This window comes from Devosia sp. 1635 (assembly GCF_013185955.1).
Classification (GTDB): domain Bacteria; phylum Pseudomonadota; class Alphaproteobacteria; order Rhizobiales; family Devosiaceae; genus Devosia.
In genome coordinates this window covers 53,821-135,352 of the sequence record NZ_JABAOM010000007.1, presented here as the reverse complement: position 1 = coordinate 135,352, position 81,532 = coordinate 53,821, and the positions used below count along the sequence as shown (strand labels likewise).

Here is an 81,532-nt window from a genome sequence, read left to right as displayed (position 1 = left end):
ATCAAGCGCGCCATCGCTGTCGCCGGCGTGGTGCCAATCCTCCAAGCTTTAAGGGGATGAAGCGGTCCCGCTGGTGCCAACGCATCACGCTCAGGCCAGACGCCGCCGCGAGTTCTCACACAGCCTCGACCCCATTTCTGCCGTTCGAGCCCACTTTGCAGCTACCGATAAGCGGACGGCATTCGGCATCAGCCTAGCAGCACTGTAGTTGCTGCTGAACGTATTGCTGGAGAGCAGCATGGTCACAGCAGTCGACATACAAATACGTCAGCTAGCCACCGGGTCGTCTTTCATTGCAGAGGCGTGGAGGTCGGCTGGGCCAATCGATTCCGTACAGCATCGCGGTCTCACCTTCAGACACTGATGTCACACTAGTCAACGTGTCGCTTTTACCGGCAAGCCGTAAAGGCGAGGACGCCTAGAGACATGGACCACTGCCACTAAATCTGCGCCAATCCACCATCGACAAACAGGTCCGCGCCGTTCACGAAGCTCGCCTCGTCTGAGGCGAGGAACAACACGGCCCTGGCAATTTCCTCGGGCTCACCAATGCGACCGAGCGGGATTTGGCTGGCCAGATGATCGAGCATGCTCTGCTGGGCCGTCGCATCAGGACCAGCAAGATCGACTAGGCCAGGCGTCCGGACTGGGCCGGGGCTTACGACATTAATGCGAATGCCGCGGTCCTTGACGTCGAGGATCCAGCTGCGAGCAAAATTGCGAATGGCGGCTTTGGATGCGCTGTAAACGCTGAAAGCCGCGGTGCCCATGATGCTGGTAGTCGAACTAGTCAGAACGATAGAGGCGTTATCGGCCAGAAGCGGAAGAGCTTTTTGCACCGTGAAGAGCACGCCCTTAACATTCCGGTTAAACGTATCGTCGAAGTCCCCTTCATTAATTTCGCCAAGAGACTGCATCGCGCCACCACCGGCGTTAGCGAACAATATGTCGATCCGGCCTTTATGCGCTTTTATACTATCGAAAAGCTGATCAAGGTCTTTCATGTTGGAAGAGTCCGCCTGAATGCCAACAGCGTTGTCGCCGATCGCGGCTACTGCGGCGTCGAGTTCTGCCTGTCGACGGCCGGTAATAAATACGAACGCGCCTTCCTGTGCTAAGGCCTTTGCGGTCGCGAAGCCTATGCCAGATGTGCCGCCTGTTATGACAGCGATTTTTGCGTCAAATCTCTGGTGCATGATAGATCCAGTCCTTAGGGTAAGTTCTGGGCAGGATTTAGAGCCGCCATCCTATTGCTTAAAGATCGTAGTTTTGATTTCATTATGCACGGTCATGCATAGTCAGAATTAACTTGGACTCATGGATCAGCTTCTGGCACTTCGAACTTTCGTGCGCATCGTCGAGGCCGGCACATTCGCCAAAGCTGCCGACCAACTCAACCTACCGCGGTCAACGGCAAGCAAGCTGATCGCTGACCTTGAGGCCTCTCTCGGCACGAAGCTGATCCAGCGGACAACCCGCAAAGTCGCCGTGACTCCAGAGGGCGCCGCATATTATGAACGCTCCAATCGGCTGATCGCCGAACTGGAGGACATGAATGCGGCGGTGAGGCTAAACCAGGCGCAGCCGAAGGGTCGACTGAGGATCGATATCGTATCGCAGTTGGCAAATTGCGTACTGATCCCCGCATTGCCGCAGTTCCGCGACCTTTATCCCGATATCGAACTCTATTTGGGTATCAGTGATCGCCCAGTTGACCTAATTGGCGAAGGCGTGGATTGCGTCATCCGTGGCGGTGAATTGGGTGACACCTCACTGATCGCTCGCAAGATCGGCGAGCTTGATTATGTGACCTGCGCCAGCGCCCGCTATATTGAACGCCATGGCATCCCCAAGCACCCGTCCGATCTTGATCGGGGGCATGTCAGCCTGAACTATTTCTCGTCGCTAACGTCTAAGCCTTTTCCGATGCTCTTTCACCGGAGCGGCGAGGAAATCGAAACAGGCGGCGACGCACAGGTGGCCGTCAATGAAATCACTGCCCATTTGACGGCAATCAAGGCTGGCCTCGGCATCGGCCAGACGTTCGGTGTTATGGCGCAACCTTTTATCGAGGACGGAAGCTTGATACCGCTTCTCACAGATTGGACGCGGCCGCTGCATCCTCTCCATGTCGTTTATCCGCCCAACCGGCACCTGAATGCTAAATTGAGAATATTCGTGGACTGGGTGTCCGAAGTGTTCAAGGCTCGCGGTTCCAAGTTAGTTATGACCGAAGAAGAATAGCGCACGCCGGCATAGGCAGTGTACACTTTTGAACGCGAGCCCAGTCTTAATTACCAAAAGCAGGCATAAAAATGCCGGAACGTAGCGATCCCATTTCTATCGTTCCAGGCTAACTTGTGGTTTCCCGAGAAGCCGCCGTTCGTATGAATGGGAGCCATACAACGTACATCTCTGTTCCGTGAAGCTTTGTTGCGGAGAGCAGGCGAGCGTACGCCCCACGTCACGTTGTGGCAATGAAACCTGACGCAAGAAAAGGGCATTGTGACGCACCCCTGACTTAGCCAACGACGTCCGGGGCCGTTTGCAGATCGAGCGCCGTCGTCGGGCAGCTAACACCTAACTGTTCAACGATGCCGCCGGCGACCTACTCTATTGGCGCCTTCTCATCACCAGTGAACGCTCTGACAGCCGCTTTATCGATGGCTTAGTCAATGTTATTATTGCCGGGCTTCTCTCTGCAATCGTTAGATAGCACAGGATTCTTCAAGCCATGGGCAACTGGATCTCAGCTTTTCCACTCGGGAAAACTAAAGCAGACCTTCCGCAACCCACCCCTTCCTGCACATAGGGGCAGTGGCCGACACCGACCCCATTTCAGACGTCATAGTCGACAATAGCACGCTCGAAAGCTGCCGCTTCCATGCGAGAGAGCAGTTGGAGCCGCTCTGCGCATGGGTTAGCTTTTACAGGGCACCCCATGACACTGGACGCCCATGCAGATCACCACAGCGCGCTTAGTTCTCCGGCCATTCCGTCTCGGAGATCGTCGTGCCAATGCCGAGATTTTCGCCGACAGCGATGTTCGGCGGTTCTCGCTCGGCATATTGGGCGCTCAGGCAGCCAACGAACGCGTCGAGCGATCAATCTCCGAGTATAAAAGGTTGGGCTATGGAATGCTTGCAGTCGAAGACAAGCGCGATGGCACCTTCATAGGAACTCTGGGGTTGACGGGCTTGGGCCCCTCCTTGAGGGATGCCATTCCATCACGACCTGAACTTCAAATCGCCTGGCAGTTGGCGAAACGTGTGTGGGGGAAAGGCTTGGCAACCGAGGGCGCTCAGGCAGTGCTGGAATATGCGTTTCATGTCCTGCGAAAACCCGATGTCGTCGCCATAACTGCGCAGATCAACATGCCGAGCCGACGAGTTATGGAGAAAATAGGTATGGTGCACCAGCCGACCGAGGACTTCTTACATCCAGAGATGCCGAGCGGTCATCGGCTCAGGCCCCATGTACTGTACAGGGTCGCTCGTTGTTGAGGACATCGAAGCGAACAGTTGATCCATGTGGTAGCCGGTTGGCGCACTATGTCCATGCCGATCCACGCCCTTTATCCTTTGTGACATATGATGCCACGCCGAGTGACTGCCGTCGTCCATTTCCTAGCCCGCCGCATGCAATTGCTGGATCGCTGATCGGGCGTTCAGAACGACCATCGGATCGCCCTAACGAGCCCAAGCTGGAATGGCGCCAAATCGTTCCGCGAGAAAGCCGAACACCACTCTGGTGTGCCGTCTCAGGCAGAGCGCCAGTGATTAGCTAGTTCAGAGTGGCGCGAACTGAAGGAAGGTACGACCGGGAGATGGGCAGCAGGTTCCCTGCCGTAGTTTCAACCATTGTCTTGCCGTTTACCCGCCGAATGGCTCTGACCGCGTCTTTAGCCACCCAGTGGGAGCGGTGTATCTGCAACCCTGGCACCCCGTCAGTTTCCCTGATCGCATCGGCCAACCGCATCAGCAGCAGCGCTTTGCCCCGGGCGGTGAAGACCTCGACATAATGATCCGCCATTGACAGGTGCAGGATTGGACCTCGCAGTTCATGGGGGAGTCGTTCGATGAGCAAGGGACCAGCCGAGACGGTGGGATCCACTTCGGCGGTTGTTGTATTCGTTGAACGGACGACCTGCATCAATGCTAGCAAGGCGGTGCATATCGCAAGGCAATATGGATACAGCCACAGGGCGTCCGAAAGCGGAGAACGCTGGTCCGGAAGCAACTCGAGATTAAGCAAGACTACTACCAAGGTCACCGGTACAGACGCGCCGAGCCCCTGCACGACAATGCTCCACCCGTACGGTTTGCGCGCTGGGAGGACAGCATGGGACAGTGCGATCGCACCAAGCAAGCCCGCGCCATAGGTGCAGTACGCGATAGCTAACCAATAGATTAGCCGCAGCGGTAGATTGAGGACCTCGAAAGTGCTGAACGGGCCCGCAAAACCGGCAACCATTCCGACCGCGCCCATGATGCTTAGAGCTGCCCGATCAGTGTAGGTCATGCGCAGTTCACGAAGCGCGAATTGCAGTGGCGTGTACTTCACGAAATATTTGCGCCCCTCGCGCAGGTCCGGTTGGCTCTCCTGCCAAACCGCAGCTTCTAAAAGGCACTTGATAGCTCTCTTGAGAAGAAAAAGCCATTTATGGACACCACACCCATCATCGCCTCGAGCCTGGCCATACAGATCCATGCGCTTAGTGCACTCGCCGCGGTGCTGCTCGGCACAATCGTTTTGTTTGCGCGCAAAGGTACTCGGCTTCACATGCGACTTGGACGCATGTGGGTCGGGGTCATGGTAGTGGTAGCCCTAAGTTCATTCCTTATTTCCGAGATGCGCATGTTTGGCCCCTATAGCCTGATCCATGCGCTTTCGGTCTTGACGCTGGTCTCGTTGATAGTCGGGATAGTTGCGATAAGGCGGGGTAACCTCAAGGCACACCGCTTCATTATGATTAGTTTGTACGTATTCGCCCTGGTGCTTACTGGCGCCTTCACACTTCTGCCGGGCCGCCGCATGCATGCTGTCATCTTTGCAGACGGTGGACAAACGGCCGCGGTGCTAGCCACTCTCATTGCAACGTTGATTGGCGTCCTGCTGCTTGTCCGGCGCAGGTATTCTAGAGCCTAGAAGGTCGCCGCTCCATCAACAACGCAAGCTGGCGGCAAACTAGCGAGCTGGGGCTGTCCCCCATGCTGACCTTGGGGGCTCCCAGGGCAGACCAGCTGCAATGCCCTTGGCACCTTTCATCAACGAGCTTCTGACCAACGCTGCCAAGCTTGCGGGCGGCAGGATAGGCGGCAAAGTGAGCATGGAGCTTCGCCACTGCCACCAGGCTGGGAACTCGTTATTCACGCCAACGGCCCTAGCCACGCCAGCGGCATATTGACAACGACCTGACACAAACGTCACTCTCGACCCATGGGGATCGCGATCTCCCCACGAGGCGTCAGCCGAAGTATCGCGTCCACGCCATGACCTCTTGCAAGGACGCGCCATGTCTTCGACCACGACGATATCCGTCGACAAGCTCTCACGCCTGATCGGCACGCCAAAGTCCCCACGCATCATCGATGTCCGAACCGACGCCGCTTTCGCGGACGACCCCCGCCTTATACCGAGCGCCATCCGCCGCGACGCCGACACCATCACCACCTGGGTGGAGAGCTTCCGGAACGGAAGCGCCATCGTGATCTGCCGGCACGGACATGACCTGAGCCATGGCGTCGCCGCCTGGTTGCGTCAGGAGGGTATTCCCGCCGAAGTTCTGGAAGGCGGGCACGCCGCGTGGGCCACCGCCGGCAAGTCGATGGTCCCGGAGACGGTGTTGCCGCCCCGCAACCCAAATGGGCGAACGGTCTGGGTCACGCGCACGCGCCCCAAGATCGACCGCATAGCTTGTCCCTGGCTGATCCGTCGCTTCGTCGATCCGGACGCGATGTTCCTGTTCGTCACTTCATCGGAAGTCTCTGCGGTCGCGGAGCGGTTCGGAGGTGTGCCCTTCGATATCGAGGGCGTCTTCTGGAGCCATCGAGGCGAGCTCTGCACGTTCGATGTCATGATAAAAGAACTCGCACTGACCTTCGAGCCCTTGAACAGGCTCGCGACCATCGTGCGGGCGGCTGACACGTCCCGTCACGAGCTGGCGCCAGAGGCCGCCGGCCTGGTCGCCGCCTCTCTTGGATTGTCGCGCATGTATACAGACGACCTCGAACAGCTCGATGCTGGGATGCTGCTTTACGACGCCTTTTATCGGTGGGCGCGGGACGCGAGCGAAGAAACGCACAACTGGCCCGCTGGCAAGTCGAGGTCCTGATCATGGCTGGCATCCAGACCAATTCGCCCGCAGGAGAAAGCTACCGTCCCGGCGTCTCCATTCCATTTGGTGAGGCCGTGAAGGTTTGGGCGCGGATCGCCGCTTTGAGCTTTGGTGGACCGGCCGGCCAGATCGCCTTGATGCACCGTATCCTAGTCGAGGAGAAGCGCTGGATCGGAGAGCACCGGTTCCTGAATGCGCTCAACTATTGCATGCTGCTGCCGGGACCGGAGGCGCAGCAGCTCGCGGTCTATATCGGCTGGCTCCTGCACAAGACCAAGGGCGGGCTCGTTGCAGGTCTGCTGTTCATCCTGCCGGGCTTTGTGGCTATCTTGGCCTTGAGCTATGTCTACGTGGCGTTGGGCCACCTCGATGCCATCGAAGGGTTGTTCTTCGGGCTCAAGGCTGCGGTACTCGCCATTGTGTTGCAAGCCATGGCAAGGATCGGCAAGCGAGCCCTCAAGAACAGGGTTATGGTCGGTATTGCTGTCGCCGCTTTCGTGGCGATCTTCGCTTTCGACATTCCCTTTCCCATCATTATCATCGCTGCCGGAGCGATCGGGTATTTAGGCGGTCGATCTGGGTCCCCGTTGTTTCGGGTCGGTGGGGGGCATGGATCAGGCAAGGGCCCGGTCTTCGAGGACGCCAATTCTTTGCTGGGCGAAGCAACGCCTGCGCATGCCCAGCCGAACCTGAAGTGGTCGCTGTCCATTTCGGCAACGCTGCTCGCGCTCTGGCTGGTGCCGGTACTGGCGCTCGTTGTTACCCTGGGCCCGCAGAACGTCTTCAGCCAGATCGCGGTGTTCTTCAGCCAGATGGCGGTCGTTACCTTTGGTGGCGCCTATGCAGTGCTGGCCTACGTAGCCCAGGAGGCGGTCCAGAACTACGGATGGCTGAGGCCAGGCGAAATGTTGGACGGGCTCGGCATGGCCGAAACGACGCCGGGGCCGCTGATCATGGTCGTCCAGTTCGTCGGCTTCCTCGGCGCATTCCGCGATCCGGGCGCGCTTCCGCCCATTGTTGCTGCAACCCTTGGCGCGATCCTCACCACCTGGGTCACATTCGTCCCGTGCTTCCTTTGGATATTCCTTGGCGCTCCGTTTATCGAGCAGTTGCGGGGTAACACCGCCCTAACCGGCGCCCTGTCCGCCGTAACTGCAGCGGTGGTCGGCGTCATCGTCAACCTTGCAGTCTGGTTTGCTTTACACACTCTCTTTGCCGACCTCGAGATTTGGCGCGGATTGGGAGTAACCCTGGAGCTTCCTGCCCTCAATACAGTGAGTGTGCCGGCGCTGATCCTGACGGTTGCGGCAGTCCTAGCCGTATTCCAATTCAACGTCGGGACACTGTGGGTGCTTGGAGCCTGCGCGGTCGCAGGTGTCGGATGGCAGATGTTCGCCGTTTAGCTCTCGACACGTGGATCAACTATTCCTGTGTCTGCTTCCCGAACGATCCCTCCCCACAGCAGACTGTCAGCAATCCACCCCAAATTGGGCGTCCGCGGGCGCTAACCCGGATGTCGGCTTTCAGAAAAAGCCGAAGCTGATGCGATCGGCCGAAATGAGGCGCACACCCGCCTCAACGAGTCGTCTGATTGCGAAAGATGCTCGAGAAGGAACGTCCGGATACCTGTAAGAACACCGCTCCAGCGTGATAGGGCCGGCGCTAGGGCAGCAAGCCACAGCCCCCCGTAAACGGCTGAGGCAAATGGTTGTTATGAAAGTTAGTGGCGGAGAGGAAGGGATTCGAACCCTCGAGACAGTTCATCACCATCTGCGCCCTTAGCAGGGGCGTGCCTTCGACCACTCGGCCACCTCTCCGGCAGGGCTCGTCTAGCTTGAGGGAGCGGTGCTGGCAAGGGGTTTCTGGCGAACTGGCGTGTTCTTCCCACAACATCGGCGCCACCGCGTGCTCTGCCGCTTGAGATCGCCGCTGGTTTGGCTTGGTGAAGCCGCAAATACGGGTTATTTCTTCGCCCTGCCATACAACCAATTTGTTGTTGGCGGCAGCAGTGGAGGGGGCATGATGCGCGGCAGCGTCTTACCGAGGTTAGCAACCGTCCTTGTTGGCGCGGCCCTTCTTGGGGCGACAGCCAGCGCGGCCCAGGCTCAAGCCATGCTGGAAGGCACCTGGCGCACGGTGCTGGAATCGGAGATCACCATCACCCCATGCCCCGAGGGTTATTGCGGCGTATTGAGCAAGATCGTGGTGCCTGAGGGCAAGCTCAGCGCCGAAGAGACGCGGGCGGCCGCGGCGATTGGGCCGGAGGACTTCGTGGATGCGCGCAACAAGGAGCCAGAACTGCGCAACCGCCCGATGCTGGGGCTGCAGATCCTCACCTTGCGACCCAGCGACAAGCCTGCCGTTTTTGACGGCAGCATCTATAACCCCGAGGACGGCAACACCTATTCGGGCTATGTGCAGGTCACCGGGCCGGACGCGCTGCGCCTCAATGGCTGCGTGCTGTTCAACGTTATCTGCCGCGGCGAGGAGTGGGTCCGCGTTCCCTCCGAGGAGTTGGCCGGGGGGGCACCGCCTCCCGAGGCGGTGCCGTAAGCGAGCCTAGCGCGCCCGCTGGTTGAACAGCATGGCCTGGGCGGCCTTGTCATTGCTGAGATCGGCACTGGGCAGGTCCTTGCCCACTTCGAGGCCCCGCTTGACCGCGGGCCGGGCATTGCAGCGCTCGATCCAGGCTTTGACATTGGGGAACTCGTTGATGTCCATGCCCTGCCGCTCCCAGAGCTGCGCCCAGCCGATGCAGGCGATATCAGCGATGGAATACTCGCCGGCTATATAGTCCTGACCTTCGAGCTGCTTGTTGAGCACGCCATAAAGGCGGTGCGTCTCATCAACATAGCGCTTGGTGGCATAGGGGATGCGCTCGGGCGCATAAAGGGCGAAGTGGTGGTTCTGCCCCAGCATCGGGCCAAAGCCGCCGACCTGCCAGAACAGCCATTCATCCACCTTGACCTGGGCGCGCATGTCCTGGGGATAGAACTGCCCGAATTTGAGGCCGAGATATTTGAGGATCGCCCCCGATTCAAAGATCGAGATCGGCTCACCCCCGGGCCCTTCGGGATCGATGATGGCCGGGATTTTGTTGTTGGGCGAGATCGCCAGGAACTCGGGCTTGAACTGATCGCCCTTGCCGATATCGATGCGATGATAGGTATAGGGGACGCCCAGTTCTTCCAGCATGATGGCGGCCTTCTGGCCGTTGGGGGTCGGCAGCGAATAAAGCTCGATCGGCTTGGTCTGGGTGGTCATGGCGCGTTCCGCTATATTTGGGATGCAGTAGTTTATCGGCATTTGCCGATGAATCGCAAGGCGAGGCGGCTGCGCGAGCCGCCTCCTTTCAGAGTGGCTGGATGCGCAGCTGGGGCTCGCCATTGCCGAGCCGCGCCGGCGACACCCCCCGGATATCGATCGTCGCATTGACCCGCTGCCGGAACGCCGAGAACAGTTCGGAGCTCACCACATCCACCGGCTGGTCGAACTTCACCGTGATGTCGTAGTGGCTCATGTCGGCACGGATCCTGACGCCCAGCACCAGCCCGGTGAAGCTTTGCCCCAGATAGGTGCCGCGCACGCGCTGGCCCACTTGGAGTGGGCTTGCGACCGGTTCGGGCAGCATGGCGCTGGCCGTGTTCCAATCGCGAAAGCCATGGGTCCGGGCGACCGCTTCCAGGGCCGCGCCGTGGGTTAAGCTCTCGCCCGCGGCCTGCCGGCTGGTGCGCAACTCTCGTGCTTCGGCCTTGAGCGTCTGGATCGAAGGGGTATCAAGGGAATAAGTCATGGTGCTTCTCACATCCGTGAGGCTTAGTTCCATGGGGCTCGCCTTGCCATGAAGCGCCTCGCTGGGGAGAGACAACATGGGGGATATCAAAGGCTGTCTTCACCATCGGGCGGACCCGGCGAGCGGCAGGCGACAGCAACCATTGCCTGCATGCGCGCTTCCCCATGGAAAGTCAAGCGGAGCTAGGTTTTCGCGCCTTGGTGGCAACAATAGGTTTGGCCTTCGCGCGCCCAATTGGTTAGCTGAGGCAGTTCCTCTGCTTCACTTTGCGCCCAGAAAGCCCCTCGACATGACTGAAATGCTGCTGCTGATCGCCGGTTTGCTCGGCGGTGCAGTGAACTCGCTTGCGGGAGGAGGCTCGTTTATCGTGTTTCCGGCGCTGTTGTTTGCCGGCGTGCCGCCGGTGATCGCCAATGCTTCCAACACCTATGCCGCCCTGCCCGGTTACCTGAGCGGCGCCTTTGGCTATCGCCACGCCATGGCGCGCTATCGCAACAAGCTGGTGTTCTATACCGTCGTGGCACTGGTGTTCGGCTATGTCGGGGCCGAGCTGCTGCTGGTGGTGTCCGACGAGCAGTTTGCGCTGGTCGTGCCCTGGCTGATGCTGTTTGCGGTGCTGTTGTTTGCCTTTGGCAACCAGCTCAATGCGCTGGTGTCGGCGCGGGGCGGCAGCGGGCGCGGGATGCGGCTGGTCGGCAGCGTGCTGCTGACGGCCTTTCTTGGCGCCGTGTGCGTTTATGGCGGCTTTTTCAATGCCGGCCTCGGCATCCTGCTGCTGGCGTTCCTCGCCGTGGCGGGGCTCGACGACATCCATGCCATGAATGGGCTCAAGCTCTGGATCTCGGCCGTGGTGGCGCTGGTCGCCGTGGTGCGTTTTGCCTTCAACGGCTCAATCGACTGGTATCATGGCTCCATTGCGCTGGTGGGCGTCACCATTGGCGGCTACCTGGCGGCCCGCAATGCCCATCGGGTGCCCCGGGCGGCCTTGCGCCTCGCGATCATCCTTTATGGGGTGACGATGACCGCTTACTTCTTCTGGGGCGCCTATGCCTGATCGGCGCGACGTACCCAAACGGCGGCATCGTGAAAGGCGGCGCCGCCAAAGGGAGGCGCCGGCCGTGCATCGGTCAGGGTATTGATGCCCCTGCCCTCGCGGTGCGCCTTGTTGGGATGCAGCCCTTCGGCGATCACCACGCCACTGGGCAGGCCCAGGCGCAGGCGGGCGGTCAGATGCACTTCGCCCCGGCGATTGCCGACCAGAACCGCATCACCCTCGCCAATGCCGAGCGGAGCGGCGTCAGCGGGATGGATAAACAGCGATGGCGGGCCTTCACGGCGCTGGCTGCCGGGCGTTTCGTTGAAGGTCGAATTAAGAAAGGTGCGCGCCGGGCTCGTGGCCAGTCGGAACGGATGCGCGCTGTCGGTGCGCTCGGTGATGTCCCAATGGTCGGCAAAGCGGGGCATTGCGGCGGGATCGCAGGTCCAGAGATACCCCTTCTTGTCGGCTACGGCCTGCCAGTCCGGTGCAAAGCGGAAGCGCTTGTCGGGCCAGGCAAAGCCTTGGGCATAGCGCGCCTCGGCATCGGGGCGTTCGCGATCCACAAAGCCGAGGTGCTCGATGGCATCGAGTTCGCCATAGCCTGAGCGGCGGAATGTTTCGGCCACGACCTCGCGGTCGGTGCTGGTGAACGAGGGGTCGTCGAGCCCGAGGCGCAGCGCCAGGGCATTGATCACCTCGTGGTTGGACCAGCATTCGCCCGGCCGCTCGACCAGCGCGGGTCCATAGAGCACGCGGGTATGCCCGCCGCGGGTGTAATAATCATTGTGCTCGAGAAACATGGTCGCAGGCAGAACGATATCGGCCAGTTCAGCCGTTTCGGTCATGAACTGCTCGTGCACGACGAGGAACAGGTCTTCGCGCGCGAGACCCGCCCGGGCTAGGGTCTGATTGGGCGCGACCGAGGCCGGATTGGTGTTCTGCACGATCATGGCCTTGACCGGCCCGCCGCCCTTGAGCGCGGTTGCGTCACCCGTGAGGATCGGCCCGATCTCGCTCATGTCGAGCCAGCGCGGATCGCCCTTTTGCAAATGGCTGCCGACCAGGCGCGATTTATCAAGCTGCCATGTGCCCGAATTGGAATGGAACGCCCCACCGCCGCGATGCTGCCAGGCGCCGGTCATGGCCGGGATGCAAAGGGCGGCATGCATGGCGGTGGCGCCATTGCGCTGGCGGGTAAAACCGTAACCCAGGCGGAAATAGGACCGCTTGGTCGTCCCCACGAGATGGGCGAAGCGCTCGATCTCGTCGACCGACAGCCCAGTGATCTCGGCGGCCCATTGCGGGGTCTTGGTGGAGAGATGCGCTTCGAATTCGGCGCTGAAATCGGTATACTGAGCCATATAGGCCCGGTCGGCGAGCCCATCGCGCAGCAGCACATGCATGACGCCGAGGGCCAGCGCGCCATCGGTGCCGGGGCGCAGCATCAGGCCCAGATCGGCCTTGTCCATGGTCGCCGTCTGGTAGATGTCGACCACGACAATGGTGGCACCCCGCTCCTTGCGGGCGCGCATGGCATGGGTCATCACATTGACCTGGGTATGCACCGCATTGGTGCCCCAGATCACGACGCAATCGCTTTCTGCCATCTGTTCGGGATTGACGCCACCCAGCATGCCAGTGCCGGCGATATAGCCGGGCCAGGCCGTGCCGGTGCAGATCGTGTCATACTGGCGCGAATAGCCCTTGGCGGCGCGCAGGCGGTCGATGCCGTCGCGCTGCACATGGCCCATCGTGCCGGCATAATAATAGGGCCAGATGCTTTCGGCGCCCCATTCGGCCTCGATGGCGCTGAAGCGGGCGGCAGTTTCGTCGAGGGCCTCGTCCCAGCTGATCGGCGCCCATTGCCCCCCGCCCTTGGGCCCGACCCGCCGCAGCGGCTGGGTCAGGCGATCTGGGTGGTGGACCCGCTCGCTATAGCGGCTGACCTTTTCGCAGATGACGCCGGCGGTATAGGGGTCGTCCTGGGCGCCGCGCACGCGCCCGATCCGGCCAGGGCCCAGCAATTCCACGTCGAGCGCGCAGGCCGATGGGCAATCATGGGGGCAGACGGTGCGGGCAATGCGCGGCAGAAAGGGCTGGTTCATGGCTGGCTCGGCGTTCACGGCAAACTAGCCGAGCCGATGGGGCCTGACCAGCGCTGACATCGCCTACTTCGGCCGCTTAAAGGGTGGCGAAGGCCTTGGTTGCGGTTTCGCTATTGCGGCGGGCGCGATTGCTGGCATGGCGGGCCAATTGCGCGGCACCCGAGTGGAACTGCGAAAAGGTGATGCTCTGCCGATCGGCGGTGGCGATGGTGATGCCGCGCCAATTGGGCTGCACCGAGCGCACATCGGACCAGGCGATGGTGGTTTCCCGGCCGAAAGCCGAGCGATGCTCGAGGCGCGAATTGTTCCAGCGCAGCTTGGTGAAGAGCCCGCCAATGCCGATGCCAAAGGCCCCTGCCCCCAGCAATACCGAGGCCGAAAAGGCTGCGATCATCTGGGTGGGGTTAACGGCCTTGGTGCTGCCGATCACGATCACGGCCGACATCAGAACGACCGAAAGGGCAGCCGCGCCATAGCAGGCAAAATATTCCACCATGGCCGGGCGCAACTCGGACCAGCCATCGACCTCGATCGCTTCCTCGTCCTGCAACAGGCGCAGGGCCAGGAACGCAGCATAGCCGAAAGCCACGACGCCGGCGGCGCGGGCCAGCGGCAGGGCGGCAGTAGCTGGAATGTGCTTGAGCACCAGAAGGAAAATAATAACGACAAGCGGCACAGCCACTTCCTGCCAGCGCAAGGGCACGATTGCTCTCCAAAAGCTGCGTCGCCAAACAGCGGCGGCGAACGAGTCTGAAACTAGCAAGTCACGCGCGCAAGACCATTAACAAAGTCGCGATTCTAAAAGGTTCCATCGCGACAAAGATATTTTTACCACAATGGAAATAGCCCGTTACGCGCGCCAAGCAGGCGAGAACAGCCCAGAATTGCGCGTCACGTCAATAGCTTAAGACCGGCGATGCCCGCGATGATGAGCCCGATGCAGCCCAGCCGCGCGGCAGTGGCGGGGTCACCGAACAGCACCATGCCAAGGATCACCGTGCCAACCGTGCCGATTCCGGTCCAGATAGCATAACCTGTACCCACTGGCAGATCACGCAGCGCGAGGCCCAAGAGCAGAACACTCGCGACCATGGCCGCGACGGTGAGGGTGGTAGGGACAAGGCGGGTGAAGCCTTCCGAGTACTTAAGGCCAACGGCCCAGCCAACTTCCAAAAGACCAGCGATAAACAGATAAAACCAGGCCAAGGATTACTCCTGCGCTTGGCGGGTCGTCCCGGCCAGAAAATGGGAAAGGCGCGAGGGTCGTCCCTCACGCCGTCTATTTAGTTCACACGCGCGCCGGTGGGAAGCCCCTGGTCGGTCGGTGTAGATGGCGCACCCACCGCTGCACTGCTTGCGTCGCCCTCGGCCTTGAGTTCTGCCTCCCCTTCTCGCCGCAGCGTACTGGCAAGCGGAAGCTCCTCAAGCAGGAAATTGAGCGCAAAAGCGAGCAAGGAAGCACCTGCGGCCGTAAAGAACACCGGATGGAGTGCACTGGCGAATCCCTCAAGCACCTGCTGGCGCACCTCAGGCGGCAGTGCTGCCACAGCCTGGGCATTGAAGGCTGAAGTGCCGCCGCCTTCGGGCAAGGCGTCACCCAACTCACGCGCAAGATTGCTCGCAAAGATGGCCCCGAAGACAGAAACCCCGATGGAGCCCCCGATCTGGCGGAACAGGGTGGCGCCGGCCGTCGCCACGCCCACTAGGTGCTGGGGCGAGGCGTTCTGGATTGCGGTGACGGCAACGCTGTTCACGGGACCGATGCCCACGCCAACGATGAGCATGAAAACGGCGATCTGCCAGTCGGGCGTGTCGAGGCTCATGCCGGCCAGCAGCAGCAGGCCCAAGGTCAGGAGGGCGGTCGAGATCATGGGCAGGATCTTGTAGCGACCGGTTCGGCTCATGAAAAAACCGGCGAGCGTCGAGGCGCTGATCAGGCCAATCATCATCGGTACCAACTGCATGGCGGAGGCAGTGGGGCTGGTGCCGCGGGCCGTCTGGAGGAACAGCGGCAGGAAAGTGATGGAGCCGAACATCGCCATGCCGACAAGGAACGACACGCTGTTGGAGACCAGAAAGGTGTTGTTGCGGAACAGGCTGAGCGGCAGCACCGGTTCGGCGGCTCGCTTTTCATTGATAACGAAAGCGGCGAGCAGCACCAGCGCTGCGACAACAAGGCCAATGATCTGGGCCGAGAACCAAGGGAAGGTCGTGCCGCCCAGGCTGGTGGCCAACACAAAAGAGGATAGCCCGGCACTCAGGAGAATAAAGCCAGCAAAATCAATCTTGTGGGACACACGGTCCGGGCGCGGCTTGAGAGCGGCGGCAATGACGCCAAGGGCGAGGAGGCCCAGCGGCAGGTTGATGAGGAAGATCCAGCGCCAGCTCAGATGCTCGACGATGAAGCCGCCCAGGAGCGGGCCGAGCACGGTGGACACCCCGAAAACCGCGCCGAAAATGCCCTGAATCTTGCCGCGCTGCCGGGGCGGGATGACGTCGGCGACCACCGCCATGGCGACGACCATGAGGCCGCCGCCGCCCAATCCCTGGATGGCGCGGGCGATGATGAGGAAGGTCATGGAGGAGGCCATGGCCGAGAGCGCGGCGCCGCCAAGGAAGATAAGTATCGCAATCTGCAGGACTATTTTACGGCCGAAGAGATCGCCGAGCTTGCCATAGATGGGGGCAACGACGGTGGAGGAGAGGAGATAGGCGATTACCACCCAAGTGAGGTGATCAAGCCCGCCAAGCTCGCCCACAATGGTGGGAAGAGCTGTGGAAACAATGGTTTGGCCCAAAGAAGCCAGCAGGAGCGTAACGGCCACTGCGCCGATAATCACGCGAACCGACTGTGGTTCCGGCTCGCCGGGGGCTGAAGAAGTGGGAAACATGAACGCATCCTGAACGGATTCTGAACGGGCAGAGCACCGCCCTTGCGAGGGGGCGCCGGCCACGTTATATCTGCTTCTGGCATATGCATGTCAACAGCACGCAATTGCGACACATGCAGTTATGAGGCGTAAGTTGGCCCCCGAGACTCCCAATGATCAGGTCGATCTTTTGTTGCAGAAAGCAGGGCTCTCGCACGAAACTGTCACTGCGGCGCTGAGCATCGATGCGGTGCTGCAGAACTGGCGGCGGCGGGTGGCCAAGCGCGAACTGGGACACCGGGCGCTGGCCGATCTCAAGATTGGGCTCGATCTCGCTCAACTCGATGTGCTGGTCGCCATCGATGCGCCGGTCAGCGAGTTCGGAGCGGTGACGGCGGGCGAAACCATGGTGGCAACCGTGGCCGAACGGCTGGGGATCGACCCCTCACGCGCTAGCAGGATCGTGGGGGACATGGTGGACAAGGGCTATGCAAGGCGGGCGGTAAGCCAGGCCGATGCGCGGCGCTCGATCATCGAGCTGACCGATGCGGGCCGTGCCGTGCTCGACGCGGTGCGGGCCTATAAATTCCTGATCTTGGGGGATTTCCTCAGCGGCTGGTCGAGCGAGGAGCTCGAAACTTTCCTCCCCCTGCTGCAGCGCTTTGGGCGCTGGTCCGAACACACCGAGTTGGGGGCCGAGAAGTTTCGCAGCGAAATCGAAGCGCTGGCGGCAGGATTGCCCCGGACGTAAGCCGCCCGGGCGCAATCAGTTCAGTTACAAAGGATCAAACCTGCGGCTTGCGCTTGGGCTTGTGGTCCTTGGTCTTGGGCGCCTTGGGCTTGTCGGCCCGGGCAGCGGGGGCATCGCCCTTGGCGGCCCATTTCGGCTTGCCCTTGTCCTTGGCCGGAGGGGCCTTGGGACGCGGGGCGCGGGGCTTGTCGGCCGCAGGAGCAGCCGGAGCACCCGCCGGGTCCCAGGCGCCGGTCGGGGCAGCAGCGAAATCGTCGGGCTGCAACTCGGAGGAGCCATAACGAGCCTGGCGATCAGCGCGGCCGGGGCGTGGCGCATCGGGGTCAAAGCGCTCGATTGGACCGGCGGGACGGCGCTGCGACGGCGGGGGACCCGCGCGGCGTTCGCCCGGACCATCGACCGGGGCAATGGTGACGCCGCGTTCGCCCGAGCCATTCTTTTCGATGCTGCGGGCAAAGGCGTCCGCCTTTTGCGCAGCGACCTCAAAGATGGATTCGGTATCAAAAATGCGGATCGAGCCAATGGCAGTCTTGGTGACATTGCCGGCCTTGCACAGCATGGGCAGCAGCCAGCGCGGCTCGGCCTTGTGCTTGCGCCCGACTGTGACCTTGAACCAGGTGCCGCCTTCGAATTTTTCGCGGGTACGGGGGTCCTTGTCGCCGGGCTTGTCGAACACGGGAATGTCGCTGACATCCTCGGGTGCCGGACGTGCGGCCAGCTGCTGGCGCAGATAGGCGGCGGCAATGGCTTCGGGCGCATGGCGCTCGAGGAGTTGGGCCACAAAGGCGGTTTCTTCCTCGGCGACGGGCTTGCTCAGCATCTCGTTGGAAAGAATGCTTTCGCGGTAGCGCGCCTCAATCTCCTCGGCCGATGGCGGGGCCATCATGGACACGTCGAGCTTGGCGGTCTTGAGAATGCGTTGGGCGACATTGCGCCGATGCGTCGGGGAAATGATGACGCAGGTGCCCTTGCGACCTGCCCGGCCGGTGCGGCCCGAACGGTGTAGCAGGGTGTCTGAATTGGTGGGCAGATCGGCGTGGATCACGAGATCCAGATTAGGCAGGTCGATGCCGCGGGCCGCGACGTCGGTCGCGACGCAGATATGGGCGCGGCCATCGCGCATGGCCTGCAGCGCATTGGTCCGCTCGGCCTGCGAGAGTTCGCCCGAAAGGGTCACGACATCAAAGCCGCGATTATGCAGGCGCGCGGACAGGTGCTTGACGCCTTCGCGGGTGGAGGCAAAGACGATGGTGTTGACCGCCTCAAAGTAGAGGAGTGTGTTGATGATGGCGTTTTCGCGCTCCGCGGCGGGCACCAGCATCAGCTTGTAGTCGATATCGGCATGCTGCTCGGTGGCCGAGGTGGCCGAAATGCGCAGCGCGTCGCGCTGGAAGGTCTTGGCCAGCTGCGCGATGGGCTTGGGCACTGTGGCCGAGAACAGCAGGGTCCGGCGCTCTTCGGGCGCGGCATCAAGAATGAATTCGAGATCTTCGCGGAAGCCCAGATCCAGCATCTCGTCGGCTTCATCGAGCACGACGGCGCGCAGCGCCGACATGTCGAGAGCGCCACGGGTGATGTGGTCGCGCAGACGCCCCGGCGTGCCGACAACGATATGGGCGCCCCGCTCCAGCGCCCGGCGCTCGGTGCGCGCATCCATGCCGCCAACGCAAGACGCGGTCTTTGCGCCAGTTTCGGCGTAAAGCCATTCGAGTTCGCGCTGCACCTGCAGGGCCAATTCGCGGGTCGGGGCAATCAACAGCGCCAGCGGCGCGCCGACAGAGGTAAAATGGTCTTCATCGCCCAGGAGGGTTGGCGCAATGGCCATACCAAAGGCGACGGTCTTGCCCGAACCGGTCTGGGCGGAAACCAGCAGGTCGCGCCCCGCGGTTTCCTCTTCGACCATCGCCGACTGGACGGGGGTCAGCGTGTCATAGCCCTTGGCCACAAGGGCGCGGGCGAGCGGGGCAAGGATAGTTTCAGGCAAGGACATTTCTGGCTTTCTGGACGCCGCCAATCATTGGCGTCATGGCCCGCGCGGCAGTGAGCCGTTGGTCGCGGATAGGGTAAAGGAGGCTCCTGCATTGGCAGGAACAAACGCCGTGGTGGTTGGAGGCACAGCACACAGCAAAGCAAAAGGCCGCCCCGAGGGCGGCCCGAAGGCTGTCTAAGCGCATTAAGCACAAAACCGGCGCCTTGTCACCCCGGCCAGCAGCCGGGAGGACATTGCGCACAAGGCTTTTGGCTTAGCCGACGATCTCGTCTTCGGTGAAGAAGAACTTGATTTCTTCAGCAGCGGTTTCGGGAGCGTCCGAACCGTGTACCGAGTTTTCGCCGATCGAAAGGGCAAATTCCTTGCGGATGGTGCCGGGAGCGGCATTTTCCGGATTGGTCGCGCCCATCACTTCACGGTTCTTGAGGATGGCGCCTTCGCCTTCCAGAACCTGGACCACAACGGGCGACGCGATCATCTGCTCGACCAGTTCGCCAAAGAAGGGGCGTTCCTTGTGCACGGCGTAAAAGCCTTCGGCCTGTTCGCGCGTCATGTGGATCTTCTTGAGGGCGATCGGACGCAGGCCCGCTTCCTCGAACTTGGCAATGATCTTGCCGATCAGGTTGCGGCGGACGGCATCTGGCTTGATGATGGAAAAGGTGCGTTCGAGCGCCATGGCGGGCTGATCCCTTGATTGTTGTTGTTGGAAGGTGGCGCGCTTTTAGCTGCACTCTGTGTCCGACACAAGACGGCCGCGCTCAAAGGAACGCGGCCGCTGGGGATTGGCAAAAAGGATCAATCGTCGACGGTGGTGGTTCCGGTGGCAAGGGTTGCCCCATCAGGGCCGATCAGGGTGATGTTGACCGTGTTGACGGTGCCATCGACGGGCACGGTCTGGTCCACTTCCTGCTCGGTCTGCATGGCGGTGCAATTATCCCCTGTCCGAGTGACCGGGAAAGTGATGTCGAGCACGCCATCGATGGCATCGTTGAGTTCGGCCATGCCCACCTGGTCGCAGGAGCTGCCCATATACTCGAATTCGATCTCCATCTGCGTCTGGTCAATGCGGTCAGCATCCAGATCATCGATGGACGCAGCGTCCTGGGCGAAAGCCGCTCCAGTGGTCGCCAGAACGAGGCCGGCGGCAAGGTTCAGGGCAAAGTGCTTCATGCTGAGTTCCTTTCGAGTGAAGAGCTTGTCAGGACACCAACGCATGGGCCGCGCAGGTGGATGCGCGACAATGGGGCACGGCCATGCAGGGCTGGCGGTTGCCATAACGGACACTTAACTCTATCCAACATTCCAAAGACAGTTTTGCCGCGGCGTTTGACCCGCCCGCCTTGTTCCGCAGCGCTTTGTGCTGCCTTCTCGATTCAGAAATTGCTTGCGCCATGCTCACCATCAACAATCTCACCTACCGCATCCAGGGCCGCGAGCTGTTCGAGGACGCATCGGTGGTGCTGCCGACCGGCTCCAAGACCGGCTTTGTGGGCAAGAACGGCACGGGCAAGACCACGCTGTTTCACCTGATCCAGGGCCATATCCACCTCGATGCCGGCTCGATCGAGCTCAACAAGAAGGCGCGGATCGGCGCCGTTGCGCAGGAAGCGCCGGCGGGTGATGAAAGCGTGCTCGAAGTCGTGCTGGCCGCCGATACCGAGCGCACCGCGCTGATGGCGGAAGCGGAAACCGCTGATGATCCCGACCGGATCGGCGAGATCTATATTCGCCTGGCCGATATCGACGCCCACACCGCCGAAGCACGCGCTTCTTCCATTCTCAAGGGCTTGGGCTTCGAGCAGGACCGGCAGAACGCGCCGACCCGCGAGCTGTCGGGCGGCTGGCGCATGCGCGTGGCGCTGGCGGGCGTGCTGTTCAGCCAGCCCGATCTGCTGCTGCTCGACGAGCCCACCAACTATCTCGATCTCGAGGGCACGCTGTGGCTCGAGAAATATCTCGCCACCTATCCCTACACCGTCTTCATGATCAGCCACGATCGCGACCTGCTCAACAAGTCGGTGAGCTCGATCATCCATCTCGAGCACAAGAAGCTGACCTTCTACAAAGGCAATTACGACACCTTTGAGAATACGCGCCGCATGCAGATGGAGCTCAACAACAAGAGCCGCGACAAGACGCTCGACCAGATCGCGCATATGCAAAAGTTCGTGGATCGCTTCAAGGCCAAGGCCACCAAGGCCAAGCAGGCCCAGGCGCGCGTCAAGATGATCGAAAAGCTGCGGCCGCCCGCCGCGATGTTCGACGAATATGCGGCGCCCTTCACTTTCCAGCAGCCCAAGATCGAGCCCCCTACCCCCATGATCACGCTGGATGGCGTTTCGGCGGGCTATGGCAACAAGACGATTTTGCGCAACATCAATATGCGCATCGATCCCGAGGACCGGATCGCGCTGGTCGGCGTCAACGGCAATGGTAAATCCACCTTCGCCAAGCTGCTGGCCGGCGACATTCCGGTGATGGGCGGCTCGTTCAACAAGGGCAAGAAGCTCGAGATCGCCCACTTCGCCCAGCACCAGATGGACAAGCTCAAGCCCGAATGGACCCCATTCGAGCATGTGATCGAGCTGATGCCCACCGACAGTGAGGCCAAGCGCCGCTCGCGGCTGAGCCAGATGGGCCTGACCAAATCGCGCATGGATACGCCAGCCAAGAACCTCTCGGGTGGCGAGCGCGCGCGTTTGCTCATGGGCCTCATCACCTTTGGAGGGCCGGGGATGATGATCCTTGACGAGCCCACCAACCACCTCGATATCGACAGCCGCGATGCGCTGGTGCATGCGCTCAACGAATATGAAGGGGCCGTGCTGATCATTTCGCACGACCGCCATCTGGTGGAAGCCACCTGCGACACGCTCTGGATCGCCGAAGGCGGCACGATCAAGCAGCTCGACGAGGATCTCGACAGCTATCAGCGCTCCATCACCGGGGCCAAGGAAAGCCGGGGCGGCACCAAGGAAGACCGCAAGGCGGCCAAGGCGCAGGCCGCGGCCCGGCGCGCCGAGATCGCGCCGATCAAGGCCTCGATCAAGGACGTGGAAGCCAAGATCAGCCGGCTCAAGAGCGAGATCGGCAAGATCGACGCCCAACTCGAGGACCCCAAGGTTTATAACGGCCCCGCCGACAAGGTGGTGACCCTGGGCAAGGACAAGGCACGCTTGAATGCCCAGCTCGAGGAGGCCGAGGAAAGCTGGCTGACCCTGAGCGCCGACCTCGAAAGCATGGAGGGCGCATGATCGGCCGCACTGCCGCCGAGGTGATTGCCCTTTTGGGGCTCGAGCGGCACCCCGAGGGTGGCTGGTATGTGCAAAGCTTTGCCGATGCGGCAGCGCCGGATGGTCGGGTCCATTCCACGGCGATCTATTTCCTGCTCGAAGGCGGGGAGCGTTCGCACTGGCACCGGGTGGATGCGGCCGAAGTCTGGCACTGGTATGCCGGCGCGCCCCTGACGCTCGAGATTGCCGACGACACCGGGGCCTGGGCGCTGACGCTGGGGGGCGACCTCTTCGCCGGTGAGCGGCCGCAGGCCGTGGTGCCGCCCGGGGCCTGGCAGGCGGCGAGCAGCAGCGGGGACTGGACGCTGGTGGGCTGCACGGTGGCGCCGGGCTTTGAGTTCGCCCGGTTCGAGCTCGCGGCGCCCGGCTGGAGCCCTACGGAGCGTTAAGCCTGCCGCCCGGCCGGCGTTGACTCCACTCCGCTCGCCCCCGACAATCCCCAAGAGGGATCAACGACCGGAAAGAACCGCTATGCGCTTTTGGGGCCCGGGCCTTGCCGTTGTCATGTCCCTGTTGCTGATGCTGGGCGGCGCGGCGCAGGCGCAGCCGTTGAGCGAGGCCGAGCGGCGGGCGCGGGTGATCCAATTTGCCGCCAACAACAGCCTGTTCGTGCTGTACCATGAAATGGCGCATCTGCTGGTGCATCAGCTGGGGCTGCCGGTGCTTGGGCGCGAGGAAGACGCGGCCGACAACATGGCGACCTGGACGCTGCTCAACCAGGGCACGCCCCATGCCGAAGCCGTGCTGGCCGATGCGGCGCGCGGCTGGCTGTTGTCGGGGCTGGTCTATGGTGCCGAGCTTGATGACACCGATTACTACGACAATCACAGCCTGGATCGGCAGCGCGCGTTCGGGATCGTGTGTCTGATGGTGGGCAGCGACGCGCGCGCCTTTGCTCCCATCGCCAATGCCTATGCTATCGACGAGGGGCGGCAAGGCACCTGTCCGGATGACTACCGGCTGGTGCACCGCAGTTTGGCGAAGCTCCTGGCGGGGCGGGACCGCAAGAAAAGCAAGACCCGGGTCGAGGTGTCCTACCAGAGCGTGAGCGGACGGCTCAAAGGGGCGGCGGACGCCTTCAAGGCCAGCGGCGTGTTCGAGCAGGTGGCGGATGAATTGCGCGGGCATTACAGCCTGCACAAACCGGTGCAGCTCAACGCCAAGCGTTGTGGGGAAGCCAACGCCTTTTATGATCCGCAAACGCGCGAGATCATCTTTTGCTACGAGATGATGCAGGACTATATGCAGCTTTATACCAGCCAAAAGCCCGGCAAGGCCGTCCCTGCGCTCTAGTCAGCTAAAGCCGACATATCGGCCGGCGCGATGATTGGTGGCAATGATGAGATTGAGCACCAGCGCGCCCAGCAGGGAATACAGCACCCGGTCGAGCGGCAGGATGAAGAAGGCGGCGAGCAGGATCACCGCGTCGATCCCCAGCTGCACATAGCCGGCGCGAATGCCGAAATTTTCCTGCAGATACAGCGCGAGTATATTGATGCCGCCCACGCTCGCCTTGTGCCGGAACAGCGACAAAATCCCCAGCCCCATCATGCCGCCACCCATGAGCGCGGCGTAGAGCGGCTCGATGCGCCTGATATCGAGCCAGGTGGGGATGGCGGAAGAGAAGAACGACACCAGCAAAACGCAGCAAAAGGTCTTAAGCGCAAAGGGCCAGCCCATGCGCAGCACCGCCAGCACGTAGAATGGCAGGTTGATGACGAAGAACAGCAGGCCAAAGCTCAAGCCAGTGCCGTATTGCAAAAGGAGGGCAAGACCCGCCGTGCTGCCGGTGATGAGGGTGGCTTCGGCGTAGAATACGATGCCCAGCCCCACCAGCATGGTGCCGATGAGCATGGCGAAGATGTCTTCGGCAAGGCTGTGGCGGCTGGGAGCGGCGAGGTCGGGGGTCAAGCGCGTTTGCTCCAGCGTCCGTCCTGGTTTTGCTGCCAGTAGGTCACGGTATTGCCCGGCGTCAGCGCCCGCCAGGCGAGGCGCGCTTCGGCCACGGCATCGGGATCGTGCCCGGAAAACAGATAAACCAGCCGCTGATAGCCCTCGGCCGATTGGGGCACGGCGCGCTCAACGAAAAAGCGCACCTCAGCCCCGTTCGGGTTTTCAGTGCCGGTGGTCAACAGCACGGGCTGGAGCGGATCGGTGTCCTCCCCAGCCAAGCCGTGGGGCAGGAAACTGTCGTCGCGATAGGCCCAGAGATGGGCTTCGAGCGCTTCGGCGCGCTCGGAGCTGCCGATTTCCACCACCGCTCGCCAGCCGCGCTCGAGGGTTTTTTCCAGCAATTGGGGCAGCACCGCTTCCAGCGGGCGCTGCTCCAGATGGTAAAACAGAACTTCGGCCATGCCAGCTCCGATGCGCGGCTCAGTTCTCGTAGAAGTCCCGGACCAGCCGGTCCAGCAGCGCCACGCCAAAGCCCGGCGCCCAGGACGCGTTGATCTCGCTATTGCCGGCGCCAAAGGCCATGCCGGCAATATCGAGATGGGCCCAAGGCACATCATTGACGAAATGCTGCAGGAAATGGGCCGCCGTGATCGAGCCGGCCGGGCGGCCGCCGGTGTTCTTGATATCGGCAAAGCGCGATTCGATGAGCTTTTCATAGGCCGGCGACAGCGGCAGGCGCCAAAGCTTTTCATTGGCGGCAAGCCCGGCATTGAGCAGCTGGATCGAGAGCTCGTCATTGTTGGAGAACAGACCCGCATGATCATGGCCGAGCGCCACGATGATCGCCCCGGTCAGGGTCGCCAGATTGATCATGAAGCGCGGCTTGAAGCGCTGCTGGGTGTACCAGAGCGCATCGGCCAGCACGAGCCGGCCTTCGGCATCGGTATTGATCACTTCGATCGTGGTGCCCGACATCGCCTTGACGATATCGCCCGGGCGCACCGCAGTGGCCGAGGGCATGTTTTCAACGAGGCCAATCACGCCCACGGCGTTGACCGGCGCCTTGCGCTTGGCCAGCGCCAGCATCAATCCGGTAACGGCCGCAGCGCCGCCCATATCGCCCTTCATGTCTTCCATGCTGGCAGCGGGCTTGATGGAAATGCCGCCGCTGTCGAAGACGACGCCCTTGCCCACAAAGGCGAGTGGGGCGGCATCTACATCGCCGCCACGCCACTGCATGATGGCAAGGCGAGCCGGACGGGCCGAGCCTTGGGCCACGCAGAGCAGCGATTCCATGCCCAGCCGCTTCATGTCCTCGGGCAGGAGGATCTCGACATTGATGCCGTATTCGCTCAGTTCGGAAACACGGTCGGCAAACTCCACCGGGCCCAGCACATTGGCCGGCTCGTTGACCAGTTCACGCGCCAGCAGCGTGCCGTCCACCACCGCGCCGCGATCGGCAATCGCGGCATCGACGGCCGCGGGATCGGCCACATGGAGGGTGACGGCAAGATCGGCCGGTGCATCCTCGCGTACCGCCTTGTATTTATCGAACTTGTATTGACGCAGCCGTAGCCCGGCCGCGAGTTCGGCGATGGCGGCGGGGGTAGCGCCGGCCTCATCGACGACGACTGCAACCGTGGGCACGCGGCTGGCCAGAATCTTGGCCATCAGCGAGCCGCCTCGGTCGGTCCAGGCATTGAGCGGGATTTCGCTCGTCCCATTGCCCGCGCCCAGCACAAGGAGGCGCCCCGCAGCCGTCACCACATCGAGTCCCTGCCCCTGCTTGCCCGTAAAGGTGGCAGCCTTGCTCACCTGGCTCCAGTCCAGCCCCGTCTGCGCCCACAAACCAGCGGCAGCGCCGGCGGGGGCTTGCCCTTCATGGGCGTAAACGATGACGAGAGGCGCAGCAGCGCCAGCCAGCGCTGCGGTGTGGAGATCAAACTGTTGGGGCATGGAATGGCCTTGTTGGCGAAATAGGCTCGCAGTGTGCGCAAAGGTTGAGGGGGACTTTCACGGGGTTTTCGGCCCGCGTCAATCCCGCAACAGCGGCGCGGCAAAGGGCCCCTGCGGCCGGGCCCGCGCTTGAACCGGGCAGGGAAAGGTCTCAAGGTCGTTCCGACAGTCCAAGAGTAGTGCGAGTTTCTGCCAGCCCATGAAGCGATTGACGAGATATGTGGCGGGCCTGTTCGTGCGCGATGCCGTAATCCTGTTTGGTGTGGTGTGCGTGCTGCTTTGGCTGGTCAACTGCCTGCGATCCTTTGACGTGGTGGCGGTCAAGGGACAGGATCTGCTGACGCTGGCGCTGCAGGCGCTGCTCACCATGCCGCCGCTAGCCTTGACCTTTGCTTATGTGTGCATCGGCATCGGCGTTGCCCGGGCCCTGCAGGCACTGCAGAACAATCGCGAACTCCATATCATCCACACCAGCCATGGACTGGGATCGCTGTGGCGGGCGGCCGCCATCGTGGCAGCGGGCGGGATGATCTTCGTGCTGCTGCTGAGCAATTTTGTCGAGCCAATGGCCAATCGGCGGGTCAACCTGCTGCAAACCAGTATCGCGGCGGACCTCGTCAGCTCCACCCTCAAGCCCAAGCGCTTCACCCAGGTAACGCCTGGCGTTGTGCTGTTGATCGGTGGCCGCTCCGGCAATGGAGAAATCACCGATTTCTTTGCCGATGACCGGCGCGATCCGCGCACCGAGCGCACCTATATCGCCAGTTCGGCCCGGGTGGCACGGGACGGCGACAATTACATGCTCGAGCTGCGCGATGGCTCACTGCAATATACCGAAAGTACGGGGCAGTTCTCGCAGATCTCGTTTGCCCGCTATGACCTCAGCGTCGAGCGGCTAACCCAAACCCCCGAGGACAATTTCCGCTTCCGCGAGCAGGACAGCCTTTCCGCAGTCAATGAAGCACTGCAGAGCGGGCAATGGACGCCCGAGCTGCGCGCCGACCTGCTGGAGCGGCAAGCACCCGCGCTCAGCGTTCTGGGCATTTGTCTGCTGATGGTCGCGGTGCTGGGCTTTCCCAATGGCAGGCGCAGCAGGTTCACCGTGCCCATGGAAGCCTTGGTGATGCTGCTGGCTTTTGCCGAGCGGGGCGTGAGCTCCTATAGCCCATGGGGTCCGGCCACCGGAGGGATCGTGCTCATTGTCGCCGCCCTCCTGATCATCCTGATGCGCGCGCGGCCCCGGGCGCCGGGCAAGGTGGTGCCCGCATGAGCCGGATCGACCTCCTCGTGCTCACCCGGCTGGGCGGGCGCATCGCCACCATCGTTTTTGTGTTTTACGGGCTGATCGCCCTGGTGGAATCGCTCGACACCTGGCGCTTCAACTATGTGGCCGAAAACCAGGGGGTGCCGCTGGCCATCCTGATGGTGGCGATGAGCGCGGTGCGCTGGACCATCAAGACCCTGCCCGTGACCGTGCTGCTGGGCGCAATCCTGGGCTTCCTCGATCTCAAGGCGCGCCATGAGCTGACCGTGATTGCCGCCAGCGGTATCTCCATCTGGCGCATCGTGCGCGCCCCCACCGTGGCGCTGATCTTGGTGAGCTTTGTCATTGCCCTGGGCGCCGAAACGATGAGCACCCAGATCAACCGTCAGCTTTATCCAACCTCCCCGGGCAAATCCTCCATGCTCACCGATGGGGACGATATCTGGCTCGAGCAGCGCAGCGGGGAGTTCCGCTATGTGCTGCTCGCCCGTGCCATGCAGCCGGGCGGCTCGGTGCTGGGGGATGTGACGGTCTATGCCCTCGGAGGCGAAATGCCCCCGCGCATCGAGGCACCCGAAGCGCAGCTGCGCGACGGACATTGGCTGATGCCGGAAGCGACCGTGCGCACGGCCGATGCCCCGGCACGGTTGGTACGCGACTTCGCCCTGCCTACCACATCGAGCCCGGCCGAAATCAGCCTCAAGCTGGCCTCCACCGAAGACATGACCTTTTTCGAGCTGTCGCGCCTTGTGAGCGCGGGGATTGCCGATGAGGGCATCCGGGCGGCAGCGACAATGCGGCTGATCAAGCTGCTCTCCTTGCCGCTTGTGCTTACCGGATCGCTGTTCATTGCATTTGCATTTACTGCGGGTTATCGAAGGTCGGCTAACTATGGCCCCGCGGTTCTTTCGGGGATCGTTCTTGGGTTCGTTGTGTTCGTGATTACCGAGATGGCTGACCGCGCAGGGTCGACCGGCGTTCTCGACCCCACGTTTGCGGCAGTTGGACCGGCATTGGTGGCGATCGTTATTGGTGTAACGGTGCTGCTGTATAAGGAAGACGGGCGCGCGTGAGTAACAGGGGCTGGAACACAGGTTTGGTGTCGCCGCTCCGCAAGGCGGGTGCGGGTGCCCTGCTGGCGCTGGCCTTGTCTACGGGCGCCATGGCGCAAGGGCTGGTGCCGGCGCAATTCTTCAATGCTCCCGTCGATTCCGAAGCCGCTGCAGCGGTGGAAGCCGATAATCTGCAATTTGATGCCCGCACCGGGATCATCACCGCTTCAGGCGATGTGGTGCTGAATTATAGCGGTTACACCGTAACCGGGCACAATCTCGTCTTCAACCGCAACAGCAATGATGTGCAGTTCACGGGGCCCGTGAGCGTGCGCGACCCCTCGGGCAATGTGGCACAGACTACCGATCTGCGCGTGACGGGTGGCATGAAGCAGGCCTTCATCAACGCCCTGACGATCACCACCTATGACGGCGCCCGGATCACGGCGGACAGCGTCGAATATGACGCGGCGCTGCGAACCCTTTTGAATGATGCCACCTATTCGCCTTGCGGCGATTGTATCGACGCCAAGGGACGGCGAATCGGCTGGTCGATGCGCGCGGCGCGCATCATCTCCAATGAGGAAGATGGCTCTCTGACGCTCGAGCAGCCCTCGCTGGCGTTGCTGGGATTTCCTGTGGCGTGGCTGCCTTACCTTTGGCTGCCCGATACCAGCGACAGCGCGCTGGCCAATGTCCGCATGCCATCGATCGACTCCAGCGAGGAAATCGGGCTCAAGGTTGAAGTGCCCTTTGTGGCCTATTCCAATCAATGGACCGACATCATCCTGTCGCCCGCGCTGGTGAGCCGGCAGGGCCTGTTGCTGGGCGCCGAATGGATCCAGCGCTTCGACCAGGGCTCGTTCCGGATCAAGGCTTCGGGGATCTACCAGCTTCAACCGGACGCCTTCAGCTTCCCCGAAGCGCGCGAGGACTGGCGCGGAGCGGTGCAAAGCTCGGGCTCATTCCGGCCAGTCGAGGACTGGACGGTGGGTTGGTCCTACTCGGCCTTCACCGATGCGGCATTCTTCGAGGATTATCGCCTCGAAGAGCGCGAAGCCTCGGTCAACGAGGTCTATGCGACCAATGTAACGCGTGACACCTTTATCGATCTGCGCCTGCAGCAGTTCAACCTCCTGGGCGATGTGCCCGAGGCCGACCAGGACCGACAGGGCGATGCGGTGCCCAATGCCCGGTTCAACCATGTCGAGCGCCTCGCGCCCGGCTATGGCCAGGTGGAGGTGAGCGCGCGCCTTTTAGGCGTACAGCGTGAGGGCGATCACCGCGCCTTTTCCAATAGTGTGCCCTATGTGTTCGGCTTTGCCGGCGACAAGACCCACGCCATGCTGCAGGGCGGCTGGCAGACGCAGTGGATCGGCGCCGGCGGCTTTGTCGCCACACCCTATCTGGGCGGGCGCCTCGATGCGGCCTATTACAATGGCGAAAGCACCTTGCCAGTGGCGCCCGATGAAACCACGCTCTGGAGCGGAACGCCAATCGCCGCCATGGATGTGCGCTTCCCGATGGCCGCGAGCGATGGATCCACGGTGCATCTGGTGGAGCCGATCGGGCAACTGGTTTATCGCGGCTCGGACACTTCGCTTGTCGGCATCACCAATGACGACGCCCAAAGCTTTGTCTTCGATGACACCAATCTGTTTTCGTATAATCGCTTTTCAGGCAGCGATCGGCAGGAAACCGGGCTGCGCGCCAATATCGGCGGCCGTTATCTGGCTGACTTCGCCGATGGCAGCTATCTCGAACTGATTGCCGGCCAGTCCTTCCATTTGGCAGGTGAGAATGCCTTTGTCACCGCGGATCCTGCATTCAGCAGCGCCCGGACGGGGCTTGAGGACGGGGCATCCTATGCGGTGCTGGGCGCTTATGGCGCCCTCAATCCCCATACCCGATTTGGCGGCAAGCTGCAGGTTGATACCCAAACCATGGACATCGCCCGCGCGGGGCTGGGGGCGAGTTTTTCGGCCGAAGGGTATTCGGCGGGGCTCGATTACTTCTATATTGCCGCCGACCCCCAAGGTGGCGTGCTGCGCGACCAACATGAGATTGGCGCGCAAGTGGGCGTGCCCATCGCCGACTACTGGACCGTCAAGGCTGCCACCTATTGGGATCTCGCGGCCAATGAGTGGCTGCAGGTCAGCGGCGGCGTCGTATACGACGACGGCTATCTGGAACTGGGCGCCGGGGCGACCCGAACTGGACCAACGCACACCACCCCCGACGATACGCGGTTCACGGCATCGTTCCGCCTCAAGGCGCCCGCAGGGTTCAATGTCGGCGTCGGCGGCGAGTAGGTTACCGATTTTGGCCGTATTCGTGAGCAATTGACTCCACGATGTTCCCGCCCCATTGGAGGTGGGCAAGCGAACAACAGGCGGATAAGCGAGATGGCGGTTGGAAATTTGGCCCGCGCGGCCGGGGCTGTGATGATCGGCGCGCTGATGAGCTTTGGTTTGGCAATGCCGAGCTTGGCAGCCAATGTGAAGGTCACCGTGAACGGCACCCCGATCACCGACGTGCAGATTGCCCAGCGCGTCAAGCTGTTCGCCATTGAAGGCAACAAGACCGGCCAGCGCGGCGCCACCGAGCAGTTGATCGATGAAGCCATCCAGATGCAGGAAGCCGAGCGGCTCGGCATCGAGGTTTCGGGCGCACAGGTGGATGAAGGCATCCTCCAGATCGCACGTAACACCAAGCTCAGCCAGGACAAGCTGATCCAGATGCTGCAGCAAAGCGGCGTTAATATCGACACGCTGCGTGATCGGCTGGAAGCGGCTATTGCCTGGAACGGCGTGACCCAGGCGGCGATCATGCCCCAGGTGCAGATCTCGGACCTGGCGCTCGATCAGCAGGCGGCCAGCAAGGTCGCGGCCTATCAGAGCTTTGATTATATCCTCAAGGAAATCATCTTCGTGGCCCCGGGCGGCCAGGGCGCCGGCGCCCGCACTGCCCAGGCCAATCGCTACCGCAGCAGCTTTTCGGGCTGCGACAGCGCGGTGGAACTCTCGCTCGGCTTTACTGACGCGGCCGTGATCGATGTGGGCCGTCGGCACGCCACCCAGCTGCCCGAAGCCATTGCCAAGGAACTGGCCGGGCTCAACGCCGGCGGCATCACCAAGCCGCGCGTGGTGGAAACCGGCGTGTCGATGCTGGCGGTCTGCCAGAAGACGCAGGCGGAAGACCTGACCTTCATCAAGGGCGATCTGCGCGCCGAAGCGGGCAGCGACGCGCTCAAGGGACAGGTCGAGACCTATCTGGCCGATTTGCGCAAACGCGCCAAAATCATCTACAACTAATCAGGGCCCGCTTCGGCGGGCCTTTTGCTTTGGGGGGTATGGATTTGGCTCAGCCGCTGGCGATCAGCATGGGAGAACCGGCCGGGATTGGGCCTGACCTGATCTTGCAGTTGTTCGCGCGACGTCATGCTGAGGCCCTGCCCCCATTTTGCGTCTTTGGCGCATCCGAGTTCTTTCGCGCCCGTGCGGCTCGGCTGGGCCTCGATCTGGCGGTAGAGGAATGCACGCCCGCTGACGCGGCCGAGGTGTTCGCGCGGGCTTTGCCCGTGTCAGCCGTTGAGGGGCTGGTGCCAGACCATCCCGGCAAAACGAGCCCGTTGTCGGGCCAGGCGGTGATCCGCGCCATCGAGCAATCGGTGGCCGCGGTGCTGCGTGGCGATTGTCGTGGGCTGGTGACCGCGCCCATCCACAAGGCGGCGCTTTACCATGCCGGCTTCCGGCACCCCGGCCATACCGAGTTTCTGGCCGAGCTTTGCGCGGGCGGCGGCAAGCCCAAGCTGCCGGTGATGATGCTGGCCCATGGCGACCTGCGGGCGGTACCGGTCACCATTCACGTCCCGATCAAGGATGTGCCGGGGCTCCTCACCAAGGAGTTGATCGTCGAGACGGGCTGCGCCGTGCATCGTGATCTTAAGCACCGCTTCGGGATCGCCGAGCCGCGGATCGGGGTGGCCGGTCTAAACCCCCATGCGGGAGAAGGCGGCGCGATCGGACGCGAGGACCTGGAGATCGTGGGCCCGGCCGTGGCCGAAATGCGCTTCCAGGGCGTTGACGCAGTCGGTCCCATTCCTGCCGACACGCTGTTTTATCCGCCCCATTGGCGGCAATATGATGCGGTGATCGCCATGTATCACGACCAGGCGCTGATCCCGATCAAGACGGTGGCGTTTGAAGACGCCGTCAATGTTACATTAGGACTGCCGATCGTGCGCACCTCGCCCGACCATGGCACGGCGTTCGACCTCGCGGGCACCGGGAATGGGTCGCCACGCAGTTTTCTTGCGGCCATCCGGCTGGCCGACACCATGACGGAGCCGAGCAAGGCATGAGCCAGATCGATGACTTGCCCCCGCTGCGCGAAGTGATCGCCGAGCATGGGCTGCGCGCTAAAAAGGAACTCGGACAGAATTTCCTCCTGGACCTCAATCTCACCTCGCGCATTGCCCGCGTGGGCGGCTCGCTGGAAGGCGTGCGGGTGATCGAGGTGGGTCCGGGGCCTGGCGGGCTGACGCGGGCGCTGCTGGCCGAAGGGGCGCGCGAAGTGATCGCCATTGAGCGCGACCCACGCACGCTCCCTGCCCTCGCGCAGATTGCCCAAGCCTATCCTGGCCGGCTGACCGTAATCAGCGGCGACGCGCTGGAGATGGACTACCGTGCGCTGGCGGATGGGCCGACCCGCATCATTGCCAACCTGCCCTACAATATCGCAACACCCCTGCTGACGGGATGGCTCACCGCCGAGCCCTGGCCGCCGTTCTGGGACAGCCTGACGCTGATGTTCCAGCGCGAAGTGGCCGAGCGGATCTGCGCGGCGCCGGGCGAGGATCCCTATGGCCGGCTTGGCGTCCTGGCCGGCTGGCGCACCGATGCGCGGATTGCCTTCAATGTGGGTCGGCAAGCCTTTGTGCCGCCCCCAAACGTGACGTCTGCCGTGGTGCATCTCGTACCCAAGCCGGTGGACGACACCATCGCGGTCAAGCAGCTCGAACAGGTCACCAAGGCCGCGTTCGGACAGCGGCGCAAGATGGTGCGGCAAAGCCTGAAATCGCTGGGCGTGCCGTTGGAAGGCCTGCTCGCTGCCGCCGGGCTCAAGGGCGATGAACGTGCTGAGGATTTGCCTGTTGGTGCGTTCCTCGCCATGGCGAGCGTATTGCCGCAGCTGCGCCAGGCAGCAGCGGCGGCCAGCCAGCAATAGGTCGGCTAGGCTCCGGAAGGGGCTGCAGGCACCGGCTGCTCGGATGGCAGCGGCGCAAGGCGGGTCAGGTGCAGCCCAACGAACAGGGCTGCCGCTGCCGCCCCGCCGCTAACCAGCAGCACGCCGTTCCAGTCCCAGGCGACCCACGCATAGCCGCCCAGCGTACCTAGCACCGATGAGCCCAGATAATAGCTGAACAGATAAATGGCGGAGGCCTGGGCACGACCGACGCTGGCGCGGCGGGCGACCCAGGCGCTGGCAATGCCATGGGCGGCGAAATAGCCGGTGGTGGCAATGGCGAGCCCCAGAATGATCACCGGGGTTGACGGCACAAGGGTCAGGAACACCCCTAGCGTCATGACGAGCACCAGGGTCCAATACACCCGCCGCCGTCCGAGGCGCTGTGCGAGGCCGCCGGCCCAAGCTGAGCTGAAACTGCCCAGCAGATAGACCACGAAAATGGCCGAGATGGCCGCATGACTCAGCGCAAAGGGCGGCAGCGCCAGCCGGAAACCGACATAGTTGTAAAGGGTGACAAAGCTGCCCATCAACAGGAAGGCCGAGGCAAAGAGCCAGGGTAGCCCAGGATCGCGGAATTGCAGGCGTACCAGCGCGGCAAGCTCACGCAGCGCAATGCGGCTGCGGCGTGAATTATGCGGCGCGGGAAGGAGCAGCACGACCACCAGAGCAGCGAGCGCGATGGCGGCGCCAAGAACCATGAGCGCGGGGCGCCAGCCAATGAGATCGGCAAGGATGCCCGACAGCAGCCGCCCGGCCATGCCGCCAATGGCAGTGCCCCCGATGTAAAGCCCCATGGAAAAGCCCAAAGCTTCGGGGTCCATCTCCTCGGCGAGATAAACCATGGCGACCGCGGGCAGGCCGGAAAGGGTAAGGCCCATCAGGGTGCGGATGATGAGGAGCGCGCTCCAATTGGGCGCGAAGGGCAGGACGAGCCCCAAAGCCGCGGTGAGGAGAATGGCCCAGACCATCAGCGTGCGGCGCCCCAAGCGGTCGGACACCCAGCTGGCGAGCAGGAGTGCGAGCGCCAAGGTGGCGGTGGTGCTGGAAAGCGCAAGGGAACTGGTGCCGGCGTCGAGCCCAAACTCGGCCGCCAGGATGGGCAGCAGCGGCTGCACGGAATACAGCGACGCGAAGATCGCGAAGGCGGACAGAAAAAACGCGATATTGGCGCGCACAAAGGCCGGGGTGCCACGGCGAATGATCTGCGTGCCGTTAGTCATGCCAGAAGTGCCTTGTCGCGCAGCGGGAGGTCGAGGAGCTTAAGACCGCAGCCCGGCGCCACTCAAAGGGAATCGATCTGGTTTTGCAGATCCTTGACGAAATTGTCGAGCTGCGTCAGCCGGCTCCGCTCGAGCCGTGCAGCGGCAAGGATGGAGCGCACTTTCTGGGTCGAAGCCTCCAGATCGTCATTGACGATGATATAGTCGTATTCGTTGTAGTGCTGCATCTCGAGCTTGGCGTTGCGCAGCCGCTTTTCGATCGTGCCCACGCTGTCCTGCGCGCGCCGCTCGAGCCGGGCGCGCAGCTCCTTGATGCTGGGGGGCAGGATGAACACGGTCACCATGTCCTTGCGGCTCTTTTCGTAGAGCTGCAGCGTGCCCTGGTAATCGACGTCAAACAGGATGTCGTTGCCGGCGGCCAGCTGCTCTTCCACCTTGGCGCGGGGGGTGCCGTAGAAATTGTCGTGCACCTGCGCCGATTCGAGCAATTCGCCATCGGCCTTCATGCGGTTGAAGGTGGGCACATCGATGAAATAATAGTGCGTACCCTCGACCTCGTCGGTGCGGCGGGCTCGCGTTGTCACCGATACCGACAGCCGGATATTGGGGTCCTGCCCGAACAGGGAGCGTGAAATGGATGATTTACCCGCCCCAGAGGGCGAAGCAATCACCAGCATCACGCCGCGACGTTGAGATTCCATTGGGGCACGGCCTTGCGTGAGGTTCTGTCGCTGGGTTGTTTAGCGAACAAAGCCTTGCGGTCAAGAGCCGTGCGCCACCCCGTCCCCAGCTGCGACCTATTGCGGCGCGGCGGGGGCCGCCTCACCCGCTTCTTCGGCTTCCAGCGCCTGGCGGGCTGCTTCGGCATCTGCCTCGGCCTGGGCGGCCGCCTCACGCTCTATTTCGCGCCAACGCGCCACATTGGTCTGGTGCTCGGCATAGGTTTCGGCAAAGGCATGGCCGTCAGAGGGTACCGGCCCCTTGGCCACGAAGTAGAGATACTCGTGGGTGTCGGGGTTGGCGACAGCGCGCAGGGCATCGGCGCCCGGATTGGCAATCGGGGTCGGGGGCAGACCATCGATCTGGTAGGTGTTGAACGGGGTCTTGGCTTCGATCTCGGAGCGCCGCAGCCCGCGCCCAAGCGGGGCCTGGCCATTGGTGATGCCATAGATGATGGTGGGATCCGACTGCAGGCGCATGCCTTCGCGCAGCCGGTTGACGAACACGGCGGCGACCTGTGGACGCTCGCTAGCGACCCCGGTTTCCTTTTCCACGATGGAAGCGAGAACCAGCAGCTCTTGGGCCGATTGGAGGGGCAGGTCCGGATTGCGGGCGGCCCAGATCGCGTCTAGCTCGGCCTTCATCGCGGCCTGCATCTTGTCGACCACTGACTGGCGGGTATCGCCGGGAAGGTAGTCATAGCTGCCGGGCAGCAGCGAGCCTTCGGGGGGCACCGGGGTGATTTCGCCCACCAAATTGCTGTCGCCATTGATCCGTTGCACCGCTTCCCACGTGGTCCAGCCCTCAGGGATGGTCACGGCGTAGCGGATCGGATTGCCTTCGGTGAGTTCCTTGAGGATATCGGCCATGCTGGCGCCGGCGGGGATGGTGAAGTCACCCGCCTTGAGCTTGCCTTGCCGCTCGAGCGCCCGCCCGCCCAGCTGGAACACATAGCGGTTGGAAATCAGCCCCTGCTCTTCGAGGCGCTCGGCGGTGGTGCCAAGACCATTGCCCGATTCGACCCGGAACACCGTATCGGCCTGGGCGGGACCATCGCCATAGAACTGGGATGCGCCAAACAGCAACACGCCACCGGCAACCACCAGCCCGATCACGAGCAGCGTCAGCAATCCGTTGAGGATCTCGAGAAACCCGTTGCCCGACCGCTTGCGCGTCCGCCGGTTCTTTGGATCGGCCATGTTGCTGCTGCCCCCGCCCTTTGTGGTGAATCGTTGTGGGGCTGTGTTCCACCGCAATGGCACAAAACTGTGGCACGGCCAGTCGCCCGGGCTGGGCAACCGGCGTCGCCGCCGGTCAGCCCCGCATCAGAGATTGCCCTAATCGGCCTTGCGCATCACCAGAGTCGCATTGGTGCCGCCAAACCCGAAGGAATTGGACAGCGCCACATTGATCTCTTTCTTGCGCGGTGTCTTGGGCACCAAATCCATGCTGGTTTCCACCGACGGATTGTCGAGGTTCAGCGTTGCCGGAGCAATGCTGTCACGCATGGCCAGGAGGCAGAAGATGGCCTCAACCGAGCCGGCAGCGCCCAGGAGGTGACCGATGGCCGATTTTGTGGAGCTCATAACCGCCCCGGCGGCGGCATCGCCCATGACGCGCATGACGGCGCCCAGTTCGATTTCGTCGCCGAGCGGGGTCGAGGTGCCGTGGGCGTTGATGTAGTCGATCTCGGCGGGGCTGATGCCAGCGCGCTTGATCGCCGCGCTCATAGCACGGAACCCGCCATCGCCATCGGGCGAGGGAGCCGTGATGTGATAGGCATCGCCCGAAAGGCCATAACCAACCACTTCGCCATAGATCTTGGCGCCGCGGGCCTTGGCGCGCTCATAGTCCTCGAGCACGACAATGCCGGCGCCTTCGCCCATGACAAAGCCGTCGCGATCCTTGTCATAGGGGCGGGATGCAGCTTCCGGATTGTCGTTAAAGCCCGTCGACAGGGCCCGTGCAGCCGAAAAACCGGCGAGAGCCAGCCGGTTAACGCAGCTTTCGGCGCCGCCGGCGACCATCACATCGGCATCGCCGAGTGCAATCAGCCGGGCCGCATCGCCAATGGCATGCGCGCCGGTGGAGCAGGCGGTAACCACGGAATGGTTGGGACCCTTGAGGCCAAAACGGATCGAAACATGGCCGGAAGCCAGGTTGATCAGGCGGCCAGGGATAAAGAACGGGCTGATCCGGCGCGGACCTTTTTCGTGCAGCGTGATGGAGGCATCATAGATGCCGCCGACCCCGCCAATGCCAGAGCCGATCAGAACGCCGGTGCGTTCCTGATCTTCCTGGGTCTTGGGCTCGACTCCGGCGTCCTGAATGGCCTGCGTTGCCGCGGCCATGGCATAGACGATGAAAGGATCAACCTTGCGCTGTTCCTTGACGTCCATCCAGTCGTCGGGATCATACTTGCCCTCGGCATAGGGGCCGAGCGGCAAGCGATGAGCGATCTGGCAGGCGATGTCGTCGACCTGGAAATCGTCGATGCGCTTGGCGCCGCTCTTACCAGCCAGAAGATTGGCCCAGGTTGCTTCTACGCCACATCCTAAAGGTGTGACGAGACCCAAACCGGTGACGACGACGCGGCGCATTTCCATTGTCGAGCCTATCGTGCGCCGGCCTTAGCCGACAGCCTTGGTGAGGAAGGAAACTGCGTCACCAAAAGTCTGGATGGATTCAGCAGCATCGTCCGGGATCTCGACCGAGAATTCTTCCTCGAACGCCATCACCAGCTCGACCTGATCGAGCGAGTCGGCGCCCAGATCGTCGATGAAGCTCGCCTTTTCGACGACCTTCTCAGCATCCACATTGAGGTGTTCCACAACGATCTTGCGGACCCGATCAGCGACATCGCTCATATTTGACTTCCCTTTTTCGAAATCGAAGTTTCGGTTGCTTCTTATTGGCGCCTAGCCAAATCTTCAAGCGCCGTCTTGGGCTGCCACACCGGAATATCGGCTTCCAGCACAGCTTTTCCCGGGACGGGGCCGTCCTTGCAGTGGGGCCGATAGGGGCGCCCGCTGCCCTATCCTAACGCAGCACCGGCGATTTAGATCATCGCCATGCCGCCGTTCACGTTCAGCGTATGCCCGGTGATATAGGCCGCAGCATCGCTGGCGAGGAACACCGCGCAGGCCGCCACTTCCTGGGGCGTGCCCAGACGGTTGGCGGGGATGGTCGACAAAATCCCCTCGCGCTGCTTGTCATTGAGTTCATCGGTCATGGCCGAAGCGATAAAGCCCGGCGCGATGGAATTGACCGTGATGTTGCGCGAAGCCACTTCATGGGCAAGTGCCTTGTTCATGCCGATAAGGCCGGCCTTGGAGGCAGCATAATTGCCCTGCCCCTGATTGCCCATGACACCCACGACCGACGAAATGCCGATGATGCGCCCAAAGCGCTGCTTCATCATGCCGCGCAAAACGGCACGGTTGAGGTGGAAGGCGGCGGTGAGATTGACCGCGATCACCTCGTCCCACTCCTCGTCCTTCATGCGCATGAAGAGGTTGTCGCGCGTCATGCCGGCATTATTGACCAAAATATCGAGCCCACCCAGCGCCGCTTCCGCGGACGGCACGAGCTTGTCGACGTCATCGAGCTTGGAGAGATTGCACGGCAGGATCGGACTGTCGGCGCCAATTTCCTTGGCAACATCCTCCAGCGCTGCCTGGCGGGTGCCGCTCAGCGCCACCTTGGCTCCCGCTGCGGCGAGCGCCTTGGCGATCTCGCGCCCGATGCCGCCGCTGGCGCCAGTTACGAGGGCGCGCTTGCCGGTCAAATCAAACATGGGACAGCTCTCCGCAGATAATCAAACAGGGGATCAACAAGAATCAGGCGGACAGCGTCGCGGCGAAGGCGGCGATGTCGTCGGGCGTGTTGACCGCCACAGCAGTAGCCTCAGGGTTGATGCGTTTGGCAAGGCCCGTCAGCACCTTGCCGCTACCCAGCTCGGCCAGATGGGTGACCCCGCCCTCGCCGGTGAGCCAGGTCACGCTTTCGGTCCAGCGCACGACGCCGGTCACCTGCTCGACGAGACGCTGGCGGATCGCGTCGGGATCGCTGATCGGCGCGGCCAGCACATTGGCGACCAGCGGCACAACGGGAGCCTGCATCTGCACCTCGGCCAGCGCTTCGCGCATGGCGTCGGCGGCAGGCTGCATCAGGGCGCAATGGAACGGGGCACTGACAGGCAGCAGCAGGGCACGCTTGGCGCCTTTGGCCTTGGCCAGCTCAATGGCGCGCTCGATGGCGGCGACTGCACCCGATACCACGACCTGGCCGGGGGCATTGTCATTGGCGACATCGCAGATTTCGCCCTGGCCCGCTTCTGCCGCGACGGCACGGGCGGTCTCGAGATCAAGGCCTAACAGCGCCGCCATGGCGCCATGACCGACCGGAACGGCCTTTTGCATGGCCTGCCCGCGCGTCTTGAGCAGCCGCGCCGCATCGGCAACAGTAAAGGTGCCCGCCGCGCAAAGGGCGGAATATTCGCCCAGCGAATGGCCCGCCACATAGGCAGCGTGATCGGCAAGGCGCACGCCGCGTGCTTCGAGCACCCGCATCACCGCAATGCTCACCGCCATCAGCGCCGGCTGCGCGTTTTCCGTCAGGCGCAACATCTCGTCCGAACCTTCGAACATGATGGCTGACAACCGCTGCCCCAGCGCCTCATCGACCTCGCCGAACACGGCGCGCGCTTCGGGGAAGCTCGCGGCCAGATCCTTGCCCATGCCAACTGCCTGGCTGCCCTGGCCGGGAAAGGTGAATGCATAGCGGGTCATTGACGGCGTCCTTGTTGCTCGGGAGCGGCGCCGCTCCCTCTTGGGAGGGGCGTTTGCCGGGTGTGTGTGGCAGAGTCAAGGCACTGGCCGCTGCCCCCGGCCATCCAATCTAGTTGTTGAGGCCAGCCGCCTGGCGGGCCGAGCGCTCGGCGACGTCACCGGCCTGCCGGATCTCGGCTTCGGTTTGCCCCAGGGCACGAGCACCTTCTTCGGCTGCGCGACGAGCAGCGACAACCGCATCGCGCCGCATCTGCTCGGTCATGGTGCCGGCCCGCGACCGCAGATTATCGATCGTCGCCTGGGGGTTGGCCATCGCGTCAACCGCGGGCGCCAGCGATTCGGGCACGTTGAGCTGCAAGGTGCGCGAACCATCGGGATTGGTTTGAACACTTGCCGCAGGCTCCCGGTCCGGCGCGTCATCACAGGCCACAAGCCCAAGGGTGGCAAGGAGCGCGAGTGGGGCAAACAGCTTTTTCATGCGAAACAAAATTCCTGGTAACGTTGAGTGGTCTCGCCATGGCAAAGCCTGAGCCGCCGGGCGGTTCCAAAATAGCCAACAGGCCGAAAAGCCTTGTGCGAAGCCCCTCTTTGGCCTATGTGACCCGCAGCATTCGTTTGGCCGGGGGCTGAACGGAGGGTTGGTGCATGGGGTTTCTCCTGCGCCGATAGGACCAACAAGTCCGGCCTCCCGTGTTCCCGCTCTTTGCAAGACTGCTTTGACGCCGTTCCCGGCTTCAAAGAGGCTCCGCGCCAGCAAGTGCACTGTGTTGAACCACAAAGGAAGGCGCATCAATGGCCCTTTACGAGCATATCTTCCTGGCGCGCCAGGACGTTTCCCAGCAGCAGGTTGAAGAGCTGACCGCTGCTCTGACCGAAGTCCTCGCTTCTGGCGGCGGCAAGGTCACCAAGAATGAATATTGGGGCCTCAAGGGCCTCTCCTACCGCATTCGCAAGAATCGCAAGGCCCACTACACGCTGATGAACATCGACGCTCCGGCTCCTGCCGTTGCCGAGATGGAGCGCCAGATGCGCATCAATGAAGACATCCTGCGCTTCATGACCGTGCGCGTTGACGAGCTGGAAGAAGGCCCGTCGGCCATGATGCAGAAGCGCGACCGTGATGACCGCGGCGACCGCGATGGCGGCCGTCCTGATCGTGGTGGCTTCGGCGGCGAACGCCGTCCCCGCCGTTTCTAATTCAAGGACCTCAAAGCTATGGCAATCAAAGACCTTACCACCGCCCAGGCCCGCCGTCCGTTCCAGCGCCGGCGCAAGACCTGCCCATTCTCGGGCGAAGGCGCTCCCAAGATCGACTACAAGGACGTGCGTCTGCTCAGCCGCTATGTATCCGAGCGCGGCAAGATCGTTCCCTCGCGCATCACCGCCGTTTCGGCGCTCAAGCAGCGTGAACTGGCTCGTGCGATCAAGCGGGCCCGCTTCATCGGCATCATGCCTTACGCTGTTCAATAAGCTCACTGGGACGGCCAGTTAGCGGCAATCTGCTGCGCTTCCGGTGCTCACGTACTTCAGTACGCTCCGCTCCGGTTCTCGCAGATCACCACTATCCGACTCGTCCCAGCGGCTTTTTGTCCGCGTAAGTGCCTGCCACAGTGCCCCTCACCAGGGCACATCGCTGGGGTTCCGGATGGTCCGGGGCTCCTAACCGTCCATGAGACGGGACAGCCACAAGGAAATTGCAATGAAAGTTATCCTGCTCGAACGCGTCGGTCGCACCGGCTCCATCGGCGACGAAGTGACGGTTAAGGACGGGTTCGCCCGTAACTACCTGCTGCCCCAGGGCAAGGCCTTGCGCGCCACTGCCGGCAACCGCTCCAAGTTCGAAGCCGAACGCGCCCATATCGAAAAGCGCAACGAAGAGCGCCGCAACGCCGCTGCCGGGATCGCTGAAGGCCTCAATGGCCATGTGGTGGTGATCATCCGCCAGGCCGGCGAAACCGGCCAGCTCTACGGCTCGGTTGCTTCGCGCGACATCGTCGAGGCCCTGGCTACCGACGGCTACACCGTACAGCGCTCGCAGGTGGACCTTGCCGACCCGATCAAGTCGGTCGGCATCCACACCGTCGCACTCAACCTGCATGCCGAAGTTGCGGTCACCATCACCGTCAACGTCGCTCGCTCGGAAGACGAAGCAAGCCGCCAGGTGGCTGGTGAAGACCTCACCGTCACCCAGTATGACGATGACGAGGCTGGCGATTTCGCCGCCGGCCAGGCCGATGCGGCCCAGGACGATCGTTTCGACGACTCGATCTAAAAACCTTCTGCCCAAATTTGTGAAAGGCCGGGCACCCTGCCCGGCCTTTCGCTATTTCCAGGCGCTTCGATTCGCCCCCATCTTGCCGCGTTCGCGCGCTAGCAAGGCAATCGCGCCCGCCATCCCCGTTATGCCCATAGTTCACAACCTTGTTCGCCAGCCGTTAACCTTTGTGGCGTAGCGCGAGACTCCCGGCTCCGTGCCATGGTTAAGAAGCGTTAACGATCCCTTAGGAGGTCCGCATGGCAGAGATCGCGCACTTCCCCCGCGCCGAAGAAAAGCCCCTTCGTCTGGCGCCACACAATGTGGAGGCCGAACAGGCATTGCTGGGCGCGGTCCTGGTCAACAACGAAGCGTTCTACCGGGTCTCGGACTTTCTCGAGCCCGTGCATTTCTACGAGCCCATCCACCGCGAAATCTACGAGGTGATCGGCAAGTTCATCCGCGCCGGCAAATCGGCCGATCCGATCACCATCAAGAGCCACCTGCCCGAGCAGCTACTCGCCGATATGACCATGCCGCAATATCTGGCGCGGCTGGCGGCCGAAGCAACCACCGTGCTCAACGCCGCCGATTATGGGCGGGCGATCTATGACCTCGCAATTCGCCGCAACCTGATCCTTGTGGGCGAGGAGATGGTGTCGGTCGCCTATGAGTCGGACGTCGACATGAGTCCGAACCAGCAGATCGAAAAGGTCGAGGGCGAGTTGTTCCAGCTCGCCGAAAAAGGACGCTATGACGGCGGCTTTCAGGCCTTTGGCGCTGCGCTCACCGCCTCGATCCGGATGGCCGGCGAAGCCTTTCAGCGCGACGGTGGGCTTTCGGGCGTTGCCACCGCGCTGCACGATCTTGACCGACAGATGGGCGGGTTGCAGCGCTCGGACTTGATCATCCTGGCCGGCCGCCCCGCCATGGGCAAGACCTCGCTCGTGACCAATATCGCCTATAACGTCGCCAAGGCCTGGAAGGGCGATGTCACCCCCGACGGGCACAACCGCACGGTGGATGGCGGCATTGTTGGCTTTTTCAGCCTTGAAATGAGCTCCGAACAGCTTGCCACCCGTATTCTGGCGGAGCAGGCGGAAATCTCCTCCTCCGATATCCGCCGCGGCCGTATCCATGACAGCCAGTTCTCCAAGCTGGTGGATGTGTCCAATGCCATGAGCCGGGTGCCGCTTTATATCGACGACACCGGCGGCATCTCGGTGGCGCAGATGGCGGCCCGCGCCCGGCGCCTGAAGCGGCAAAAGGGTCTGGACCTCTTGATCGTCGACTATTTGCAACTGCTGTCCGGCTCGTCCAAATCCTCGAGCCAGAACCGCGTGCAGGAGTTGACCGAGATCACCACCACGCTCAAGGCGCTGGCCAAGGAGCTGGAAGTGCCCATCATCGCGCTGTCCCAGCTGTCCCGTCAGGTGGAAGCGCGCGACGACAAGCATCCCCAGCTCGCCGACTTGCGCGAATCGGGCTCGATCGAGCAGGACGCCGACGTGGTGATGTTTGTGTATCGCGAAGAATACTATCTCAAGAACAAGGAGCCCAAAGAGGGCACGCCCGAGCACATTGCCTGGCAAAGCGAGATGGAAAAGGTGCATGGCAAGGCCGAAGTGATCATTGCCAAGCAGCGTCACGGCCCGACCGGCACGGTGCAGCTCTCGTTTGAGGCGCAATATACCCGCTTCGGCAATCTGGCTCGCGCCGATTACCTCCCCGAGCGAATGGAATAATTCATGGCCCTGCAATCCGGCCTGGGCGGCCAGTTGAGCATCGATCTTGGCGCGCTGGCCCGTAACTGGCGCGCCCTCGACAAAGTCAGCGCCGGAGCGCTGACTGGCGCCGTGGTGAAAGCGGACGCCTATGGCACCGGCATCACCCAGGCCAGCAAGGCCCTGTTTGCGGCAGGCGCCCGATTCTTTTTCACCGCAACCCCTGACGAGGCGCTTTCAGTGCGCGCCGCCCTGCCCGAAGCCCATATCTTTGTGCTGGACGGGCTTTACCCCGGGGCGGCCAATCTTTACGTGCGGCAAAACCTGATGCCGGTGATCTCCTCGGTGCCTATGCTTGAGGAATGGCTGGCCAAATGCGTGGAGCGCAACGAGGCCTATCCTTGCGCTTTTCATTTCGATACCGGCATGAACCGCCTGGGTTTCCGGCTCAACGAGGCCGAGGAAGTGCGCGAGCGCACCGCGGCGCTTGGTTATCAGCCGCAAATGCTGATGAGCCACCTGGCCTGTGCCGACCAGCCCAACCATGAAAAGAACCGCACGCAGCTGGCGCTGTTCAGCTCCGTGCTCAACCAATTCCCCAATATCCCGGCCTCGCTCGCCAATTCGGCCGGGCTGATGACCGGACGCGAATATCATTTCCAGATGGTACGACCTGGCATCGCCCTTTATGGCGGGCGCGCGGTCAACGGGCGCCGCAACCCGATGGCGCCCGTGGCAACGCTGCACGTGCCCATCTTGCAGGTGCGCGAAGCCCGCACCGGGGAAACCGTTGGTTACGGCGCCCATTATTCGCTGGCCCGCGACAGCCGTCTGGCGATCCTTGGTCACGGCTATGCCGATGGCTGGCTGCGTTCGCTGTCCTCGGCAACGGCGCGGCAGACCGCCAAGGCCTATATTCGCGGCAAGCTCTGCCCCATCATCGGGCGCATCTCGATGGACCTTTCCATCGTCGACATCACCGAGCTCGGTTCCGACCTGCCCCTTCCCGGTGAAGCGGCGGAAATCCTGGGCGCCAATGTGCCGGTGGACGAGCAGGCCGATGCCGGCAATACGATCGGCTATGAATTGCTGACTTCGCTGCGGCTGGCTCGGGTCAACCGGGTATATCTCGGCGACGGCGTCGGCGAGGATTAGCGTTCGTCTTTTGTTCTTGCCGCCCCGTCGTCCTTGTCGTATTGCCTGAGGGGAAACGAGAGGGTGCGATGGGCGTATATGTGATCCTGCTGCGGGCCATCGGTCCGGTCACGCACAAGATCATGTCCATGGCCGCCTGGCGCGATGCGGTAGCGGCCGCCGGCTTTACCGCGCCGCAGACCTATATCGCTACCGGCAACATGATCGTGCAAAGCGACGATACGCCAGCCGAGGTGGAGCGCCGGATGAACGAGATCGTCCGCGGCTTGGGCTTGGGCCCCGGCAATGTGGCGGTGGTGCGCACCTCAGCGCAGGTGCGCCAGTTGGTGGACAGCAATCCCTTCCCCGAAGCGGCGGCCGAGCGTGGCGGGCAGATGGGCGTGTATTTCTTTGTGGACCCCAGCCCGGACTTCGGCTGGGTCGCCCAATATAACGGCCCGGAACAGTTGCATGTCGAGGCCAACCACCTGATCGTCGATTATACCAGGAAGATCTCTGCTAGCCCCAAGCTTCCCGGTCTGATCGAGAAGCGATCGGGCACCGCCACCGCCCGCAACTGGAATACACTCAAAGGACTGGCCGAACGCGCCAGCGCCCGCGAGCAGAAGGATCACTGACTTGGCAAAATCGCGCTCTTCCTTTGTCTGCCAAGCCTGCGGCGCGGTCACCAGCCGCTGGCAGGGCCGCTGCGACGCTTGCGGCGAGTGGAACACCATTGTCGAGGAACTTACCGATAGCGGCGTGGGCGCGGGACCCAAATCGGCCAGGGCTGGCGGCAAGCCGACCAATCTCGTGCCCCTTTCGGGGGAAACCGAAACCGCGGCGCGCGTCATCACTGGCATTGCCGAACTCGACCGGGTGACCGGCGGTGGCTTCGTGATGGGTTCGGCCCTGCTCGTGGGCGGCGATCCCGGCATCGGCAAGTCAACGCTCCTCTTGCAATCGGCAGCGGCGCTTGCCAATCGTGGCAAGCGCGTCGTTTACGTGTCGGGCGAAGAAGCGGTGGCGCAGGTGCGCCTGCGTGCCCAGCGGCTGGGGCTGGGGGAAGCCGAAGTGTTGCTCGCGGCCGAAACCAATGTCGAGATCATTCTCGCCACGCTCGAAAACGGGCCGCCGCCCGATCTTGTCATCATCGACTCCATCCAGACCCTCTGGACCGACCGCGTCGACAGTGCGCCGGGCACCGTCACCCAGGTGCGCACCTCCGCCCAGGCGCTGACGCGCTTTGCCAAGAAAAGCGGCGCCGCCGTGGTGCTGGTGGGCCATGTGACCAAGGACGGCCAGATCGCCGGCCCACGCGTCGTCGAGCACATGGTGGATGCCGTGCTGTATTTCGAGGGCGACACCAGCCACACTTTCCGCATCCTGCGCGGCGTCAAGAACCGCTATGGCGCAACCGACGAGATCGGGGTTTTCGCCATGACCGAGCGGGGGCTCGAACAGGTGGCCAATCCATCAGCGCTGTTCCTGGATCAGCGTGACGAAGGCGCCGCCGGCTCGGCCGTGTTCGCCGGGCTCGAAGGCACTCGGCCGCTGCTGGTTGAAATCCAGGCCTTGGTGTCGCCCTCGCCCTTGGGTACGCCCCGGCGGGCGGTGGTGGGCTGGGATTCCTCGCGCCTGTCCATGGTGCTGGCGGTGCTGGAAACCCGTTGCGGCGTGCGGATCGGCGCCAACGACATCTATTTGAACGTGGCGGGCGGGCTCAAGATCAACGAACCGGCAGCCGACCTCGCCGTTGCAGCCGCGCTGATCTCGTCCCTCACCGGTTCGCCCCTGCCGGCGGATGCGGTGTATTTCGGCGAAATCTCGCTCGCCGGCGGTGTGCGGCCGGTGGTGCACGGCTCCTTGCGCCTGCGCGAAGCCCATAAGCTTGGGTTCAAGTCGGCTTCCACCGGGCGCCTTGCTAGCAATGACCGGCATGGCGGGCTCGACATCGCAGAATTCTCGGTGTTGTCCGAACTGGTTGGGCGCATTGCCGCCAATGGCAAGGCGCCCGCCCATCCCGGCGAGGACGACTAAGCAGCGCCTTTCAGGGGACATCCTGCCGCGCCCCCGGGTCCTGCCCTTGGCATCTCAGCTTAAAGCAGTTAAACGAGGCGCTTGTTGCACCTGACCCAACAAGCAGAACAGGCAAATAGACTATGCTAACAGCGTTCGATGTCGGTGTTGGTGTGCTGGTGCTGATTTCAGCAATCCTGGCCACAGCCCGCGGCCTGACCCGCGAAGTCTTGTCACTTGCCACCTGGGCCGGTTCGGCCGCGATTGCCATCTATATGTGGCAATATCACCCCGAAATCGCGCGGCAATATATCGCCGAACAGGTGGTCGCCGATATCGCCACCGTAGTTGGCACCTTCATCATTTCCCTGATCGTGCTGCATCTGCTCACCATGCGGATTGCCGACTTTGTGGTGGATAGCCGGGTTGGGCCGATCGACCGTACGCTGGGCTTTGTGTTCGGCGTGCTGCGGGGTGTGCTGATCGCCATTGTCGTCACCATTTTCGGCACCTGGCTCCTGGGCAGCAACCTGCCCCCCTGGGCCGCCCAGTCCCAGACCCTGCCGCATCTGCAAAGCATGGGCAATTCGCTGATCGCCATGCTGCCGCCTGACCTCGAAGAACAGGTTACCGAAATCCTCAAGGGTGGCACTGGCCTGACCGATGACGCCGAGGACGCCCCCGGCCCTGCCGACGAAGGCACCGATACCAATGAGGACGGCACAGTCCCGCCGCCGGCGGGCGCGCCGACAACGCCTCCCGCACCGGTCACGCCAGCTACGGGGGCGTGATCAAGCCTTGGTGACCCGGCCAGCATGGGCATGCCTGCCGGGCCATATCGGCATTGGTACATGCCGCCTGAATAAGGTATGGGTCACCATCCGCTATAGTTTCTGCGCCGGACGCTTCGCACCGGCTACCGCACAAGCCTGAAATGGAGAGCCCGGTGGTCCATCCGAGCGATGACGATTTCGATCTTGACGGCGACACCCTGCATGAAGAGTGCGGGGTGTTTGGCATTTTGGGGCATCCCGATGCCCCGGCACTGACTGCGCTGGGGCTGCATGCGCTGCAGCACCGGGGGCAGGAAGCGGCCGGCATCGTTTCGTTTGATGGGCGCCAGTTTCACTCCGAGCGCCAACTGGGGCTGGTGGGCGACCACTTCACCGACCCCGCGACGCTCAAGCGCATTCCCGGCTCCATGGCCATGGGCCATGTGCGCTATTCCACCACCGGCGAAACCATTCTGCGCAATGTGCAACCCTTGTTCGCCGAACTGGAAGTTGGCGGCATTGCCATCGCCCATAATGGCAACCTGACCAATGGGCTGACCCTGCGCCGGCGCTTGATCGCGCAGGGCGCGATTTGCCAGTCGACCTCGGATACCGAGGTGATCCTGCACCTGATCGCCCGGTCGCAGCGCACCTCGTCCTCGGACCGGTTTGTGGATGCGATCGGGGCAGTTGAAGGTGCCTATGCCATGGTGGCGATGACGCGCACCAAGCTGATCGGCGCACGCGACCCCAACGGCATCCGCCCGCTGGTGCTGGGCGATCTGGATGGCAAGCCCATCTTTGCTTCGGAAAGCTGCGCGCTCGATATCATCGGCGCCAAGTTCGTCAGGGATATCGAGAACGGGGAAGTGGTGGTCTGCGAGATCCAGCCCGATGGCTCGATCAGCATCGAATCGCTCAAGCCCTTCCCGCCCCGTCCGGAGCGGATGTGCCTGTTCGAATATGTTTATTTCGCCCGCCCCGATTCGGTGGTCGCCGGGCGCAGCGTCTATGCGGCGCGCAAGCGCATGGGCATGAACCTGGCCAAGGAAGCTCCGGTCGATGCCGATGTGGTGGTGCCCGTGCCCGATGGCGGCACGCCCGCGGCCATCGGCTTTGCCCAGCAGAGCGGCATTCCGTTCGAGCTCGGCATTATCCGCAACCACTATGTGGGCCGCACCTTTATCGAACCGACTCAGTCGATCCGTGCCTTTGGCGTCAAGCTCAAGCACTCGGCCAACCGCGCCGAGATCGCGGGCAAGCGGGTGGTGCTGATCGACGATTCCATCGTGCGCGGCACCACATCGGTGAAGATCGTGCAGATGATCCGCGAAGCGGGCGCGAGGGAAGTCCATATCCGCGTCGCCAGCCCCATGATCCATTATTCCGATTATTACGGCATCGACACGCCCGACCCAGACAAGCTGCTGGCCAACCAGCACGCGGACCTCGCTTCCATGTGTCGGTTCATCGGCGCCGATTCGCTGGAGTTCCTCTCCATTGACGGGCTCTACGAAGCTGTGGGCGGCGCCAAGCGCAATCCCCAGGCGCCCCAGTTTACCGACCATTATTTCACCGGCGACTACCCAACACAGTTGACGGATCTGAACGGGCGCTCCAAGAACGAACCCAAGCAGATTTCCTTGTTGCGAGAGGCTGGTTAATGCCTGCAGAACACGATCTTGCGGGCAAAGTTGTCCTGGTCACCGGCGCATCGCGCGGTATCGGCTATGCCAGCGCCCTCGAAGCGGCCCGTCGCGGCGCCCATGTGGTCGCGGTCGCCCGCACCGTTGGCGCCCTTGAAGAGCTGGATGACGAAATCCAGGAGCTCGGCTCATCCTCAACGCTCGTGCCGCTCGACCTACGTGATGGCGATGCCATCGACCGGCTGGGCGCGGCGATATTCGAGCGCTGGGGTGCGCTGGATGGCCTGATCGCTAATGCAGGCATGCTGGGCACGCTGTCGCCTGTGCCCCATCTCAAGCCCGAAGAATTTGAATCGGTGATGGCGGTCAATGTCACCGCCAATTACCGGCTGATCCGCGCCACCGACCTGCTGCTGCGCCAGGCGGCGGATGGACGGGTTGTGTTCGTGTCCTCGGGCGCCGCGCGCAATGTCCGGCCCTATTGGGGACTTTACGCCGCGAGCAAAGCCGCGGCCGACGCTTTGGCCAAGGCCTATGCCGGCGAAATCGAGCAAACCCGCTTGCGCGTCAATGTGTTCTATCCCGGCGCCGTGCGTACCGCGATGCGCGCTAAGGCGATGCCGGGGGAGGATCCTGAGACCCTGCCCCGCCCACAGGATGTTGCGCCGCGCCTGGTGGATTTGCTGAGCCCGTCGCTAACGCAGACGGGCCAGATCTATGACATGCGCCAAGGCGGGTTTACCCCGCTCTAGGCCGTTGTCGTGACGCCATCGAGCCGCGTCATCAGCACCTTGTCGATCCTGCGGCCATCGAGATCAACGATCTCGAAGCGCCAGCCGTCGTGCTCGAAGGTTTCGCCCACGGCGGGCAGGCGGTTGATGGTCGAAAGCACATAGCCCGCTACGGTTTCAAAACGCGCATCCTTGGGGATGGCGACCTTGAGCTTTTCACTGAACTCGTCCACAGGCATCCAGCCGGCCACGAGGTAGGAGCCGTCTTCGCGCCGGACCACGGCCGGATCGTCGCCGGTTTCTTCCTGGAACACGCCGGTGATGACTTCCAGAATGTCGCCGGAGGTGACAATGCCTTCGAAATGGCCGTATTCATCCACGACCAGCGCCATATGCACGGTGGAATTGCGAATGGCGCGCACGACGTCGAGCGCATCGGCATGATCCATGACCACTGGCACAGGCTGCACGAATTTGCGGATATCGAGCGGCTGCCCGTTGGCGAAAGTGGCGACAAGATCGGTGATCGCCACGACGCCAATGATGGAGTCGGCGTCGCCGTCCTGCACCAGGAGGCGCGAACGGTGCGTGCTCAGGATGTTGCGGCGGATTTCAGCGCCGTCATCGGCAAGATCGATCACATCTACTTCGAGGCGCGGCGTCATCAGGCCGCGCGCGGAGCGATCAGCGAGACGCATGACGCCTGAGATCATGGAGTGCTCGTCGGTCTCGATCACGCCGGCCGTGGTGGCTTCCGCGATGATGGTGCGCACTTCTTCTTCGGTGACCGTTTCTTCCATCTGGCCGCCCTGCCCCAAAAGGGTCAGCACCGCCTTGCCCGAGATGTCGAGTACCCAGACGATGGGCGAGCCAACCTTGGCCAGCAGCTTCATCGCGGGGGCGACGCGGGCGGCAACGCCTTCAGGGTCGCGGAGAGCGATCTGCTTGGGCACCAGTTCGCCCAGGATCAAGGAGATATAGGTGATGAACAGCACCACTCCGCCCACACCCACCACATCGGCGATGTTATCGGGGACACCCAGGGCTTCGAGCCAGTCGGTGAAGCGCAGGCCAAGCGTCGCGCCGGAGATGGCGCCAGACAGGATGCCGACGAGGGTGATACCGATCTGCACCGAAGACAGGAACTTGCCGGAGTCCTCGGCCAGATGGATGGCGACCTCAGCCCCCTTGTTGCCGGCATCGGCCATGGTGCGCAGGCGCGCCGGACGGGCGGAAACAACGGCGAGCTCGGACATGGCCAACGCGCCATTGACGATGGTCAGAACGATTACGATCAGGATTTCTAGGAACAAGATTTCAACGTGATACGCGGCCCCGCACTCAGCATCGGGTCGCTTCAGACACGTTGATTATGAGGCAAAGCGAGCCGAAGCACCATGGGGTGTTGATGCTTCGTCCGGTTTGGCTAGCCTAGCCGGCGCTTGCTAGGATCGTTATAGGGGTTATTGCTGCCCGAACGCACCCAGAGCCGAATGGGCGTGCCTTTGATATCAAAGGCTTCGCGCATCCCGTTGACCAGGTAGCGCTGATACGCAGTCGGCAAGGCATCGGGGCGCGAGGCAAACAGGATAAAGCTGGGCGGCCGCGTCTTGGCCTGCGTCATATAGCGCAGCTTGAGGCGGCGGCCCGAAACGGCCGGCGGCGGATGCCCCTCAACCATTCCCGCGAGCCAGCGGTTGAGGCGCGCGGTGGAAACATGGGAGTTCCAGGCCCGCTCGATGGTGAAAATCGCGTCCATCAGCTTGTCGATATTGCGCCCGGTCAGCCCCGAAAGGGTGACCAGGGGAATGCCGCGCAGCTGCGGCAAGAGCCGGTCGCAGGCCTCGCGCAGCGCCGATAGGGTGGCGTTCTTGTCCTCGATCAGATCCCATTTGTTGAGCGCGATCACCATGGCGCGCCCTTCGCGCTCCACCAGGTCGGCCAGCGCCAGATCCTGCTTTTCGAACGGGATCGTGGCGTCGAGCATCAGCACGACGACTTCGGCATACTGGATGGAGCGTAGGCTATCGCCGACAGCGAGCTTTTCGAGCTTTTCCTGCACGCGCGAGCGGCGGCGGATGCCGGCGGTATCGACGAGATTGATGGTGCGCCCTTCCCATTCCCAGGGCACGAGAATGGAGTCGCGGGTGATCCCGGCTTCCGGGCCCACCAGCACGCGATCTTCCCCGACCATGCGGTTGATGAGGGTGGACTTGCCGGCATTGGGGCGGCCGACAATCGCGACATTGAGATAGCGGCGCGGGTTCCAGCGCAGCGTGGCTTCGTCGCCCTCGCCTTCGAGCATGTCCGGGGTGATGTCGATATCGACCTCGGGCATGGCATCGAGATCGGCAATGGCTTCGGCCTGCTGCTTCTCGGCAGCGGCATCGATGGCCTGCCCGACGATGGAATAAAGCTCGGAGAGCCCCAGTCCATGCTCGGCCGAAAGCGCGATGGGTTCGCCAAAGCCGAGCTTGAAGGCTTCCACGAGCCCCGCTTCCGCAGCCTTGCTTTCAGCCTTGTTGCCCACGAGATGGACGGTCTTGCCGGCCTTGCGCAGCACCTGGGCAAAACGCTGGTCGAGCGGCACGACGCCGGCCCTCGCATCGATCATGAAAAGGATCACATCGGCTTCGGCAATGGCCAGCTCGGTCTGCTGGCGCATGCGGTCTTCCAGCGAGCCGTCGGTGACATCCTCATAGCCCGCGGTGTCGAGCACGCGAAAGGTGAGATCGGCGATATGGCCTTCGGCTTCGCGCCGGTCGCGGGTGACGCCGGGCGTATCGTCGACCAGCGCGATCTTGCGGCCGACCAGGCGGTTGAACAGGGTCGACTTGCCGACATTGGGACGACCGACAATGGCTACGGTGACGGTCATGGCATGGCTTTCTGGTGGGCGGGGCGCAAGGCTCCGCCGCTATTCAAGGACAGGATCGGTGGTTGGGGTGGCCGGAGCCGGAGCCGCGGGAGCCGTAGCTGCAGGCGCGCCCGTGGCCGGGGCCGCCGGGGCAACAGCTTCTGGCGCAGCGGGTGCCGCAGCCTCGGGTGCCGGTGCCTCAGCTGCCGGCTCGACGGGCGCGGCCTCGTCCACGACGACGGTTTCGCTCGATTGCAGCGTAGCTTCGCTGTCGGGGATCGGTTCGGGCGCAATCACGCCTTCCGACACCATCTGGCCGAGATAATAGCCCATGCGCTGGCGCGTGGTGTTCTGCGTCAGGGGATCGTTGAGCACCGATTCAAAGCTGGCCTGGGCGGCGGCAAAGTCGCCGGCCTTGTATTGCGCCAGCCCCATGGCTTCGCGCGCCGCATTGCGCAGCGGATTGCCTTCGGTGGCGATGGTTTCAACGCGCGTCTGCACATCGGCAAGCGTGCCGTTATCCACCAGCAGCGTGCCGGCAAACACTAGCGCCAGTTCGCGCAGGCGCGGATTGGACTGGGTATTGGCCAGTTCGTCGTAAACGGCTACGGCCTCGGCCGCCTTGCCTTCCTTGGCCAGCAGCCCCGCCTTGCGGAACTGCGCCAGCACCGGATAGCCGCCCGACCCATCGGCGATCAGGCGGTCGAGCTCGGTTTGGGCCGCGGCAAGGTCGCCTCCGTCGGCGAGGTCAAAAGCGGCATAAAGCTCGTCCGAGGACTGGGCCGCATTGCTCGACTGATACCAGGACCACCCTTCGTTGATCGCAACGATCAGCACCACGCCAACGGCTGCACCCAGGATATAGGGCGCAAAGCGGCGCCAGAACGCGCGCATGCGATCAGAGCGCAGTTCCTCGTCGACTTCGCGAAAGATGTTGTCCTGGGACATGGGCGGCCTGACGTCGTTGGAGAAGTGCGGGGAGCATTACCATGGGTCCCCGCGATTGCAAACGGAATGGGCTTGAGTGGGCGACCGGCCGGCCGCTCACTCCCACTCGATCGTGCCGGGGGGCTTGGAGGTCACGTCATAGACCACCCGGTTGATGCCGCGCACTTCATTGATGATGCGGGTGGCTGTGCGCCCGAGGAAGTTCATGTCGAACTGGTAGAAATCCGCGGTCATGCCGTCCACCGACGTCACCGCGCGCAGCGCACACACGAACTCATAGGTGCGCCCATCGCCCATCACGCCCACGGTCTGGACCGGCAGCAGCACGGCAAAGGCCTGCCAGATCTTGTCGTATTGGCCCGACTTGCGGATCTCATCGAGATAGATGGCGTCCGCCTTGCGCAGGATATCGAGCTTTTCGGGCGTGATGCCACCCGGGCAGCGGATGGCCAGGCCCGGGCCGGGGAAGGGGTGGCGGCCGATAAAGCTTTCGGGCAAGCCAAGCTCGCGACCGAGCACGCGCACTTCGTCCTTGAACAATTCGCGCAAGGGCTCGACGAGCTTCATGTTCATGCGCTCGGGCAAGCCGCCCACATTGTGGTGCGACTTGATGGTCACCGAAGGTCCGCCGGTGAACGACACGCTTTCGATCACGTCGGGATAGAGCGTGCCCTGGGCGAGGAACTCGGCGCCGCCGAGCTTTTCGGCTTCCGCCTCGAAGGTCTCGATAAACAGGCGCCCGATGATCTTGCGCTTGGTTTCGGGATCGACCTGCCCGGTCAGCTCGCGCAGGAACAGCTCGGAGGCATCCACATGCACGAGCGGGATATTGTAGTGGTCGCGGAAAAGGCTGACGACCTGCTCGCTCTCGTTGAGCCGCATCAGGCCGTGATCCACATAAATGCAGGTCAGCTGATCGCCGATCGCTTCGTGGATGAGGACGGCCGCCACCGAGGAATCAACGCCGCCCGAAAGGCCGCAGATTACCCGGCCGGTGCCGACCTGGGCGCGGATGCGCTCGATCATCTTGTCGCGGTAGGCCGCCATGGTCCAGCTGGACGCCACGCCGCACACTTCATGCACGAAATTGGCAAAGAGCTTGGACCCGTCAGGGGTGTGCACCACTTCGGGGTGGAACTGGGTGGCCCAGATGCGCCGGCTTTCATCGGCGATCATGGCAAAGGGCGCGCCGGGCGAAGTGGCCACGATCTCAAAGCCGGGCGGGATGGTGACGACGCGGTCGCCATGGCTCATCCAGACCTGGTGCTCGGTGCCAACTTCCCAGACGCCGGTGGTGAGGGCCGAGTGCTTTTGCACGGTCAGCTCGGCGCGGCCGAATTCGCGGTGATGGCCCGCTTCCACCGTGCCGCCCAGCGCCATGCACAAGGCTTGCTGGCCATAGCAGATGCCAAGAATCGGCACGCCGGCCTCGAGCAGTGAGGGATCAATGGTGGGAGCGTTCTCGTCCAGCGTCGAAGCGGGGCTGCCCGACAGCACAATGCCGCGCGGCTTGAGCTTCGCGGCGGCCTGGGCCGCGTGCTGGAAGGGATGGATTTCGCAATAAACCCCGGTTTCGCGGATACGGCGCGCAATCAACTGGGTGACTTGCGAACCGAAGTCCACAATCAGGATTGCGTCGGTCTCGGGATCTTTCTGGGGGTGCTGCATGGCGAGCATTTACCGGCACAAAGAGCTAAGTGCAAGCCTCGCGGATGCATGCCTGCCTAGTTCAAAAGTGCAATCGAAAGATTGAGGGCGCTGGCAAAGCTCACCCACAGCAAATAGGGCAGGAACAGCCAGCTGGCGAGCTTGTCGAGCGGGCGCGCCATCAGCATGAAGCCGATGATCGCCAGCCACATGAGAACGATCACCACAAAGGCCGGCCACAAGAGGTGCGCGCCGAACCAGACCGGCGACCAGGCGAAATTGAGCACCATCTGCGCCCACCACAGCTTCATGGCGGTGCTGCTTGGATCGACCGTAAAGATGCGCCAGCCGGCAATGCCGATCAGCACGTAAAGCGTCGACCAGACCGGGCCGAACACCCAGCTGGGCGGATTAAAGAACGGCTTTTCGAGATTGTCGTACCATTCCCCGCCCCCGCCGGTGAACACCCCGATCAGCGAGCCGATCCCCAGCACCCCGACCACAAAGACAGCGAGAAGCAGCCAGGAGCGCGGGGTGCGATGATCGGCGGTGGAGACGCTGGACATTGGGCTCTCGCGGTTGGACAGAGGTCCCCCGCTGAACGCCGTGGCGCCCGCTCGGTTTCACCGCCGCAGGATGTGGCAGTAAAAGCCGTCCGTGCCGGTCAGGCGCGGGGTCAGGGCAATGCCGCCCGCCGCGGTTGCAACGCCATCGGGAAGCGCTGTGCCGAAAGCGGCGCTCCAGAGCTCGGCGGGCGGCACCGAAACAAGGCCCGGCTGTTCGGCCCGCAGCGCCACGATCTGGTCGTCGTTTTCTTCCGGCAGGATCGAGCAGGTGATGTAAACGAGCGTTCCACCCGGCTTGAGGAAGGCGAGGCCGTCGCGCAACAGCGCCGACTGTTCGCCCATGCGGGTCGCGAGGAGTTCTGGCGAGAGCTTCCATTTGGTGTCGGGGCGCCGCCGCCAAGTGCCCGTGCCGGTGCAAGGGGCGTCGATGACGACGCGGTCCATCTTGCCCAAAAGGTCATCGAGGGCGCCCTCATGGGGGGCGCGCACCTGCACATTGCGCGCGCCATTGCGCTTGAGGCGATCATAAATGGGCGCCAAACGGTTGCGATCGCTGTCATAGGCAAAGATCTGGCCCTTGTTGCCCATAGCTGCCGCCAAGGCGAGGGTCTTGCCCCCGGCCCCGGCGCAGAGATCGAGCACCTGTTCGCCGGGCTGTGCATTGGCGAGGGCCGAGACGATCTGGCTGCCCTGGTCCTGCACCTCGAACCAGCCCTTGAGATAGCCCTCGTCGGTGGTGACATTGGGCGTGCGCGCATCGCGAGGCCCGGCCGGCATGGTCACACCCTGGGGCGCAATGGCGGTAGGCTGCGGATTGAAGCGCGCAAGGGACTTGAGCACCCGCTCGCGGCTGGATTTGAGCGTATTGACGCGCAGATCAAGCGACGGACGACTGGCCATGGCAGCCCCTTCGGCTACCCAGTCGGCACCAAAGGCCCGCTCGAGCGAGGGCGCCAGCCATTCCGACAGATCGGCGCGCACCGGAGCGGGCGCCCCCTCGAGGCTGCCGGCGGCACGGGCGATCTCGTCCTCGCTCAGCGGCTCGGGGGCATGATTGTCGCCCGCAAAAGCCGCGTTGAGCGCCTGCGGGTCCTCCTGCCAGTCGCGCAGGGCGACGGCAAGCACCAAGGCGCGCGGGGAATCGCTGCCCATCAGGAAAGCATGCGAAGCGCGGTGGCGCAGCGCGTCATAAACGAGATTACCGATAGCGGCGCGATCACCGGCGCCAGCGAAACGATTGGCCAGTCCCCAGGCCTTGAGCGCTTCGGAAACGGGGCGCTTGCGCGTTTCCACCTCGGACAGAACGGCAATTGCAGCGGCAAGGCGGCCGGGAAGGCGCATGGGCAACTCAGGCTAACAGAATGCGGAAAAACAGCACTAGCCAGAAGATGGCCAGCACCGCAAGGCCAAGGCCGTAGGCGGCAAAACGCTGCTGCACATTGTTGGTAGTCACGTGAATGGCGGCGTGAACGTAGCGCGAGGCCACGAAGAAGGCGGCCAGCAGCACTTCGATGAGGTTCGGCACCCCAGCCCAGAGCGCCAGTAGCGCGCCAATGTAAAACAGCACCGGCAGCTGAAACTGGTTGTCGAAATTGTTCGACAGCAGTCGCGCCCGCAGCGGATAGGCGGTTCTTTCCACCGCAATATCGGCGACCTTGATCTCGCCCGACAAGACGCGTGGCACCCGCTCGCGCCCCATCAGCACAAGGATGACCAGGGTCAGCAGCACCTGGGCGGCGATGGCGAGCACAAGGAGCTTGGCATTGAGCGGCATGAGGCAAGCCCCCGGTGAGACAGCGAGAATGTGACGGAGGGTTAGTCGTTCAGCGGGTCATGGCCCCAGTTCATCAGCGAAAAGCGCCAGGGCGTTTCGCTGATGTCCCCGCTCGGGCGCTGCGCCAGGTGGCGATGCACATAGCCCACCACCTTGCGCATATGCTGGTAGTCGTCATCGGTCAGCTCGGCCTTGGGCTTCCGCTTGATCTCGATGATGCGCTGGCCCGATTGGTGGCCCACCGATTCTTCGCCTTCGTCGCGATCCTTGGGCCAGCCGAACTTCTGGCTGTGCTCGGAGGCCAGCCATTTGTTGAGCTCGGCGGGCGCCATGTTGACCGCCGCGTTGAAATCCTTGCGGATCGCGTCCTTCTCCGCCTCGTCCATGCCAGCCAATCCCCCGGAGTTTGTGCCCGGGGGTAACGGGTGCGGCAGGGCGGCGTTCCGTCAGCGCCTTAGCGGGCGCTGCGATAGTTGGGGGCTTCGCGGGTGATGGTCACATCATGCACATGGCTTTCGCTGAGCGCCGCGCCCGAAATCTTGACGAACACCGAATTGTTGCGGAAGTCCTCGAGATTATGGGCGCCGGTATAGCCCATGGCGGCGCGCAGGCCCCCTGCGAGCTGATGCAGCACGGCGCCGGCCGAACCCTTATAGGGCACCTGCCCCTCGATACCCTCGGGCACGAGCTTCATCTGGTCGCGCACATCCTGCTGGAAATAGCGGTCGGCCGAGCCCGAACCCATGGCCCCCACCGAGCCCATGCCGCGATAGGATTTATAGGAGCGGCCTTGATAGAGATAAACCTCGCCCGGGCTCTCATCGGTGCCGGCGAGCAGCGAGCCCACCATCACGCAGGAGGCGCCGCCGGCCAAGGCCTTGGCCATGTCGCCCGAGAACTTGATGCCGCCATCGGCGATCACGGGAACACCGTGCTTGGCGCCCTCTTCAGCGCAGGCCATCACAGCGGCCAACTGCGGCACGCCGACGCCTGCAACGATGCGGGTGGTGCAGATCGACCCGGGGCCGATGCCCACCTTGACCGCATCGGCGCCCGCATCGATCAGCGCGCGGGTGGCTTCGGCGGTGGCGACATTGCCGGCCATGATGCGGGTGGAATTGCTTTCACGTTTGACGCGCTCGACGGCTTCGGCAACCCGCACCGAGTGACCATGGGCGGTGTCGATGACGAGGAGGTCCACCCCTGCTTCGATCAGCGCCAGCGAACGCTCGAAGCCCGCATCCCCGACGGTGGAAGCCGCCGCGACCCGCAGGCGCCCCTGGGCGTCCTTGACCGCGTTGGGATTAAGCTGGGCTTTTTCGATGTCCTTGACGGTGATGAGCCCGGTGCAGCGCCCTTCACTGTCGACCACCAGCAGCTTTTCGATGCGGTGCTTGTGCAGCAGCACCTTGGCCTCGTCCTTGCTGACGCCATCGCGCACGGTGATGAGGTTTTCATGCGTCATCAGCTCGGCAATGCGCTGGGCTGGATTGGAAGCAAAGCGCACATCGCGGTTGGTGAGGATGCCGACAAGCTTGCCGGTCATGCGCCCGCCCTTGCCGCCATTTTCCACCACGGGAATGCCCGAAATGCGGTTGGTCTGCATCAGCGAGAGCGCATCGGCCAGGGTCGCATCAGGGCCGATGGTGATGGGGTTGACCACCATGCCCGATTCAAAACTCTTGACCTGACGCACCTGCTCGGCCTGCTCGGCCGGGGTGAGATTTTTGTGGATCACGCCCATGCCCCCGGCCTGCGCCATGGCAATGGCCATGGCGCTTTCGGTGACCGTATCCATGGCCGAGGACAGGATGGGCAGGTTGAGCGCGATGTCGCGCGTCACATAGGTGGCGATGTCGGTTTCGCCGGGCAGCACATCGGAGCGTGCCGGCTGCAGCAGCACGTCATCAAAGGTGAGGGCGGAATCGCCGGTAATGGTGGTGATGATCTTTGCCAATGCCAATAACTTTCCGGTGGTCTGAGGGGGATCAGAGCTTTGGGGGTGTGAACGGGGCGAGCGGGGCGCCGGGTTCAGGTTGGCGAGGGTCTCTAGCACCCCCCGATTGCGCTGCATAGGGGGGCGGGCGCGCAGCGGGGGTGCCGGCTTTGCATGACGCGCATGCCCATGGCGAGCGCCGCCAATACAGCGCGGCAAGAGCAAGCATTCATCAATTGGTCGATCAACACTTGTTTGCGCTTTCCAGTGCCGCCGCTGGCGACCATACTGGCATTGGCTGCTGCGTCGGCCCTTCTTTTGCTTTGCCCCGGTTTTCCCTTGATCCGCGTTACACCCCTCATCCTGGCGGTCGCCCTGTTCATGGAACAGATGGACTCCACGGTGATCGCCACCTCGCTGCCCGCCATTGCGGTGAACATCGGCACCGAGCCGGTGGCGCTGAAACTGGCGCTGACCAGCTATTTTGTCGCGCTGGCGATCTTCATTCCGGTCAGCGGCTGGATGGCGGACCGCTTCGGCGCCAAGAACATTTTCCGCATCGCCATTTTCGTGTTCATGCTGGGCTCGCTCGCCTGCTCGTTTTCCTATTCGCTCGAGACCTTCGTGATCTCGCGCTTCTTTCAGGGCATCGGCTCCTCGATGATGACCCCGGTTGGACGCCTGCTGCTGGTGCGTTCGACCCCGCGCAACGAACTCGTTGCCGCCATGGCCTGGCTCACCGTGCCCGGGCTGATCGGACCGCTCACCGGCCCGCTGATCGGGGGGTTCCTCACCACCTATCTCAGCTGGCACTGGATCTTTTGGATCAATATCCCCATCGGCATTGCCGGCATTCTGCTCGCCGGGCGGTACCTCAAGGTCAAGGACGAGCGCAATTCGCGCCCCATCGACGCCGTCGGCTTTTTGCTCGCCAGCATCGCCTTTTCCGGCACCGTGTTTGGCCTCTCGGTGATCAGCCTGCCCGCCCTGCCCCTGATCTATGGCTATCTCACCATTGCCGTCGGGGTCGTCGCCGGCATTTTCTATCTGCTCCATGCTCAGCGCACCAAATATCCGCTGCTCGACCCGCGCATGTTCCGCCAGCGCCTGTTCCGCTCCTCCATCATCGGCGGCTCGATCTACCGCATCGGCATAGGCGCCGTGCCGTTCCTCTTGCCCCTGATGCTGCAGCTCGGCTTCGGACTTAACCCCTTCCAGTCAGGCGCCATCACCTTTGTGTCCGCAATCGGCGCCATCATGAGCAAGTTCATCGCCGAACGCGTTTTTGCCTGGTTCGGCTTTCCCCATGTGCTGGCCGTCGCCGGCATCATCGGCGGCGTGCTGATCGCGGTGCAGGGCACCTTCACGACCACCACCTGGGTGCCCCTGATCATGGCCGTGCTGCTGGTCGGGGGCGTCTTGCGCTCGATGTTCTTTACCGGCTCCAACGCGCTGGGCTACGCCGATATCAGCGACGAGGATGCCAGCCAGGCCACCGCAATCGTTGCTGTAGCCCAGCAACTGAGCATCGCCTTTGGCGTTGCGGTGGCAGGGGCGGTGCTGGAAATCAGCACCCGCACCCATGGCGGGGAACTGTCCCTCGCCGACTTCCAGATCGCGTTTTTCGTTGTTGGTTGCGTCAGCGCCCTTGCCGGCCTCGTTTATCTTCGCCTCCCCGCGGAAGCGGGCAACAATGTCTCGGGCTACAAGGCCCTAGTTGCCACAAAGGAGTGAGTGGGGGGCTGCCGCCCCTTGGCTCGAACACAGATTTGTCCCGCATCACGCCCCTGATCCTCGCCACCGCCTTGTTCATGGAAAACATGGACGCCACGGTGATCTCGACATCGCTCAATGCCATTGCCAGCGATATCGGCACCGACCCGATCTCGCTCAAGCTGGCGCTGACGGCCTATCTCGTGGCGCTTGCGATCTTTATCCCCATCAGCTCCTGGATGGCCGACCGGTTTGGCGCCCGTACCGTGTTTCGCTGGGCCATGGGCGTCTTCGTGCTGGGCTCGCTCGCCTGCGCCTTTGCCAATTCGCTGGAAACCTTTGTCGGCGCCCGCTTCCTTCAGGGCATGGGCGGCGCGATGATGACGCCCGTAGCGCGCCTTGTGCTGGTGCGCTCCACCGCCCGGCACGACCTGGTCGCGGCCATGGCGTGGCTGACCATCCCCGGTCTCATCGGGCCCGTCGTGGGCCCCCCGTTTGGCGGTTTTCTCACCACCTATCTGTCCTGGCACTGGATCTTCCTGATCAATGTGCCGATCGGCATGGTCGGCATCGCTCTCGTCAGCAAGTTCCTGCCCGAAATGGAGCGGATCGAACCGGGCATGATGGATTTCAAGGGCTTCATCCTGGCTGGCAGCGCCTTTGCCCTCTTTGTTTTTGGCACCTCGGTGATCAGCCTGCCCGCCCTGCCGCCCCTGTTTGGCGTGATCGCGACAGTGCTGGGCATTGTGCTCGGCCTGCTTTACGTCCGCTACGCGCTGGCCACCCCCAAGCCCCTGTTTGATCTGCGGCTGCTGCGCTTCCCGTTTTTCCGCAGCGCCGTCGTGGCCGGCTCGTTTTTCCGCCTGGGCCAGGGCGCGATCCCGTTCCTCTTTCCCTTGATGCTGCAGCTCAGCTTTGGCATGTCGCCCTTTGAGTCAGGGATGGTCACCTTCGCTGGTGCCGTCGGTGCCATCATCGCCAAATTCGTCGCCAACCAGATCTTTGCCACGATGGGGTTCCGCAACGCCCTTGTGGTCGCGACGGCCGTGTCGGCGCTGGGGCTCGTCGCCATGGGGCTTTATACCCCCCAAACGCCCCTGCCCCTGATCATCGCCATTCTCGTTGTGGTGGGCTTTTGGCAATCCATCTTCTGGACCGGCAGCAATGCCTTTGTGTTTTCCGACATCAACGACAAGGACGCCGGCCAGGCCAATGTGATCAGCCAGGTCAATGTACAGCTGACCATCGCCCTTGGCGTGGCGCTGGGAGGTGGCATTCTCGAAGCCAGCAATGCCCTGCGGGGGGGCGAGTTGATCCTCGCCGATTTCCACCTGGCGTTTTTCGTTTTGGCGGGCATGTGCCTGATCTCGACGGCGCTCTTCATGCGCCTGCCCGGCAATGCCGGCCACCAGCTGACGCGCCCGGCCCCGGCGGCCGAGTAAGAGGGGGCGAGGAACTCCGGCACAGCCCACCCGTTGCTGGCAGGATCAATCCAGCCACGGAGTTCTGCGCTTGTTTCATTCCCTTCTGATCGGCATGGCCGGCGGCATGCGGGCGCTGAGCCCCCTTGCGGCCGTGTCCATTGCCGCCAATCGCGGTGCCCTGCCCGCCGATAACGGCGCCCCGCCCTTTTTGGGTCATCCCCTGGTGGTTGCGGGCACGGTCGCGCTCGCCGCCGGCGAATTGCTGGGCGACAAACTGCCCTCCTCACCCGACCGGATCATTGCGCCGGGCCTGGCCGCCCGCGCGATCACCGGCGCCATCACCGGCATGGCCCTGGCCCCGCGCGAACAGCGCTATACCGGGGCGTTGCTAGGAGCGGCGGGGGCTCTCGCCGCGGCCTATCTCACCTTTAACGCGCGCATGGCGGCAATGCGCGACCATGGACAGACCACGACTGGCGTCGTGGAAGATGCGGTAATGCTGGGCGCCACCGCCTGGGTCGTGGCCGATGCCAGCCATGCCAGCACCCGTGCCTTAGAGGACACTAGTCCTCGTCGTCTTCCGCCGCCGCCTCGGGCGCTTGGCGCCCCTTGAAACCCTTGGCCAGTAGATAAGCCTCCGCCGAGTCGGAACGACTGGACGGTGGCTTGGAATGCTGGGTGGTGCGGAAGTGGCGCTTGAGCATGTGCAGCAGCTCATGCTCGGTGCCGCCCTGGAACACCTTGGCCACAAAGGTGCCCCCCGGCGCCAGAACGTCGAGCGCAAAGTCCGCCGCAATCTCGATCAAGTGCACGATGCGCAGGTGATCGGTCGGCCGATGGCCAGTGGTCGGCCAGGCCATGTCGGACATCACGAGATCGGCCTTTTTGCCGCCCATCGCCTCGATCAGCATGGCCGGCGCATCGTCGTCAGTGAAATCCTTCTGCAGCAGGATCACGCCCGGAATGGGATCCATTTCCAGGTAATCGATCCCCACGATCAGCGGATTAGCCTCGGTGGAGCCTGTCGCCGTCGCCGCCACCTGAGACCACCCGCCCGGCGCCGCGCCCAGATCGACCACGCGCATGCCCTTGCGGAACAGATGGTGCTTTTCATCCATCTCCTTGATCTTGAACGCCGCCCGCGAGCGATAGCCCGCAGCACGCGCCCGCGCCACATAGGGGTCGTTGAGCTGCCGCTCCAGCCATTTGGTGGATGAAACCTTGCGTCCCTTGGCCGATTTGACCCGGATCTTGAGGTCCTTGTCGGACTTGCGCCCGCCCGTACCCAGTGCCTTGTCAACCATTGCTGCTTCTCCGCGTCGGATAGCGCGAGGCGCGCGTTCGAGTCTTGTCGGCATCCATCAGCGAAATCAGGATCCCTTCGCGCAGGCCCCGATCAGCCACCCGCACGCGTTCCGCCGGCCATTCGCGCCGGATGGCTTCAAAGATCGCGCAGCCCGGCAGCACCAGATCGGCGCGGTCGCGCCCGATGCAGGGGTGAGCCACCCGGCGATCGAATGGCATGTTGAGCAACACGCGCATGGTTTCATCCACCTCCGCGCGGTTCATCCACAAGCCATCGACCTTTTGCCGCTCATAGCGCTCGAGCCCCAGATGCAGCCCCGCCAACGTCGTCACCGTGCCCGACGTGCCGATCAGGTGCACGGGATGGGTGGTGATCATCTGGCGCAGCTTTTCGCGGCCACGGAACTGGCGCAACTGATCGGCGACATAGGCGACCATGGCCTCGAACACCGCCGGGGTCACATCGACGCCGCCAAAGCGCTCGGCAATCGACACCACGCCCACCGGCAGCGACTGCCAGGAGCGGATCGAGGCGGACATGCGCCCGGTGGCCTTCGGGCGGCCGCCGCGGAAATCGAGCCAGGCGAGCTCGGATGAGCCACCCCCGATATCGAACATGAGGGCTCCCTGCGCCCCACCATCGATGAGGTCGGCGCAGCCGGTCACGGCCAGCTCGGCTTCCGTGCGGCGATCGACGATCTCGAGCTCGATCCCCAGTTCATCCTTGACCCGCTGCAAAAAAGCGGGGCCATTTTCCGCCGCCCGGCAGGCTTCGGTCGCGATCAGGCGCATGCGGGCGGGCTGATGCTCGCGCAGCTTGTTGCGGCAATGGCGCAGCGCCTCGACCGTGCGCTCCATCGCGGCATCGCCGAGCCGGCCGGTGACGGAAACGCCCTCGCCCAGCCGCACGATGCGGGTAAACCCATCCAGCACCCGAAAGCCGCCATCATGGGGTCGGGCAATCAGGAGCCGACAATTATTGGTGCCGAGATCGAGAGCGGCATAGATGGTGCCCCGATGCCGGCGGGGAGGTGGAGGTGCGGCTGATGTCCGCTGTTCCGAGGGGTATGGAGGCGCACCGGCCCCCTCTTCCCTGCCCGGCTGGCCTTGCGCTGGCCGGGAACGGAATGGCGCATCGTCGGCAAGCGACGGCGCTGCAGCGGACCGATCGGGATCGGTCACTGTGAACTCCTGCGTGCACGGTCGCCGGTCCGGCTTGTCCGGACGCGCCCGGGCACTGTTTATTGCGTGTCACGCGATAAGGTAGTGCAAGGGGCGGCCAAGCGCAATGGCAAGGATTGTTGCTGGCGCGCTATCCTCTTGAGGGAGGTAAGGATATCGACCTCGCCCTTGTCCCTTTGTCGCCCCACCCTCGCGGCGCTCAAGCCGGGCGCCAAGTCCCTGCAAAGCGCCCGAGCGCCCGAAAGGAGCATGGCAAGAGCCCACAACGGCGGAGCGGACAGCCGCCATCGGTGGGCAATCCTGGCCAGTTATCTACCCTAAAATCAGCTGCTCGGTGCCGCTTCCCCGTAGGCCGCGCCCTTGGCTGGGCCAGGTTTATCCACTGACCCCGCGCTTTCTCCGTCAAAGCCCCTTGATCCCCACCGCCCATGTGCTAAAAGCCGCCCCGAAGCCAGCCGGGCACCCGCCCCGCCAGCCTCCCAGCGCCGGGCTCGCTCACAGCCCACCGATGCCGCTTGCGCATTGGGGAATAGTTCAACGGTAGAACAGCGGACTCTGACTCCGTCAATCTTGGTTCGAATCCAGGTTCCCCAGCCAGCTCTAACGTTTTGATTTCGCTGCCGAATGCGCTGACGTACGGGAGAATCCCGTGCCCTGCATGTCGCGGTCATGTTGCGCTGCGCTCCCCAGCATTTCCGGCTTTTTCTCAACATACTCGGCGAATCCATGCGACATGGATCGCGACATGACCGATCGCCCGCCGCAGGCGGACGCTTGTGCTTGCCGCTCCTGCCGAGTCATCATTGGCGCGGCGCAGGGATGGGAGGCGCACCAACATGAAGATAATCACGGCCATAGCTATCACATTGATCGCCACGACGGGGGCGGCTGTGGGGCAGCAAAAAACAGAAGAAATGTGCCCCTCGATCGGCGAACTGGCTGCCGTGGTAATGACTATCCGTCAGGACGGCGTGCCCATGTCCACAGCCATGGGGGTGGTTCGCGGGGCGGATGCGGCCCTGGTCGACGTTGCCACCATCATGGTCAAGTCGGCCTATGGCTCTCCACAATTCAGTATGATGAAAACAAACAGACGGCCATTGCCGAGTTCCGCAACGAGTTCGAGCACGCCTGCTACACCCGCGACGATTAAGGCCGCCAAATGCGTAAGGTCATTGTTACAGTCGGCGCTGTTGTGCTGCTGGTGCCGCTGATCGCCTATTTCGCAGGCGTCCGGGTTTTTGTTATTCAGCCCATAGGAGCCTTGCCTGACGGCGTAACGGCAGTGGTGCACGGCCTACCGGGGCTGCGGGCGATAGACAGCCCCGACGCGATCTGCCAGCGGAACCAAGGCGGGGTAAACCTTCTCTGCCGGGGCATTACCGCAGGCACAGTCGCAAGAGACGGCACGATCCTTATGCGCCTTCCCTACATGCCGTTCCTCAAGACGCTGAGCGGTGCGCCTGATCTTGATGAATGATCCGCGGAAACATCACTATATTCCAGAATTTTATCTCAAGCGCTGGGCAGGGGCAGATGGGAAGCTCTGCCAGTTCAGGAGCCGCCCGCATGTGCTTTCCGTCATCGACAAACGTGTTTATCCAGCAGAGACCGGGTTCGTCCGCGACTTGTATCAGGCACGGGGTAGCCCGGACGACATAGCCCAGCGGCTTGAGTCGTTCTTCTTTGCGCCAGTGGATTCCCTGGCAGCGAGCGCGCTCAGGCTGTTGGAGGCGAAGGGCGGCAGTTCCCGGGATTGGACAACCAGACTGAGGTCTGGATGGTCTAGATTCCTGTATTCACTACTTCTCCGTTGCCCCGAAGACTTGGATGCCTTTCGGAGACATTGGCCCCTTGAGTTGGCGGATGTGGACCCAGGGTGGGAGGAGCGATACGCCACAATGCGCGGAGAAGGCCTGCCCCCAACTCTAGCGGATCTCATAGAGCAAATGGCGCCCGATGAGGTGGAGCGTTCGGGTCTCGTGACGCTTGCTAGCGTGATCGACAGTAAGAACGTCGGCACTGTCATCAACAACATGCAATGGCGGGTTCTCTCGACAGTGGGCGCTTCTAACTCACTACTCACGTCTGATCGTCCCGTCATCCGCACCAGCGGACTAACCAACCGCGGGGACCACATAGCCATGCCGATCAGCCCAACCACGTTGTTCTTAGCAAGCCAAGACACGCAGATGCTGGATCAGATCGAGACCATTTCCCTGAGCGAGTTGGTGCGAATTAGTAATCGGCATGTAGTCAGAGGAGCTGCGACATACGTCTACGGCGACAACGCCAGCCAGCTGCCGTTTGTGGCCAAGCACCTCGGGCGCGAGCCACAGCATCGATTGATGCAATCGGTGCTTGACCGACGTAAGCATGAAATACGCGAACGTTGGCTATCCATGGCAAAAAAAGCTTCTGCTCAGTAGCCGGTGAGAAGCCTCAGAGCAGCTCGACAATCTTCCGCCGCAGCCACTCCTCTGGCGAAATCCCCTCCTTGGTTGCCCGGTAGTTCAGCCAGGTGCGTTGCAGGTTGGTCAGGGGCACTTGGCACCAAGCTTCCCCGGAGCCAGGCCCTACGCCCCACCGCTGCAACAGGACACGCACATAGCCTTCGCTGATACCGTCGCCCATCTCCTCGGCAATCCGGTTGGCTGGCCGGCCAAGACCGGCCAGATAGCCCAGCTTGCCGTAGTAAGCTCCGGTGCGCGTCTCAACAAAGCCGCCTCGGTTGCGCTTACGATCAGTCGGCAGCTTGCGTGGGCGGTTCTTTGGTTCAAGTAGGAGCACCGGTTCAGACACAAAGCACATCGCGATGACATTAGACCACCGGATCGTAACAGACGTTAGACGAGCGTTCAATCATGGCGAACGAACACACATGCGGTTGGAGGGCTGCTGGTAATGAATGTTAATCATCAATGGGGTCGTGCCCCGTCAGGAGTGATGCTCGTGAATCCAGGTGCGGAAGCGGACAATGCGCGGACTTGAGCCGGTAGCGGCCTCACAGGCGCCCGCAATGAGATCACCGCTTTCGGGAGGCGTGCTTGGCAACGAACTTTGGGCTCCACCGACCGGTCCATCTTCTGGGCAAATTGCGATACGATTTGTACCGGCTTAAAGAAGCCAAGGTATCCAGCGAAGCACGGTATGCAGCGCTGGATTGTGCAAATGACGCTTGGCACCTGGTGGATTGGGTACTCGCTTCGGTTTCACCTGAACGGCACAAGGAGTTGTGCGGGCATAGAACACTCTCAAGGGAAGCTGCAGCAGGTTTCCGGGACCGTTACTCTGAAGAGCTTCCCAAGCTCAAGACCTGCCAACAGATCGCCAATACGGGCAAGCACCTGATCCTTAGCAGGCAGACAGTCGACCAGAATATCTCGACATTCTCCTCGGCCCGCTTCGATCCCGCGTTCGATGCCACCGCTCCGACCTGGACTGGCGACTTGTGGCCAGTTCTGCATGTCGAGGACGGAAATGGGACGTCGGAAGCCTCGTCTTTCTTCGGGTCAGCATGGGAAGATTGGCACGCATGGCTCTCGTGCCATGAGCCAACACTCCTCTATGAAGCAGACTATGATGGGCGGTTGCTGCCTGACGTTTGATTCGCACCAGATACACACTGTGCCGGCCGCACTGGCTGGCGCCAATTAGCACGCGAAACTACCAGAACTGCACGCCTCTCCCGTTCAGACCACGGGCAATCACTCCAGCAGCAAAGTCCTTGTGGGCGAGCCGAACGGCCGAAGGACCGGAGCTATTCCCGGCTATATAAACGAAGGAAACTGGGCCTCGACTTGCTGGTGCTGTGCTGCAAGCTGGGCATTCCTGAGCGCCATTGTCTCTCGGTACTCCTGAGCCTCTACGTCCCTGAAGAAGCTGGCTGCGGGGGCGAGCCGGCGAACGGCGCCTTCGACCTGATCAAGTGAAACCCGGAAGAACTCCTTGCGGAAATTGGTGGCGTTTACCCGTTCTTTCGCAAATTCCTGATGAAGCGCCCGTTCCAACGCCGGGGCCTCATCACTGTAAATAATGGCATGAGTGTCGAACAAAAACGGCACACTGGCGTCACCCAATTCTCGTACTCTATCAGCAGGGTCGAGCCGGCGCGTCAGGCCAATTTTCACCAGGTCGGGTCCGAACGATCCGATGTTGGAGATGATGTAGACGTAACCAGACTTCGTCATTTCAGCCATCGCGCGAGCGCGCTCTGCCTTTGCGTGAGCTTCAGCCAGATCCTGCTCCAGCATTGCGATCTTCTGAGAAAAGGCGTCGAGCTTCGGCCCAACAGCCTTGGCTGCCTCGGCGTGCGCTTTGTCGAGCAACCGCTGGTACCTGGCTTCCTCTTCCTCAGCTTGCTCCATCTCGCGGATGAGCTTTTGCTCTTCGCGCGAGGCTCGACTGGCTTCCAAGCGCTCCTCTTTTTCCTCCTTCAGCTTCTCACGATACTCATGCGTCAGACGAAGCTCCTCGATCTTGAGGTCGAAGAACCGATCGGTGATCTCCACTGCATTGGACGCATTGTGCTTGTCGATCTGGTTCCTGGCATTTTCGATGCGCTTCTCCATGGCATTGGCGTTGTTCCACCGCGTGTTTGCTATGGCTGCATCGCACTCACTGTTGAATGCTCTCAGCGTCAGGCGAATGGCCCGGTCGGACATCGTTTTGCCCTTTGCCGCGCTCCCGTCGACAGTCCACGCTGTTCGGCAGATTACCGCCGACTTCGCCGTCACGAGGGACTTCTGCCGCTCACGTACTGCCTCGATAGAGGACTTATATTCCTCGCTGGAGTCGAAATCGAAATGTGGCTCGTACACCCCCATCTCAGCGAACGCGAGCCGCTCATCGAAGATTGCAACCTGCTTAGCGAGGCGATCGTAAACAGCTTTTTTCTCGCTGTAAGACTGCCGCAGATCCTCTACGTTCTGCGCGAGGGCGCTGTTTCGAGCGTTAAGAGACGCTAGGGTCTTCTGAGCAGCTTCTTCCCGCTGTCGAGCCGAATTCTCCGCCACCTCTACAATGCTCGCGGCTTCGGCATCCGCGTCCACTATCTTAGAAAATCGGCTCTCCAGCGTCGTCCGTTTAGCGACTTCCGCGGCAACTACTCGCGACCATGATCTGTGCTCGCGCCACATCGCAAGCACCATGATTACCACGGCCACGAACGGCGCTGCGAACAGCACAAGCACTACGGGTTCTGACATGTCGCGCTCCACCGAGACCAGTACTGTACGAGACAGAGGTGGAATATGAAAGTCGCTAGCAATCAGCGTCTTAACCTGCTCACGCCAGCGCTTTGACGGCTGGTGCTTTCTCGGCATTGATGCTCCAACTGTGGAGGGATCTAGAGGGGGAACGTTTATGAAGAGACTTGTAGTTGGGCTGGCTATTGCGGGGGCTCTGGCGGGCTGCAAAGCTGAAATGGTTGAGGTTCGCCTTTCGGCAGAGGACATCAACAGTGCACTTGCCGGAGAAGATGTAACCGTTCGTTTCGCTGCAAGCTTCAACGTCCTGGGCGAGCTTGATGCGGAGCAGCGAGCTCAAATGGATCAGCTGCAGGCAATCGCCGAGCGCTACTTGTCAATTGACGACTTCCAAATGACGCGAGGCGATTACGGCTCTGCGGAGCTGGAGCTCGAAGGTGAATTGCCACTGATCACGTCGGAAAACCGTGCCGGTGCCGCCAGAAGTGCCTTCGCGATCTTCGTTGATGCGGTTGAAGGAGAGCCCCTACTCTCTGCCTTTTCCCACTCTGTGCGCCTTGGCACCACCGAGACCTTTGCCGCCATGGAAAGCAACATGCAGGAGGTCAACATCATGCTGGCCGCTGATGCCGTTCAACCTGTCCAGTTCCGGTTGCGGGCCGATGCTGGAGCTGACCTCCAGGTTCTCGCCGGAGGCTTCCAGCTCTCTGGCGAAAGCTTCGGCGTGAGGACCATTCCTATTGAAGACGGGGACTCTGCCACGATTACATTCAAGGGCGGAGCATACGATGCAGTCGCCGGATCGTTTCTGATCTCCCTGGATCAGGGCCCAACAGTCGCCTCAGAGCAGTCCAGCCCCGCGCGGAAGGTGAAGTAGCCGATCTGGTGGCAGGCGCTGTAATCCCTCTGAGGTATTGACGTGCCGGGGATGTTGCGGCGTCCCCTTCGCCGAGGTGGGTTCCTACGGCACCACCGCAATCTCACCCGTTAATCGCGGCTAACGTACTAGGCCCCCTCGGGGTCAAGAATGGCGGCGCTTTCGTGCCAGCCGAGGATTCTGCGCTCGGCCTCTGCTACCAGGACATAAAGACCAAATCCAATAAAGGAGAGGATGAAAACGGTGACCAGAACTAGTTCGACATCCGACGTTTCTTGGCCGAGGCTAAGTAAGTACCCCAAGCCGGAGCGCGCGCCCATTAACTCACCGATCACTGCTGCGGTCACGGCCAGGGTGACCGCGACCTTCAACCCCGAGAACAGCATAGGCATCGCCATTGGCAGCTCCAGACGCCACACACGTTGAAACGAGTTCAGGCGAAGGATCCGCGCGAACTCCTCCAGCTCAGCAGGCATGGCCCGGAGCGAAGACAGCATGTTTGAGAGAATTGGAAAGAAGGTGACGATCGCGACAAGTACAATCTTGGGCGTCATGTCGAGCCCTAACCACAACAACAACAGTGGCGCGATGGCTATCTTGGGCGCCGTCTGGAGAAAAACGATGATGGGGTTGAGAAGCATCTCGACTAACGGAAGACGATCGAAAACGAGAGCCGCGACGACCCCGACTACAACCCCGATGGCGAGGCCGATAAGAATCTCAGCCAGAGTAACCGGGATGTGACCCAGAAGCCCCGCCTGGGTCGTCAGGAACCAGGCTTTCTGCACCAACGCCCACGGTGATGGCACCAAAAACGCCGGCACGTTGAAAATTATCAGGAGAAGCTGCCAGAGCGTAAGAAAGACGACGAGCGAAACGACGGTTCTGAGCACGAACGTACCTCTATGGTCAGGCGGCGTGCCGCCTGACCGATCTGAAGTTAATTACTGGATCGACGATGGCAACTCGACGACGAGTTCGCTGGCTTCGAACCCTTCCGGAATGACATCATACTCTACGGCAGTGTCGATGGTCTTCTGCCAGCTTGCTAGGTTACCATAGCCTAGTTCGTGGGCCGCGGTATCCTCACTCTGCCAAAGTGAGGGCAAGAACACTTCGCTGATGATCTGAGCCACGAGCTCTTCCTGGCCCGCAAAAGTGGGCGTGTATTGAGCTACCGCCATACCGATCTCGGTGCGGACGTTCCCATCCGCGATGTGCTGAATGCCCTTATTGAGGGCGGAGATGAAACCGGCTACTTGGGTAGGGTTGTTGTCGAGGAAGCTTTCCGAGGTCACAAGAACGTTGCCTTTAGATGGCAGGTAGTCGTCTGCGCGCAGCATTCCTACATCGATGCCATCGGCTTGGAGGTTGTAATAGCGCAGCATAGAGAAGGCGATGGCGTCGACCTGATCAGAGGCCAGGGCCTCGACGATGGCACCGGTGCCGACCACTTCGACGTTGACGTCGTCGATTGAGAGGCCCGCCTGAGCCATCATCACCTGGAGCTGGATGTAGTTCGGGCTGCCATAGGAAGTGACAGCGACGGTCTTACCAGCCAGTTCCGCTGGGCTTTGAATACCAGACGAGGTCTTGAACAACACTGCTCCGATGCCGTTCTGGTAGGTTGTATGGACAACCTTGACCGGCAAGTCATTGGCACGAGCGGCAATCACCGCATCGCCATTGGGGAAACCGAACTGAACGTTTCCCACGGCGACATTGGTCAAGATATCAGCGGCGTTAGCATAAAGGAAATCTACGTCTAGGCCTTCGTCTTCGAAGTAGCCGTAATGGTCTGCAACGAACAGTGGCAAGTAGTACGGAACCGCAGCTCCATCAATCTGGATGGTGACCGGGCTCACTTCCTGCGCTGAAGCCGTAAACGCGCCGCCCAAGGCGAAAGTCGATGCTGCGGCTAGTAAGGCGATATGCTTCATAAAGGCGTCCTTTCAAGGGAATAGGAAGTCGGATTAGCGGCAAGTGCACCGGCGGCAATGGTGATAAGATCACGCTGGGTTTGTTCATAGTCTTCGAGCCAGCCATCCGAGCGCCTGTGTGCGTGGACCGCCAGAACAGCACCAGCCGCCACGCCGAGCGCCGCACCTACGGCAAAGACAATCTCGGCTTCCATCTCAATGCCATCGGCACCTTGGCCGGCGAGCCCATCGAGGAGGTCGGGGTTGCCCCTCCCATCGCCGTGATCCGGGCGCCCTTGGGCACGATAGTATCCATCCGCCGTTATCACTGACCCGATACGGCCGGCCAAGCCCAAAGAACGGCGCCGGCTGTCTAGCATGGCGACGATTTCTGGCGCTGCGGTCACCGCGCGGTCCGCTGGTGCATAGGGCCGGGCGCAGGCGCTGTTGGGCGGTGTTTGCCTGACAATAAGAAAATCACCCAGTGATAAATCCCTGGCCAACGCGCCCATTCCTCCGATGCGGACTATGCGCTTGGCGCCCATCGCCGCCAACTCGACCATGGCAATTTCGGTAGAAGCGCCACCGATGCCGGTGGAACAAATCCCAATTCGGTGCCCCTCAAAGAAGCCAACGCCCATACGAAATTCACGATTCTGGCCAACAACAGCGAAGTCGGTGAGAACGCTTTCTCCCATGTCTACGCGGCCTGGATCTCCAGGCAACAGGAAGTCCTGGGGGACTACATCGGGCCGCGGCAGGTGGACGGGCGTATCGCCCTTCCAGGGCCAGGTCGCGGAGCGATCAATTAGCGCCATGAGAGCAACCACTTTTCAGCCTGGGCGAGGACTTGGTAGACCAATATGCCCAGCAAGGAGGTGATGATGACCATGGCGAACAGCAGGGGCGCCTTGTAGGTCGTGCCAGCGAAGACCATTAGATATCCAAGGCCGGTACCCCCCGAAAGCCATTCGGCGAGAATTGCGCCAATGGTGGCTTGGATGGCGCCAATTTTGAGCCCGGCGAAAATCTCTGGTACGGCTGCGGGCAATTCTACCCGCATCAGCTTCTGCCAGCGGTTGAGCTGCAGGATTTCGCACAGTTGGTGGTAGTTCGACGACAGCGAGCGGAGACCCAGAATGGTGCCTATCATGACGGGGAAGAACACCAGCGAAACAGTCAGGACAATTTTCGACGTTAGGCCCAGACCAAACCAAAGAATGAACAACGGCGCGAGGGCGATCTTGGGCGCAGTCTGGAAAAACAGAAGATACGGAGCGATGACGCGCTCGACGCGAGGCGATTTGGCGAGGACAAAGCCGACTACAAAGCCACTCAACGAGCCCAAGGCGAAGCCAGCCAGGATAATGCCGAGTGTATGCCCTAGATGAGGCCAGATATCGCCGGAAGCGAAGAGCCGCACCAGTTCATTCCACACCATCTGCGGAGCTGGCAGCACATAACGGGGCACATCAAAAGCGGTCACATAGCCCCACCACGCCGCGATCAGAATAATAGGTGTGGCAATGAAACTGACTACGCGCTGCATCGGACGGGCAGTCATTTGAGTTCCTTGCGCAGGACCGACAGCCAGGAAAAAAACTCAGGAACATCCTTGCTGGCCTCGCTACGGGGCTTAGGAAGATCGATCGTATGAATGGAGCGTAGGCGACCTGGACGCGCCGACAAGACCGCAACCCGGTCCGAAAGATAAGCAGCTTCTTCAATCGAGTGGGTGACGAAAACGATGGTTGCGCCAACTTCCTGCCGGATACGGAGTAGCTCATCATTCATTCGATCTCGCGTTAGGAGGTCGAGAGCCCCGAATGGCTCATCCATAAGGACGATTTTGGGGCGGTAAACCAACGCACGGGCGATCGCTGCGCGCTGCCGCATGCCGCCAGACAACTCCTTAGGCAATGCCTTGGCGAAATCCTTGAGCCCAACCAGGGCCAGCATTTCGTGCGCTTTTTCGTCGCTGTCCTTGCGTGGCGCGCCAAAAGTGTCGAGTGGGAAGCGAACATTGTCGAGAATGTTGAGCCAGGGCAGGAGAACAGCTTCCTGAAAGACAAAGCCAATGTTGGTGTTCTTCACATCCGACTCTGAACGCCATTCGATCTTGCCGGAACTAGGCGGTATGAGTCCGGCGATAATGCGCAGCAAAGTAGACTTGCCGCACCCGGACGGGCCAATCAGGCTGAGGAACTCACCCTCTTCAATCTCAAGGTTCGTTGGAGCCAGCGCCTCCACAGACTGTCCCTGACGCGTCTGAAAGGTTTTGGCCACGTCGGTGGCCTTAAGAAGATACAACGGCGACTCCCACGAATGGACGTTTTGCGGATGGCACTATGACTTGTATCAATATTGAGACTTTACAGTTGCCGCCGTCAAGTCACAGCCACGCCTCTAGCGGCGCGGTCTCGGACGTCGCATCTTGCTCACCTCTTTGCGGCCTCCCGCCTTGACCGCGACCCTGCTGCTCAGTCGAGCAAAGCTAGAAAACCGTGCACCAAGGTCATGGTACTCGCCGGTCTGTCTTCCGTGTTTGCGGTTGATTCTAATTTCTGAGAGCACTTCTCGGCTGTCCAATGTAACGGAAGGATCGCGATAACTCGATATGGTGGGCCACCGCGATGTTCGGCATACATCCGGGGAATCGAGTTTGCGGCGCAGCTGGAGGCGTAGTCGCAAGCTTCCTGGGCTTGATGTGACAACCATCACGCTAGCGCTGGGGTAGTCTCGGCCGGCCGCCACACACTTCGGACAATTATCGAAGCGGTGAGGTTGGCCAGCAGCTTTCGAGCCAAACTCATCAACAATGATCAGTTCGACCAGTGTCGCCGAGACGCCATTGCTTCTTTGAGATCGAAGCTGGCAAACACTAGCCCGGCCTTGAGGAGTTCGTAGACAGCCACGATGCTCGAATGAAGTCGAGGCGCTCCCGCTCCCATCTAGCACCGTAAACGCGCTCGGCGGTGGTTTGACCTGGGGCCGTCTGGCTGGACGCATCTGTCGGGATTTCGTCCTCGTGATTAGCGGTACACGCCCCCTAGCCTTGCCTCTCCTGGCAGTGTGCTGTGTCACGTCCCGTCACATGGAGAGTAGGCAATGGAATTTGCTCCAGGCGACGTCGTTCAGCTTAAGTCCGGCGGCCCGAAAATGACTGTTGAGAAGATTGAGGGTGGACAGGCTGTCTGCGTGTGGATGGAAAGGATCGCCTATTCCAATCTGTCCAGCTACCGACCTCAGCAGTACACCTTTGCTGTTGCAGCAATCATGAAGGCCGAAGGATAGGCATTGTGGTGGAGCACCGCGCCATGAACTGTCCCCATCACGGCGTCCCGCTGTTTAAAAGCAAGAACCACGGGATTGAGATCGACTACTGCCCTGAGTGCCACGGTGCCTGGTTCGATCGCGGCGAGCTCGATAAGATAATCGAGGCATACCGGGAGATGGCGCTTCAAGCGCAGCCCCTGCCAAAGCAACATGGCTCCGCTCGGCGCTACGAGAACCCACGCGCCCGCAGTCTGAAAAAGATCGCTGACTTGCTGGAAGAGATCTTCGATTAAGAGGGTGCTTGATAGCGGTAGTTCTAGGCCATCGTGTGCCGTCTGATGGATTCACTTGCGATAATTAAGCGGCGCCCGTGGTATAGGCTAGTGCAGAAGGATTCTGCCGATGCCTGACGACATCCTATTTGCCGGCGACCGGCGCGACATCCCTGTGGATGCGACGGAGATGTCTGTCTCATCGGCATCACTACTCCAAGGCGCGGCTTGGCGACCATCGGCAAAGTAGCCGACGCCTCGGATGAAGCACTCCTGTCGATCTCACCACTTGTCCGCATACGCTTGGCTGACATCCGTGAAGTGATCCGTGAGTGTCAGAGCGGCGGCTATGTCCCGCCACAATGGATGGTCGAATAGATCAAAGCCGGCCGCCTGCTTAGCCGAACTGCGGTTTGCTTGAGCATTCGGCCGCTATGAACTGCCCCCTCTTTGCGAAGTTTACCGTTCAATGAGATGAGCTCGTTGACCTTCATTGCCCATCAGGAATACCCAGATATGACAACACGTAACCTTTTGATCGCCTTGATCGCGGCCGTCCTGATCGTCGGCGGGTTCTTTGCCTATCAGGCCTATCAGCGGGACCAGAACACAGTGGACATCAGCGTCGGCCCGAGCGGCATCAGAGTGGACTAAGGGCCGATAGCCCTACCCGCCAGCATTCGATCCAACAAAGAAAAGGCACCCAGTAGGATGCCTTTTAGTTGGACCAGGAGAGGGAAGGAGAACCTGATCTCACCAATTTGCGCCCACTGCATTAAGACCCCATTAAACGCGTGCGCGCCGGACGATTAAGCGCATCTGACTTGCCAAGTAGCGCAGCAACAACGCCTTAGGGTTGTGTTAACTAGGTTTCTGCCAGTCTTGATCCGCAGCGCCTCACACCCATAGTGGACGGCGCTGCCCCAACCGGACTAGCCCGCCTTGTTGGCGGGTTCTTTTTGAGACGGCCCCCGGAAACCATGAAGCCCCAGCACTAGCCGGGGCTTTGGATTGGGCGTCTGCTTGGAGTCGGCGCTAGGAGACAAGCTTCAGGTTGACTGCTGACTCTTTGCCGTCACGGCCAGCTTCCACATCGTAAGTCACCTTGTCGCCTTCGTAGAGGCCCTGGAGACCAGACTGCTGAACGGCCGAGATATGGACAAAGGAGTCCTTGCCGCCACCATCAGGCGAGATAAAGCCGAAGCCTTTGGTGGTGTTGAAAAACTTCACGGTGCCGGTGGTAGCCATTTGCTGATCTGCCAGTTGCGCCGGCGTGGAACACAGCCGGGCTAATTCCCCGCGGGCACATGCCAGCAGGGTGAGCGATCATTGCGCGGCCCCGAATGGTTGTCAAACTGCGTCGGGTGCGGCGCTCAGGTGAAACGCGGCTAATCTAACTTCATCGTTCACTGCTGGAGACAATAGGAGCCGCCGCTGCACCAGCGCGGAGCCTTAGTTCCCCCAGCAATAGACTGATTGCCCGCTGACCGAACAGGAAGCATATGACGGTGGTCGCCATTCCGGGCCACGCTGCTCAAAGGACGGCATGCGACCGTCAGATGCGCCGCATTGATGCAGCATGGAGTACCAAGTCACCGGGCCCGGCAACCAGTCTGCCAAAAGACCCCCTTGCATGGCTCTCACTGTCTACCACTTGGTATGGACTTCGGCACGTGCGTCCAGCCTTGGACATGCAGTCGGTGGGCGATGACTTGCAAGTGACCTTCTCCAGCACCGCTCCCGAGGGCGCATAGATGGTTTCAGCTGCCGAAGGGGTTACCAGACACCCCATAGCCAACAGAGACAGAAATGCATGCATGTTCCAAAACCCGCGTGCTGGTCCAACAGTTCGGATCAGTCTCACTGCAGACTCTCACATGCGATACCGTCACGGTCCCGGTCCAACCCATGTGGATCCCCAGAGCCTTGGGCTTCGTAGAAATCCTGCGCTTCACGCCAGGAACCAAAATCCGAACAGTTCATGTCGCCCTGGGCATTGGCAGCGCTGGACACCGACAGCACCATCAGTGCAGCCGCAAGTAGAGCCTGTGATATTTTCATGGATGTCTCCCATTTTTCAAAGCTTGCAGCAACGATAAAGGGAGTCAATGGCAGACGACGTCTTGCCTGGCGGGCGCACCAACTTGGTTGATTTTAGCAAGCACAGGATACACGACATGAAAACAACAGGCTTGCTGCTTATCGAATTTACCGCACTGACGATGCCTGTGCTGGCAGGCACGCCGAAGCTTGAAATGTGCGGTAACCGCCCGAACACTCCGGACAAGACCTGCCTGACTCGCCGGGTGTACCAATGGACTGATGACGACGATGAAGTGGCATTGGACGCCATTACGGTCGGCATTAGCGGCGACACCGCAGTACTGGAAAAGCTCGGGCTGACCATTCCCGAGACTGTCGCTTCCGTCTATTGGCCGGATTGGATCGCCCAAGGTGACAAGGTCCAAGCCGGGCTGCAGGGGCCCTACCCCGTTCCTGCTGCTCTGGAAATCGCCGACGTCCTGCGTAAGGTTTGGGCCTTTGACCGCGTGGTCATTAGCCTGCAGGAACGCTCGCTTTGGAGAGACGAGTGGGGCACACTCGCGGAGTTTCCCGGATACGAGTGAACCCAGAATGAGCTGAAACCAAGACCTAGGACCCCTCGTTCCTGATGCACCTGTGTATGAGGTGGCCCTTGCTGGCATATTATCGAGGGCACGTCATCGTGCTGTTAAAAGACAAGCTATTCACAGCTGAAATCACTGAACGGGGCACGGCAGCTCCCTTCCCAACCAAAGTCTCAGCAACTGAGGAGGAAGGGGAGCAGGTTTGCCTAGAGCGCGCCAAAGCACTGGTCGACTTGTACCTAGACCTGCCCACCTGATGGGTTTATCGCTGTGTGCGGATACTTTTACGAAAGAGATAACCGGCGCGGACATCCATGCCGCCTACAAGTCCGTGACGAGCTTTACCTGTTCGCCCAGACTGCGGGGAAGCTACTCTTGGAAGGCAATCCTGCCGACGAACCGTGGTCTGTGCACCGAGTGGTTCTCGTATGTTAGTTCATCGATTCCAAAGCCACTGACAATGGCTACGTGAGGAACGAAGCTCTCTACGAGAATTACGGAATCACCATCGGCCATATCAGGGATGACGCTGTATGGGATGTCCCTGTCAGCTGCCGTTCCGTTGGTTTGCTGGGGCTTGCTCCAGTCCAGCACCAGCGCTCCTCCAGTCATGGAAATGCTGCTCACCCTGACGTTGCTATCCCCAGCCGCGTCTATTGTGTTTTCCAGCAAGTCTTGCATCTCTTCGATGATACTATCGTCGATTGCGCTCTGACGAGAGAGAATGTCTCCAATGGTGAACGTCGCCTTTTGGGTACGCTGCGCCATGCGGAACAGGTCGAAAATCGTGATCGTGCCTAGGAGCAATGCGAGCAGGAGAGGCAGGATCAGAGCAAACTCAGTGGCCGCTACACCGTGATTGTCGTCCAAGAACCGCGGGATCATCACTTAGGATCCGGGTTCGTTAGCAAAGGCTGTTTTGCCAATGATGCGGTATGCGCCACTTTCATCCTTCGGCAGAGCCAGGCCCAAGCCCAAAAGCGGTGTTAACGGATCCACCACAAAGCAGGCTCTGACGAACACGGTTTGCGATCTTTGCCCAGCGTTGAACCGTACTGTTGGCTGAACCGTGCTGCTCCTGTTCACGCATCTCGCCTGATCGCTCGGGTAGCTTTCGCTGTTCAAGACCGGGATAAGCTCAAGAATCAGGTTCCTATTGCAATCCACCAAGATCATCGCAGCATCGCAAACTTCATCGCGAAGCGCCCCATGTGTAGGATTCTCCATGCTTCCGATGCGGAGCGAACGAACGGAGATATCAAGAGCGCGATCCAGCATGATGGTTTGCAGCATTGTCCAACCCGCCTCCAAGGTGGCGAATAAAACTGCGAACAGAAGCGGTGCAACGAGAGCGAACTCGACAGCGCTCGCCCCTGTGGCGTCCCGGGAGAATGTTTT

At 62.0% G+C, this 81,532-nt stretch carries 82 protein-coding genes and 2 tRNA genes (1 of these 84 cut by a window edge); 39 read left to right on the top strand and 45 right to left on the bottom strand.

Translation table 11 applies throughout. From position 1 onward, the window contains the following. Positions 1-440: 440 nt before the first annotated feature. Positions 441-1,196: an SDR family oxidoreductase gene (locus HRU92_RS19845; RefSeq protein ID WP_127754467.1), complete on the bottom strand. Its 756-nt coding sequence runs from the start codon at positions 1,194-1,196 to the stop codon at positions 441-443. A gap of 121 nt (positions 1,197-1,317) precedes the next feature. On the opposite strand from HRU92_RS19845, the gene HRU92_RS19840 reads away from it, so the two are divergent. Together HRU92_RS19840 and HRU92_RS19835 are read left to right on the top strand one after the other, a co-directional pair. After that, a complete protein-coding gene (locus HRU92_RS19840; protein ID WP_127754466.1) occupies positions 1,318-2,244 on the top strand; it encodes a LysR family transcriptional regulator in 927 nt (308 codons plus the stop codon). A gap of 713 nt (positions 2,245-2,957) precedes the next feature. Continuing rightward, positions 2,958-3,503 (top strand): GNAT family N-acetyltransferase, encoded by a 546-nt coding sequence (locus tag HRU92_RS19835; RefSeq protein WP_173089062.1) that lies wholly within the window; start codon positions 2,958-2,960, stop codon positions 3,501-3,503. A 280-nt stretch (positions 3,504-3,783) separates the two neighbouring features. Here HRU92_RS19835 and HRU92_RS19830 read toward each other — a convergent pair whose 3' ends face one another. Beyond that, positions 3,784-4,710, bottom strand: coding sequence for a LytTR family DNA-binding domain-containing protein (locus HRU92_RS19830; protein WP_248307274.1), 927 nt, complete (start codon positions 4,708-4,710; stop codon positions 3,784-3,786). Here HRU92_RS19830 and HRU92_RS19825 point away from each other — a divergent pair. The 3 genes from HRU92_RS19825 to chrA all read left to right on the top strand — a co-directional run bounded on the left by HRU92_RS19825 (position 4,663) and on the right by chrA (position 7,740). Next, positions 4,663-5,148: a DUF2306 domain-containing protein gene (locus HRU92_RS19825; protein ID WP_173089058.1), complete on the top strand. Its 486-nt coding sequence runs from the start codon at positions 4,663-4,665 to the stop codon at positions 5,146-5,148. The two genes, HRU92_RS19830 and HRU92_RS19825, sit on opposite strands and share 48 nt — an antisense overlap. 367 nt (positions 5,149-5,515) lie before the next feature. Beyond that, complete coding sequence (locus HRU92_RS19820; protein ID WP_173089056.1) at positions 5,516-6,334, top strand: sulfurtransferase/chromate resistance protein; 819 nt, start codon at positions 5,516-5,518, stop codon at positions 6,332-6,334. A gap of 2 nt (positions 6,335-6,336) precedes the next feature. After that, positions 6,337-7,740, top strand: a complete 1,404-nt coding sequence (chrA, locus tag HRU92_RS19815; protein ID WP_173089054.1) for a chromate efflux transporter — start codon at positions 6,337-6,339, stop codon at positions 7,738-7,740. A gap of 321 nt (positions 7,741-8,061) precedes the next feature. Here the strand turns inward: chrA and HRU92_RS19810 are convergent. Next, a tRNA-Ser gene (locus HRU92_RS19810) sits at positions 8,062-8,154 on the bottom strand. Positions 8,155-8,356: 202 nt separating this feature from the next. On the opposite strand from HRU92_RS19810, the gene HRU92_RS19805 reads away from it, so the two are divergent. Continuing rightward, positions 8,357-8,890 carry a DUF2147 domain-containing protein gene (locus tag HRU92_RS19805; RefSeq protein WP_172125315.1) on the top strand — a complete coding sequence of 178 codons (534 nt, stop codon included), beginning with the start codon at positions 8,357-8,359 and terminating at the stop codon, positions 8,888-8,890. Between the two features lie 6 nt (positions 8,891-8,896). Here HRU92_RS19805 and HRU92_RS19800 read toward each other — a convergent pair whose 3' ends face one another. Together HRU92_RS19800 and HRU92_RS19795 are read right to left on the bottom strand one after the other, a co-directional pair. Next, a complete protein-coding gene (locus HRU92_RS19800; RefSeq protein ID WP_172125317.1) occupies positions 8,897-9,601 on the bottom strand; it encodes a glutathione S-transferase N-terminal domain-containing protein in 705 nt (234 codons plus the stop codon). Positions 9,602-9,689: 88 nt separating this feature from the next. Further along, positions 9,690-10,130: a glyoxalase superfamily protein gene (locus tag HRU92_RS19795; RefSeq protein ID WP_172125319.1), complete on the bottom strand. Its 441-nt coding sequence runs from the start codon at positions 10,128-10,130 to the stop codon at positions 9,690-9,692. Positions 10,131-10,419: 289 nt separating this feature from the next. Between HRU92_RS19795 and HRU92_RS19790 the strand changes: the two genes are divergently transcribed. Beyond that, a complete protein-coding gene (locus tag HRU92_RS19790; RefSeq protein WP_172125321.1) occupies positions 10,420-11,184 on the top strand; it encodes a sulfite exporter TauE/SafE family protein in 765 nt (254 codons plus the stop codon). On the opposite strand, the gene HRU92_RS19785 is transcribed toward HRU92_RS19790, so the two are convergent. The 4 genes from HRU92_RS19785 to HRU92_RS19770 all read right to left on the bottom strand — a co-directional run bounded on the left by HRU92_RS19785 (position 11,175) and on the right by HRU92_RS19770 (position 16,165). Beyond that, positions 11,175-13,274, bottom strand: coding sequence for a molybdopterin oxidoreductase family protein (locus HRU92_RS19785; protein WP_173089052.1), 2,100 nt, complete (start codon positions 13,272-13,274; stop codon positions 11,175-11,177). The two genes, HRU92_RS19790 and HRU92_RS19785, sit on opposite strands and share 10 nt — an antisense overlap. Positions 13,275-13,350: 76 nt before the next feature. Continuing rightward, a complete protein-coding gene (locus HRU92_RS19780) occupies positions 13,351-13,977 on the bottom strand; it encodes a hypothetical protein (RefSeq protein WP_172125325.1) in 627 nt (208 codons plus the stop codon). Between the two features lie 188 nt (positions 13,978-14,165). Beyond that, complete coding sequence (gene sugE / locus HRU92_RS19775) at positions 14,166-14,480, bottom strand: quaternary ammonium compound efflux SMR transporter SugE (RefSeq protein WP_172125327.1); 315 nt, start codon at positions 14,478-14,480, stop codon at positions 14,166-14,168. A 77-nt stretch (positions 14,481-14,557) separates the two neighbouring features. Beyond that, a complete protein-coding gene (locus HRU92_RS19770) occupies positions 14,558-16,165 on the bottom strand; it encodes an MDR family MFS transporter (protein ID WP_173089050.1) in 1,608 nt (535 codons plus the stop codon). Between the two features lie 133 nt (positions 16,166-16,298). Between HRU92_RS19770 and HRU92_RS19765 the strand changes: the two genes are divergently transcribed. Next, positions 16,299-16,895: a MarR family transcriptional regulator gene (locus HRU92_RS19765; protein WP_210259548.1), complete on the top strand. Its 597-nt coding sequence runs from the start codon at positions 16,299-16,301 to the stop codon at positions 16,893-16,895. A 34-nt stretch (positions 16,896-16,929) separates the two neighbouring features. On the opposite strand, the gene HRU92_RS19760 is transcribed toward HRU92_RS19765, so the two are convergent. From HRU92_RS19760 to HRU92_RS19750, 3 genes are all read right to left on the bottom strand, one after another. Further along, positions 16,930-18,885 carry a DEAD/DEAH box helicase gene (locus HRU92_RS19760; protein WP_173089046.1) on the bottom strand — a complete coding sequence of 652 codons (1,956 nt, stop codon included), beginning with the start codon at positions 18,883-18,885 and terminating at the stop codon, positions 16,930-16,932. Between the two features lie 253 nt (positions 18,886-19,138). After that, on the bottom strand, positions 19,139-19,561 hold the full coding sequence (gene ndk, locus HRU92_RS19755; protein ID WP_127754317.1) for a nucleoside-diphosphate kinase: 423 nt from the start codon (positions 19,559-19,561) through the stop codon (positions 19,139-19,141). Between the two features lie 119 nt (positions 19,562-19,680). Next, positions 19,681-20,055 (bottom strand): hypothetical protein, encoded by a 375-nt coding sequence (locus HRU92_RS19750; RefSeq protein ID WP_127754318.1) that lies wholly within the window; start codon positions 20,053-20,055, stop codon positions 19,681-19,683. Between the two features lie 221 nt (positions 20,056-20,276). On the opposite strand from HRU92_RS19750, the gene HRU92_RS19745 reads away from it, so the two are divergent. The 3 genes from HRU92_RS19745 to HRU92_RS19735 all read left to right on the top strand — a co-directional run bounded on the left by HRU92_RS19745 (position 20,277) and on the right by HRU92_RS19735 (position 23,471). Continuing rightward, positions 20,277-22,139 (top strand): ABC-F family ATP-binding cassette domain-containing protein, encoded by a 1,863-nt coding sequence (locus tag HRU92_RS19745; RefSeq protein WP_173089044.1) that lies wholly within the window; start codon positions 20,277-20,279, stop codon positions 22,137-22,139. Beyond that, complete coding sequence (locus HRU92_RS19740) at positions 22,136-22,567, top strand: cupin domain-containing protein (RefSeq protein WP_173089042.1); 432 nt, start codon at positions 22,136-22,138, stop codon at positions 22,565-22,567. Before HRU92_RS19745 ends, HRU92_RS19740 begins: the two co-directional genes overlap by 4 nt. 82 nt (positions 22,568-22,649) lie before the next feature. Beyond that, positions 22,650-23,471 (top strand): DUF4344 domain-containing metallopeptidase, encoded by an 822-nt coding sequence (locus tag HRU92_RS19735; RefSeq protein WP_173089040.1) that lies wholly within the window; start codon positions 22,650-22,652, stop codon positions 23,469-23,471. Here the strand turns inward: HRU92_RS19735 and HRU92_RS19730 are convergent, their stop codons facing one another. Genes HRU92_RS19730 through HRU92_RS19720 form a run of 3 tightly spaced genes read right to left on the bottom strand, consistent with a single transcriptional unit; the run spans position 23,472 to position 26,027 of the window. Beyond that, positions 23,472-24,032: a YitT family protein gene (locus HRU92_RS19730; RefSeq protein ID WP_172125495.1), complete on the bottom strand. Its 561-nt coding sequence runs from the start codon at positions 24,030-24,032 to the stop codon at positions 23,472-23,474. It abuts the gene before it with no gap. A gap of 53 nt (positions 24,033-24,085) precedes the next feature. Beyond that, positions 24,086-24,532: a DNA polymerase III subunit chi gene (locus tag HRU92_RS19725; protein WP_172125339.1), complete on the bottom strand. Its 447-nt coding sequence runs from the start codon at positions 24,530-24,532 to the stop codon at positions 24,086-24,088. A 19-nt stretch (positions 24,533-24,551) separates the two neighbouring features. Further along, positions 24,552-26,027, bottom strand: coding sequence for a leucyl aminopeptidase (locus HRU92_RS19720; protein ID WP_172125341.1), 1,476 nt, complete (start codon positions 26,025-26,027; stop codon positions 24,552-24,554). Positions 26,028-26,235: 208 nt separating this feature from the next. Between HRU92_RS19720 and HRU92_RS19715 the strand changes: the two genes are divergently transcribed. The 6 genes from HRU92_RS19715 (at position 26,236) to rsmA (ending at position 33,572) form a co-directional block, all read left to right on the top strand. After that, entirely contained in the window at positions 26,236-27,297 is a 1,062-nt protein-coding gene (locus tag HRU92_RS19715; protein WP_172125343.1) for an LptF/LptG family permease, read from the top strand. Further along, positions 27,294-28,364, top strand: a complete 1,071-nt coding sequence (locus tag HRU92_RS19710; protein WP_172125345.1) for an LptF/LptG family permease — start codon at positions 27,294-27,296, stop codon at positions 28,362-28,364. The genes HRU92_RS19715 and HRU92_RS19710 overlap by 4 nt, the downstream gene beginning before the upstream one ends. After that, positions 28,361-30,655, top strand: coding sequence for an LPS assembly protein LptD (lptD, locus tag HRU92_RS19705; RefSeq protein WP_173089037.1), 2,295 nt, complete (start codon positions 28,361-28,363; stop codon positions 30,653-30,655). The genes HRU92_RS19710 and lptD overlap by 4 nt, the downstream gene beginning before the upstream one ends. A 93-nt stretch (positions 30,656-30,748) precedes the next feature. Next, complete coding sequence (locus HRU92_RS19700) at positions 30,749-31,657, top strand: SurA N-terminal domain-containing protein (RefSeq protein ID WP_172125349.1); 909 nt, start codon at positions 30,749-30,751, stop codon at positions 31,655-31,657. A gap of 38 nt (positions 31,658-31,695) precedes the next feature. After that, a complete protein-coding gene (pdxA, locus tag HRU92_RS19695) occupies positions 31,696-32,706 on the top strand; it encodes a 4-hydroxythreonine-4-phosphate dehydrogenase PdxA (protein ID WP_172125351.1) in 1,011 nt (336 codons plus the stop codon). After that, positions 32,703-33,572, top strand: coding sequence for a 16S rRNA (adenine(1518)-N(6)/adenine(1519)-N(6))-dimethyltransferase RsmA (gene rsmA, locus HRU92_RS19690; protein ID WP_172125353.1), 870 nt, complete (start codon positions 32,703-32,705; stop codon positions 33,570-33,572). Before pdxA ends, rsmA begins: the two co-directional genes overlap by 4 nt. Positions 33,573-33,577: 5 nt before the next feature. On the opposite strand, the gene HRU92_RS19685 is transcribed toward rsmA, so the two are convergent. From HRU92_RS19685 to HRU92_RS19650, 8 genes are all read right to left on the bottom strand, one after another. Then, on the bottom strand, positions 33,578-34,813 hold the full coding sequence (locus HRU92_RS19685; protein WP_173089035.1) for an MFS transporter: 1,236 nt from the start codon (positions 34,811-34,813) through the stop codon (positions 33,578-33,580). Between the two features lie 62 nt (positions 34,814-34,875). After that, positions 34,876-35,514, bottom strand: a complete 639-nt coding sequence (gmk, locus tag HRU92_RS19680; protein WP_248305141.1) for a guanylate kinase — start codon at positions 35,512-35,514, stop codon at positions 34,876-34,878. 96 nt (positions 35,515-35,610) lie between these two features. Continuing rightward, a complete protein-coding gene (gene mltG, locus HRU92_RS19675; RefSeq protein ID WP_172125357.1) occupies positions 35,611-36,732 on the bottom strand; it encodes an endolytic transglycosylase MltG in 1,122 nt (373 codons plus the stop codon). 138 nt (positions 36,733-36,870) lie between these two features. Next, positions 36,871-38,133: a beta-ketoacyl-ACP synthase II gene (fabF, locus tag HRU92_RS19670; RefSeq protein ID WP_127755321.1), complete on the bottom strand. Its 1,263-nt coding sequence runs from the start codon at positions 38,131-38,133 to the stop codon at positions 36,871-36,873. Between the two features lie 30 nt (positions 38,134-38,163). Continuing rightward, entirely contained in the window at positions 38,164-38,400 is a 237-nt protein-coding gene (locus HRU92_RS19665; RefSeq protein WP_035100440.1) for an acyl carrier protein, read from the bottom strand. Positions 38,401-38,591: 191 nt separating this feature from the next. Continuing rightward, entirely contained in the window at positions 38,592-39,329 is a 738-nt protein-coding gene (fabG, locus tag HRU92_RS19660) for a 3-oxoacyl-[acyl-carrier-protein] reductase (RefSeq protein ID WP_172125360.1), read from the bottom strand. 43 nt (positions 39,330-39,372) lie between these two features. Next, positions 39,373-40,323 (bottom strand): ACP S-malonyltransferase, encoded by a 951-nt coding sequence (gene fabD, locus HRU92_RS19655; RefSeq protein WP_172125362.1) that lies wholly within the window; start codon positions 40,321-40,323, stop codon positions 39,373-39,375. A gap of 109 nt (positions 40,324-40,432) precedes the next feature. Beyond that, positions 40,433-40,801, bottom strand: coding sequence for a hypothetical protein (locus HRU92_RS19650; protein WP_127754334.1), 369 nt, complete (start codon positions 40,799-40,801; stop codon positions 40,433-40,435). Between the two features lie 314 nt (positions 40,802-41,115). On the opposite strand from HRU92_RS19650, the gene rpsF reads away from it, so the two are divergent. The 10 genes from rpsF (at position 41,116) to HRU92_RS19600 (ending at position 50,625) form a co-directional block, all read left to right on the top strand. After that, the gene (rpsF, locus tag HRU92_RS19645) at positions 41,116-41,520 is read left to right on the top strand and encodes a 30S ribosomal protein S6 (RefSeq protein ID WP_127754335.1); all 405 of its coding nucleotides are present in this window, start codon (positions 41,116-41,118) and stop codon (positions 41,518-41,520) included. Positions 41,521-41,538: 18 nt separating this feature from the next. Continuing rightward, on the top strand, positions 41,539-41,793 hold the full coding sequence (rpsR, locus tag HRU92_RS19640; RefSeq protein ID WP_035100429.1) for a 30S ribosomal protein S18: 255 nt from the start codon (positions 41,539-41,541) through the stop codon (positions 41,791-41,793). 229 nt (positions 41,794-42,022) lie between these two features. Continuing rightward, positions 42,023-42,595, top strand: coding sequence for a 50S ribosomal protein L9 (rplI, locus tag HRU92_RS19635; protein WP_127754336.1), 573 nt, complete (start codon positions 42,023-42,025; stop codon positions 42,593-42,595). Positions 42,596-42,837: 242 nt separating this feature from the next. Continuing rightward, complete coding sequence (locus HRU92_RS19630; protein WP_127754337.1) at positions 42,838-44,322, top strand: replicative DNA helicase; 1,485 nt, start codon at positions 42,838-42,840, stop codon at positions 44,320-44,322. A gap of 3 nt (positions 44,323-44,325) precedes the next feature. Further along, complete coding sequence (gene alr / locus HRU92_RS19625) at positions 44,326-45,456, top strand: alanine racemase (protein WP_172125364.1); 1,131 nt, start codon at positions 44,326-44,328, stop codon at positions 45,454-45,456. A 68-nt stretch (positions 45,457-45,524) separates the two neighbouring features. Next, positions 45,525-46,073: a DUF1697 domain-containing protein gene (locus HRU92_RS19620; protein ID WP_172125366.1), complete on the top strand. Its 549-nt coding sequence runs from the start codon at positions 45,525-45,527 to the stop codon at positions 46,071-46,073. A 1-nt stretch (position 46,074) separates the two neighbouring features. Continuing rightward, positions 46,075-47,475 (top strand): DNA repair protein RadA, encoded by a 1,401-nt coding sequence (gene radA, locus HRU92_RS19615; RefSeq protein ID WP_172125368.1) that lies wholly within the window; start codon positions 46,075-46,077, stop codon positions 47,473-47,475. Between the two features lie 122 nt (positions 47,476-47,597). Next, entirely contained in the window at positions 47,598-48,245 is a 648-nt protein-coding gene (locus HRU92_RS19610) for a CvpA family protein (RefSeq protein ID WP_127754341.1), read from the top strand. 143 nt (positions 48,246-48,388) lie between these two features. After that, a complete protein-coding gene (purF, locus tag HRU92_RS19605; protein WP_173089033.1) occupies positions 48,389-49,891 on the top strand; it encodes an amidophosphoribosyltransferase in 1,503 nt (500 codons plus the stop codon). Next, positions 49,891-50,625, top strand: a complete 735-nt coding sequence (locus HRU92_RS19600) for an SDR family NAD(P)-dependent oxidoreductase (protein ID WP_172125370.1) — start codon at positions 49,891-49,893, stop codon at positions 50,623-50,625. Before purF ends, HRU92_RS19600 begins: the two co-directional genes overlap by 1 nt. Here HRU92_RS19600 and HRU92_RS19595 read toward each other — a convergent pair. From HRU92_RS19595 to guaB, 9 genes are all read right to left on the bottom strand, one after another. Beyond that, positions 50,622-51,902 (bottom strand): hemolysin family protein, encoded by a 1,281-nt coding sequence (locus HRU92_RS19595; protein WP_172125497.1) that lies wholly within the window; start codon positions 51,900-51,902, stop codon positions 50,622-50,624. The two genes, HRU92_RS19600 and HRU92_RS19595, sit on opposite strands and share 4 nt — an antisense overlap. 128 nt (positions 51,903-52,030) lie before the next feature. After that, positions 52,031-53,482 (bottom strand): ribosome biogenesis GTPase Der, encoded by a 1,452-nt coding sequence (der, locus tag HRU92_RS19590; RefSeq protein WP_127754345.1) that lies wholly within the window; start codon positions 53,480-53,482, stop codon positions 52,031-52,033. Positions 53,483-53,521: 39 nt separating this feature from the next. After that, positions 53,522-54,409, bottom strand: a complete 888-nt coding sequence (locus HRU92_RS19585; RefSeq protein ID WP_172125372.1) for a tetratricopeptide repeat protein — start codon at positions 54,407-54,409, stop codon at positions 53,522-53,524. A gap of 96 nt (positions 54,410-54,505) precedes the next feature. Next, on the bottom strand, positions 54,506-56,077 hold the full coding sequence (guaA, locus tag HRU92_RS19580; RefSeq protein WP_172125499.1) for a glutamine-hydrolyzing GMP synthase: 1,572 nt from the start codon (positions 56,075-56,077) through the stop codon (positions 54,506-54,508). 56 nt (positions 56,078-56,133) lie between these two features. Next, positions 56,134-56,622: a TspO/MBR family protein gene (locus tag HRU92_RS19575; RefSeq protein WP_172125374.1), complete on the bottom strand. Its 489-nt coding sequence runs from the start codon at positions 56,620-56,622 to the stop codon at positions 56,134-56,136. A 57-nt stretch (positions 56,623-56,679) separates the two neighbouring features. Next, complete coding sequence (locus HRU92_RS19570) at positions 56,680-57,963, bottom strand: RsmB/NOP family class I SAM-dependent RNA methyltransferase (protein ID WP_172125376.1); 1,284 nt, start codon at positions 57,961-57,963, stop codon at positions 56,680-56,682. 7 nt (positions 57,964-57,970) lie between these two features. Next, positions 57,971-58,396, bottom strand: a complete 426-nt coding sequence (locus HRU92_RS19565; RefSeq protein ID WP_173089031.1) for an MAPEG family protein — start codon at positions 58,394-58,396, stop codon at positions 57,971-57,973. Positions 58,397-58,437: 41 nt separating this feature from the next. Next, entirely contained in the window at positions 58,438-58,782 is a 345-nt protein-coding gene (locus HRU92_RS19560; RefSeq protein ID WP_172125380.1) for a DUF3140 domain-containing protein, read from the bottom strand. Positions 58,783-58,850: 68 nt separating this feature from the next. Continuing rightward, positions 58,851-60,353 carry an IMP dehydrogenase gene (gene guaB / locus HRU92_RS19555; RefSeq protein WP_127754352.1) on the bottom strand — a complete coding sequence of 501 codons (1,503 nt, stop codon included), beginning with the start codon at positions 60,351-60,353 and terminating at the stop codon, positions 58,851-58,853. Positions 60,354-60,506: 153 nt separating this feature from the next. On the opposite strand from guaB, the gene HRU92_RS19550 reads away from it, so the two are divergent. From HRU92_RS19550 to HRU92_RS19540, 3 genes are all read left to right on the top strand, one after another. Continuing rightward, positions 60,507-62,066: an MFS transporter gene (locus tag HRU92_RS19550; protein WP_282567801.1), complete on the top strand. Its 1,560-nt coding sequence runs from the start codon at positions 60,507-60,509 to the stop codon at positions 62,064-62,066. A gap of 35 nt (positions 62,067-62,101) precedes the next feature. After that, the gene (locus tag HRU92_RS19545) at positions 62,102-63,487 is read left to right on the top strand and encodes an MFS transporter (protein WP_173089029.1); all 1,386 of its coding nucleotides are present in this window, start codon (positions 62,102-62,104) and stop codon (positions 63,485-63,487) included. A 70-nt stretch (positions 63,488-63,557) separates the two neighbouring features. Continuing rightward, complete coding sequence (locus HRU92_RS19540) at positions 63,558-64,082, top strand: DUF4126 family protein (protein ID WP_210259547.1); 525 nt, start codon at positions 63,558-63,560, stop codon at positions 64,080-64,082. On the opposite strand, the gene HRU92_RS19535 is transcribed toward HRU92_RS19540, so the two are convergent. Together HRU92_RS19535 and HRU92_RS19530 are read right to left on the bottom strand one after the other, a co-directional pair. Further along, positions 64,033-64,773, bottom strand: a complete 741-nt coding sequence (locus HRU92_RS19535; protein WP_172125384.1) for an RlmE family RNA methyltransferase — start codon at positions 64,771-64,773, stop codon at positions 64,033-64,035. The genes HRU92_RS19540 and HRU92_RS19535 overlap by 50 nt on opposite strands. Then, complete coding sequence (locus HRU92_RS19530; protein ID WP_349236748.1) at positions 64,766-65,956, bottom strand: Ppx/GppA phosphatase family protein; 1,191 nt, start codon at positions 65,954-65,956, stop codon at positions 64,766-64,768. The genes HRU92_RS19535 and HRU92_RS19530 overlap by 8 nt, the downstream gene beginning before the upstream one ends. 523 nt (positions 65,957-66,479) lie before the next feature. Between HRU92_RS19530 and HRU92_RS19525 the strand changes: the two genes are divergently transcribed. The 3 genes from HRU92_RS19525 to HRU92_RS19515 all read left to right on the top strand — a co-directional run bounded on the left by HRU92_RS19525 (position 66,480) and on the right by HRU92_RS19515 (position 68,385). Next, positions 66,480-66,553: transfer RNA gene (locus HRU92_RS19525), tRNA-Gln, on the top strand. Positions 66,554-67,118: 565 nt separating this feature from the next. Then, positions 67,119-67,436 (top strand): hypothetical protein, encoded by a 318-nt coding sequence (locus tag HRU92_RS19520; RefSeq protein WP_173089027.1) that lies wholly within the window; start codon positions 67,119-67,121, stop codon positions 67,434-67,436. Beyond that, complete coding sequence (locus HRU92_RS19515; RefSeq protein WP_248307278.1) at positions 67,429-68,385, top strand: DUF4238 domain-containing protein; 957 nt, start codon at positions 67,429-67,431, stop codon at positions 68,383-68,385. The genes HRU92_RS19520 and HRU92_RS19515 overlap by 8 nt, the downstream gene beginning before the upstream one ends. Positions 68,386-68,398: 13 nt before the next feature. On the opposite strand, the gene HRU92_RS19510 is transcribed toward HRU92_RS19515, so the two are convergent. Further along, positions 68,399-68,746, bottom strand: coding sequence for a hypothetical protein (locus HRU92_RS19510; RefSeq protein ID WP_173089023.1), 348 nt, complete (start codon positions 68,744-68,746; stop codon positions 68,399-68,401). A 257-nt stretch (positions 68,747-69,003) separates the two neighbouring features. Here HRU92_RS19510 and HRU92_RS19505 point away from each other — a divergent pair, with 257 nt between their 5' ends. Continuing rightward, positions 69,004-69,564: a hypothetical protein gene (locus HRU92_RS19505; RefSeq protein ID WP_173089021.1), complete on the top strand. Its 561-nt coding sequence runs from the start codon at positions 69,004-69,006 to the stop codon at positions 69,562-69,564. Between the two features lie 162 nt (positions 69,565-69,726). On the opposite strand, the gene HRU92_RS19500 is transcribed toward HRU92_RS19505, so the two are convergent. Continuing rightward, the gene (locus HRU92_RS19500; RefSeq protein ID WP_248307273.1) at positions 69,727-71,280 is read right to left on the bottom strand and encodes a DUF4041 domain-containing protein; all 1,554 of its coding nucleotides are present in this window, start codon (positions 71,278-71,280) and stop codon (positions 69,727-69,729) included. Positions 71,281-71,320: 40 nt separating this feature from the next. Between HRU92_RS19500 and HRU92_RS19495 the strand changes: the two genes are divergently transcribed. Beyond that, entirely contained in the window at positions 71,321-72,040 is a 720-nt protein-coding gene (locus HRU92_RS19495; protein ID WP_173089019.1) for a hypothetical protein, read from the top strand. A gap of 128 nt (positions 72,041-72,168) precedes the next feature. On the opposite strand, the gene HRU92_RS19490 is transcribed toward HRU92_RS19495, so the two are convergent. Genes HRU92_RS19490 through HRU92_RS19470 form a run of 5 tightly spaced genes read right to left on the bottom strand, consistent with a single transcriptional unit; the run spans position 72,169 to position 76,269 of the window. Continuing rightward, a complete protein-coding gene (locus HRU92_RS19490; RefSeq protein ID WP_173089017.1) occupies positions 72,169-72,933 on the bottom strand; it encodes an ABC transporter permease in 765 nt (254 codons plus the stop codon). 51 nt (positions 72,934-72,984) lie between these two features. Next, positions 72,985-73,980: an ABC transporter substrate-binding protein gene (locus HRU92_RS19485; RefSeq protein WP_173089015.1), complete on the bottom strand. Its 996-nt coding sequence runs from the start codon at positions 73,978-73,980 to the stop codon at positions 72,985-72,987. Continuing rightward, the gene (locus HRU92_RS19480) at positions 73,977-74,777 is read right to left on the bottom strand and encodes a uridine phosphorylase (RefSeq protein WP_282567800.1); all 801 of its coding nucleotides are present in this window, start codon (positions 74,775-74,777) and stop codon (positions 73,977-73,979) included. The genes HRU92_RS19485 and HRU92_RS19480 overlap by 4 nt, the downstream gene beginning before the upstream one ends. Continuing rightward, positions 74,768-75,523 (bottom strand): ABC transporter permease, encoded by a 756-nt coding sequence (locus HRU92_RS19475; protein ID WP_173089011.1) that lies wholly within the window; start codon positions 75,521-75,523, stop codon positions 74,768-74,770. The genes HRU92_RS19480 and HRU92_RS19475 overlap by 10 nt, the downstream gene beginning before the upstream one ends. Then, positions 75,520-76,269 (bottom strand): ABC transporter ATP-binding protein, encoded by a 750-nt coding sequence (locus HRU92_RS19470; RefSeq protein ID WP_173089008.1) that lies wholly within the window; start codon positions 76,267-76,269, stop codon positions 75,520-75,522. The genes HRU92_RS19475 and HRU92_RS19470 overlap by 4 nt, the downstream gene beginning before the upstream one ends. A gap of 798 nt (positions 76,270-77,067) precedes the next feature. Here HRU92_RS19470 and HRU92_RS19465 point away from each other — a divergent pair. The 3 genes from HRU92_RS19465 to HRU92_RS19455 all read left to right on the top strand — a co-directional run bounded on the left by HRU92_RS19465 (position 77,068) and on the right by HRU92_RS19455 (position 78,161). Then, entirely contained in the window at positions 77,068-77,253 is a 186-nt protein-coding gene (locus tag HRU92_RS19465) for a DUF2158 domain-containing protein (RefSeq protein WP_173089006.1), read from the top strand. 23 nt (positions 77,254-77,276) lie between these two features. Further along, positions 77,277-77,528 (top strand): zf-TFIIB domain-containing protein, encoded by a 252-nt coding sequence (locus tag HRU92_RS19460; protein ID WP_173089004.1) that lies wholly within the window; start codon positions 77,277-77,279, stop codon positions 77,526-77,528. Between the two features lie 495 nt (positions 77,529-78,023). Further along, entirely contained in the window at positions 78,024-78,161 is a 138-nt protein-coding gene (locus HRU92_RS19455) for a hypothetical protein (RefSeq protein WP_173089002.1), read from the top strand. Between the two features lie 381 nt (positions 78,162-78,542). On the opposite strand, the gene HRU92_RS19450 is transcribed toward HRU92_RS19455, so the two are convergent. Continuing rightward, positions 78,543-78,755 (bottom strand): cold-shock protein, encoded by a 213-nt coding sequence (locus tag HRU92_RS19450; RefSeq protein ID WP_173089000.1) that lies wholly within the window; start codon positions 78,753-78,755, stop codon positions 78,543-78,545. Between the two features lie 612 nt (positions 78,756-79,367). Continuing rightward, positions 79,368-79,568: an excalibur calcium-binding domain-containing protein gene (locus tag HRU92_RS19445; RefSeq protein ID WP_173088998.1), complete on the bottom strand. Its 201-nt coding sequence runs from the start codon at positions 79,566-79,568 to the stop codon at positions 79,368-79,370. Between the two features lie 47 nt (positions 79,569-79,615). Here HRU92_RS19445 and HRU92_RS19440 point away from each other — a divergent pair, with 47 nt between their 5' ends. Then, positions 79,616-80,134, top strand: coding sequence for a hypothetical protein (locus HRU92_RS19440; RefSeq protein ID WP_173088996.1), 519 nt, complete (start codon positions 79,616-79,618; stop codon positions 80,132-80,134). A gap of 369 nt (positions 80,135-80,503) precedes the next feature. On the opposite strand, the gene HRU92_RS19435 is transcribed toward HRU92_RS19440, so the two are convergent. Further along, on the bottom strand, positions 80,504-81,019 hold the full coding sequence (locus HRU92_RS19435; RefSeq protein ID WP_173088994.1) for a TadE/TadG family type IV pilus assembly protein: 516 nt from the start codon (positions 81,017-81,019) through the stop codon (positions 80,504-80,506). Positions 81,020-81,022: 3 nt separating this feature from the next. After that, positions 81,023-81,532 carry the 3' portion of a TadE/TadG family type IV pilus assembly protein gene (locus HRU92_RS19430; protein ID WP_173088992.1) on the bottom strand. It continues 33 nt past the right edge of the window, so only the last 510 of its 543 coding nucleotides appear in the window; its start codon lies off the right edge, out of view; its stop codon occupies positions 81,023-81,025.

What these genes read in the sequence shown, in the direction of transcription:
- HRU92_RS19730 (WP_172125495.1), bottom strand. Translation starts at nt 24,032, where the DNA reads ATGCTCATCGGCACCATGCTGGTGGGGCTGGGCATCGTATTCTACGCC.
- purF (WP_173089033.1), top strand. Translation starts at nt 48,389, where the DNA reads ATGGAGAGCCCGGTGGTCCATCCGAGCGATGACGATTTCGATCTTGAC.
- HRU92_RS19720 (WP_172125341.1), bottom strand. Translation starts at nt 26,027, where the DNA reads ATGCCCCAACAGTTTGATCTCCACACCGCAGCGCTGGCTGGCGCTGCT.
- HRU92_RS19790 (WP_172125321.1), top strand. Translation starts at nt 10,420, where the DNA reads ATGACTGAAATGCTGCTGCTGATCGCCGGTTTGCTCGGCGGTGCAGTG.
- HRU92_RS19575 (WP_172125374.1), bottom strand. Translation starts at nt 56,622, where the DNA reads ATGTCCAGCGTCTCCACCGCCGATCATCGCACCCCGCGCTCCTGGCTG.
- HRU92_RS19445 (WP_173088998.1), bottom strand. Translation starts at nt 79,568, where the DNA reads ATGAAAATATCACAGGCTCTACTTGCGGCTGCACTGATGGTGCTGTCG.
- HRU92_RS19795 (WP_172125319.1), bottom strand. Translation starts at nt 10,130, where the DNA reads ATGACTTATTCCCTTGATACCCCTTCGATCCAGACGCTCAAGGCCGAA.
- HRU92_RS19820 (WP_173089056.1), top strand. Translation starts at nt 5,516, where the DNA reads ATGTCTTCGACCACGACGATATCCGTCGACAAGCTCTCACGCCTGATC.
- HRU92_RS19630 (WP_127754337.1), top strand. Translation starts at nt 42,838, where the DNA reads ATGGCAGAGATCGCGCACTTCCCCCGCGCCGAAGAAAAGCCCCTTCGT.
- HRU92_RS19825 (WP_173089058.1), top strand. Translation starts at nt 4,663, where the DNA reads ATGGACACCACACCCATCATCGCCTCGAGCCTGGCCATACAGATCCAT.
- HRU92_RS19740 (WP_173089042.1), top strand. Translation starts at nt 22,136, where the DNA reads ATGATCGGCCGCACTGCCGCCGAGGTGATTGCCCTTTTGGGGCTCGAG.
- HRU92_RS19450 (WP_173089000.1), bottom strand. Translation starts at nt 78,755, where the DNA reads ATGGCTACCACCGGCACCGTGAAGTTTTTCAACACCACCAAAGGCTTC.
- ndk (WP_127754317.1), bottom strand. Translation starts at nt 19,561, where the DNA reads ATGGCGCTCGAACGCACCTTTTCCATCATCAAGCCAGATGCCGTCCGC.
- HRU92_RS19735 (WP_173089040.1), top strand. Translation starts at nt 22,650, where the DNA reads ATGCGCTTTTGGGGCCCGGGCCTTGCCGTTGTCATGTCCCTGTTGCTG.
- HRU92_RS19585 (WP_172125372.1), bottom strand. Translation starts at nt 54,409, where the DNA reads ATGTCCCAGGACAACATCTTTCGCGAAGTCGACGAGGAACTGCGCTCT.
- HRU92_RS19565 (WP_173089031.1), bottom strand. Translation starts at nt 58,396, where the DNA reads ATGCCGCTCAATGCCAAGCTCCTTGTGCTCGCCATCGCCGCCCAGGTG.
- HRU92_RS19685 (WP_173089035.1), bottom strand. Translation starts at nt 34,813, where the DNA reads ATGACTAACGGCACGCAGATCATTCGCCGTGGCACCCCGGCCTTTGTG.
- HRU92_RS19520 (WP_173089027.1), top strand. Translation starts at nt 67,119, where the DNA reads ATGCGTAAGGTCATTGTTACAGTCGGCGCTGTTGTGCTGCTGGTGCCG.
- HRU92_RS19750 (WP_127754318.1), bottom strand. Translation starts at nt 20,055, where the DNA reads ATGAAGCACTTTGCCCTGAACCTTGCCGCCGGCCTCGTTCTGGCGACC.
- gmk (WP_248305141.1), bottom strand. Translation starts at nt 35,514, where the DNA reads ATGGAATCTCAACGTCGCGGCGTGATGCTGGTGATTGCTTCGCCCTCT.
- chrA (WP_173089054.1), top strand. Translation starts at nt 6,337, where the DNA reads ATGGCTGGCATCCAGACCAATTCGCCCGCAGGAGAAAGCTACCGTCCC.
- HRU92_RS19620 (WP_172125366.1), top strand. Translation starts at nt 45,525, where the DNA reads ATGGGCGTATATGTGATCCTGCTGCGGGCCATCGGTCCGGTCACGCAC.
- fabG (WP_172125360.1), bottom strand. Translation starts at nt 39,329, where the DNA reads ATGTTTGATTTGACCGGCAAGCGCGCCCTCGTAACTGGCGCCAGCGGC.
- rsmA (WP_172125353.1), top strand. Translation starts at nt 32,703, where the DNA reads ATGAGCCAGATCGATGACTTGCCCCCGCTGCGCGAAGTGATCGCCGAG.
- HRU92_RS19785 (WP_173089052.1), bottom strand. Translation starts at nt 13,274, where the DNA reads ATGAACCAGCCCTTTCTGCCGCGCATTGCCCGCACCGTCTGCCCCCAT.
- HRU92_RS19495 (WP_173089019.1), top strand. Translation starts at nt 71,321, where the DNA reads ATGAAGAGACTTGTAGTTGGGCTGGCTATTGCGGGGGCTCTGGCGGGC.
- HRU92_RS19760 (WP_173089046.1), bottom strand. Translation starts at nt 18,885, where the DNA reads ATGTCCTTGCCTGAAACTATCCTTGCCCCGCTCGCCCGCGCCCTTGTG.
- rpsF (WP_127754335.1), top strand. Translation starts at nt 41,116, where the DNA reads ATGGCCCTTTACGAGCATATCTTCCTGGCGCGCCAGGACGTTTCCCAG.
- HRU92_RS19745 (WP_173089044.1), top strand. Translation starts at nt 20,277, where the DNA reads ATGCTCACCATCAACAATCTCACCTACCGCATCCAGGGCCGCGAGCTG.
- HRU92_RS19710 (WP_172125345.1), top strand. Translation starts at nt 27,294, where the DNA reads ATGAGCCGGATCGACCTCCTCGTGCTCACCCGGCTGGGCGGGCGCATC.
- rplI (WP_127754336.1), top strand. Translation starts at nt 42,023, where the DNA reads ATGAAAGTTATCCTGCTCGAACGCGTCGGTCGCACCGGCTCCATCGGC.
- HRU92_RS19830 (WP_248307274.1), bottom strand. Translation starts at nt 4,710, where the DNA reads ATGGATCTGTATGGCCAGGCTCGAGGCGATGATGGGTGTGGTGTCCAT.
- HRU92_RS19770 (WP_173089050.1), bottom strand. Translation starts at nt 16,165, where the DNA reads ATGTTTCCCACTTCTTCAGCCCCCGGCGAGCCGGAACCACAGTCGGTT.
- HRU92_RS19485 (WP_173089015.1), bottom strand. Translation starts at nt 73,980, where the DNA reads ATGAAGCATATCGCCTTACTAGCCGCAGCATCGACTTTCGCCTTGGGC.
- HRU92_RS19835 (WP_173089062.1), top strand. Translation starts at nt 2,958, where the DNA reads ATGCAGATCACCACAGCGCGCTTAGTTCTCCGGCCATTCCGTCTCGGA.
- HRU92_RS19480 (WP_282567800.1), bottom strand. Translation starts at nt 74,777, where the DNA reads ATGGCGCTAATTGATCGCTCCGCGACCTGGCCCTGGAAGGGCGATACG.
- HRU92_RS19500 (WP_248307273.1), bottom strand. Translation starts at nt 71,280, where the DNA reads ATGCCGAGAAAGCACCAGCCGTCAAAGCGCTGGCGTGAGCAGGTTAAG.
- HRU92_RS19455 (WP_173089002.1), top strand. Translation starts at nt 78,024, where the DNA reads ATGACAACACGTAACCTTTTGATCGCCTTGATCGCGGCCGTCCTGATC.
- HRU92_RS19840 (WP_127754466.1), top strand. Translation starts at nt 1,318, where the DNA reads ATGGATCAGCTTCTGGCACTTCGAACTTTCGTGCGCATCGTCGAGGCC.
- HRU92_RS19610 (WP_127754341.1), top strand. Translation starts at nt 47,598, where the DNA reads ATGCTAACAGCGTTCGATGTCGGTGTTGGTGTGCTGGTGCTGATTTCA.
- HRU92_RS19570 (WP_172125376.1), bottom strand. Translation starts at nt 57,963, where the DNA reads ATGCGCCTTCCCGGCCGCCTTGCCGCTGCAATTGCCGTTCTGTCCGAG.
- HRU92_RS19845 (WP_127754467.1), bottom strand. Translation starts at nt 1,196, where the DNA reads ATGCACCAGAGATTTGACGCAAAAATCGCTGTCATAACAGGCGGCACA.
- HRU92_RS19800 (WP_172125317.1), bottom strand. Translation starts at nt 9,601, where the DNA reads ATGACCACCCAGACCAAGCCGATCGAGCTTTATTCGCTGCCGACCCCC.
- HRU92_RS19475 (WP_173089011.1), bottom strand. Translation starts at nt 75,523, where the DNA reads ATGACTGCCCGTCCGATGCAGCGCGTAGTCAGTTTCATTGCCACACCT.
- HRU92_RS19700 (WP_172125349.1), top strand. Translation starts at nt 30,749, where the DNA reads ATGGCGGTTGGAAATTTGGCCCGCGCGGCCGGGGCTGTGATGATCGGC.
- HRU92_RS19550 (WP_282567801.1), top strand. Translation starts at nt 60,507, where the DNA reads ATGACGCGCATGCCCATGGCGAGCGCCGCCAATACAGCGCGGCAAGAG.
- fabF (WP_127755321.1), bottom strand. Translation starts at nt 38,133, where the DNA reads ATGCGCCGCGTCGTCGTCACCGGTTTGGGTCTCGTCACACCTTTAGGA.
- HRU92_RS19440 (WP_173088996.1), top strand. Translation starts at nt 79,616, where the DNA reads ATGGCAGACGACGTCTTGCCTGGCGGGCGCACCAACTTGGTTGATTTT.
- HRU92_RS19435 (WP_173088994.1), bottom strand. Translation starts at nt 81,019, where the DNA reads ATGATCCCGCGGTTCTTGGACGACAATCACGGTGTAGCGGCCACTGAG.
- der (WP_127754345.1), bottom strand. Translation starts at nt 53,482, where the DNA reads ATGACCGTCACCGTAGCCATTGTCGGTCGTCCCAATGTCGGCAAGTCG.
- HRU92_RS19600 (WP_172125370.1), top strand. Translation starts at nt 49,891, where the DNA reads ATGCCTGCAGAACACGATCTTGCGGGCAAAGTTGTCCTGGTCACCGGC.
- HRU92_RS19465 (WP_173089006.1), top strand. Translation starts at nt 77,068, where the DNA reads ATGGAATTTGCTCCAGGCGACGTCGTTCAGCTTAAGTCCGGCGGCCCG.
- pdxA (WP_172125351.1), top strand. Translation starts at nt 31,696, where the DNA reads ATGGATTTGGCTCAGCCGCTGGCGATCAGCATGGGAGAACCGGCCGGG.
- HRU92_RS19805 (WP_172125315.1), top strand. Translation starts at nt 8,357, where the DNA reads ATGATGCGCGGCAGCGTCTTACCGAGGTTAGCAACCGTCCTTGTTGGC.
- HRU92_RS19535 (WP_172125384.1), bottom strand. Translation starts at nt 64,773, where the DNA reads ATGGTTGACAAGGCACTGGGTACGGGCGGGCGCAAGTCCGACAAGGAC.
- alr (WP_172125364.1), top strand. Translation starts at nt 44,326, where the DNA reads ATGGCCCTGCAATCCGGCCTGGGCGGCCAGTTGAGCATCGATCTTGGC.
- fabD (WP_172125362.1), bottom strand. Translation starts at nt 40,323, where the DNA reads ATGACCCGCTATGCATTCACCTTTCCCGGCCAGGGCAGCCAGGCAGTT.
- rpsR (WP_035100429.1), top strand. Translation starts at nt 41,539, where the DNA reads ATGGCAATCAAAGACCTTACCACCGCCCAGGCCCGCCGTCCGTTCCAG.
- HRU92_RS19560 (WP_172125380.1), bottom strand. Translation starts at nt 58,782, where the DNA reads ATGGACGAGGCGGAGAAGGACGCGATCCGCAAGGATTTCAACGCGGCG.
- HRU92_RS19650 (WP_127754334.1), bottom strand. Translation starts at nt 40,801, where the DNA reads ATGAAAAAGCTGTTTGCCCCACTCGCGCTCCTTGCCACCCTTGGGCTT.
- HRU92_RS19460 (WP_173089004.1), top strand. Translation starts at nt 77,277, where the DNA reads ATGAACTGTCCCCATCACGGCGTCCCGCTGTTTAAAAGCAAGAACCAC.
- HRU92_RS19725 (WP_172125339.1), bottom strand. Translation starts at nt 24,532, where the DNA reads ATGGCCGAAGTTCTGTTTTACCATCTGGAGCAGCGCCCGCTGGAAGCG.
- guaA (WP_172125499.1), bottom strand. Translation starts at nt 56,077, where the DNA reads ATGCAGCACCCCCAGAAAGATCCCGAGACCGACGCAATCCTGATTGTG.
- HRU92_RS19515 (WP_248307278.1), top strand. Translation starts at nt 67,429, where the DNA reads ATGAATGATCCGCGGAAACATCACTATATTCCAGAATTTTATCTCAAG.
- HRU92_RS19665 (WP_035100440.1), bottom strand. Translation starts at nt 38,400, where the DNA reads ATGAGCGATGTCGCTGATCGGGTCCGCAAGATCGTTGTGGAACACCTC.
- mltG (WP_172125357.1), bottom strand. Translation starts at nt 36,732, where the DNA reads ATGGCCGATCCAAAGAACCGGCGGACGCGCAAGCGGTCGGGCAACGGG.